At 36.8% G+C, this 115343-nt stretch carries 102 protein-coding genes, 1 tRNA gene and 1 pseudogene (2 of these 104 running past the window's edge); 63 read left to right on the top strand and 41 right to left on the bottom strand.

Going from position 1 to position 115343, the window contains the following annotated elements; translation table 11 throughout:
* The 20 genes and pseudogenes from ZPR_RS02120 to ZPR_RS02215 all read left to right on the top strand — a co-directional run.
* Positions 1–538, top strand: the 3' portion of a protein-coding gene (locus tag ZPR_RS02120; protein ID WP_013069953.1) for a LacI family DNA-binding transcriptional regulator. It extends 506 nt beyond the left edge of the window; the window shows 538 of its 1044 coding nt (coding positions 507–1044); its start codon lies off the left edge, out of view; it ends in the stop codon at positions 536–538.
* Positions 539–860: 322 nt separating this feature from the next.
* Positions 861–3899, top strand: a complete 3039-nt coding sequence (locus tag ZPR_RS02125) for a SusC/RagA family TonB-linked outer membrane protein (protein WP_013069954.1) — start codon at positions 861–863, stop codon at positions 3897–3899.
* Positions 3900–3918: 19 nt separating this feature from the next.
* Positions 3919–5409, top strand: coding sequence for a RagB/SusD family nutrient uptake outer membrane protein (locus tag ZPR_RS02130; RefSeq protein WP_013069955.1), 1491 nt, complete (start codon positions 3919–3921; stop codon positions 5407–5409).
* A gap of 21 nt (positions 5410–5430) precedes the next feature.
* Complete coding sequence (locus ZPR_RS02135; RefSeq protein WP_013069956.1) at positions 5431–6585, top strand: glycoside hydrolase family 130 protein; 1155 nt, start codon at positions 5431–5433, stop codon at positions 6583–6585.
* Positions 6586–6598: 13 nt separating this feature from the next.
* Positions 6599–7909 carry a sugar porter family MFS transporter gene (locus ZPR_RS02140; protein ID WP_013069957.1) on the top strand — a complete coding sequence of 437 codons (1311 nt, stop codon included), beginning with the start codon at positions 6599–6601 and terminating at the stop codon, positions 7907–7909.
* A gap of 344 nt (positions 7910–8253) precedes the next feature.
* Positions 8254–8925, top strand: a complete 672-nt coding sequence (locus tag ZPR_RS02145; protein ID WP_013069958.1) for an outer membrane beta-barrel protein — start codon at positions 8254–8256, stop codon at positions 8923–8925.
* A 135-nt stretch (positions 8926–9060) separates the two neighbouring features.
* The gene (locus ZPR_RS02150) at positions 9061–10002 is read left to right on the top strand and encodes a ribose-phosphate pyrophosphokinase (RefSeq protein ID WP_013069959.1); all 942 of its coding nucleotides are present in this window, start codon (positions 9061–9063) and stop codon (positions 10000–10002) included.
* Between the two features lie 85 nt (positions 10003–10087).
* Entirely contained in the window at positions 10088–10729 is a 642-nt protein-coding gene (locus ZPR_RS02155) for a 50S ribosomal protein L25/general stress protein Ctc (RefSeq protein ID WP_013069960.1), read from the top strand.
* 132 nt (positions 10730–10861) lie between these two features.
* A complete protein-coding gene (gene pth, locus ZPR_RS02160; RefSeq protein WP_013069961.1) occupies positions 10862–11491 on the top strand; it encodes an aminoacyl-tRNA hydrolase in 630 nt (209 codons plus the stop codon).
* Between the two features lie 6 nt (positions 11492–11497).
* A complete protein-coding gene (locus ZPR_RS02165; protein ID WP_013069962.1) occupies positions 11498–12436 on the top strand; it encodes a bifunctional riboflavin kinase/FAD synthetase in 939 nt (312 codons plus the stop codon).
* Positions 12426–13748: an HTTM domain-containing protein gene (locus ZPR_RS02170; protein ID WP_013069963.1), complete on the top strand. Its 1323-nt coding sequence runs from the start codon at positions 12426–12428 to the stop codon at positions 13746–13748. The genes ZPR_RS02165 and ZPR_RS02170 overlap by 11 nt, the downstream gene beginning before the upstream one ends.
* 67 nt (positions 13749–13815) lie before the next feature.
* A complete protein-coding gene (serS, locus tag ZPR_RS02175) occupies positions 13816–15087 on the top strand; it encodes a serine--tRNA ligase (protein WP_013069964.1) in 1272 nt (423 codons plus the stop codon).
* 47 nt (positions 15088–15134) lie between these two features.
* Positions 15135–16919, top strand: coding sequence for a tetratricopeptide repeat protein (locus ZPR_RS02180; protein WP_041578547.1), 1785 nt, complete (start codon positions 15135–15137; stop codon positions 16917–16919).
* Positions 16916–17347, top strand: a complete 432-nt coding sequence (locus ZPR_RS02185; RefSeq protein ID WP_148211644.1) for a hypothetical protein — start codon at positions 16916–16918, stop codon at positions 17345–17347. Before ZPR_RS02180 ends, ZPR_RS02185 begins: the two co-directional genes overlap by 4 nt.
* A gap of 111 nt (positions 17348–17458) precedes the next feature.
* Entirely contained in the window at positions 17459–17767 is a 309-nt protein-coding gene (locus ZPR_RS02190; RefSeq protein WP_041578548.1) for a DUF4286 family protein, read from the top strand.
* A 21-nt stretch (positions 17768–17788) separates the two neighbouring features.
* Positions 17789–18628: a 16S rRNA (adenine(1518)-N(6)/adenine(1519)-N(6))-dimethyltransferase RsmA gene (gene rsmA / locus ZPR_RS02195; RefSeq protein WP_013069968.1), complete on the top strand. Its 840-nt coding sequence runs from the start codon at positions 17789–17791 to the stop codon at positions 18626–18628.
* Positions 18612–19967, top strand: coding sequence for a magnesium transporter (gene mgtE, locus ZPR_RS02200; RefSeq protein ID WP_013069969.1), 1356 nt, complete (start codon positions 18612–18614; stop codon positions 19965–19967). The genes rsmA and mgtE overlap by 17 nt, the downstream gene beginning before the upstream one ends.
* Before the next feature lie 275 nt (positions 19968–20242).
* Positions 20243–21220, top strand: coding sequence for a 2-hydroxyacid dehydrogenase (locus tag ZPR_RS02205; RefSeq protein ID WP_041578552.1), 978 nt, complete (start codon positions 20243–20245; stop codon positions 21218–21220).
* 192 nt (positions 21221–21412) lie between these two features.
* A pseudogene (locus tag ZPR_RS02210) lies at positions 21413–21781 on the top strand (VOC family protein).
* 136 nt (positions 21782–21917) lie between these two features.
* Positions 21918–22334 carry an arsenate reductase ArsC gene (locus tag ZPR_RS02215; RefSeq protein WP_041579513.1) on the top strand — a complete coding sequence of 139 codons (417 nt, stop codon included), beginning with the start codon at positions 21918–21920 and terminating at the stop codon, positions 22332–22334.
* Between the two features lie 50 nt (positions 22335–22384).
* Here ZPR_RS02215 and ZPR_RS02220 read toward each other — a convergent pair whose 3' ends face one another.
* From ZPR_RS02220 to ZPR_RS02240, 5 genes are all read right to left on the bottom strand, one after another.
* Positions 22385–23035: an SDR family oxidoreductase gene (locus ZPR_RS02220; RefSeq protein WP_013069974.1), complete on the bottom strand. Its 651-nt coding sequence runs from the start codon at positions 23033–23035 to the stop codon at positions 22385–22387.
* 186 nt (positions 23036–23221) lie between these two features.
* Entirely contained in the window at positions 23222–25024 is a 1803-nt protein-coding gene (locus tag ZPR_RS02225; RefSeq protein ID WP_041578553.1) for a GNAT family N-acyltransferase, read from the bottom strand.
* Positions 25025–25073: 49 nt separating this feature from the next.
* Positions 25074–26330, bottom strand: a complete 1257-nt coding sequence (locus ZPR_RS02230; RefSeq protein WP_013069976.1) for an aspartate kinase — start codon at positions 26328–26330, stop codon at positions 25074–25076.
* A 3-nt stretch (positions 26331–26333) separates the two neighbouring features.
* On the bottom strand, positions 26334–26807 hold the full coding sequence (locus tag ZPR_RS02235; RefSeq protein ID WP_013069977.1) for a GNAT family N-acetyltransferase: 474 nt from the start codon (positions 26805–26807) through the stop codon (positions 26334–26336).
* Between the two features lie 183 nt (positions 26808–26990).
* Entirely contained in the window at positions 26991–27473 is a 483-nt protein-coding gene (locus tag ZPR_RS02240; RefSeq protein ID WP_013069978.1) for a GNAT family N-acetyltransferase, read from the bottom strand.
* A 107-nt stretch (positions 27474–27580) separates the two neighbouring features.
* Here ZPR_RS02240 and fbp point away from each other — a divergent pair, with 107 nt between their 5' ends.
* Positions 27581–28591 carry a class 1 fructose-bisphosphatase gene (fbp, locus tag ZPR_RS02245; RefSeq protein WP_013069979.1) on the top strand — a complete coding sequence of 337 codons (1011 nt, stop codon included), beginning with the start codon at positions 27581–27583 and terminating at the stop codon, positions 28589–28591.
* Here fbp and ZPR_RS02250 read toward each other — a convergent pair.
* Positions 28588–29016 carry a TerB family tellurite resistance protein gene (locus ZPR_RS02250; protein ID WP_013069980.1) on the bottom strand — a complete coding sequence of 143 codons (429 nt, stop codon included), beginning with the start codon at positions 29014–29016 and terminating at the stop codon, positions 28588–28590. The genes fbp and ZPR_RS02250 overlap by 4 nt on opposite strands.
* Positions 29017–29182: 166 nt before the next feature.
* Between ZPR_RS02250 and ZPR_RS02255 the strand changes: the two genes are divergently transcribed.
* From ZPR_RS02255 to ZPR_RS02270, 4 genes are all read left to right on the top strand, one after another.
* The gene (locus ZPR_RS02255; RefSeq protein ID WP_013069982.1) at positions 29183–30199 is read left to right on the top strand and encodes a ligase-associated DNA damage response exonuclease; all 1017 of its coding nucleotides are present in this window, start codon (positions 29183–29185) and stop codon (positions 30197–30199) included.
* Positions 30196–31788 carry an ATP-dependent DNA ligase gene (locus ZPR_RS02260; protein WP_013069983.1) on the top strand — a complete coding sequence of 531 codons (1593 nt, stop codon included), beginning with the start codon at positions 30196–30198 and terminating at the stop codon, positions 31786–31788. The genes ZPR_RS02255 and ZPR_RS02260 overlap by 4 nt, the downstream gene beginning before the upstream one ends.
* Before the next feature lie 111 nt (positions 31789–31899).
* The gene (locus ZPR_RS22390) at positions 31900–32424 is read left to right on the top strand and encodes a hypothetical protein (protein WP_049771410.1); all 525 of its coding nucleotides are present in this window, start codon (positions 31900–31902) and stop codon (positions 32422–32424) included.
* Positions 32425–32490: 66 nt separating this feature from the next.
* Complete coding sequence (locus ZPR_RS02270; protein ID WP_013069985.1) at positions 32491–34959, top strand: ligase-associated DNA damage response DEXH box helicase; 2469 nt, start codon at positions 32491–32493, stop codon at positions 34957–34959.
* A 443-nt stretch (positions 34960–35402) separates the two neighbouring features.
* Here the strand turns inward: ZPR_RS02270 and ZPR_RS02275 are convergent, their stop codons facing one another.
* Complete coding sequence (locus ZPR_RS02275; protein ID WP_013069986.1) at positions 35403–35906, bottom strand: DUF1440 domain-containing protein; 504 nt, start codon at positions 35904–35906, stop codon at positions 35403–35405.
* Positions 35907–36005: 99 nt separating this feature from the next.
* On the opposite strand from ZPR_RS02275, the gene ZPR_RS02280 reads away from it, so the two are divergent.
* Entirely contained in the window at positions 36006–36791 is a 786-nt protein-coding gene (locus ZPR_RS02280; protein ID WP_013069987.1) for an amidohydrolase, read from the top strand.
* On the opposite strand, the gene ZPR_RS02285 is transcribed toward ZPR_RS02280, so the two are convergent.
* Positions 36783–38396 carry an Ig-like domain-containing domain gene (locus ZPR_RS02285; protein WP_013069988.1) on the bottom strand — a complete coding sequence of 538 codons (1614 nt, stop codon included), beginning with the start codon at positions 38394–38396 and terminating at the stop codon, positions 36783–36785. The two genes, ZPR_RS02280 and ZPR_RS02285, sit on opposite strands and share 9 nt — an antisense overlap.
* A gap of 84 nt (positions 38397–38480) precedes the next feature.
* Positions 38481–39098, bottom strand: coding sequence for a ComF family protein (locus ZPR_RS02290; protein WP_013069989.1), 618 nt, complete (start codon positions 39096–39098; stop codon positions 38481–38483).
* A gap of 124 nt (positions 39099–39222) precedes the next feature.
* Here ZPR_RS02290 and ZPR_RS02295 point away from each other — a divergent pair, with 124 nt between their 5' ends.
* Together ZPR_RS02295 and ZPR_RS02300 are read left to right on the top strand one after the other, a co-directional pair.
* On the top strand, positions 39223–40107 hold the full coding sequence (locus ZPR_RS02295) for a hypothetical protein (protein ID WP_013069991.1): 885 nt from the start codon (positions 39223–39225) through the stop codon (positions 40105–40107).
* A 62-nt stretch (positions 40108–40169) separates the two neighbouring features.
* The gene (locus tag ZPR_RS02300; RefSeq protein ID WP_013069992.1) at positions 40170–41711 is read left to right on the top strand and encodes a glycine--tRNA ligase; all 1542 of its coding nucleotides are present in this window, start codon (positions 40170–40172) and stop codon (positions 41709–41711) included.
* A 68-nt stretch (positions 41712–41779) separates the two neighbouring features.
* Here the strand turns inward: ZPR_RS02300 and ZPR_RS02305 are convergent, their stop codons facing one another.
* The 4 genes from ZPR_RS02305 to ZPR_RS02315 form a co-directional block, all read right to left on the bottom strand.
* Positions 41780–42313, bottom strand: coding sequence for a ferritin (locus ZPR_RS02305; RefSeq protein ID WP_013069993.1), 534 nt, complete (start codon positions 42311–42313; stop codon positions 41780–41782).
* Positions 42314–42391: 78 nt separating this feature from the next.
* Positions 42392–42697: a hypothetical protein gene (locus ZPR_RS22810; protein ID WP_083759720.1), complete on the bottom strand. Its 306-nt coding sequence runs from the start codon at positions 42695–42697 to the stop codon at positions 42392–42394.
* Between the two features lie 41 nt (positions 42698–42738).
* On the bottom strand, positions 42739–43209 hold the full coding sequence (locus tag ZPR_RS02310) for an Lrp/AsnC ligand binding domain-containing protein (protein WP_013069995.1): 471 nt from the start codon (positions 43207–43209) through the stop codon (positions 42739–42741).
* Between the two features lie 45 nt (positions 43210–43254).
* On the bottom strand, positions 43255–44628 hold the full coding sequence (locus tag ZPR_RS02315) for a saccharopine dehydrogenase family protein (RefSeq protein ID WP_013069996.1): 1374 nt from the start codon (positions 44626–44628) through the stop codon (positions 43255–43257).
* 49 nt (positions 44629–44677) lie between these two features.
* Here ZPR_RS02315 and ZPR_RS02320 point away from each other — a divergent pair, with 49 nt between their 5' ends.
* Together ZPR_RS02320 and pckA are read left to right on the top strand one after the other, a co-directional pair.
* Entirely contained in the window at positions 44678–45058 is a 381-nt protein-coding gene (locus ZPR_RS02320) for a DUF423 domain-containing protein (RefSeq protein WP_013069997.1), read from the top strand.
* 76 nt (positions 45059–45134) lie between these two features.
* Complete coding sequence (gene pckA, locus ZPR_RS02325; protein WP_041578564.1) at positions 45135–46748, top strand: phosphoenolpyruvate carboxykinase (ATP); 1614 nt, start codon at positions 45135–45137, stop codon at positions 46746–46748.
* A gap of 89 nt (positions 46749–46837) precedes the next feature.
* Here pckA and ZPR_RS02330 read toward each other — a convergent pair whose 3' ends face one another.
* Both ZPR_RS02330 and ZPR_RS02335 read right to left on the bottom strand, forming a co-directional pair.
* Positions 46838–47584: a uroporphyrinogen-III synthase gene (locus ZPR_RS02330; protein ID WP_013069999.1), complete on the bottom strand. Its 747-nt coding sequence runs from the start codon at positions 47582–47584 to the stop codon at positions 46838–46840.
* A 25-nt stretch (positions 47585–47609) separates the two neighbouring features.
* Positions 47610–48269 carry a DUF4271 domain-containing protein gene (locus tag ZPR_RS02335; RefSeq protein WP_013070000.1) on the bottom strand — a complete coding sequence of 220 codons (660 nt, stop codon included), beginning with the start codon at positions 48267–48269 and terminating at the stop codon, positions 47610–47612.
* Positions 48270–48370: 101 nt separating this feature from the next.
* Here ZPR_RS02335 and ZPR_RS02340 point away from each other — a divergent pair, with 101 nt between their 5' ends.
* Genes ZPR_RS02340 through ZPR_RS02350 form a run of 3 tightly spaced genes read left to right on the top strand, consistent with a single transcriptional unit; the run spans position 48371 to position 50987 of the window.
* Positions 48371–49099, top strand: coding sequence for a polyprenol monophosphomannose synthase (locus ZPR_RS02340; RefSeq protein WP_013070001.1), 729 nt, complete (start codon positions 48371–48373; stop codon positions 49097–49099).
* A 2-nt stretch (positions 49100–49101) separates the two neighbouring features.
* Entirely contained in the window at positions 49102–50445 is a 1344-nt protein-coding gene (locus tag ZPR_RS02345; protein WP_041578568.1) for a dihydroorotase, read from the top strand.
* Positions 50445–50987 carry a DUF4296 domain-containing protein gene (locus ZPR_RS02350; protein ID WP_013070003.1) on the top strand — a complete coding sequence of 181 codons (543 nt, stop codon included), beginning with the start codon at positions 50445–50447 and terminating at the stop codon, positions 50985–50987. The genes ZPR_RS02345 and ZPR_RS02350 overlap by 1 nt, the downstream gene beginning before the upstream one ends.
* On the opposite strand, the gene ZPR_RS02355 is transcribed toward ZPR_RS02350, so the two are convergent.
* Positions 50984–52018 (bottom strand): NAD-dependent epimerase/dehydratase family protein, encoded by a 1035-nt coding sequence (locus ZPR_RS02355; RefSeq protein WP_013070004.1) that lies wholly within the window; start codon positions 52016–52018, stop codon positions 50984–50986. The two genes, ZPR_RS02350 and ZPR_RS02355, sit on opposite strands and share 4 nt — an antisense overlap.
* An 81-nt stretch (positions 52019–52099) precedes the next feature.
* On the opposite strand from ZPR_RS02355, the gene tyrS reads away from it, so the two are divergent.
* Positions 52100–53395: a tyrosine--tRNA ligase gene (gene tyrS, locus ZPR_RS02360; protein ID WP_013070005.1), complete on the top strand. Its 1296-nt coding sequence runs from the start codon at positions 52100–52102 to the stop codon at positions 53393–53395.
* A 409-nt stretch (positions 53396–53804) separates the two neighbouring features.
* Here the strand turns inward: tyrS and ZPR_RS02365 are convergent, their stop codons facing one another.
* The 4 genes from ZPR_RS02365 to ZPR_RS02380 form a co-directional block, all read right to left on the bottom strand.
* Entirely contained in the window at positions 53805–54785 is a 981-nt protein-coding gene (locus ZPR_RS02365) for a LuxE/PaaK family acyltransferase (RefSeq protein WP_013070006.1), read from the bottom strand.
* Positions 54786–54986: 201 nt separating this feature from the next.
* Positions 54987–55331, bottom strand: coding sequence for a T9SS type A sorting domain-containing protein (locus tag ZPR_RS02370; RefSeq protein ID WP_013070007.1), 345 nt, complete (start codon positions 55329–55331; stop codon positions 54987–54989).
* A 158-nt stretch (positions 55332–55489) separates the two neighbouring features.
* Positions 55490–56707, bottom strand: a complete 1218-nt coding sequence (locus tag ZPR_RS02375; RefSeq protein WP_013070008.1) for a hypothetical protein — start codon at positions 56705–56707, stop codon at positions 55490–55492.
* 52 nt (positions 56708–56759) lie between these two features.
* A complete protein-coding gene (locus ZPR_RS02380; protein ID WP_013070009.1) occupies positions 56760–59513 on the bottom strand; it encodes a TonB-dependent receptor in 2754 nt (917 codons plus the stop codon).
* Between the two features lie 173 nt (positions 59514–59686).
* On the opposite strand from ZPR_RS02380, the gene ZPR_RS02385 reads away from it, so the two are divergent.
* Positions 59687–60370, top strand: a complete 684-nt coding sequence (locus ZPR_RS02385) for a response regulator transcription factor (RefSeq protein WP_013070010.1) — start codon at positions 59687–59689, stop codon at positions 60368–60370.
* Positions 60370–61455 carry a sensor histidine kinase gene (locus ZPR_RS02390; protein ID WP_041578580.1) on the top strand — a complete coding sequence of 362 codons (1086 nt, stop codon included), beginning with the start codon at positions 60370–60372 and terminating at the stop codon, positions 61453–61455. The genes ZPR_RS02385 and ZPR_RS02390 overlap by 1 nt, the downstream gene beginning before the upstream one ends.
* On the opposite strand, the gene ZPR_RS02395 is transcribed toward ZPR_RS02390, so the two are convergent.
* Positions 61396–62445 (bottom strand): glycosyltransferase, encoded by a 1050-nt coding sequence (locus tag ZPR_RS02395; protein WP_041578582.1) that lies wholly within the window; start codon positions 62443–62445, stop codon positions 61396–61398. The two genes, ZPR_RS02390 and ZPR_RS02395, sit on opposite strands and share 60 nt — an antisense overlap.
* A 190-nt stretch (positions 62446–62635) precedes the next feature.
* On the opposite strand from ZPR_RS02395, the gene trmB reads away from it, so the two are divergent.
* From trmB to ZPR_RS02430, 7 genes are all read left to right on the top strand, one after another.
* The gene (gene trmB, locus ZPR_RS02400; RefSeq protein ID WP_013070013.1) at positions 62636–63310 is read left to right on the top strand and encodes a tRNA (guanosine(46)-N7)-methyltransferase TrmB; all 675 of its coding nucleotides are present in this window, start codon (positions 62636–62638) and stop codon (positions 63308–63310) included.
* Between the two features lie 7 nt (positions 63311–63317).
* Positions 63318–63941, top strand: coding sequence for a LysE family translocator (locus tag ZPR_RS02405; protein WP_013070014.1), 624 nt, complete (start codon positions 63318–63320; stop codon positions 63939–63941).
* Positions 63938–64285 (top strand): MGMT family protein, encoded by a 348-nt coding sequence (locus ZPR_RS02410; protein WP_013070015.1) that lies wholly within the window; start codon positions 63938–63940, stop codon positions 64283–64285. The genes ZPR_RS02405 and ZPR_RS02410 overlap by 4 nt, the downstream gene beginning before the upstream one ends.
* 193 nt (positions 64286–64478) lie before the next feature.
* Positions 64479–65621: an Mrp/NBP35 family ATP-binding protein gene (locus ZPR_RS02415; protein ID WP_013070016.1), complete on the top strand. Its 1143-nt coding sequence runs from the start codon at positions 64479–64481 to the stop codon at positions 65619–65621.
* Positions 65622–65864: a NifU family protein gene (locus ZPR_RS02420; RefSeq protein ID WP_013070017.1), complete on the top strand. Its 243-nt coding sequence runs from the start codon at positions 65622–65624 to the stop codon at positions 65862–65864. It begins immediately after the preceding gene.
* A gap of 113 nt (positions 65865–65977) precedes the next feature.
* Entirely contained in the window at positions 65978–67039 is a 1062-nt protein-coding gene (locus tag ZPR_RS02425) for an NAD(P)/FAD-dependent oxidoreductase (protein ID WP_013070018.1), read from the top strand.
* Between the two features lie 33 nt (positions 67040–67072).
* A complete protein-coding gene (locus ZPR_RS02430; RefSeq protein ID WP_013070019.1) occupies positions 67073–67408 on the top strand; it encodes a 2Fe-2S iron-sulfur cluster-binding protein in 336 nt (111 codons plus the stop codon).
* 27 nt (positions 67409–67435) lie between these two features.
* Here the strand turns inward: ZPR_RS02430 and ZPR_RS02435 are convergent, their stop codons facing one another.
* The 10 genes from ZPR_RS02435 to ZPR_RS02480 form a co-directional block, all read right to left on the bottom strand.
* Positions 67436–68224: a DUF3050 domain-containing protein gene (locus ZPR_RS02435; RefSeq protein WP_013070020.1), complete on the bottom strand. Its 789-nt coding sequence runs from the start codon at positions 68222–68224 to the stop codon at positions 67436–67438.
* Between the two features lie 352 nt (positions 68225–68576).
* On the bottom strand, positions 68577–69752 hold the full coding sequence (locus ZPR_RS02440; RefSeq protein ID WP_013070022.1) for an acyl-CoA dehydrogenase family protein: 1176 nt from the start codon (positions 69750–69752) through the stop codon (positions 68577–68579).
* A 56-nt stretch (positions 69753–69808) separates the two neighbouring features.
* Positions 69809–70531, bottom strand: coding sequence for a tRNA1(Val) (adenine(37)-N6)-methyltransferase (locus ZPR_RS02445; protein WP_013070023.1), 723 nt, complete (start codon positions 70529–70531; stop codon positions 69809–69811).
* A 252-nt stretch (positions 70532–70783) separates the two neighbouring features.
* Entirely contained in the window at positions 70784–71611 is an 828-nt protein-coding gene (gene tsf / locus ZPR_RS02450; protein WP_013070024.1) for a translation elongation factor Ts, read from the bottom strand.
* Between the two features lie 186 nt (positions 71612–71797).
* On the bottom strand, positions 71798–72682 hold the full coding sequence (gene rpsB / locus ZPR_RS02455) for a 30S ribosomal protein S2 (RefSeq protein ID WP_013070025.1): 885 nt from the start codon (positions 72680–72682) through the stop codon (positions 71798–71800).
* 165 nt (positions 72683–72847) lie between these two features.
* Complete coding sequence (rpsI, locus tag ZPR_RS02460; protein WP_013070026.1) at positions 72848–73234, bottom strand: 30S ribosomal protein S9; 387 nt, start codon at positions 73232–73234, stop codon at positions 72848–72850.
* Positions 73234–73689: a 50S ribosomal protein L13 gene (gene rplM / locus ZPR_RS02465; RefSeq protein WP_013070027.1), complete on the bottom strand. Its 456-nt coding sequence runs from the start codon at positions 73687–73689 to the stop codon at positions 73234–73236. Before rplM ends, rpsI begins: the two co-directional genes overlap by 1 nt.
* 441 nt (positions 73690–74130) lie before the next feature.
* A complete protein-coding gene (polA, locus tag ZPR_RS02470; RefSeq protein WP_013070028.1) occupies positions 74131–76956 on the bottom strand; it encodes a DNA polymerase I in 2826 nt (941 codons plus the stop codon).
* A 114-nt stretch (positions 76957–77070) separates the two neighbouring features.
* On the bottom strand, positions 77071–78393 hold the full coding sequence (locus ZPR_RS02475) for a sugar MFS transporter (protein ID WP_013070029.1): 1323 nt from the start codon (positions 78391–78393) through the stop codon (positions 77071–77073).
* A 19-nt stretch (positions 78394–78412) separates the two neighbouring features.
* On the bottom strand, positions 78413–79387 hold the full coding sequence (locus ZPR_RS02480) for an isoaspartyl peptidase/L-asparaginase family protein (protein WP_013070030.1): 975 nt from the start codon (positions 79385–79387) through the stop codon (positions 78413–78415).
* Positions 79388–79589: 202 nt separating this feature from the next.
* Here ZPR_RS02480 and ZPR_RS02485 point away from each other — a divergent pair, with 202 nt between their 5' ends.
* Both ZPR_RS02485 and ZPR_RS02490 read left to right on the top strand, forming a co-directional pair.
* Positions 79590–80804: a metallophosphoesterase gene (locus tag ZPR_RS02485; protein ID WP_013070031.1), complete on the top strand. Its 1215-nt coding sequence runs from the start codon at positions 79590–79592 to the stop codon at positions 80802–80804.
* 139 nt (positions 80805–80943) lie between these two features.
* Complete coding sequence (locus ZPR_RS02490) at positions 80944–81240, top strand: thioredoxin family protein (protein WP_013070032.1); 297 nt, start codon at positions 80944–80946, stop codon at positions 81238–81240.
* Here the strand turns inward: ZPR_RS02490 and ZPR_RS02495 are convergent.
* Together ZPR_RS02495 and ZPR_RS02500 are read right to left on the bottom strand one after the other, a co-directional pair.
* On the bottom strand, positions 81237–81884 hold the full coding sequence (locus tag ZPR_RS02495) for a polysaccharide deacetylase family protein (protein ID WP_013070033.1): 648 nt from the start codon (positions 81882–81884) through the stop codon (positions 81237–81239). The genes ZPR_RS02490 and ZPR_RS02495 overlap by 4 nt on opposite strands.
* 48 nt (positions 81885–81932) lie before the next feature.
* Positions 81933–85238, bottom strand: coding sequence for a glycosyltransferase family 117 protein (locus ZPR_RS02500; RefSeq protein ID WP_013070034.1), 3306 nt, complete (start codon positions 85236–85238; stop codon positions 81933–81935).
* Between the two features lie 306 nt (positions 85239–85544).
* Here ZPR_RS02500 and ZPR_RS02510 point away from each other — a divergent pair.
* Positions 85545–85617, top strand: a tRNA-Gln gene (locus ZPR_RS02510).
* A 99-nt stretch (positions 85618–85716) separates the two neighbouring features.
* Positions 85717–87510, top strand: coding sequence for an SLC13 family permease (locus tag ZPR_RS02515; RefSeq protein ID WP_041578587.1), 1794 nt, complete (start codon positions 85717–85719; stop codon positions 87508–87510).
* Positions 87511–87969: 459 nt separating this feature from the next.
* Here ZPR_RS02515 and ZPR_RS02520 read toward each other — a convergent pair whose 3' ends face one another.
* Positions 87970–88344 (bottom strand): hypothetical protein, encoded by a 375-nt coding sequence (locus tag ZPR_RS02520; protein WP_013070036.1) that lies wholly within the window; start codon positions 88342–88344, stop codon positions 87970–87972.
* Between the two features lie 907 nt (positions 88345–89251).
* Between ZPR_RS02520 and ZPR_RS02525 the strand changes: the two genes are divergently transcribed.
* The 3 genes from ZPR_RS02525 to ZPR_RS02535 are packed head-to-tail and all read left to right on the top strand — an operon-like array spanning position 89252 to position 96496.
* Positions 89252–92221: a SusC/RagA family TonB-linked outer membrane protein gene (locus tag ZPR_RS02525; protein WP_041578589.1), complete on the top strand. Its 2970-nt coding sequence runs from the start codon at positions 89252–89254 to the stop codon at positions 92219–92221.
* A 10-nt stretch (positions 92222–92231) separates the two neighbouring features.
* Entirely contained in the window at positions 92232–93629 is a 1398-nt protein-coding gene (locus ZPR_RS02530) for a RagB/SusD family nutrient uptake outer membrane protein (protein WP_041578590.1), read from the top strand.
* A complete protein-coding gene (locus tag ZPR_RS02535) occupies positions 93629–96496 on the top strand; it encodes a M16 family metallopeptidase (protein ID WP_041578592.1) in 2868 nt (955 codons plus the stop codon). The genes ZPR_RS02530 and ZPR_RS02535 overlap by 1 nt, the downstream gene beginning before the upstream one ends.
* 150 nt (positions 96497–96646) lie before the next feature.
* Here ZPR_RS02535 and ZPR_RS02540 read toward each other — a convergent pair whose 3' ends face one another.
* The 7 genes from ZPR_RS02540 to ZPR_RS02570 form a co-directional block, all read right to left on the bottom strand.
* Positions 96647–96931 (bottom strand): DUF6520 family protein, encoded by a 285-nt coding sequence (locus ZPR_RS02540; protein WP_049771411.1) that lies wholly within the window; start codon positions 96929–96931, stop codon positions 96647–96649.
* 68 nt (positions 96932–96999) lie between these two features.
* Positions 97000–97467, bottom strand: coding sequence for a MauE/DoxX family redox-associated membrane protein (locus tag ZPR_RS02545; RefSeq protein ID WP_049771412.1), 468 nt, complete (start codon positions 97465–97467; stop codon positions 97000–97002).
* Between the two features lie 87 nt (positions 97468–97554).
* On the bottom strand, positions 97555–98487 hold the full coding sequence (locus ZPR_RS22395; protein ID WP_013070041.1) for a helix-turn-helix domain-containing protein: 933 nt from the start codon (positions 98485–98487) through the stop codon (positions 97555–97557).
* Between the two features lie 21 nt (positions 98488–98508).
* Complete coding sequence (locus ZPR_RS02555; RefSeq protein WP_013070042.1) at positions 98509–98880, bottom strand: DUF7793 family protein; 372 nt, start codon at positions 98878–98880, stop codon at positions 98509–98511.
* 386 nt (positions 98881–99266) lie between these two features.
* Positions 99267–99836, bottom strand: a complete 570-nt coding sequence (locus tag ZPR_RS02560; RefSeq protein WP_013070043.1) for a YceI family protein — start codon at positions 99834–99836, stop codon at positions 99267–99269.
* Between the two features lie 100 nt (positions 99837–99936).
* Entirely contained in the window at positions 99937–101217 is a 1281-nt protein-coding gene (locus ZPR_RS02565; RefSeq protein WP_013070044.1) for a hypothetical protein, read from the bottom strand.
* Positions 101218–101239: 22 nt separating this feature from the next.
* Positions 101240–101779, bottom strand: a complete 540-nt coding sequence (locus ZPR_RS02570) for a YceI family protein (RefSeq protein ID WP_013070045.1) — start codon at positions 101777–101779, stop codon at positions 101240–101242.
* Between the two features lie 298 nt (positions 101780–102077).
* On the opposite strand from ZPR_RS02570, the gene ZPR_RS02575 reads away from it, so the two are divergent.
* From ZPR_RS02575 to ZPR_RS02635, 13 genes are all read left to right on the top strand, one after another.
* The gene (locus ZPR_RS02575; RefSeq protein WP_013070046.1) at positions 102078–102572 is read left to right on the top strand and encodes a UpxY family transcription antiterminator; all 495 of its coding nucleotides are present in this window, start codon (positions 102078–102080) and stop codon (positions 102570–102572) included.
* A 326-nt stretch (positions 102573–102898) separates the two neighbouring features.
* Entirely contained in the window at positions 102899–103900 is a 1002-nt protein-coding gene (locus tag ZPR_RS02580) for a mannose-1-phosphate guanylyltransferase (protein ID WP_013070048.1), read from the top strand.
* Positions 103901–103940: 40 nt separating this feature from the next.
* On the top strand, positions 103941–104549 hold the full coding sequence (cysC, locus tag ZPR_RS02585; RefSeq protein WP_316928303.1) for an adenylyl-sulfate kinase: 609 nt from the start codon (positions 103941–103943) through the stop codon (positions 104547–104549).
* Between the two features lie 3 nt (positions 104550–104552).
* Positions 104553–105458 carry a sulfate adenylyltransferase subunit CysD gene (gene cysD, locus ZPR_RS02590; protein ID WP_013070050.1) on the top strand — a complete coding sequence of 302 codons (906 nt, stop codon included), beginning with the start codon at positions 104553–104555 and terminating at the stop codon, positions 105456–105458.
* Between the two features lie 35 nt (positions 105459–105493).
* Positions 105494–106750, top strand: a complete 1257-nt coding sequence (gene cysN / locus ZPR_RS02595; RefSeq protein ID WP_013070051.1) for a sulfate adenylyltransferase subunit CysN — start codon at positions 105494–105496, stop codon at positions 106748–106750.
* 1 nt (position 106751) lies between these two features.
* Positions 106752–107564 carry a 3'(2'),5'-bisphosphate nucleotidase CysQ gene (gene cysQ, locus ZPR_RS02600; protein ID WP_013070052.1) on the top strand — a complete coding sequence of 271 codons (813 nt, stop codon included), beginning with the start codon at positions 106752–106754 and terminating at the stop codon, positions 107562–107564.
* Positions 107565–107575: 11 nt separating this feature from the next.
* Positions 107576–108970 (top strand): nucleotide sugar dehydrogenase, encoded by a 1395-nt coding sequence (locus ZPR_RS02605; protein WP_013070053.1) that lies wholly within the window; start codon positions 107576–107578, stop codon positions 108968–108970.
* Positions 108971–109031: 61 nt separating this feature from the next.
* The gene (locus ZPR_RS02610) at positions 109032–109982 is read left to right on the top strand and encodes a GDP-L-fucose synthase family protein (protein WP_013070054.1); all 951 of its coding nucleotides are present in this window, start codon (positions 109032–109034) and stop codon (positions 109980–109982) included.
* Between the two features lie 139 nt (positions 109983–110121).
* Positions 110122–111246, top strand: coding sequence for a GDP-mannose 4,6-dehydratase (gene gmd / locus ZPR_RS02615; RefSeq protein ID WP_013070055.1), 1125 nt, complete (start codon positions 110122–110124; stop codon positions 111244–111246).
* Between the two features lie 137 nt (positions 111247–111383).
* A complete protein-coding gene (locus tag ZPR_RS02620) occupies positions 111384–112667 on the top strand; it encodes an MATE family efflux transporter (protein ID WP_013070056.1) in 1284 nt (427 codons plus the stop codon).
* A 43-nt stretch (positions 112668–112710) separates the two neighbouring features.
* Positions 112711–113679, top strand: a complete 969-nt coding sequence (locus ZPR_RS02625) for a hypothetical protein (RefSeq protein WP_013070057.1) — start codon at positions 112711–112713, stop codon at positions 113677–113679.
* A complete protein-coding gene (locus ZPR_RS02630; RefSeq protein WP_013070058.1) occupies positions 113676–114251 on the top strand; it encodes an acyltransferase in 576 nt (191 codons plus the stop codon). The genes ZPR_RS02625 and ZPR_RS02630 overlap by 4 nt, the downstream gene beginning before the upstream one ends.
* Positions 114248–115343: the 5' portion of a glycosyltransferase family protein gene (locus tag ZPR_RS02635; protein ID WP_013070059.1), read on the top strand. Its footprint extends 20 nt past the window's final position; only the first 1096 of its 1116 coding nucleotides appear in the window; the start codon lies at positions 114248–114250; its stop codon lies beyond the right edge, outside the window. The genes ZPR_RS02630 and ZPR_RS02635 overlap by 4 nt, the downstream gene beginning before the upstream one ends.

Here is a 115343-nt window from a genome sequence, read left to right on the forward strand (position 1 = left end):
TAATGGAGCTAAAATGGCAGTTAACAAGTTAATTTCATCAGGATGCAAAAATATTGCTTACGTAGGATTGAAATCAGATTTCAGCTGTATGAGTGAGCGGCTTGAAGGGTACAAAGACGCCATCAAAGATCACCAATCCCAGCCAATTTCATTGCTTCTTCCATTTAAAGATGTTAAAACAAAAGCAGGTCGTATCCAATTTGAAAAATTCATCAATAAACATACAGCTGTCGATGGTATCCTGTTTGCCACCAATGGTTTAGCTATTAATGGACTAAAAGGATTAAAAGAATTACATAAGAATATACCTGATGAGTTAGCTGTAATCACATTTGACGACAGAGATTTATTTGAACTACACACCCCTTCCATTAGTGTTTTATCACAACCTGTACCTGCCATGGCAACCGAGTTAATCAAGGGTACACTCGAACTTCTAAGGGCGAAAAACGATAAAAACGAAATTTTTCAAAAAATTCTTCCCGGAAATTTAATCACCAGAGATTCCTGTAAATTAACTATTTACGATAAAAAATAGCTTTTTGTAGGGTGTGAAATTTTAAAATTATCCTTACAAATTAATAATATGTAAAACGTTTTACTAAATTTGATTATATTAGTACTGTATTTTTTAAATTCATCATGTAAAACGTTTTACTATATCGTTGTAGATGCCAAAATGATAAAATTACAATTGGAAACTTATGAGATGGTCATTTCTATGGGAGCATTTTTATAGGCCTAACATGAGTACTATTAGGTTTTAATTCCTCAGAAGGAATTGAATCAAAGGAAATAGATTCCGAGAGCGAATTCGGATAATAATCGCAGTTCTTATATTAATCTTTGAATACTTAATTATGATAACACAAAAAAGCGTTTCCTGCCTCTTATTCGTATGGGCGATCTGTGCGGGAAGTATAGCTTACTCACAAACAATTACAGGTACTGTAAAAGATGCTCGTGGTCCATTGCCTGGGGTTTCTATCAGTGAAAAAGGTACTGAAAATGGTACCGTTTCAGACTTTGACGGGAAATACGAAATCGATGTTTCTAGTCAAGATGTAACTCTTGTATTCTCTTATTTAGGCTATGTGACTAGGGAGATACCGTGGAATGGTGAAAATAACGTAGAAGTGGTACTGCAGGAAAGTACAGAGCAGCTCGATGAACTGGTTATAGTAGGTTATCAATCCCAAAAAGAGTCAACCATCACTGGGGCCGTATCATCTGTTAATGTCAAACAATTAGAATCCCGCAGAGTTCCGGGCGTAACTCAGGCATTACAGGGGCAGGTTGCGGGAGTAAATATTACTCAAAGTACGGGTGCCCCGGGCGAAGAAGTGGAAGTCCGAATACGGGGTAACGGAACGATAGGCAATAATAATCCCTTATATATTATTGACGGTGTTCCCAGTAGAGAAATCTCTTTCCTAAATCCTTCCGATATAAAGTCTATGTCGGTCTTAAAAGATGCGGCAGCTGCCTCCATTTACGGTTCAAGGGCTGCTGGTGGAGTTATTGTTATAGAAACCAAAAGTGGTTCTGATCGCAGCGGTTTTCAAATAGATTATTTCGGAGGCTTGCAAAAAGTCACCAATTTGCCTAATATGCTTAATGCGGATCAATACCTAAATACCGTGACCACTGCCTGGAATAATGCGGGCTATTCCGGAACCAATCCCTATCTCGCCGATGCTGGTAGATCCGATTTCGCTGACGTAGACTATTTAGATGAACTATTTGAATTGGGAAAAACAAATAGTGTACAACTCTCCACATCCGGAGGTAATGAAAAAACAAATTTCTTCTTAAGTGCTGGATATTACGGGCAAGACGGAATTGTAGTCTACGACAATGATAAATTTAACCGTCTAAACCTGCGTAGCAATATAAATTCCAATGTCACCAATCGCATTAAAGTGGGGGCGAATGTTCAAATATCATATGAACAGCAGGATAAAATTTCTTCGAAAGGGGATGCACCAGGAATCATACGTCATGCTTTTCTGCGCCCTCCCATTATACCGGTTTATAAAAATCCTTCAGATCCTACATATTCAGAAGAAGACCCTTTTACAGACTTGCCTTTTTATGTTGATCCTGATAATTTTGAAAGCAATAAATATGAATATTCTCAAAACCCTATAGCGCTTGCCTATTTTACCGATAACACGACTAGAACTTTTAAAACGTTTGGAAATTTATTCGCTGAATATCAGATCCTGTCAGATAACTCCTTGAAATTCAAAACAAATTTCGGAGCAGATATAAACTTTGGTCATCAAAAGGCTTTTAATCCTAATTATGGAGATGACGATGGTCAGGGGGCAGAAATTGATAGCGGTCTGGGACGCCAAAATCGTCCTACCAATCTATCTGAATCCAGGTATGAAGACATGACCTTTACATGGAATAATAGCTTTATGTACAATAAAGAAATTGGAGACCATGATATAAATGCACTGGCTGGAATTGAATTTATAAAAAATAATTCTTCCGGAATAAATGCTTCAAGACAACGATTTGATTATACCGAACCTAATTTCAGATATCTCGACTTTGGTGGGACCGATCGGGACATATGGAATGGGGGGCTGGCCGAAGAATGGGCGTTATTCTCCTATTTTGGTTCTGCTACCTATTCCTACCAGGATAAATATTTAATCACTGCTAATCTTCGAGCCGATGCTTCTTCGAGGTTTTCAAAAGATAATCGCTGGGGATACTTCCCTTCGATTTCAGCGGGTTGGACTATTTCGAAGGAAAACTTTATGGATAATTTAGATTGGTTGAACCAACTGAAGTTGCGAGCCAGTTGGGGGCAGCTTGGAAATCAGGAGATACCCAATTACGCCTATTTAACCTTATACCGAAGAGATGCCGATCGTTACCTGATTAGTCGTTACGGGAATCCTGATTTAAAGTGGGAAACTACAGCACAAGTGAACATAGGGATCGATTTTGGATTGTATAGTAACAAACTCTCTGGAAGTATTGATTATTTCGAGAAAACTACTTCGGATATACTCCTTCCAATTTCTCTCCCCAAGTTTGTAGGTGATGTTTCGGCCACTTATCTTAATTCAGGCGAGGTGCAGAATTCCGGGCTGGAATTTGGATTATCTTACAGGAATTATGAGAATCCTTTAAAATTTCAAATTAGTGGGAATTTGTCCACACTAAAGAATGTGGTGAATTCCTTGCACCCTAACTTACCTTATCTTACAGGGAATGTCACCAGAACCCAGGAGGGCCATCCGCTAAATGCATATTATGGTTTTGTTCAAGAGGGGATTTACCAAAATCAGACGGAAGTTTCTGAACATCTATATGGAACTAATAATCCGCCACAACAACCGGGGGATATTAAATTTAAAGATTTAGATGGAAACGGAGTAATAAATGACAATGATCGTGATTTTATAGGAAATCCAAATCCAAAATTATCGTATGGTCTGAATGTTTCCATGAATTACATGAGTTTTGATTTTAATTTTCTTTTTCAGGGGGTTGAGGGTGTTGACCGCTATAATGATTTAAAGAAAATTATCGATTATGATACCAGGCCATTCAATTATACGGATCGTGTACTGGGCGCCTGGGATGGGGAAGGTTCAACCAATACAATACCCAGAGTAAGTTTTACCGATAATGGAAGCAGTAGAGTCTCTGATATCTTTGTGGAGGATGCTTCCTATCTAAGACTTAAGAATGTAGAGCTGGGATATACTTTTGATGTGGAAAAAGTGGGGAATTTCAGAATATATACCTCCGGTCAGAACTTACTTACTTTTACCGATTATTCCGGTTTAGATCCTGAATCTACCGATTTAATCGATTTCGGAACATATCCGCAATCATTAACCATATTGTTTGGAGTTCATGCAAACTTCTAAATGTCTAAAGATTTCAATTATGAAAAAATCAATATTAAAATTTCTTACAGTGGTATGTTTTATAGCGTTTTCAGGCTGTGATTCCTACCTGGATGAAGATCCTATCGGTTTAATTACCAAGGATCGAATAGACACCGAGCCAACCGCTGCTTCTATTATCTCCTCGGTTAACTCAACTTATCAATTACTCTCCAGAACTCTCAATGTTATTGGACAATGGAATTGGGATCAGGGGACCATTACCAGAAATGATTTCTTACTTCAGGATATCGCTTCGGGCGATATGCAAAAGAAATGGAATCCTGATGGTGACCAGGCATGGATGGATGAAGTTGCGGCATTTAATTTTACTTCTATGAATCCCGGTTTCAATGGAATCTGGAGTTATGATTATGAAGGGATCTCACGCGCAAATCAGGCAATAACTACGCTTAATAACTCAGAGGTCATGTCTTCCGTTGATATGGATGGAGCTACAAAAGATCGCTTGTTGGGAGAAGTATATTTCTTGAGAGCCTTCTATTATTTTGACCTGGTCAACAATTTTGGAGGTGTGCCTTTGCTTACAGAGCCTTTACAGGATTTTTCAGATGCTTACCAGGTAGCCAAACGCAGTACGCAACAGGAGATTTGGGCTCAAATAACTGCAGATCTTCAGGAATCGGTTTCCTTACTGGCCGAACAAAAATATTCCAGCAATGCTGAACCGTGGAGGGTTTCTATCGGAGCGGCAATTGCCATGCAGGCAAAGGTGAATTTGTTTCAGCAAAATTGGAATGAAGTGATTAATAAAGTGAATCAATTGCAGGGGTATAACTTTTATTCTCTGGATAATAATTATTTTGATCCTTTCGATGTAAACAAAGAGTACCAGGAAAATGAAGTAATTTTCTCATATGATCATGTTTCAGGACTCACCCCCTCAAAAGGGAATGGTCTTTCAGCATTAATGGGCTGGGGGTTTTTGGCACCAACCCAGAACTTTTTAGATGCATTTGAAGAAAATGATCCAAGACTGGAATATACGGTTCAGGTAGCCCAGCAACAACAACATAAACTACTGGGGACTACCGATGGAAGATATAAGGGCAATGAAGATTCTCCGGGAAATAAAGTATATATCCGTTATGCTGACGTGCTGCTGTGGAAAGCCGAAGCATTCATTGAGAACGGAGAGATAGAGAAAGGTTTGGCAATTATCGATCAGATTCGTACCCGAGCACGTAATACTCCAAAGATTGATGGCAGCGCTACCCCTTCCAATGCATTGCCTAATTATGCCGGCACAGGGGTTTCCAAGGCCGAAGCTCTACAGATTTTGCGTCATGAAAGACGGGTGGAGTTGGGCTTTGAATCACAAAGATTTAATGATCTAAAACGTTGGGGTATTGCGGAGGATGTATTGACCAACCTGGGAAAAAATTACCAAAGTTATAACAGCCTTTATCCTATTCCACAAGGAGAAATAGATCGTTCTGGAGGACAGATAGAACAAAATCCCGGATACTAATCAATAAAAAATGTGTAATCAATGATAAATTTTAAATTAAAGTATATGGCGCTATGCCTAATAGGTATAGCCACCGCATGTCATACGGATACTAAAAAAGGTGAATCCGTTAAAGAGCGTAACAAAGTAAGCACTGCCGAAGCGTCATGGATGATAGGACCTTTTGAGCGTCCACAAAATGCGCAGCCCATCATACAACGGGATACTATGGCTACTTTTAATGACCCGATGAGCGGGCAAGAAGTAGTCTGGCAGTCTATGGCTACTTTCAATCCTGCTGCCATTGTAAAAGATGGAAAAATAAATGTTTTGTACAGGGCGGAGCAGGACCGACATACCGATACCATTGGAGGACATACCTCTAGAATAGGATTGGCCACTTCAGAAGATGGAAGCATCTATAAAAGAGCAGATGAGCCTATTTTTTATCCTGATAACGATGACCAGAAAGAATTTGAATGGACCGGAGGTACCGAAGATCCCAGGATTGTAGAGAGTGAAGACGGAACTTACGTTCTGACCTATACCCAGTGGAATAGAAAAACCCCGAGGCTGGCTTTGGCCACCTCGAAAGATTTGAAAAACTGGACCAAACACGGACCTGTTTTCCAAGATTTTAAGAATGGTAAATATCACGATAAGGAGACCAAGTCCGGAGCAATAGTTACTCAATTAAAGGGCGGGAAACTGGTTGCGGCAAAGATAAAGGGCAAGTATTATATGTATTATGGGGTGCCTCATATTTGGCTTGCAACTTCTACGGACCTTATCAATTGGGAACCTGTAGAAGACTATGCCGGAAATCTTGCTCCTGTTTTAAATCCGCGTCCCGGATATTTTGATTCCTGGCTCGTGGAGGCCGGACCGCCACCTGTCTTAACAGAAAATGGTATTGTAGTACTTTATAATGCAGGTAATTCGAAAAATATTGGTGTGGAAGAGCTGGGCAATCGTGTCTATACCAGTGGTCAAGCATTGTTTGATGCCAATGAGCCTTGGAAGTTGATCGACCGTTCGGATGAACCCTACCTCAAACCAGAGTTGCCTTTTGAAAAATCCGGACAGTATAAAGATGGAACCACCTTCGTAGAAGGATTAACCTTTTTTAAGGGGAAATGGTATTTGTATTACGGGACGGCAGATAGTATGGTAGGAATGGCCACAGCAGAACCGTAATAATCTTTCTATTATGCAATTAAAAAGGAAATTACTTATTGGGGCTGTGGTATCCAGCCTTGGAGGATTGTTATTCGGATTTGATACGGCAGTAATTTCCGGTGCAGAACAAGGCCTGAAAGCGTTTTATCTGCTCGATAATTTCGCCCATGGATTTACCAATTCTATTGCCTTAATCGGAACCATTATCGGAGCTATATTTGCTTTTTCTCCTGCACAGCACCTGGGGAGAAAGAAGTCACTTTCCATTATAGGACTTTTTTTTGGATTATCTGCTTTAGGATGTGGTTTGACGGATAATTGGTATCTTTTTCTTTTTTGGAGATTTTTAGGTGGCCTTGGAGTTGGCGCATCATCTGTAATCGCTCCCATGTATATTTCTGAAATTTCACCTTCTGATTATCGTGGAAGGTTAGTGGGGCTTTTTCAATTCAGCATCGTTTTTGGAATTCTGTTAGCCTTTATTTCAAATTACTTTTTGAAAATTAATATGAGCAGCGACTCCTGGCGCTGGATGCTTGGAGTAGAAGCCATTCCTGCGTTTATTTTTTTCGGTTTGGTATTTTTAATTCCTAAAAGTCCTCGCTGGCTTGTTTTTCGAAAAAGATACGAAGAAAGTTTCGTTATTTTGAAAGCACTGGGAGAGGCAAACCCGGAAGAAAGACTGCAAACCATTAAAGGGTCCTTTGAGCAAAAGAAGGAGCAGGAAAAATTATTTCAAAGGAAATATTTAAAACCATTAATTCTGGTATTCCTTATGGCTACCTTTAATCAGTTTTCCGGGATCAATGCTATTATGTACTATGCCCCCAGAATATTTGAAGCGGCTGGAATTACGAAAGACAGTGCATTTTTACAAGCAGCCTCCGTTGGTTTTGTGAATATGCTATTTACCATCGGGGCCATGGTATTGATAGATAAGGTTGGGCGGCGCAAATTGATGATCATAGGCTCCGTAGGAATGATTTTAAGTTTATTGGCTACGACCTATTTACTTAATAATCGAGAGTTAGGTGTAAGCTTTCTCATCGTCCCTGTGCTATTTTTTATAGCTAGTTTTGCATTCTCGCAAGGAGCCGTAATTTGGGTTTTTATCTCCGAGGTCTTTCCTAATAAGGTTCGTGCTGCTGGACAATCCTTTGGAACTTTTATCCACTGGTGCTGGGCGGCTGCTTTAACCTGGTTATTCCCGGTGGTTGCAGGCCTGGCTAACGGAATCACCTACGCTTTTGGTTTTTTTGCACTTACTATGATATTGCAATTAATATTTGCAATAAAATTTTTCCCGGAGACAAAAGGCAAATCATTAGAAGAGGATATCTGAAAAAGAGAAATTACCACGATGTTTTATAAGAACTATAAAACCGCTGCACAGAACGTGTAGCGGTTTTTTTTACACGAAAATACAACTACAGGTTAATCTGGGGTATCCTTATTTGTGGATTTCAATAATTGGCATAGTGAAGTGATAGGGAATGCCATATATGTTTTAATTGATCGAGGTGGGGGGTGCTTCTTTAAATCCTAAAGATCATCTATAGTTTCTTTTGGTTATGAAATTTTTATTTAAATGAGGCGTTAATATAATGATAATTAGGAAACATTTATTAATTAAAAAATTCCTGAAGTTTAAATAATTTATAATTTGTGCCCCCCAAAGCTATCTTTATGAAACGTATTTTATTTATATTAATTTTTATTAATACTTCTTTTCTATGTGCACAAGAATCCAAGTTTGGAGTGACAGTAGGTGTAAATTATCCTTGGCAATCTAAAAATGGAGAATTAGTTGCAGCGCCAAACCTGAGTTTATTTCCAAATCCTGTGATCGGCGGGCAGGCAGGAGTATTCTATGAAAGAGATTTTAATAAATTTTTGATTCGGCCTCAGGTTCTTTTTTACCGCTCCAGGGGGAAGTATGATTTTCCAAATACAAATCCGATTTATACCCTTGATAAAGTTAATTTAGAATTGTTGTTTGGTTACGAAATCATTGATAAGTTTTCCATATTAGCAGGTCCGGCCTATCAATTTATTGTTAGGAATGATTTTGATACCAGAGAAGAGGACTTACGGGATAATATGAATGCCATCAATATTCCATTTGGCATTAAATATGAAATTAGTGATCGACTTGAGGCCAGTTTGATGTACAATTATACTTTAGAGTCGGATGAATATCAAAGACCTTTACTGCCTTACGATGGAGGCTTTCAATCGTTTATTTTAGATGATGCAAAGATTGATGTTATTTCTTTGAATATTAGTTTTAGTGTGTTTACTTCTAAAAACAGTCGCAATAGAAGAGCAAAAAGTGGAAGCCGCGGTTGTTATTTCTAAAATGACTCATCAGTGTTGTGTTGTTTCAAAGCTGCAAATAGAATTCGTATTTGAAGTTCTTAACAAAGAATTAATTTCTAAATTTGCATCGCACCTATAAATTAAAATTAAACAACACAACTAAATAACACAACAATGAGCACTTCTTTAACCGAAGCTAAGATTTTTAGCTGTACCCAAAGCCGGGATCTTGCAGAGAAAATTGCTGCTTCGTACGGTATCAAGCTTGGTAATGTAATCACTTCTACCTATAGTGACGGTGAATATCAGCCATCGTTCGAGGAATCTGTACGTGGGGCACGATTATTTATCATTGGTTCAACTAATCCGGGCGCAGATAACCTGATGGAAATGCTTTTAATGCTCGATGCAGCGAAACGTGCTTCTGCAAGGCATATCACTGCAGTAATGCCTTATTTTGGTTGGGCAAGACAGGATAGGAAAGATAAACCTCGTGTACCTATTGCTGCAAAAATGATAGCCAGTATTCTGGAAACAGCCGGAGCAACCCGGATCATAACCATGGATTTGCACGCCGATCAAATTCAGGGATTTTTTGAAAAGCCGGTAGATCATTTATTTGCATCCACTGTTTTCTTGCCTTATTTAAGAAGTCTTAAGCTAGAAGATTTAACCATCGCTTCCCCAGATATGGGAGGTTCTAAGCGAGCTTATGCGTATTCAAAGGAACTAGAAAGTGACGTGGTAATTTGTTATAAGCAAAGAGAAAAAGCTAATGTTATTTCGCATATGGAATTAATTGGTGATGTGACCGGTAAAAATGTGGTATTGGTTGATGATATGGTAGATACTGCTGGCACCTTAACCAAAGCCGCCGATCTTATGATTGAACGTGGAGCAAAAAGCGTACGAGCTATTTGTACACATCCGGTACTTTCAGGTGGAGCATACGAGCGTGTAGAGAATTCTAAACTTTCGGAGCTTATTGTGACCGATTCTATTCCGCTTAGACAAAAGTGTGATAAGATTAGGGTCGTAAGCTGTGCCGAACTTTTTGCAGATGTTATGCAACGGGTACATGGCAACCGCTCCATCAGCTCTAAATTTTTAATGTAACGCTATTCTGCTAAAAAATTTAGTATCAGGCTTTAATATTTCAGCAAAATGTTGCAATTTTGCACTCCTTAAAAATAAATAAGAAATGAAGTCAATTACGATCAAAGGATCTAAAAGAGAAAGCGTAGGTAAAAAAGCTACTAAAGCGCTACGTAATGCTGGCCAGGTTCCTTGTGTATTGTACGGTGGTGATGCAGAGCCATTACACTTTACAACCGAGGAAATTTCATTCCAGCACTTAGTGTACACGCCTGATGTACACACAGTAGTAATCGAGTTGAAGAGTGGAGAAAAGTACAATGCGATTCTTCAGGATATTCAGTTTCACCCTGTAACTGATAATATTCTTCATGTTGATTTCTATGAGATATTTGATAACAAACCAATCACTATGGAAATTCCAATCCATACTGTAGGTGTTGCCCGTGGTGTTAAAAATGGTGGTGTATTAAGGTATAACCTACGTCGTCTAAAAGTACGTGGTTTACCAGGAGTACTTCCAGATTATATCGAGGCAGATGTTACAAAACTTAAAATTGGTCAGAAATTATATGTAACTGCTGTAGAAAGCGAAGATTACAAAATTCAGCACCCAGATAACACTGTAATTTGTCAGGTTAGAACTTCTCGTAATATCGTTGCGCTTGATGACGATGATGAGGATGAAGATGATCCACAAGATGTGCCATCTACAGAAACTGATGATGTTGCAGCAGTAAAAGAATAGTCTTTTAAAAAGTATTATTTTTATATCATATCCCGTATCAACACGATACGGGATATTTTTTTGTAAGAACTTTAGCATCACTGTTATTAAAAGCGCAGTGAAAATTTTATCTTTACCGAAAGAAATAAAAAAATGCTGTCGTTCTTCGGAAGAATTTTAAAAACAAAGAAAACTGCAGAAGAAGTAACTGATCCCATGAAAAAGTTTTTAATCGCGGGCCTGGGGAATATTGGTCCAAAATATGAAAATACGCGCCATAATATTGGTTTTAAAATTCTGGATGAATTAGCAGCGAAACAAGAGGCTGTTTTTACTACACAAAAGCTGGGCGATATAGCTCAATTTCGATATAAGGGAAGAACTTTTGTATTGCTGAAACCAAGTACTTACATGAATCTTAGTGGGAAGGCTGTTAATTATTGGCTTCAGAAAGAAAAAATCGCTGTAGAAAATTTACTGGTGGTCACAGACGATCTTAACCTGCCTTTTGGGACTTTACGTCTTAAAACAAAAGGTAGTGATGGTGGGCATAACGGATTAAAAGATATTCAGGCACAGCTGAATACCACAAAATATAACCGGTTTAGATTTGGTATAAGTGCCGAGTTTTCTAAAGGGCAGCAAATCGATTATGTGTTGGGGGAATGGAGTGAGGAAGAACTTAAAGAGCTTCCCGGACGCCTTAAAATTTCGGCTGAATTGATTGAGTCTTTCGCGACCGCAGGTGTTTCTAATACAATGAATTCATTTAACGGAAAATAAAAAGCCTTGGAAATACACAAAGGAGCAAGTGCATTTAAAAGTGATAAACCAACAGTAGTAACTATTGGTACTTTTGACGGAGTGCATGCAGGGCATCAAAAAATAATAAAACGTTTGGTAGATAGTGCCCGGGCTAATAATTTAGAATCGGTGATACTTACTTTTTTTCCTCATCCAAGAATGGTTTTGCAGAAAGAAAGTGGAATTAAATTAATTAATACCATAGAAGAACGTACTGATATCCTGGAACAATCTGGTATTGATCATTTGGTAATCCATCCATTTACCATGCAATTTTCACGACTTACCGCAAGGGAATTTGTAAAAGAAATACTGGTAGAAAAATTAAGGGCCAAAAAGGTAATTATTGGTTATGATCATCGCTTCGGCAGAAATCGTACTGCGAATATCAATGACCTTAAAAAGTTTGGGGAAGAATTTGATTTTGAAGTCGAAGAAATTACCCGTCAGGATATTGAAGAAGTAGCTGTAAGTTCGACTAAAATAAGAACCGCACTTGAAGAAGGGCGAGTAGAAAAGGCTAATAATTACTTAAGGCATCCATTTTCCTTAAAAGGTGAAGTGGTTAAAGGAAGAGGGCTTGGAAAAGAATTTAATTATCCAACGGCAAATATTAATATTGCTGAAGATTATAAGCTTATTCCTAAAAATGGCGTTTATGTAGTGCGATCTGTTATCGAAGGGGAAACCTATTTTGGCATGATGAGTATTGGGACAAACCCAACCGTAGGCGGTACGTCAAGAACGATCGAAAGTTTTTTCTTTAAACTGGATAAAGATCTTTATGGAAAACGCTTAAAAATCGACCTTTTAATTAGAATAAGGGACGAAAAGAAATTCAATTCGGTGGAAGAATTAAAACTTGCCATGAAACAGGACGAGGCTTTTTCAAAACAATATATAAAAGATAATTATGTGGAATAGATGGCTTTTTAAGCGTGTAGATAATTCAGCTTTAATATTCTTTAGAATAGCTTTTGGATTGTTAATTGCGCTTGAAGCTATTGGAGGGATTTTTACGGGCTGGGTGAGGAGAACCCTTGTAGAACCAGATTTCACCTTCAACTTTATAGGATTCGAATTTTTACAGCCGCTCCCCGGGGACCTTATGTATTATTATTATGCTGTAATGGGAATTTTTGGGATCCTGGTGATGATTGGTTTTAAATATCGATTTTCGATGTTTTGCTATACACTTATGTGGGCAGCGGTCTATTTAATGCAAAAATCGTCTTATAACAATCACTATTACCTTTTAATGTTGCTTTGCTTTATTATGATTTTTTTACCGGCACATAAAGCATTGTCTTATGACGCCTGGAAAAATAAAGCTATACGAGCTATCGCTATGCCGCGCTGGGTGTGGCTTTTTATAGTGATTCAGTTATGGATTGTATATAGTTATGCGTCTATAGCAAAACTGTATCCGGACTGGCTTGATGGCACAGTGCCCGAACTGTTAATGCGGGGAAAACGAAATTACTGGCTCGTTGGCGAGTTTCTTCAGCAACCATGGATAAAATGGGTGATCGCTTATTTTGGATTGATCTTCGATTTATTAATCGTCCCTATGTTGTTGTGGCGACGAACCCGGGTTCCATTTTTTATTTTGGCGATATTTTTTCATCTATTTAATAGTTTTGTTTTTCATATCGGGATATTTCCTTACTTGTCTTTGGCGTTTTGTGTCTTCTTTTTTCCTACTCAAAAAGTCAACAAATACTTACTGCGTAATAAAAAACCGTATTACGATGGGGAAGAAGTGGTCGTGCCGGATCACGATAGAATCTTAAAATTTGCGATTATTGTATGGTTTATCATCCAGGTTTCGCTACCGTTAAGACACTGGGTGATTAAGGATAATGTGCTGTGGACGGAGGAAGGTCACCGCTTAAGCTGGCGTATGATGTTAAGAACCAAAAGCGGAAGATCTACCTTTAAAGTAGTAGAGAAAGGAACTACAGATACCATAATGGTTCAAAAAAACAAATACCTCTCTAACAAACAACGCAGGATAATAAGTACTAAACCCGATGTGATTTGGCAATTTGCACAGCGATTAAAACAGGAATATGCAAGAGAAGGTAAAGATATTCAGGTTTTTGTGGAGGCAAAGGTTTCGGTTAATGGCAGACCTTACGAGAGATTAATCGATCCTCAGGTTGATATTGCAAACGAACAATGGAATTATTTTGCTCATCATGATTGGATTTTGCCTTCTAATTTAGAAGAATAAATAGTCCTGCTTTTATTACATTTGCGGATTCAAATTATTATTAACGGCAATAAAATTAATTGGCCTTATGTTACAAGTTAACAACATCAGAGAGCATAAAGATGCTTATATCGAAGCGTTAAAGAAGAGAAATTTTGATGCTGAATCTATTTTTGATGAGGTATTGAGTTTAGACGAAACCCGTCGATCTACTCAGTCCAGACTTGATGATACTTTGGCCGAATCCAATAAACTATCAAAGCAAATTGGATTGATGTTTAAAAACGGAGAACATCAAAAAGCCAATCTTTTAAAAGAGAAAACAGGTAAATTAAAAGAAGATTCCAGGAATTATTCTGAGGTTTTAGCCACTACTATCGCAGATTTAGAAAAACTGCTGTATACCATTCCTAACGTGCCAAATGAAGTTGTTCCCGCCGGAACTTCTGAAGATGATAATGAAGAGATTTATAAGGAAGGGGATGTTCCTGTTTTAGCGGAAGGATCATTACCACACTGGGAACTGGCAAAGAAATATGATATTATCGATTTTGAACTGGGAAATAAAGTAACCGGGGCAGGTTTTCCTATTTATAAAGGAAAAGGCGCCAGATTGCAGCGTGCTTTAGTTTCTTATTTCTTGGATAAAGCAGTAGAAGCCGGCTATTCAGAATATCAGTTGCCCTTAATGGTAAATGAGGCATCAGGTTACGGTACAGGGCAATTGCCAGATAAAGAAGGGCAAATGTATCACATCACTGCAGATGATCTTTATATGATCCCAACCGCCGAGGTGCCAATTACCAATATGTACCGCGATAATCTTTTGACAGATAAAGATTTTCCTATTGCCTGTACGGGGTACACCCCTTGTTTTAGGCGAGAAGCAGGTTCCTATGGAGCTCATGTACGTGGTTTAAACCGCCTGCATCAATTTGATAAAGTAGAATTGGTAAGAATCGAAAAACCAGAAGATTCATATGCGGCTTTAGAGGGAATGGTAGATCATGTAAAAGTATTACTAAAGGAGCTAAAACTACCTTATCGTATCTTAAGACTATGTGGCGGCGATTTGGGCTTTACCTCTGCCTTAACTTACGATTTCGAAGTTTTTTCTACCGCCCAGGATCGATGGTTAGAAATTAGTTCGGTTTCAAATTTTGAGACTTTTCAGGCAAATCGCCTTAAATTACGTTATAAAAATAAAGAAGGGAAGAAAGAGTTGGTACATACTCTTAACGGAAGTGCTTTGGCGCTACCCCGTGTATTAGCGGGAATCTTGGAAAATTATCAGACAGAAAACGGAATTAAAATTCCGGATGTACTGGTACCTTATACAGGTTTCGATATGATCGATTAACAAGATAATAATCACTAATAAGAAGCGCATTTTGTTATATTTACATTATGCGCTTTTTTATTTTAATCATAGTAGTTTTTCTTAGTTCGGTTGTCGTGGATGCACAGTCATTGCAACTGGCAGAAAACTTTTTTGCTAAAGGGGAATACGAAAAGGCGCTATCCTATTATCAAAAAACACTGGAGCAACAAAATAATAATCCGCGTGCTTTTCAGGGAGTGATTAGTTCTTTACAGCAGTTAGAGCGCTTTGATAAGGCAGAAGAGATGCTTCTACGTCAATTAGAAAGTTCTCCAAAAAATTCTACCATATTAATTGATATAGGTCATAATTTCGCTTTACAAAGAAACGAAGCAAAAGCAGAGCAATACTATCAAAAGGCCTTGGCTTTACTGGAAGAAGATCCAAGACAAGCCTTTGGGATAGGCTTAAAATTTGAAAATTACATTCTTCTGGATTACGCGGCTAACGCCTATAAAAAAGCCAATCAATTAATGCCTAATGCCGGCCTCGAATTAAAACTGGCCAGGCTTTACGGCGAGCAGGGGGAGCTTCAGCAAATGTTTGAAAGTTACCTGGATTTAGTCATTAAAGATGAGAAGTATTTTCCTTACGCTAATAGGGAGTTTGGAGAATTTATTACTAAAGATGCTTCGGCCGAACCTAATACCTTGCTTAGAAATACCTTGTTAAAACGCCTGCAAACCAATCCAGATCCTTTTTATAATGAGATGCTAAGCTGGTTATATATACAGCAAAAAGAATACAATAAAGCGCTTATTCAGGAAAAAGCTATTTATCGGCGATCTGAAGTGCCGAATTTAAATCGCATCATGAACTTGGCTTATGCCGCGAAAAGGTCAGGAGATCTGGAAGCTGCAAAAGCGGTAACCGATTTTATTATTGAAGAAGCCCCGGCTTCTTTAAAACTACGGGCAAAACAGTTGAAAATCAGTTTGCAGGTAGCCACGGCAATACCTTCAGCATATCCTGAAATTGAAGAAAATTTTCGCAGTGTTATCAAAGAATATGGAGATTCTCCAGAAACCATTCCGCTACAAATCGATTTTGGTCAGTTTTTAGCTTTTAAATCTGGGAAAGTTACTGAAGCCGAGAATCTTCTTAAAAATTTGCTCGTTAAAGCGATAAATGACTATGAGAAGGCCAGAATAAAAATGGCGCTTGCCGATGTTTTGGTGTTACAGGAAAAATTTAATGAAGCGCTTATTACCTACACCCAGGTGCAAAAAATGGTGAAAAACGATCAAATTGCTCAGGATGCACAATTTAAGGTTGCCAAAACCAGCTATTATAAAGGGGATTTTGAATGGGCACAAACACAGCTGGATGTCCTTAAAAAATCAACTTCTCAATTGATCGCAAATGACGCGATGGAACTTAGCCTGATGATTAAAGATAATACTTTAGAGGACTCTACCCAGATAGCGCTTAAAAAGTATGCACATGCCGATTTACTGGCCTATCAGGGGAAAAATAAACAGGCAATTACCGAGTTGACACAATTATTACAGGACCATATAGGTGAGAAAATTGAAGATGAAGCACTATATAAACAGGCGCAGCTATACGAATTAGAAGAACAGTATCCTTTAGCCGAAAAAAACTATTTGGCGATATTGGATAACTACGGGCAGGATTTATTGGCCGATAATGCCGCATGGAATCTGGCCCAGATGTATACTAATAAACTAAACCTGCCTGAGAAAGCCCGACAATATTACGAGAAGATTTTATTTAATTTTGAGGATAGTATTTATTTTATCGAATCCCGAAAGAAGTACAGATCGCTTAGAGGCGATGCTATAGAATGAGAGAGCTATTATCAAAATCCTATAAATTATTCTGGGTGCTTATCCCGTTTGTGTTTATGTATGGTTTGTTTCATAAGGAATATTTTGCCAGTGTAAATATTGGGGCTACCTTCTACGTTTTTAGTGATCTTACTTTTTCGGTAGTAATTGTTATCCTTTTTGCCGTATTTGGACTTGGTTACTGGTTGATGGACATTTTTCAAAAGCAATTAATTACCTGGATGATCGCTTATCATGTTTATATCAGTGTGTTTGGAATGTTAATTTTGTTGGTTTTTTATGGCTATTTTCAGCAATTAGAGATCGATTATGCTTTTTCGCAAACCATCATGATGTTAATGTTTATTATTGCGGCTATTACCATTGCCGCGCAATTATTATTTCCACTTAATTTTATTGTTTCTTTTCTTCGGAAGAAAAAGCGCTGAATTTCAAACTAACCTGAAATGCTTATACTTGGTTTTAGTATTGGTGGCATATAGACTTGTATCAAGGTTTTTGATTTGTATTTTTGCAAATTCAGTACAAAATTTAAAAAAATGGTGATTTATAATGTAACAACAAATGTGCAGGAAGAGGCGCATGCAGATTGGCTGAAATGGATGAAGGAGGAATATATTCCTGCAATGCTCGATACTGGTAAATTTACCAAGGCTTTAATGACCAAAGTACTTAGCAAGGAGCCTATGGGAGGGATCACCTATTCGGTACAGTATACTGCCGAAAGTATGGCCTATCTCAAAACTTTTTATGTAGAGGATCATGCAAATATGGTTGCTAAAACCACAATATTTAAGGGGAAGATCGTAGAGTTTTCTACAGAACTTCAGGTGATGGACGAACAATAATTTGTTTTAAAAACAAAAAGTATGAGCAAGAAGAAATTTAAGAAAGACTATAAACCACCCCGCCGGGAAGATCAAAATGGGCAGGTAAGGGCTAAAAAACATCTTGGTCAGCATTTTCTTAAAGACGAGAATATAGCTAAAAAGATTGGCGATACCCTGTCGCTTTCCGGCTACGATTATGTGCTGGAAATTGGCCCGGGGATGGGTGTCCTCACCAAATTCTTGCTTCAAAAAGATACTGAAGTTCATGTCGTTGAAATAGATGCCGAAAGTGTCGACTATCTAAATGCCAATTATCTTCAGCTTCATGGTAGGATTCACGAACAGGACTTTTTAAAATATGATCTTACACAAGTTTTTGGTCATAAGCCTTTTGCGGTTACGGGTAATTTTCCTTACAACATTTCTTCCCAAATCGTTTTTAAGGTATTAGAGATGAGAGATCAGATCCCGGAATTTTCTGGGATGTTTCAAAAAGAAGTAGCCCAACGTATATGTGAAAAAGAAGGCAGTAAAACTTATGGTATTCTTTCAGTATTAACCCAGGCATATTATGATGCCGAATATTTGTTTACTGTACCGCCTTCAGTATTTAATCCACCTCCAAAAGTAGATAGTGGCGTACTTAAGTTAACCCGAAAAAAAGACTATCATTTAAAGTGTAATGAAGCCTTGTTTTTTAGAATTGTTAAAATGGGCTTTCAACAGCGACGTAAAACCTTAAGAAATAGTTTAAAAAGTCTTAATTTACCCGATACTTTAAGGGAAGATGCTATCTTTGGCAAGCGGCCAGAGCAGCTCAGTACGCAGGATTTTATTTCACTTACCTTAAATATCGAGCCTTATGCAGTTTCAAATTAGCACCGAACTAATTGAAAAAATTCAATTCCTTATTGAACAAAGGAATGATGAAGAATTGCTATTGCATTTAGAGGATGTGCACCACGCAGATATCGCTGAAATTATTACCGAGCTTAGCCTTGATGACGCAACTTACCTGGTAAGACTGCTTGATAGTGGGAAAACTTCTGAAGCTATAATGGAGCTTGAGGAGGGCGTTAGAGAACGTATTTTAGAAACCTTATCGGCCAAAGAGATCGCAGATGAGTTGGTAGAAATGGATACCGATGATGCTGCCGATATCATGAACGAGCTTTCGCCTGAGTTGCAGAAGCAGGTGATTTCTGAAATTCAGGACGAACAACATGCTGAAGATATTGTAGAGTTGTTGCGTTACCCAGAAGACTCTGCCGGTGGTTTGATGGCAAAAGAGCTAGTGAAAGTTAATGAAAACTGGAGTGTTACCGGTTGTATGACCGAGATGCGTGCCCAGGCAGAAAATGTAACCCGCGTACATTCTATTTATGTGGTAGACGATAAAAATCGCTTAAAAGGAAGACTGTCCTTAAAAGATTTACTTACCGCTGCGAGCAACGAGAATATTAGGGATGTTTATATCCCCAATGTAGATTATGTAAATGTACATACCGAAGGAGAAGAGGTTGCCAGGATCATGCAAAAATATGATTTAGAAGCCATTCCTGTAATCGATGAGATGGGACGTTTGGTAGGTAGAATTACTATTGATGATATTGTAGACTTTATAAAAGAGGAAGCCGAACGTGACTACCAAATGGCGGCCGGTATTTCTGAAGGTGTAGAAGCCGATGATAATATCTTTAAACAAACAAGGGCACGTTTACCCTGGCTTTTAATAGGGATGTTTGGAGGACTGGGAGCGGCAGGAATTATTAGCGGATTTCAGGGGGCTATGGCGGTTTTTCCCAAATTATTGCTTTTTGTGCCTTTAATTCAGGCAACTGCAGGTAATGTAGGAGTGCAATCCAGCGCCATAGTAGTGCAGGGGCTAGCAAATGGAAGTTTAAAGGGAAATATTATCGCAAAGCGGTTATTAAAAGAAACTTCCCTGGCGTTGGTAAACGGAATTTCGATTGCGATGATCGTGTTTATTATAAGTAGTGTTTGGTTTGACACCAGTTATATGGAATCCTTAAGCATTGGAGTGGCCTTAATTTCTGTAATATTACTGGCGGCGATGATAGGAACAGTGATCCCCATTGTTTTAGATAAAAATAATATTGATCCCGCAGTAGCCACAGGACCGTTTATAACAACCAGTAATGATGTTTTTGGGATTCTTACCTATTTTTTAATCGCTAAAGTCATATTGGGCTTCTAAGAAATTGGTTTATTTTTTCTTCATATTCCCAGCTTTGTTTAAATTTGTGGGTTATTGTAGCGGTTGAATATGACACTTTTCACTTTTCAACGATTAAATTTAGAAAGCGGTTGATCCCCTTTATCTTCGGGGAATTCAGCTTCACATTCAGATGATATCTTTGTTAGAATAAATATTGAGCAGGTAGGTATCTGGTTTTCTAAGCTTAACCGGTTAAAGGAAAGGTGTGTTTCAGCTAAAAATCACAAATTATATATTAATAAAAATCGATTAAAATGATCATTTTACACGCCGATACGAATCACTCGAAGTTGATTGAGCTATTGGCAGATGCCGGGCATCACAATATTGAAGGATTTACACAAAGCAGGGAAGAAACTTTGCAAAACCAGCATTTATATGATGGAATTGTAATAAGGAGCAGGTATACAATAGACAAAGATTTTCTTGATGCAGCACCAAATCTAAAGTTTATTGCAAGGGTAGGAGCCGGTCTGGAAAATATCGATGTAGCATATGCAAAAGAAAGTGGAGTACAATTATTCTCGGCTCCCGAAGGTAACCGAAATGCGGTAGGAGAGCATACGTTAGGCATGTTGTTATCCCTTTTCAATAAATTGAATAAAGCTGATAGAGAAGTTAGAGAAGGGCTTTGGAACCGTGAAGATAATCGCGGAATCGAGCTGGATGGAAAAACCGTGGGAATTATTGGTTACGGAAATATGGGAAAGGCTTTTGCTAAAAAATTAAGAGGTTTTGATGTAGAAGTACTTTGCTATGATATTAAAGATGATGTAGACGATAGTAATGCAACCCAGGTAAATTGGGAAGAGTTTACCGAAAAATGCGATGTGGTAAGTTTACATACACCCTGGACCAAGGAAACCGATAAAATGGTTAATACAGCATTTATCGAATCTTTTGCAAAGCCTTTCTGGTTTATCAATACGGCACGTGGTAAGAACGTAGTGACAGAGGATTTAGTTTATGCACTACGATCAGGACAGGTTTTAGGCGCAGGGTTAGATGTTTTGGAATACGAAAAATCATCTTTTGAGAGCTTGTTTGCAAACAAGAAAAACGTAGCTGTTAGCGCTGCCGAGCCATTACCGGAAGCTATGCGTGAACTTATGTTTATGCCCAATACAATTTTGAGTCCGCATATAGCAGGTTGGACGGTAGAGTCGCATGAAAAGTTAGCCACAGTAATTGCCAATAAAATTATTAAGCAATTTGGTAAAGGCGAAGAATAAGCCTAATCCTATAAATTTTAAAAAGCTGTCTGAAATATTATCAGGCAGCTTTTTTATTTTTGCTGTTTTGTGTTTCCCACTATTTCATAAGCCTAAAGAACTGTTTAATATCTTACCTAAAGGCATCAGCATTTCCAAATTCGAAAAATGTAAAAGAGCTAACTCAATTTAGATAAAATAAATTTAGAGTTCATGAAAAACAGAGTAACAGGTATAGGCGGTATCTTTTTCAAATCTGAAGATCCGAATGAAGCAAAAGCTTGGTATAAAAAACATCTTGGTTTAAATACCGATGATTATGGTTGCACTTTTTGGTGGAAGATAAAGATAGCAACGACTGTGCTACACAATGGAGCCTTATAGATAGACAAACAGGTTATTTTGCAGCTTCTAAAAAGTAGTTTATGATAAATTTTGGGGTTGAAAATTTAGATGAATTATTAAAAACACTAACCGCTGAAGTTGTAAGTGTACTTGGAGAACCTAAAAATTATGATATGGGAAATTTGGATGGATTTTAGATGCGGAGGCAATAAAATTGAACTCTGGGAATCTATATAAAGTTTTTCTTAAATAGCCTAATACTTAACATTACGGAAACAGGAAATCTGTTGTAGCTTATTATTTTAGTAAAACTCACAATTTTTTATCGTTTTTAGCGCTCTAATTGCTAAAAGTTTATCGTGAAAATAAGCTTATGAAAAACATTCTCGTGTTATGTAGGGGAAATTCATGCCGTAGTCAGATCGCTCACGGATACTTAAATTATTTTGCATTTAAAAAAGCTAAGGTCTATAGTGCGGGAATAGAAACGCATGGAGTAAACCCACGTGCCATCGCTGCAATGCAGGAAGATGGTATTGATATTAAAACGCATACCAGCAATCTGATAGCGGAATATAAGCATATTGATTTTGACTATATCATTAGTGTTTGCGATCATGTAAAATCACATTGTTCCATTAGATTTTCATCCAGTGCCGTTAGAATACATCAGCATTTTAGAGACCCATCGGCGGTAAAGGGTAATAATAGAAAGATCCATGAAGCTTTTGAAGTTACCAGGCTTGGGATTAAACATTTTTGCAGGGCCTTTGTAAAACAATATTTATAAAAAAAGGATGGCAACTGCCATCCTAATAAGTCTAAGAATAAGTGGTGGAATTATCCAATTCCGCTTAGTTCTATTAGTGCTTGTTTTACAGGAGTTTCTCCTTCCAGGGCTTCAAAACTCATATTTTTAGTTAATGGGTCTGCTAAAGACATGACCATTAAAAAGGCAACATCGTCACGGGCAATTTCGCCATATTCACCAAGTTTCTCTGCAACTTTTACGCGAGCCCGGCCAAGTTCATCGCTTAGACTTCCTGGTTGTACAATTGTAAAAGGAACGCCACTTTCGCGAAGATGATCGTCTGCTTTTTTCTTTGCTCGTAAATAATGTTCCAGATCTCCGCCATCTTCAGGATTGTCTGTCCCCATAGAACTTAACATAACAAACTTTTTTATATTGTTTGCTTTTGCAGCATCAATCATTTTTATGGCGCCTTCTTCGTCTATAGCAGTTGTTTTTTCTGGGCCGGTACTTCCGCCAGAACCTGCAGCAAATATCACTTTATCTACTCCTTCAAAAGCATGTTTTACCTCACCTTCAAGATCGGCAAGTACACTTTCAACGCCCATATCATCAAAAATCTGTTTTTGCTCTTCCTTCCTTATCATCGCTACAGGATTAAAATTTTGAGAGCTATTGAGTATTTCAATAATTCTTTTTCCTGTTTGTCCGGTTGCTCCGGCAATTAATATTTTTTCCATTTTTGTTTGCTGTTTTCAGGTAATATAATAATCGATATAAAAATGGCCTAAGCCTGGCTTAGGTATAACACTAAATTAACAGGTATGGTTTGCCTGTCTTACCATATAATCTAGATGAAACACTCCTAGGCTTGGCTTAAAATCAGCAATTTCTGAAAATGCTTCTCGGGCTCGCCTTTAGGTAGTTTAATGACTGTTCTGATGTTTCTCTTCCAGTTCTTTCTGGAATTCCTCCATAACCGGTTTTACGGTACTTTCAGGAAGATCAGCGATCCTTATATACATTAAGCCATCTACTGCATTGTTAAACAAAGGGTCTACATTAAAAGCCACTACTTTGGCATTTTGCTTAATGTATTTTTTAATTAATACCGGTAATCGTAGATTTTCAGGTTCTATTTCATCTATAATTTTATCGAATTTATTTAAATCGGCTTCACTTTTATCAAAAACAATGTCTTTGTCGGCATCTTCAAGCTTTACTTTAAATTCTTTTTTTGGTCGAATATACTGTGCGACATAAGGATCATAATAATTAGAGCGCATAAATTCGATCATCAGGGATTTAGAGAAGTTAGAAAACTTATTACTAATACTTACTCCTCCAATTAGATATTTATGTTCTGGGAAACGAAGTGTACAATGCACGATACCTTTCCATAGTAAAAATAGCGGCATTGGTTTTTGCTGGTATTCTTTAATGATAAAAGCTCTACCCATTTCGATAGATTTGCTCATCATTTTATACAATTCAGGCTCAAATCTAAAGAGATCCTGTAGATAAAAACCATTGATGCCATGGTCTTTAAAAATTTCGGCCCCCATTCCCATTCGGTATGCCCCGGCTACTTTATTGGTCTCGTTATCCCAAAGAAAAAGGTGGTAATAATAATCATCAAAAGGATCTAAATCTACCGGGTTATTGGTGCCTTCACCAATTTCTCTAAATGTGATTTCACGCAATCGTCCAAGTTCCTGTACTATATTTGGAATTATTTCCCGTTTAGCCAGAAAAACCTCATAGTTTTTAGAAATGAGCAGACGTTTATCTAACTCACGGCAATTTTCAACTTCAGCCTCCATAAGCTCAGATTTCATTTCTGTCGCGATCTTTTTAGGAGCTTTTGGAAGCTTTAAAGTATGCGGGATTTTTTCAAAAAGTTTCTTCTTTTCAAAAACATTGGCCAGCATATAGGTTTTTCGCCGTAAATAGGCAGTAAAGGATTCTAGATCCTTAAACTCGGATTGATCTTCTACAGATATTGGATTTCCTATGCGTACATTTATTTTTCGGCGTTTCTGGGAGAGCATTTCACTTGGTAGTTTTGCCGTTCGTAAGACATCGCTCATCGAGGCTAAACGATAGAAAAAAGTACTGTTTTTAGCGTGAAAATAAATGGGTACAACAGGAACTTTGGCTTTTTGTATTAAACGCATGGCGACCGGTTCCCAGGGTTTATCTACAATTAGTTTTTCGTCTTTATAAGTGGAAACTTCACCCGCGGGAAACATTCCCAGCCCGTGACCCTCGCGCAAATGCGCAATAGCTTCTTTAATCCCTCCAACGCTTGATTTTGCATCTTTGTGTGTCTCAAAAGGATTTACCGGCATAATATACGGTCGTAAGGGGTCCAGTCGATGTAATAAAAAATTAGCTATTATTTTATAATCTTCCCTTTGTTCTAATAAAAGTTTCATCAAAATCATTCCATCGATACCGCCAAGTGGATGGTTAGAAATGGTTATAAAGGGACCGCTCTTTGGGATACGTTTTAGGTCTTTTTCCGGGATATCAAACTGAATTTCGAAACCTTCAAGTATAGAATCGATAAAGGCTACACCTTTAAGGTTTTTTCGTTGTTGATATTCTTTATTTAACCTGGAAAGCTTGGTGGTTCTTAATACCACCCAGCCTACTGTGGTTCCCAGAAAACCCATTTTGTCGAGATTCATTACTCGAGCTACTTCTTTGGCGCTTACAAATCCCATTGGTTGATTGGTTTTAAACAAATATAGCAAACAAAAAACATTATGGTCTTTAACCGGCGGTAACCATCTGTACCGTGTTATGAGTAAGCTGCTTTAATAATACTTTTTTGCCCTTTTCTACTGAATTTATTGCCGATTCATTAAAATGTCGAATGGTATATAATGAAACTCCGGTTTGATATTCAACGCGAAATTTTGCTTTTAAGTGCTGAATTAATTTTTCGAGTTGGTTAAACTTGTTGTCCACACACACTGAAAAGCTGATGGCCGAATTTTGTATAAGATCAACTTTCATCTGATATTGATGAAAAAGCTGAAATACTTCGCTAATATTTTCTTCTACCATAAACGAAAAATCCCGGGAAGATAAAGAAATTAATGCCTGATTTTTCTTGACAATAAAACAGGGTAATTGCGGAATTACCGCACAACCGTTACCCCGGCACACTTTTGTGCCTTCATTTTCGGGGTGGAAAAAAGACTTTACAAAAAGTGGAATTTCCTTTCGCTGTAATGGCTGTAAGGTTTTTGGATGAATCACCGATGCGCCATAAAAAGCCAGTTCTATCGCTTCTTCATAAGAAATCTGCTGTAATAAAGTAGTCGTTTTAAATTCACGGGGATCAGCGTTTAACACGCCTGGAACATCTTTCCAGATTGTTACACTCTCGGCATTTAAGCAGTATGCGAAGATCCCTGCGGTATAATCACTGCCTTCGCGCCCCAGGCTGGTGGTAAAATTATTAGAGTCTGAACCAATAAAACCCTGTGTAATACTAATGGTTCCCGGATTAATTGCTGCAATAATTTTTTTCTGAGTGGTTTCCCAGTCTACTTTTGCATCACGATAGGTGCTATCGGTTTTTATAACATCGCGAACATCGATCCAGGTATTTCTTATTCCGTTTCTCGATAAAAATTCACTTACGATAGTGGTAGAAATCAACTCTCCAAAACCTATAATTTGATCGTAAACAAAATCGTATTGTTTCGATTTATTATGTTCAAGAAAGTTTCTGAGAATAGTAAAAAACTGATTGATTTTTTCGAAAACCGCAGCTTTCTTATGTTCAAAAAGTCCGTTCATGATTTCTACATGAAACAGCCTTAAGTGTTCAATTTCAGCTTCAGGAGATTGTTCTGCCAAATATTTCTGAATAATAACTTCCAGCGCATTGGTGGTTTTTCCCATGGCTGAAATCACAATCAATTTATCCGGATTGTTGTGCTTTTGCAGTACCTTTAGCACATTCTTTACACCTGCCGTATCTTTTACAGAAGCTCCACCAAATTTGAAGACTTTCATTCGTTATTTTTCAATATTCTTTTTAATAACGTTTTCATTCATATGTACAGTATACCAGTTCTTTTTAATATCGGCTCCGGTATTTTCGTAAAATTCTATCGCATTTTTATTTCCTTCAGAGACTACCCACTCTACGCGTTTAACCCCATGTTCATATCCATATTTTACAACCTGGTTATATAAAGCACCTCCTAAACCGGTACCTCGCATACTCTCGGTAACGATGAGGTCTTCTAGATGTACGGTGCGTCCCTTCCAGGTAGAGAACCTAAAGTAAACCAGGGCCATCCCGGCAAGTTTGCCGTCTACATCGGCTACAAAACATTTAAAATTACCATTGTTAAAACCTTCGGTTTCCAAGTCTTTTACAGAAATTTCAACCTGATCTTCCGCATTTTCATGTTTTGCCAGTTCCATTATTAATTCAAGGACTTTTGGCATGTCCTCTCTTTTAGCTTCGCGTATCTGATATTCCATGTTTTTTTATTTACTTATTTATCGAGGAATTATTTCTTGCTCCCGATGTTTGTCGAGATTTCTAAAAATTAAAAAAGATATTCCGGATTGTACCTTGTGGCCCTATCCCAGAAATTGTTGATTTTAACAAAAATAGGAATATGCTTTTAGAACTTTTGTTATTTTTAAGGACTTAGCTTAATCTTAACGGGTTTTATCGCAAAAGGAGTCCATTGCGGCTTCATCCATTTGTACGGTTCGCCATTCATCAAAAACTGTAGCGCCACTGTTTTTATAAAATTCAACGGCATTGGTATTCCAGTCTAAAACTACCCATTCTGTGCGCTTACAACCTTGCTGCTTGGAATATTGGATAACCTTGGTATATAATGCCTTTCCGAGTCCTTTTCCGCGAAAGGCTTCGCTTACTACCAAATCTTCAAGATGAACTGTTTTTCCTTTCCATGTGGAATAACGATAGTAGAACAATGCCATCCCTTCGATAGTGTCATTAGCTTCTGCTACGAAGCATTCAAATAATGGGCGATCTCCAAAACCATCATTTTCTAAATCCTTTACGGTAATTTCCACCGCATCAGGTTCGTTCTCAAATTTAGCCAGTTCATTAATGAGTTTAAGAACCGCTGGCATATCTTGTTTTGTAGCTTTTCTTACTTCTATATTCATTTTGAAAGATTTTTAAGTGAAATTTTAAATTTTGTTAAAAAGTTTCCGAAAACGATGTAAAACGGCATTTTTTCAATAAATTTGATAACAAACTACTCTTAATTAAAATGACTAAAACCAGACCCACGCTCGGTGAGTTTATCATCGATAATCAACAGGATTTCCCGTATTCTACAGGAGAATTATCCAGATTAATACGTTCTATTCGTTTAGCTGCAAAAGTAGTAAATCACGAAGTAAATAAAGCAGGACTTGTGGATATTACCGGTGCAGCCGGGGAACAAAACATTCAGGGGGAAGATCAGCAAAAATTAGATGTATTCGCAAATAATATATTTATTCAAACCCTAACCAATAGAGAAATCGTTTGCGGGATCGCTTCTGAAGAAAACGACGATTTTATCACGATTGCCGGAAGCCGTAATGATCATAAAAATAAATATGTGGTGCTTATGGATCCTTTGGATGGAAGTTCTAATATCGATGTAAATGTATCGGTAGGCACGATTTTTTCAATTTATCGAAGGGTTACTCCGCTTGGGACACCGGTTACTTCAGAAGATTTTCTACAGCCTGGAAATTTACAGGTTGCCGCAGGATATATTATCTACGGGACATCAACAATGTTAGTATATACCACAGGACATGGCGTAAACGGATTTACATTAAATCCGGCGCTGGGCTCCTGGTACCTTTCGCATCCTGATATGAAATTCCCAGAAAACGGAAATATTTATTCTATTAACGAAGGAAATTATGCGCATTTTCCAACCGGCGTCAAAAAATATATAAAATACTGCCAGGAAGAAGAAGGTGACCGCCCTTATACCTCGCGATATATTGGTTCGATGGTTTCAGACATCCACCGGAATATGATTAAAGGCGGTATTTATATTTATCCAAAAAGTACGAAATATGACAAAGGAAAACTTCGTTTATTATACGAATGCAATCCTATGGCATTTATCGTTGAGCAGGCAGGAGGTAAAGCCAGCGACGGGTATCAACGCGTGATGGATATAATGCCTACAGAACTTCACGAGCGATCTGCCATTTTTTGCGGAAGCAAAAAAATGGTCGAAAAAGCAGAAGCCTTTATGAAAGAATTTGGAGATTAATTCTCTTTCTCTAACAAATACTGATAATCTTCAAAAGAAATCTGTCCACCAAAAATCTGTACAGATCTTTTGATAATCTTTTCGGAAGCCTGACTGGAAAAACCAAGCCCAATGGCATAACGTTTTATCAGTTCGGCTTCTTCGTCATCAATAAGATGATCTGCAAAAATAATTCTAAATAGGTCATGAAGTCGTTCTAAGCGTCTTTCTGTATCATGAGAAGGAGTTAATGGATATCCTTTAGGATTCTCCAGTACCTTGTTATATTCACTTTCGGTAATATCCAGTTTTCTGGCAAAACGTCTTAATAGGTTTTCTTCGGCCTCATTAATAGCGCCGTCTACGGCAGCAAGATTCACAATTGCTGCAAAATGACTTAAATTTCTTAAATGCTCTCCCGAGCCGAATAAATCTGAAAATGACATGTTAAGGGATTTTGGCTGCAAATATAAATAATGATGAGAAAATTTAATTTAAAATTGAAGAAATTTAAATTTAATAACATTCGCTAATCTTTTCTTAATCCCTTTTGTAGCCTTTCTATTTTGCCTAATTTCATCACAATTGCTGCTAATTCAATAAGCTTTACAAATGAAAACTCCCTTGCTGGCATTTAATGATAAAGGAATTTACTGCGCCCAGGCAGATGTTTATCTGGATCCCTGGCGGCCGGTAGATAAAGCGATTATTTCGCATGGCCATGCAGATCATTCGCGCTGGGGACACAAAAAATATATTACGCATCATAGTAACATTCCTATAATAAACCACCGGTTAGGAGAAATTAATGTAAGTGGTAAGAACTGGAATGAGACCTTTATGATCAATAATGTGCAATTTTCATTTCATCCCGCCGGGCATATTATTGGTTCAGCACAAATAAGAGTAGAATATAAAGGCGAAGTTTGGGTGTTTACCGGCGATTACAAAACTGAAGATGATGGCGTAGCTACGCCATATGAGCCTGTAAAATGTCACACCTTTATAACAGAATGTACTTTTGGTTTGCCTGCTTTTAAATGGCAACCGCAAGACGAAGTTTTCGCAGAAATAAATAACTGGTGGCAACAAAATCAGTCGGATGGAAGAACCTCCGTGATTTTTGGATATTCTTTGGGAAAAGCACAGCGATTACTGAAATATTTAGATACCTCTATCGGGAAAATTTATACCCATGGTGCGATAGAAAATATGACCGAAGTTTTGCGACCTCAACTAAAAATGCCAAAAACAACACGAATCACCCGAGATATAAAAAAAGAAGAAATTAAAGGAAATATTGTGGTAGCACCACCAAGTGCACATGGCACACCCTGGATCAAAAAAATGGTGCCTTATGTTACAGCATCGGCAAGTGGTTGGATGACTTTTCGGGGCGCAAGGAGGCGCCGGGCTATCGATCGTGGATTTGTACTTTCGGATCATTGCGACTGGCAGGGCCTTCTTTCTTCGATAAAAGAAACCGGAGCCGAAAAAATAATTTGTACGCATGGGTATACCGATATTTTTTCAAGATATCTACGTGAAATTGGTTACGATGCCCGCACCGAGCAAACGCAATATGAAGAAGAAAATGCCGAGCAAACTTCTAAACCCGAGGATGAATGAGACAGTTTGCAGAACTTATAAAAACGCTGGATAGCACAAACAAAACCACGCTAAAAGTTGAAGCATTAACAAAATACTTTAACAATGCGCCAGATCGTGATAAGGTTTGGACCATAGCCATTCTTTCTCATCGCCGTCCGCCGCGGCCGGTAAATACTACTTTAATGCGGTTATGGGCTTCAGAGATTGCGAATATTCCCTTGTGGTTATTTGAAGAGTCCTATCATATTGTGGGGGATCTGGCAGAAACGATTGCTTTGGTTATTCCTCCTTCGTCGGCATCTTCAGAAAAAAGTCTGAGTCAGTTTCTTCAGGAGATTATCGATCTAAAGCCAAAGTCTGAAGAAGAGAAAAAAGAATATTTAAAAGAGAATTGGCTCAGTTTAAATTATTACGAACGTTTTGTATTTACCAAGCTTATAACCGGAAGTTTTAGGATTGGTGTAAGTCAGAAGCTAATGACACGTGCGCTTTCTAAAGCTACCGATATCGATGAGGATATTTTAGCTTACAAGATGATGGGAGATTGGAATGCGGCAAAAACCACCTACACTAAACTGATATTAGAAGAAAATGAAGAGGATTTTTTATCGAAACCTTATCCTTTTTATCTGGCTTATGCAATAGAAGATCAACCGGAAGATCTGGGTGACGTAAACCAGTGGAGCGCCGAACATAAATGGGATGGCATACGTTCACAGGTAATTATTAGAAATAACGAATTGTTTGTTTGGAGCCGGGGGGAAGAACTGGTTACTGATAAATATCCGGAATTTGAGAAGTTTGTGGGCGTGATCCCAAATGGGACGGTGATCGACGGTGAGATTTTACCATTTCCAAAAGGCGAAATAGGGACATTTAAAGATTTACAAACCCGTATTGGTCGAAAAACCGTCTCCAAAAATTTACTTAAAAAAACACCGGTAATTTTGAAAGCTTATGATGTTTTGGAATGGCATGGAGAGGATATAAGACAAAAAGCATTTAAGGACCGCAGAGCGATTTTAGAGAAATTATATACTGAAGTGAAATCTGACGGACTTCCATTACATTTATCGTACACCATTCAGTTTAAAAGTTGGGAGGAAGCGGCAGAAGAGAGGGAACGATCCCGAGAAGTAAAATCTGAAGGCTTAATGCTGAAACGATTAGATTCACCATATCTGGTTGGCCGGAAAAAAGGCGACTGGTGGAAATGGAAGGTCGATCCGCTTACTATAGATGCGGTACTTACCTACGCTATGCGTGGTCATGGTAGGCGAAGCAATTTATTTACAGATTATACTTTTGGATTGTGGGATGAGAAAAAGGAAGAGCTGGTCACTTTTGCAAAAGCCTATAGTGGTTTAACCGATGCGGAATTCAGAAAATTAGATGCCTGGATCAAAAAAAATACATTAGAGCGTTTTGGGCCGGTAAGAAGTGTGACACCTCATCATGTTTTTGAGGTGGCTTTTGAAGGTATAGCTGAATCTAAAAGGCATAAAAGTGGGGTGGCCACCAGGTTCCCTCGAATTCTACGCTGGCGTACCGATAAAAAAATTGAAGAAGCGAATACCCTTGAAGATCTAAAGGCATTAATCCCTTGATTGGGCATAGAATTTTACAAATTTTTTAATGTCAGTTTTGAAAATTTGGTATTCAAATTGCTTAAAATCAGATGTTATTTTTAACTGATTATAAATTTAAAATGTGTAACAATGAGAACATCAATCGTAATGTTGGCATTAGCAGTTTTAGGGTTTACCGGCTGCAACGCACAGGAAAAAAAGACTGACGAGAATAGTAATTTGGGGTTAAGTACCAAAACTAACAATGAAAAGCCAAAAGGAAATTGGACGGTAAACAAAGAGTTTGATGAAAACGGTAATCTAAAAAGTTACGACTCTACCTATACCTACAGTTATGGCAGTGTAAATGGAGATACCATTACCGGTAGCAAAGAAATTAGACAGCATTTTCAGCAGCTTTTCGGTGATGATAAGATGTCTTCAGCGATGATGCAAGGTTTTTTTAACGATTCCACTTCTTTGCGGAATGATTTCTTTAGAGACGATGTAATGGGAAGTGATTTCTTTTCAACCGGCAATTTTCCGAAAGAATTTCAGCAGCAAATAAGGAAAATGGATTCTATACATCAGCAAATGCTGAAGAATAATTATCCGCAGTTGTTTACAAAAGAAGAAGAGCAAAAACTTCCTTCAAACAAGAAAACAAACATGTAAAGCATTTAAAAAAGCCTTTTTAAAGCATCTATTTATAAAGGCTTTTAATATAGATAGCAGTTTAAAATGACAAGACAGGAACTTTTGAAAATAGCCCAAAGCTGGTTTACCGAGCAGGGTTGGAAACCTTTTAAATTTCAGAAGGATACCTGGAAAGCTTACTTACAAAAGAAAAATGGACTCCTAAATGCACCTACCGGAAGCGGGAAAACTTACGCCCTTTGGGTACCTATCGTTCTAAATTACATTAAAAATAATCCCGATTATAAAACCAGGTCCAAAAAAGGATTAAAAGCAATTTGGATTACGCCATTACGCGCCCTTTCTGTAGAAATAGAACAGGCTGCAGAACGTTTTGCAAGAGGATTGGGGACGAACCTTACCGTAGGGATTAGAACTGGTGATACTTCACAAAAAGAACGGGCGGCACAAAAGAAATCGATGCCGGACTTGCTCATTACCACTCCAGAGAGTTTGCAACTGTTATTATCTTCAAAAAACTACGATAAAACCTTCGAAAACCTGGAGGCCATTGTCGTAGATGAATGGCATGAACTTCTGGGAAGCAAACGCGGTGTACAGGTAGAGCTGGCATTGTCACGATTAAAAACAGTGTCAAAAAATCTCCGGATTTGGGGAATTTCAGCGACTATAGGAAATCTTCAGCAGGCCAGGGAAGTACTGCTAGGGCCTAAATCCGAAGCGCTTCAGAATTCTGAATTGATTCGCGCCAATCTTAAGAAGAAAATAAAAGTAAAGTCCATAATCCCAGAGACAATGGAAAAATTTCCGTGGAGAGGACACATGGGATTGCATTTGCTGGATGAAGTGGTACCGATTATTAAAAGCTCAAAAACAACTTTACTTTTTACCAATACTCGTTCACAATGTGAGTTATGGTTTCAGAAGATTATTTCAAAATATCCGGAATTTGCCGGGGAATTGGCAATGCATCATGGAAGCATTAATAAAGAAACACGATTATGGGTAGAACAGGCCATTAGAAACGAAAGTTTAAAAGCAGTGGTATGTACCTCGAGTTTAGATTTGGGAGTGGATTTTGCGCCGGTAGAAACCATTATTCAGATTGGAGGACCAAAAGGGGTTGCGCGATTTTTACAACGAGCAGGACGTAGCGGTCACCAGCCAGGAAAAGAAAGTGTGATCTATTTTTTACCAACTCACGCAATCGAATTGATTGAGGCTTCTGCATTACAGAAAGCAGTTGAGAAAAAAGCGGTAGAAGATCGAATACCGTATTTGTTGAGTTTCGATGTTTTGGTACAGTATTTAACCACTTTAGCTGTTTCAAACGGATTTTTCCCAAAGGATATTTATCCGGAAATAAAATCAACCTTTTGTTTTCAGGCCATGACCGAAGATGACTGGTGTTGGCTGCTTAATTTTATTACCAAAGGCAGTCAGAGTCTGCAGGCATATGACGAATATAAAAAAGTAGAAATTGAAGAAGATGGCAGGTTTAAAGTAAATCATCGGGGTGTTGCCATGCGCCATCGCTTACAAATCGGGACCATTGTAAGTGATGCAATGCTCAGCGTAAAATACATGAAAGGTGGATATATAGGTACGATTGAGGAATGGTTTATTTCCAAATTAACTCCGGGTGATATCTTTACTTTTGCCGGTAGAAACCTTGAGTTGGTACGTATTAAAAACATGCAGGTACTTGTAAAAAAGTCGAAGAAAAAAACTGCTAAAGTTCCCAGTTGGATGGGGGGACGCATGACTTTTTCGGCACAAATGAGTGAATTATTACGGGAGGAAATGTATTTGGCGTCTGAATATGATGCTACTTCCGGTAAGTCTGAAGAACTCTCTGCTTTAACCGGGATCTTTGACCGACAAAAAAAAGAATCGGTGATTCCTAAAAGTGATGAATTTCTAATTGAAACCTTTAAAACCAGAGAAGGATATCATGCTATTTTTTATCCCTTTGAAGGCCGATTTGTACACGAAGCTTTAGGAAGTTTGCTGGCTTACCGGGTTAGTTTATTGTCGCCAATTTCATTTTCTATCGCTTTTAATGATTATGGGTTTGAATTGCTAAGCGATCAGGAAATCGATATGCAACAGGTACTGGATAATAACTTATTTTCTGCGGAATTTTTGATGGATGATCTTTATAAAAGTTTAAATGCTACCGAAATGGCGCGTAGAAAATTTCGTGATATCGCAGTAATCGCCGGACTCGTTTTTACGGGTTATCCCAACAAGCTGGTAAAAAGTAAACATTTGCAATCCAGTTCACAGCTGCTGTTTAGTGTTTTTAGGGATTACGAAGAGGATAATTTATTGTATTTACAATCTTTTAGAGAAACTTTTGAGCATCAGCTCGAAGAAGGAAGGTTGCGACAGGCTTTGGAGCGAATTAATAATCAAAAAATGATCTGGCGAAATTGTGAAAAGCCTACACCTTTTTCTTTTCCAATTATCACCGATCGATTACGTGAGAAATTATCCTCGGAAAAACTGGAAGATCGTATCCGGAAAATGATGAAAAGCCTGGATAGTTAGACACTAGATATTAGATCGCTACGCTGTTAGCATAAGAAAGTCCAGATAAAAAATTCAGGAATCAGGATAAAATTTTGAGTTTTTAATGTGGAATTTTGAATGACTGCAAACTGTATAATGTATTGTGAAAACGGACTTCTCGATACAACAAATTTCTCCATTTCATTTTCGAAATCTGTCACTCGAAGTGACATCATCTAATTTTCAGTTCAAGTGATTTTGAGGGACGAAAAATTGTATCAAAAACTAGAAAGCGCTTCGCTGTTATAAGATAGAATATGGAAAAGCGATAAGAGAGCCCAGATAAAAGGTTCAAGGATCAGGATAAAATTTTGAGTTTTTAATGTGGAATTTCGAGTGGCTGTAAACTGTAAACTTTTTTGAATATTGAATCTTTTTAAGCTGATGGCCGACTGCTGAATGCTATGTGCTGTTAGTTTAAGCTATTTTTTCAATCTTTGATTCACCTTATTTCTTACCAACTCGGTTGTGATTCCAAATAAAACATGAGCGATGAGCTCATTTGCTTGCATTTTTATGGGCACATCTGTAGGTTTATCTTTAAGACCTAAAATAGGTAAAGAGGTTTGATGAGTAGAAATCCAGGTTGAGGTTCCCATAATAATTCCTTGGGCAAGATTCAATTCATCTTTATCTTTTTTTCCATAGCCATAGGCCGCACCTGCACTGGCGCCTACTGGAAAGTTCACCAGTTGCTCAGCTAGTTCCTCGTTTTGTACACTTATGGGGGTTCCAGTGATTTTAGTGGAAAGATGATCCAAAATTTTAAGCTGTGCGCTTCGATTTTCAGCTTTTCTAACCGGTAAAAAATATTCTACCAAACCCTTTACCGCGCCACCTGCTAATCCGCCAATAGCACCGGCGATCAAACTTCGGGTAGTTTTATTATTGATTGTAGGATTGCTTTTTAAGTGTTCTAAAAACATAGATTCCAATTTATATTAAAGCTATTTAATATTGAACGCTTCTGCAATCATTTAACAATCATTTGACAGGAACTTAAAAAAATAAACTATTTTTAAAATATGAGTACACCACCAAATTTAAAAGTAGCGATTATTCAGGCCAATTTAAAATGGGAAGATGCCAACGCAAACCGAAGTTTTTTCAGTAAAGAAATAGCGGCTTTAAGCGATGCTGTAGAGCTTATTGTGTTGCCCGAGATGTTTACCACAGGTTTTAGTATGAATGCTGAAAATCTTGCCGAAAAGAAACAGGGTCAAACATTACTATGGATGCAGGAGCAGGCAAAACTGAAAAATGCAGCGATCACGGGAAGTGTAATTGTTACTGAAAATGGGCAGTTCTACAATCGCTTATTTTTTGTCTTTCCAGACGGTACGGTGCAGAAATATGATAAGCGGCATACATTTACTTTGGCTAAGGAAGATCAAACGTATACGGCAGGAACAAAGCGTTTAATTGTAAATTATAGAGGCTGGAAAATTTGTCCGCTTATTTGTTATGACCTTAGATTTCCTGTTTGGGCTAGAAACACAGAGGAGTATGATCTCTTGATTTATGTGGCCAACTGGCCTAAAAAGCGGGTTGCCGCATGGGATGCCTTATTAAAAGCAAGAGCAATTGAAAACATGAGTTTTTGTATTGGTGTAAACCGCGTAGGTGAAGATGGTGATGGATATGTTTATAATGGGCATAGCGCTGTGTACGATTGCCTTGGTGAAAATCTAACTGATCAAAATGACGAAACTGAGTTTTCTAAAGAAATTACGCTAGACAAAAATCATCTTGAAAAAACACGAGATCAGCTTAAATTTTTGCAGGATCGCGATAAGTTTAGATTAATCTAGGTAAAATTGATAAACTTCATCAAAATTGGCCCGTGTTTGTAAAGTGTCTGGATAATAGCTTATTTTTTCAGGCTTTCTACGTTCTAACCAGCTACCAGTATCCCAGTATCCATTTTGGTTTTCGTCGTAGATAATTCTTAGAAAGTAATTCCCGGGGTTTATATGTTCAAAGGTGAACTGGTTGCCTTCTTTTAAAATGTGCTGTTTTACAATCTCTCCTTTTAAAGTGGTTAACTGAACAATCATAGGATAGCTTCGAACATTTCGAAGGGACATGATAATGCTGCCATATTCAGAGAGTGGTTTGGTAGTTAATTTCTGACTTATGGTATCGTTTTGATCACCAAACAAGTCGGTTAAAGATCCCGGTAAGGCTTTAAAATAGTAAGTCCCCTCTGGTTCTTTATCGAAATAAATTTCTAACTGATTCTCTAAACCTCTAAGTTCAGAAGTAAAATTAACTTCAACAGAGTCTTTGTCTAAAATTGTGATAAGCGCATCATTTTTTTCAACCAGGGGAGTATTTGCTTTTAACAATAATGGTTGATTGTATTCTATTTTCCCAGAAGGTTCAGCTTGTATATTTAGAGAATCTCGTGCTAACTGTGCCATTCTTATATAAACGGTATCGCGCTGGCGCGGAGTAACATATTCTAAAGATACACTATCGGTTTCAATAGGATCCCTAAACCAATAATAAAGCGTATCGGTTTTAGCATCGCGCGTAATTCTGGATACCGGCGGATCCATTGGCGGATATAAAAAATTCAACTCTAAATCGTTTAAATTAGGGATGCCCTGGTAGCCAATAAGTAACTGCCTTCCTTTAAAAAGTTTGGGTCTCTTTACCTCAAAAGCCAATTCTTCCTGAAAAATAGAAATCGTATAAATACTATCGGTAGGAATGCTAATAGGATGATCTAAAAAGCCAATTTTGTCTTTTGCGGGATTAAATTTATAATTGGCGTTATCGTCTAAAATAGCGACCATCTGATATTTTCCTGCCTTTAAATTTTCCAGGTCGAAATTTACACTACTATCGCGAGTGTAAGCTACATAGCGTGGAATTTCATTGTAAACTACAGAATCGGTATAGGTGGAGTCCATCTCGTACAGAAATATCGAAACGAACTCTGGTGTTTCTTTTAAATATGCATCTTCAATAAATCCTGAAACTTCTAAAGAATCAATATAATCCCCTGTGCTGAAAACATATTTAAAATAAGGGTAAGGATTTCCTTCGTTATTATCCACGATACTTTTTCCAAAATTTATGGCGTAAGTAGTATTTTCTCTAAGGGTATCGGTAATCTCGATTTTTACATCTTTCCTGGCCTGGCCTAACGGAAGAATATTCGGCTTAGGATCCATAGGGGGAGAAATGATGATTTGTTGTTGTGGATTTTCGAGTTTAATAAACTCGTTAAAAAGAATACTAATTTCTTTAGCATCAAAGTTTGTGGTGTAATTCTCTGGGTTTGCTCTTATAAAACGCGGTGGTTCTTCGTCTATCGGGCCACCTTCAGGCATTCCTTTTTTGGCACATCTTACCACAGATGTGATTACTACAATAAAAAGAATAAAGTTGAAAAGCTTCCTGTTCATCTTTAAAAGCGCTATGATTTTTTCAGAAATTACACTTAAAATCCTTTCGCAAAGAAACGATTATTTTGAATTTAAACGCAACAATCAAATGGTAATTGCCATAGTGGCGATACTGATTTTAATTTTTTCTGATTTTCTTAAACATCCAATGCAGGCTTCTAATGTTGCGCCAGTGGTTAAAATATCGTCCACCAGCAGAATATGTTTGCCAGAAATTGCCGAAGTATCCGTAAGTTGAAAGGATTGCTCCATAAGGTTCCATCTTGATATTCGATTTTTAAAAGCTTGTTTTCTGGACGAACTTACCTTGAGAAGAAGGTCATCACGATAGTTGGCATTTAAACTTTTCGCAATTTCTTTTCCAAAACCTTCTACCTGGTTATAGCCACGCTGTTTAAGACGATTTTTGTGTAAAGGAACAGGAACAATTATGTCTACAGCATTAAATCTTGCGCTATTTTTGAGAATTTCCCCAGTCCATTCCCCTAAAAAATAGCTTATTTCAAATTGTCTCTTATATTTGAGGTTGTGAAGCAGTACCTGTACCATGTTCTTCTTGCGAAAAACGAGCAAGGCGTATGCGGCATTAATGGGAGTCCTGCCATAAAATACTTTATCGGCCTGATTTTCGTTATCAGTTAGATAATTAGTAAGTGGGAGTTGATGTAAGCAAGCGGTACAGATCACTTTTTCATGATCCACCAAGGGCCTTTCGCAGCAATTGCAGGTTTTAGGATAAAACAGATTTATGAAATCGTGAAACATTTGTTAAGTGGTTGTTGGGGAAAGCCTTAAACCTCTAAATTTATAAAATATAAAATACTTTATGATGACTGAAAAGAAGAATAATACTGCATTAAAGATTCTTATTGGTGTCTTGGCGGTGGCTCTTATTGCGCTTACGATTTATACGATAAGATTCTATAATGAAGAAAAAGAAAATAAAGCGATTCTTCAAAAAGAAAAAACTGCCATAGAGAATGAGCTTAACGAGCTTATTGTTAAATACGATGAAGCTATTGATGAGAACGAAATCATGGATCAAAACCTGGTTGATGCCAGAGAACGTATTAATCGCTTATTAGATTCGGTTCAGGATTACGAGGCAAATTTGGTGTTGATTACGAGATATCGAAGAGAAATAAGCAATCTTAAGGCTGAAAAAGAAAGGCTGTTTAGGGTAGTAGATAGCTTAAGCCAGCAAAACCAAAGAATGGCAATGACCATTGATAGCACTCAAACAGAGCTTTCTGAAAAAACAAGATTGTCTGATTCTTTACAATCGTCTAATCAAAGCCTTGCTAATAAAGTGAATAAGGCCTCGCAACTTAAAATCACTGGTTTACGTGGGGAAGGTGTAATTGTAAGAAATAGCGGTAAAATTGTAGAAAATGATCGAACAAGGAGAATAGACCAGATACAGACCTGTTTTACCATAACCGCAAATGACCTTAGTGAAGCCGGAGAAAAGAATCTTTATGTACAGGTGTATAATCCAGAAAATGAACTGGTGGGAGATAAAATAGCAGTAGAACATGATGGCGGTGTGATGGTATACAGTGCGCAGAGTACAGTATATTATGAAAATGATGAACTAGATGTTTGTATACTGGCCAATACAGATAAAGAGAAACTATTGGAAGGCAATTATAAAGTGTATGTTTATAACGATGCGACACTAATTGGCACAGCTTCTTTTAGTTTAAGATAAGAAACTCAAAATTTTAAAGACCGCCATGAGTTAAATCATGGCGGTTTTTTTATTTTTGCTGTATGGCAAAACAAGAAGATTCATTTAAAAACGTGATATCCCATGCTAAGGAGTATGGGTATATTTTTGCGTCTAGTGAAATATATGACGGATTAAGCGCGGTTTATGACTATGGTCAAAACGGTGCGGAATTAAAGAAAAACATCAAGGAATACTGGTGGAAAAGTATGGTGCAATTGCATCAAAATATTGTGGGAATTGATGCCGCAATATTAATGCATCCTACCACCTGGAAAGCTTCCGGTCACGTAGATGCCTTTAATGATCCGCTAATCGACAATAAAGATTCTAAGAAGCGTTATCGGGCAGATGTTTTGGTTGAAGATTATGCTGAAAAAATCAACCAAAAAGCACAGAAGGAGATAGAAAAAGCGAGAAAACGTTTTGGAGAAGCTTTTGATGAAGAGCAATTTATAGCGACTAACCCGAGAGTACAGCGATATAAAGCTGAAGAGAAGGAGATTCTGGAACGTTTGGCAAAGTCTTTAACAGAAGAAAATTTGGCTGATGTAAAGGCGCTAATTGAAGAGTTGGGAATTGCCTGCCCTGAGAGTGGTTCTAAGAACTGGACAGATGTTAAGCAGTTTAACTTAATGTTCGGAACAAAGCTCGGAGCTTCTGCCGATAGTGCAACCGATCTTTATTTAAGGCCTGAAACAGCACAGGGGATTTTTGTGAACTTTGCGAATGTTCAAAAAACCGGAAGAATGAAAATCCCTTTTGGGATTGCACAAATTGGTAAAGCGTTTAGGAATGAAATTGTGGCGAGACAGTTTATCTTCCGTCAACGTGAGTTTGAGCAAATGGAAATGCAATTTTTTGTACGTCCCGGGGAGGAACTCAGCTGGTTTGAAAAATGGAAAGAAACGCGCCAAAAATGGCATGCTTCTTTAGGACTTGGTGATGAAAAATATCGTTTCCACGATCACGAAAAGTTGGCACATTATGCTAATGCAGCTACAGATATTGAGTTCGACTTTCCTTTTGGATTTAAAGAATTGGAAGGGATTCATTCCCGTACCGATTTCGATTTAAAAGCACATGAGGAACATTCCGGTAAGAAACTTCGTTTTTATGATCCTGAAATGGGAGAAAATTATGTGCCTTACGTGATAGAAACTTCTATTGGTTTAGATCGTATGTTCTTAGCAGTATTTTCGGCTTCATTACAGGAAGAAGATCTTGGGGATGGAAAATCCAGAACGGTACTTAAATTGCCAGCGGTTTTAGCGCCAACAAAAGCGGCAATCTTACCGTTGGTGAAAAAGGACGGTTTGCCGGAACTAGCTCAGGAAATTGTAGAAGAACTGAAATGGGATTTTAGAGTGCAATATGATGAGAAAGATGCGGTTGGTAGACGTTATCGTCGCCAGGATGCTGCCGGCACACCTTTATGTATTACGGTAGATCACGATTCTTTAGAAGATAAAACAGTTACTGTTCGTTATCGTGATACGATGGAACAAAAACGAGTGCCGATTTCAGAATTAGCCTCAATCATCGATCAGGAAGTTAATTTTAAATACTGGCTTAAAAAGGCTTAGTATTTTTAAATTTGATATAAAAAAAAGGCTGCAATCGCAGCCTTTTAATCTTTTATACCTTAATAGAATTAAGCAGGATTTGCTTCTTCCCGAATTTCCTTAATGCGTTCATCCAGAAAGCGAAGCCCAACATTTTCAGTATTTATTAAGTCGAATAACTCTAACGCTCTGCGCATAGTTTGTTCTTCTTCCATTTGCTCTTTCACATACCACTGTAAAAAGTTCTCAGTAGTAAGGTCACGTTTATTGCGGCATTCATAAATAATGTTATGAATACTTTTAGTAATGGCGATTTCCTGATCCAGGGCGGTTTCAAATATCTCTTCCAAAGATGCAAAATCATGATTGATATTGCTAACCTCAGGAGAATATGCCGTTCCACCATTATCATTAATAAAGTGGAATATTTTCATCATATGTTCGCGTTCTTCCGCAGATTGCTCGTAGAAGAATTCAGCGCTGTAAACCAGTCCATTGTGATCACACCAGGAGGCCATTGCAAGATACGCAGCAGAAGATTGAGCTTCCTGCTTAATTTGTTTATTTAATAAATCTAAAATATCTACATGGATAAGTAGATTTTGTCTTACAAGGTCTTTCATAGAATTCGATTTTGTACAAAATTACCTAAAAAAGAAGTAAGTCCCTAAGAATGAGATCAATTTAGAAGTAGTCTAAACCTAAGCAATAACCGAGTTGATTTCCATCATGGCAAAGGTGCCGTTAAGGAGTTCTAACAGGTCGAGTATTTCTAAAGTATTGAATATAAATAAGTGTTCACGATTGCAAAGGCTTAGGATCTCTAAACCATGTACGTTGTTACCGTTTAAATGTTGCTCGATGTCAATGGACTTTAATCTATGACGAAAAGCCAGCAATTGGCAAAAAGAAAACTTTACCGTTTTATGACCAAAATCGATATAGAATCTTCGGCTATTGTCGCACTGGCTGGCAGCGAAATATTTTGACGTATAAATCGTGTTCATTTGTCGCCAAAATTAATTTTAATTTAGAATAAATCCAAATATCAAATCTTAATTTGTCGATTTATTTGCTGATTTAAGGAAATAAAGGTCTCCGTTCTGGATACCCCTTCAATTCCCTGGATATTTTTATTTAATACTTTCATTAAGTGTTCATTGTCCTTACAAAGTACTTTTACGAATATCGACCAGTTTCCGGTGGTGTAGTGACATTCAATAACTTCTGGGATCTCTTTAAGTTTATTTACAGCAAGCGGGTTACTAACCGCTTTGTCCAGATAAACCCCTACAAATGCCATGGTCTTGTAACCTAATAGCCGAGGGTCTATAATTAATCGGGAGCCTTCAATTAATCCGGATTTTTCTAACTTTCGTAATCTTTGGTGGACAGCAGCTCCTGTAATTCCTATATTCTTAGCGATTTCTAAAATAGGTCTTTTCGCGTCCTCCATAAGGAAATTAAGGATAGTTTTATCGATACCATCGATAACAACATTTTGGTCTATAATCTTCATTTGGTTGTAGTTATAAAGCTAAAATAGGAAAAAAGATTTCATTTCCTAATTGCTTACCCCACCTATGGCATTATATCCTAAATAGTTTGTTTGTTTTTCTTTAAAAATGATACCATTTTCTTGAAGTTCTTCTAAAATTGGTTGGTAAACCTCCTTCGAAATTGGTAAATGTACACCTGGGGTGTTGATTTCTTTTTTTAGAATTTTTCTTGCAGCAATACCAACTGGCAAGCCTACGGTTTTTGCCATTGCGGTTTCAGTTTGATCTTTACCAATGCACACCATGGTGGAATCTATTTGTTTTTTTTCGCCGTTTAATTGATACCCAAACTTATGATACATTACGATCATATCTTTATCTTCTGAGGAAAGAAGCCATTTTTCTTCCAGTATCTTTTGTAGTGCCTGGGCAGGAGTGGCGGATTCTATGCCTATGGTTTTATGGTTATTAAACAGGTCTAGTTCCAACAATTTCTCCCACATAATATCATCCTGATCTATTTTTAAGTTATGGCGTAATTTTAATTCTACCGAATCTGTAGGGGAATAAGGTAAAAAAGAGTTTACAAATTCGCGATAGGTCATGTTTTCTGAATCTTCCATGGTAAAACTATCATCGGTCATCCCAAGTTGCACGAACATATTCCAGGCCCGGCTATATCCCACCCGGCGCACGGTGCCCCTATATAAAGTTAAAATGTCATGAAGCCCATAAGCTTCCCTGTAATCTAGCGAATTTCGATTAGCATAGGCTTCAAACCTGCCATAACCTTCGATGTCCAGAAACTCTGTTCTTCTAAATAATCGATGATAAGGGATATATTTATATTTCCCTTCCTGAATAAATTTAGCAACGCCACCCTGTCCGGCAACAACTACATTCCTGGGATTCCAGGTAAACTTATAATTCCATAAATTATTATCACTTTCAGGAGCTACTAGTCCGCCACAAAAAGATTCGAACATCAGCATTTGTCCACCGGCATTTCTAATGCGATCAATAACCTGCATGGCGCTCATATGATCAATCCCAGGGTCTACGCCAATCTCATTCATAAAAATGAGGCCAGCTTCTTTAACTTCAGTAGCCAAGGCTTTCATTTCTTTACTAATATAAGAAGCAGTGACCAGATTTTTTTTCAGTTTAAGACATGTTTTTGCAATTTTTATATGGAATCTGGCCGGTAGCATGGAAATTACAATATCCATAGCAGCGATATGTTTTTCGCGATGTTCAGAATTAAAAATATCGAAACTAATAGCAGTGCAATTTTCGTGATTTTTAATTGCTCTTTTTGCTAGGGATAGCTCTTTGTCAGCAACGCAAATGGTAAAGTTTTCTTCGGAAGACTTTTCAGATAAATATCGAATAAGTACAGCGGTAGATTTTCCCGCGCCAATTATCAGGATTTGTTGCATAATTAAAGTATTTTTGTGTAAGGCTAACTAAGGTATAAAAACTTGTAGTATGACGCGGAAATTTTTGGTAGCAGGAGGAATATTTGGTCTTTTTGGGGTAATTCTTGGAGCTTTTGGAGCTCATGGATTAAAGAATGTCTTAGATGCAGACACCTTAACCTCTTTTGAAACCGGTGTACGCTACCAAATTTACCATGCACTTTTATTAATTGGTTTGGCTAATTTTACGAAGCTCCAAAACAACCTTCTTTTTTGGTTTTTTACCATAGGTAGTATTTTTTTTAGCGGTTCCATTTATCTACTTAGCTTAGATGAGTTGGCCGGCTTGGATTTTAGTAGCATTGCTTTGGTCACCCCACTTGGAGGAGCGCTTTTAATTGTAGGTTGGACACTTCTTATATTTAAATCGCTTAGGTTAAATTATGAATAATAAAAGAGTTTATCGCTAGTTCTTTTATTTAAGATTTTTAAATTTGCTATAATAAAACCACACAAACACATTAATTATGGATTTAAACAACATAATTACGAAAACGATTTCGTTAAATCGTTATAACATTAAAAATGCTATTATAAATTACCAAATGTATCCTGATGAGCTTCAAGAGGAAACACTCAAGCATAATTTGGGAAGGGAAACCAGAGAAGGGGTGCTTGCCATTAACACTGGTAAGTTTACAGGTAGATCTCCACAGGATCGTTTTATTGTAAAAGATGAGGTCACTAAAGATCGAGTTTGGTGGGGAGCTATTAATATTCCCTTTGATTCCTCAAAATTTGATAAACTGTACGATAAAGTTGCAGATTATCTTTCTGATAAAGAGCTATATGTTCGAGATGCATATGCTTGCGCACATCAGGATTATAAATTAAATATCAGGGTTATTAATGAATATCCATGGTCTAACATGTTTGTCTATAATATGTTTTTACGACCAACAGAAGAAGAATTGCCAGGTTTTAAAGAAGACTGGTTGGTTGTTAATGCTCCCGGTTTTAAAGCTGATCCTGAAAAGGATGGTACCCGGCAGGAAAATTTTGCTGTTTTGAATTTTAGTAAAAAAATTGCTTTAATTGGTGGCACCGGCTATACCGGTGAAATTAAGAAAGGAATTTTTTCAGCCTTAAATTTAATATTACCTATTTATCAGGATACCTTACCTATGCATTGCTCTGCAAACGTAGGGGAGAATGGGGATACTGCAATATTTTTTGGTTTATCGGGCACTGGTAAAACAACACTCTCGGCAGATCCTAACCGAAAGTTAATTGGGGATGACGAGCACGGATGGACTGCCGATAATAAGATTTTTAACTTTGAAGGTGGCTGCTATGCAAAAGTGATTAATTTATCTAAAGAAAATGAGCCTGATATTTTTAATGCTATAAAACCAGGTGCAATTTTAGAGAATATCGTCTTTAAAAACGGAGAGGTAGATTATGATGATTCGAGTATTACCCAAAATACCAGGGTAAGTTACCCTATAAATCACATTCCATATATTCAAAAGCCCTCGGTAGCGGGAAATCCTAAAAATATTTTCTTTTTAACGGCAGATGCCTTTGGTGTCTTACCTCCCGTAAGTAAATTAAATCCCGCCCAGGCAGCTTATCATTTTATTAGTGGTTATACGGCAAAGGTGGCAGGTACCGAAGAAGGTATTAAAGAGCCACAACCCAGTTTTTCAGCCTGTTTTGGTGCGCCATTTATGCCATTGCACCCAACGCTTTATGCTGAAATGTTAAGCCGAAAAATGAAGGAAGCCAATGTAAATGTATGGTTGGTAAATACCGGATGGACCGGTGGTCCATATGGGACAGGGCAGCGAATGAAACTGAAGTATACCCGGGCAATGATCAATGCCGCGTTATCTGGAAACCTGAATAAGGTAAGCTATGAAACCCATGAAATTTTCGGAATTAAAATGCCAACAGTATGTCCAGATGTACCTACTGAAGTTTTAAATCCTAAAAGCACCTGGAAGGATAAAGAAGCTTACGATGTAAAAGCTAAAGAACTAGCTAACACTTTTAGAAGAAATTTCTCTCAGTTTAAGGACTATGCTAGTCAGGAAATACTGGAGGGTGGACCGCTCTCTTTAGAGTATAATGCCTCCTAGTATAATTATTTGTTAATGTTGTTTAAATGAAGAAAACCGGTGTTTAATAAGCAAAGCACCGGTTTTCGAATTTTAATAGAAGGTAATTTTTATTTCTTATTAGCTTCAGCAATATATTTATTAAGAGCCATTGTCATTGATGGTGTTTCTGAAGTTGGCGCTTTAATATTCACGGTTAGCCCGTGTTCTTTTGCAGCTTTAATTGTCGTATTTCCAAAAACAGCAATTCTTGTATCGTTTTGTTTGAAATCTGGAAAGTTTTCAAATAAAGATTTAATGCCACTTGGGCTAAAAAATACCAAAATATCATAAGTTACATCACTAAGATGCGACAAATCACTTACTACAGTTTTGTAAAATACGGCCTGCTTCCATTGTACGCCAAGTTTATCTAGGGTTTTAGGAATTACAGGTTTTAACATGTCTGAAGATGGTAATAAAAATTTCTCATTCTTATACTTTTTGATAAGCGGAGAAAGTTCTGCAAAGGTACGTTTACCTACGTAGATTTTTCGTTTTCTGTAGACTACGTATTTTTGCAGATAATAAGCCACTGCTTCACTAAGGCAAAAATACTTTAGGGAATCAGGTACTTTAAAACGCATTTCTTCAGCTACCCGAAAAAAGTGATCTACTGCGTTTCTGCTGGTCAGGATTATAGCGGTATGTTTTGAAAGATCTACTTTTTGTTGTCTAACTTCTTTTGAAGAAACGCCTTCTACATGAATAAAAGGGATGAAATCAACTTTAACCTTTTGCTTTTCCTCCAATTCGAAATATGGAGAGTTTTCTACTTTAGGTTCAGGTTGAGAAACCAAAATTGTTTTCACTTTCATATATCAATATTCTTTATCTGATCGTTTAATACACTGTAATAAGCTTATATAAAATAAAGTACGGTGCAATTTCAAGAGCGCAAAGGTACAAAATAAAATAAAACCAGTTAGCGCTAATTAACTTTTGATATTGTCTAAAGATGTTAAATATCCCTGTTAAATTGGCGAAAAGGATAAAACTTACAATCCCATATACCCATAAATCGCTAATAGTAAAGGTATATATCAATAAAAGTGTGAAAGGGAATACCATTATGGCGATATAATTACGATAGCTTAATTTCTGAAATAAATAGATATCTACTATTTTATCCATATTAAAGATATTAGAGATTATTTTTTCGACCCCAAATTTTAAGAGGATAAAACAGACATAGGCGGTAAAAATCCTGATATAAATAAAAACATAGTTGGTGGGGCTTGGGTTGGTGTAATATTTATAAAACCAGAACAATAAAACCGATACAGAAAGTGCGTTTACAGTAAAGAGGATTATGTTAAATCCATGAAAAGCATTGTTCTCTTTTCCTTTAAACAGCATAAATTTGTTAGAGCTTAGGATAGAAAGAAATTCGGTAAAGCGATTAGGGTATAAATTTCTAACCAGTACAATTAATATAAAACAGATTAGGAATATGATTGTGATCCAGTCTAAAGGTTCGGTATAAAGTTCTATTGCCTGCACAATTATTTTTTTGCAAATTTAAAGGAATGTGATAAAAACTAAGCTTAAAAACAAAAGAAAGCATTGTTTAAAATTCCTACATTTGTGCAAAATTTTCGGGAATGGTTCATGGGCTAATTATTATACCCACTTTTAATGAAATAGAAAATATAGAGCGGCTGATAAGAAATATTTTTTCACAACGGCGTAATTTTCATATTTTGGTGGTAGATGATAATTCGCCAGATGGCACTGCTACGAGGGTAAGAACCTTGCAGGCTGAGTTTCCTGAACAACTTTTTCTTGAAGAACGTAAGGAAAAAACAGGTTTAGGAACTGCATATATACATGGCTTTAAGTGGGCGTTAAAACGAGAGTACGATTATATTTTCGAAATGGATGCTGATTTTTCCCATAATCCCAATGATCTTTCAAGATTATACAACGCTTGTAGACGCGAAGGTGCAGATTTGGCTATAGGTTCGCGATATGTTACCGGAGTAAATGTGATTAACTGGCCTATGAATCGTGTATTAATGTCTTGGTTAGCCTCTAAATATGTGCAAGCTATTACAGGTATGGATATTCATGATACTACGGCAGGTTATGTTTGTTATAAAAGAGAAGTTTTAGAACGTATAAAACTGGATAAGATACAGTTTGTTGGATATGCGTTTCAGATAGAGATGAAGTTTAAAGCGCATCTTTTAGGGTTTAAAATAACCGAAGTCCCCGTTATTTTTACCGACAGAACCAGGGGAACCTCCAAAATGAGCGGCTCGATAATTTACGAAGCTGTTTTTGGAGTAATAAAAATGAAAGTAAAAAGTCTGTTTAACAGAATAAAGTAGTGATGAAAAAAGTCCTGATTAAAAACGCCAAAATAGTAAATGAAGGAAAGATTACTGAAGGTGATGTTTTTATAGAAGATGGAATTATTAAAGAGATATCCGAGTCGATAAGTGCAAAATCTCCAGACGTTCAGATTTTTGATGCTGAAGGAACACATCTTTTACCTGGGATTATCGACGATCAGGTGCATTTTAGAGAACCCGGTTTGACTCATAAAGAAGATATCGAAATGGGGAGCAGGGCAGCTGTTGCCGGTGGGATTACTTCTTTTATTGAGATGCCAAATACACTACCACAAACTACGACAATAGAGGAGTTGGAAAAAAAGTTTCAGTTGGCTGCAGAAAAATCCTATGCTAACTATTCTTTTATGTTTGGCGGAACTAACGATAACCTTGAAGAAATTTTAAAAGTAGACCCTAAAAAGACAGCTGCATTAAAGTTGTTTTTAGGTTCTTCTACGGGGAATATGCTGGTAGATGATCAAAAGGTTTTAGAGGAAATATTTTCTAAATCTCCTTTGTTGATTGCAGTTCACTGTGAAGATGAAACAACTATTCAAAATAATTTAAAAGAATGTGTTGAACGGTATGGAGAGGACATTCCTATCGAACTCCATCCAAAGATAAGAAGTGAAGAAGCGTGTTATAAATCTTCCTCAAATGCCGTAAAATTAGCAAAGAAAACAGGAGCGAGATTACACGTTTTCCATGTTTCAACTGCCAAAGAATTAGAACTTTTTAGTAATAAAAAGCCACTAAAAGATAAGAAAATTACAGCAGAAGTTTGCATACACCACTTATGGTTTAATGATCACGATTATAAACAAAAAGGGACTTTTATAAAGTGGAACCCCGCGGTGAAATCTGAAAAAGATCAGGAAGCTTTAATGAAAGCGTTAAGCGATGATATTCTGGATGTTGTGGCTACAGATCACGCGCCACATACCAAGCAGGAAAAACAAAACCCTTATACTAAGGCTCCAAGTGGTGGCCCTTTAGTACAGCATGCTTTACCTGCGATGTTGCAATTTTATCACAAAGAGAAAATTTCTTTAGAGAAAATTGTAGAAAAAATGTGTCATAATCCTGCAATTTTATTTGATATAAAGGATCGCGGTTATATTCGTGTAGGCTATAAAGCAGATCTGGTACTCGTAGATTTAAATGCACCCTGGCAAGTAAAATCTGATAATATTTTATACAAATGCGGGTGGTCTCCTTTTGAAGGGGTAACTTTTAAATCCAGGATTACCCACACCTTTGTAAATGGTCGTTTGGTATATAAAAACTTTAAGCATCAGCCTTTTGCTAAAGTAGCACAGCAACTGGAATTTGATAGATAATGAGATTGATTAAATACGCTGTTGTTTTTATCTTTTTTATAGGGCTTTCCTGCCAGGATGTTAACTATATGGATAAGCCTAAAAATCTTATTTCAGAAGATAAGATGGTCGATATACTAACCGAAATGTCTTTAGTAAATGCTGCCAGAAATTATAATAAGATTTTACTGGAGCAAACCGGAATAAAACCAGATCAGTACATTTACGATAAATTTGGGATAGATAGCGTACAGTTTGAAAAAAGCAATGCGTATTACACTGAAAAATATGATGACTACGAGCGGATTTTTGATAAAGTAAAAGACTCGCTACAGTCTTTAAAGACCCATTTTGATGAATTGGTAGAAGAAGAAAAACGAGTACAGGATTCTATCAATAAAGTAAGAAGAGAGAAAAATCGTCCTGAATTTAAAAAGGAAATCGATTCGGTTGAAGTAGATACTACTAAGGTCGATACTGTTTTAACAGAAGCCGACCGAACTAATAATAGATTAGATAGTTTACAGAACAATCAAGGACCTTTATCAAGAGAAGCGAATTAATTTTTAATCGTCTCTTTTTTCTCCTGATCTTTAAGAAAATACTTTCCTGTTTCTGCGATTACATTGTGCATTGGGGTGAATTTGAAATTTATCTCTTTTTTAATTTTCGTGTTATCGAAGGTCGATTTTTGGAAAATTCCTGAAATATCACTTTTGGTGATATTGCGATTATAGCCAAACAATGACGCTGTTTTTTGTACAAACCAGCCTATAGAAATCATCCACTTTTTAAGTGGTTTTTCCGGTTTCGGCCTATTAATGCTTAAAGCGGTAAATTCCAGAACTTTTTTAAAACTAAGATTTTCAGCAACCAGGATATATCTTTCGTTATAAATTTCAGAAGACATTAATTTTAACATGGCAGTTACTACGTCTTTTACGCCCACAAAACCAGTGATTTTCGGAAAGTGATAATTTAATCCGTTTTGGATTCGTGTAAATAATTGTCCGCTTCCTTTTTGCCAAAATCCCGGGCCAATAATTACTCCCGGGTTTACAATAATTACTTTTACACCTTCTTGGGAAGCGCGCCAAACTTCAATCTCAGCACCATATTTAGAGATGGCGTAATCGCTATTATTTGCTTCGGGATTCCATTGGGTGTTTTCTGTGGTAGAATCAGATTTAATAGGTTTGCCTAAACTTGCAATGCTGCTTACATAGCATAGTTTATCAATTTTTGTAGCAATACACAGGTTCACGATATTTGCGGTGCCTTCAATATTGATTTTTCGAAGTGCTTTTTCATCTTTAGGCTTAAAGGAAACTAAAGCAGCACAATGGTAAACCTTGGTAATGCCTTTAAATGCTGTCGTTAACCGAGGAATATCAGTAAGGTCTGCAACAACCCATTCAATTTTTTTGAAAAGGCGTTCAGCTTCCTCTTTGTGATGATAATATAAAAAGACCTCAAGTGTCTTATAAAGATCACTTTTGGGGCGATAAATCGCTCTAATCTGATGTTTTTCTTCTGCCAGTTTTAAAAGCAAATGAGCGCCTACTAAACCGGTACCGCCTGTAACTAAAATCATGTGGTAAATATAGCTAAAGCACTTAGGAAAAATAAGAGTAAATGGTATCTTTACAACTGTTTTAAGAACAAATTGTTAATTATGAACAAAAATTTTGTTGAAGAGCTTACCTGGCGCGGAATGATTCACGATGTGATGCCGGGCACAGAAGAACATCTAAACGAGCAAATGCGTGCTGCCTATGTTGGTATCGACCCAACAGCAGACTCTTTACATATTGGTCACCTGGTAGGAGTAATGATGCTTCGGCATTTCCAGTTAGCAGGACATAAACCTTATGCCCTGGTTGGTGGTGCAACGGGAATGATTGGGGATCCTTCGGGGAAATCTGCGGAACGTAATCTCTTAGATGAAGCGACTCTAAGGCATAATCAAAATTCGATTAAAGAGCAACTTTCAAGGTTTTTGGATTTTGAAGGAGCTGAAGAAAATACTGCAGTATTAGTAAATAACTACGACTGGATGAAGGAGTTTTCTTTTCTTGATTTTATTCGCGATGTAGGTAAGCATATCACCGTAAATTATATGATGGCCAAAGATTCGGTTAAAAAACGTTTATCTTCAGACGCGTCTGAAGGGATGTCTTTTACTGAATTTACCTACCAGTTAGTACAGGGATACGATTTTCTTCATTTATTTAGAGAACACCAGTGTACCTTGCAAATGGGAGGTAGTGACCAGTGGGGAAATATTACTACCGGGACTGAAATGATTCGTAGAATAGGGGATGGAAAAGGATATGCGCTTACCTGCCCATTAATTACAAAGGCCGACGGTACAAAATTTGGTAAAACCGAAGGAGGAAATATCTGGTTGGATGCCAATAGAACGTCGCCTTATAAATTCTACCAGTACTGGTTAAATACCAGCGATGCTGATGCAGAGAAATACATCAAAATCTTTACTTTTTTAAGTAAAGAAGAAATAGAAGATTTAACCTCAAAACATCAGGAAGCGCCACATTTAAGAGAACTTCAAAAAGTTTTGGCGAAGGAAGTTACCGTAATGGTACACTCTGAAGAAGATTATAATAATGCGGTAAAAGCTTCTGAAGTTTTGTTTGGAAAAAGCACTGCTGAAGATTTAAAATCTTTAAACGAAGCCACTTTTTTAGATGTTTTTGAAGGAGTGCCGCAAGCTGAAGTTTCCAGAGCCGAGGTTGAAGCCGGTTTAGATATGATTGGAGCTCTAGCTGCGAAAACCGATTTTTTAAAATCTAATGGTGAAGCCAGGAGAGCTTTAAAAGAAAATTCGGTTTCGGTAAATAAGGAGAAAGTGCAAGAGGATTACACCATTAGCCTTGATGATCTTATTAACGATAAGTATGTAATCATTAATAAGGGTAAAAAGAATACCTATATATTAGTGGTTGTTTAAATCCCTTATTGTAGGTTGTTATGTTGTAATAGGTTTGTTCCGAAACTTTTAAAACTTCTATCCCTACTTTTTGGTTACCGCAAGGTTATAGACTAAAAATCCCCTCTTGAACTGTTCAAGAGGGGATTCAACTAACTAACCAATCTAATATGAAAAATTTCACTTAGCCACAGAATAAATTTTGACTTCTTCCTATTCTGCTGAAATGTAGTCGGTTATTTTTCAAGATGCTTACAGGTTTTTGGATAAAAATAACATTTGTTTAGAGGCTACTATTTTCTGGATTATGCTTTAATACTTACCAACCGCTTGATCAGGTTTAATATTTTTTATTGTTTTTGGAAATTTTAAAATATCTTACAATTTGTATTTTTCTGATTTTTCCTGAGAATTCTGCTTATTATAGAGTTTACAAAACCATAAGGTTACAACCACGGATGTCGCTATTATCGAATCTTCCTAAGATTTCTATAGTATCATTTTTATTTATTTTCCCTAAATCCTGAGTAGCGATAAATGAACATGAGTTAATATTGGCAAGATCGATTACATTTATTCCGCCGGTTTTTCCTTTTTTTACAGGAGAAAAAGCGTCTTCAGGATCTCTAATTAAGATTTTCATCCAGGGTGGGCAGTCAAAAACTCCATTTCCTTTGGAATAAGCCTGCGAGAGTAACTCGGTCATCCCGTATTCGCTATGAATAGCAGAAACTCCAAAGCCTTTAGAGAGTATGCTATGCAGCTCTTCCCTAATCATTTCTTTACGGCGGCCTTTCATTCCGCCGGTTTCCATGATAATGGTGTTTTCTAGTTGAAACTGATGATTTTCAACTAGGTCTAATAATGCAAATGATACACCAATTAAAAGTATTTTCTTACCATCTTTATCTAGCTGAATAAGCTTATTTTTCAGTGTATCAAGATTATCTAAATAAAAGCCACTTTCACTTTGATTGCTTTTTTTAATTAGATGTTCTACCATATAAATAAGAGAAGAACCTTCGCGTTCTAAATAGGATGGAAGAAGCGCTAAAATGGTTAAATCTTCAGCTGGCCCGTAAAATTTTTGAAATGCCTTGTTGAAGCTATCCTCATAAATCTCCAAATTGGTGACTATATGTTTACTTGTGGTGCTTCCGGTGGTTCCGCTACTGGTAAAAGTAATTTCTGCAGGTTTATTATCAGAAAGTATTTGGTGACTCTTAAAAAATTGGATGGGAAGAAATGGAATATCAGCTAAGCTACGGACATTGTCGGGTGATTTATGTAATAACTTGCAAAAGTGTTGATAAACGTGATTATTTTGATATTGATATTGGAAGATTTCAAGACTGATTTTTAGAAAATCAGCTTTAGATTGGATATCAAAAATTTTGCTGTGCTGTATCATTTGCAATTTTTACTCAATAATCGAGATTAAATGCTCCGAGACTTATCTCGAAATAAAAAACAATTGTCTAATAAATACCCATGGGCTTACACCGCCGTAGTTTACGCAAAGTTAAAAAAGAATATAATTTTCAAATAATTATTGGGAATAATAGCGAATATTATCGCTGGGATGAGTGACGTGGGCCGAAGCCTCTCCTCTTCATTTAACGACGAGCTTACGAGTAGCGATCTCGTTTTGCTCTTTGATCTTTACAATATAGATACCTGCAACAAGAGACGATATGTCTAATTCTTTGCCACGCAGTTTTGTCTTTTTTATCGCTTTCCCTAAAACATTGTAGATTTCGATTTCTTTTTCAAGATTTTTAGTGCTGGTAATGTAGATTTTATCACCTGAAACCGGATTAGGGTAAAGACTAAGGCCTTCTATCGTCTCTACAGTTGTTTTTTTAGCTATACGTGAATCACCCTGCTGAGCAGTTGCGGGAGCAGCTATCAGTAGAAATAATCCTAATATAACACTGTAGAGATAATTTTGTTTCATTCTTTCTTAGTCGGTTATTGCAAACTTACAATAAAAAATCAAAAATCATACCTAAAATTTGCTTAATTCGATAAAATGTATTTTTGTTGTTTTTAACAGATTATGAATAAAAAAGGCTGCAAATAGCAGCCTTTTTTGTTGTTATTTGAATAGTTGAATTACTCCACATCCAGAGAAGGGAACGTGTATCCTGTCCATGCAAAAACTGAAGTATCAGCTCCTGTGTTTCCAGCCCCAACGGTGATAGTGGCACCTTGAGCTTTAATATCAGTAGCATCGATCGCTCCAAGTGCTGTTACATTAATAGAAGTTTCGCTAGATCCGTCTCCAGAATTATCAGTTAGATCGATAAAATCTGAAGCACTTCCGGCGTCTTCATCTTCGGCAGCAATAATAGCAACTACGGCATTGGTAATCGTAGCAGAGCTTCCTCTTCTAATTTTAATCATATCTGCCATGCTGATGGTAGATTGATGATATAGAGTAAGTCCGTCGATAGTAGGATTTGATCTTGGGGAAGCATCATTATTGTTAGAATTACTATCGGCTTCAATACCTCTAGGGTCCTCGGTTACATCATTAAATCCAAATTCTCTGATTCCGTAAAAGTTTTTACCGGTTCCTGTCCAGCCTTCAGTCCAGTCAAACCAATCGTCTTTAGCGTTTACAACAAGTGCATTGGTAACGTCTACCGTTCCGCCAAACCATTCGATACCATCATCATCACCGTATCTTACCATGATATTGCTTATCGAAGTTTCACTACCTACACCATAAAAGGTGAATCCGTTAAATTCCTGGTCACCATTGATTCTTGCTCCGGTATATTCTAAGATCATATAGTCGATAGTTCCAGAATTGTCTGCATCATTATCGCCTCCGTAAGATATACCAGCAACTTCTGTTTCTGCAACATCTCCAGAATTGATTTGTGCGTAACCAGCTAACATAACTCCTCCCCAGTCACCAGCGCGTGGATTCTCTGCGGCTGATGTAACCAGGATAGGGCTATCTGCTGTACCCTGGGCATCAATTTTTCCACCCTGTGATACTGCGATGTATACATTTGTACCTCCAGATCTAGCTTTAATAGTAACACCAGGTTCTATTTTAAGTGTTGCACCATCCATAACCTTTAGGGCTCCGGTAAGCATCCATTCAGTATCAGCTGAAATGGTAATATTAGCTCTAACTTCACCATGTAGATCTTCTGGATCTAAATCGGGATCGTCCTGAGACTCGATTACATCGTCTTTTTGTTCTACGACACCACCATCGTCATCAGTTCCTGGAGTAGGAGTATCATCATCGCTAGAGCAACTTCCTAATAATGTTGCAATGGTAAACATCGAAAGAAATAATTTTGATTTTTTCATAAGTGTTTTTGTTTAATTGAAATTTGATTTATATAAGAGTGTTTGTTACTGATTATAAGCTGTAACTAAGTCCTACGGAGAATACAGTCCCTTTTTTAAAATTATTGATTGTATTAGTGCCTCCGTTTATATCATCCTGAGTCAATTTGAATTCGGGATCTAAAATGTTCTTTATTTTAGCGTTTATTCCCCAGTGTTTCGAAATAGTGCCTGTAGCAATAAAATCTAATGTAGGAATTCCGGTTTCTACAATGTTTCCTTGTTGCTGCACACCTAAGGAATAAATACGATCACTGAAGTAGTTTAGAACAACAGAAGACATCAAATTAAATTTATTGCTATCGTAATTATAAGTTAGATCTGTATTAAGAACCCATGGAGATGCGCCTTCCAATTCATCTTCGCTATTAGTAAAGTTTGTACTTCTGTTTGATAAATCTTGTCTTGAATATAAATACGAGGTGTTTAAACCAAAGGCTAACTCATGTTTTTTGCTTTCGCCAGATTCAATGTTAAAGACCGTTTTACGAACTTCTAATTCTGCTCCGGCAACATCTGCTTCAGCTCCAGAATTGATGTAAGAAAGTTGGTTAGCAGCCGAGTTTACCTGTACCCTGTTTATAGGATTTTTAATTTTTTTGTAAAATCCGGTTAAAGATATGATTTGATTACCACCGAAGTAAAATTCATATTTCATATCCAAGTTGTAGTTGTCAGAAGCTTCTAAATTTGGGTTACCAAAACTTGAGAAGTTTACATCTTCATAAAGAAATGGAGCAACTTCTTTAAATTGCGGAAAAGTATAGGTTTTGCTACCTGTTAGTCTTAAAATGCTATTTTCGTTAAAGTTATATTTTGCCGTAAAACTTGGTAGGAAATAGGTGTTTTCTATCGTAGAAGGATCTGTGTTTTGATTATTTTCACTGCTAGATAGGTTGGTGTCCCAGTTTACATACTGATCGATATGTTCTACACGTAGGCCTGCATTTAAGGTAAATGCTTCATTAAATTTATAGAAAGCATTTGTGAAACCGGCATGGATATCTTTTTCTCCTTCATAGAAAAATGGGTCGAGTGGATTAAAATCATCACCAAAACCACTATTGGTTACTAATCTAAAAGTTCCATTAGATAAATTTTCCTGGTTAAAAACTAGATCTGGATTATTAGGATTTACATTAACCGGAGAGCCAAAATCATGATTAAATTGTAAAAAGTTAAATCTTCTATCTGTATTTCGATAGTCATAACCTACATTAATAATCCCTTTTTGCTGCTCTTTACTATCCGCAGCTCCAAAAGCATAAGCTGCATTTAAATGGCCTACAATTTCGTTTTCTTCAAGATCAGAGAAGAAACGTAAATTGTATCCAGGTGTACCTACCGCCACACGGTAATTGTCATTAGTTTGATTATATACAAAAGTGTTTTGTCTACGATCGGGCTCATTTGCTCTTGTCATATTGTAACCTATGCTGGCTTGTAAACTAATCCTGTCTGTTAAGGCAAATTCACTTAAAAGCTGATTAACAAATACGGTATTGTCGTTAACCTGCTGTCTTTTTATATAAGCAGAGTCGTCTGTTTCCTCAGATATATTTGCAGATTGCCCAAAATAATTCCCAACGCTCTGAGTGTTATTATGAATGTATAAAGAATTGAAGCTTAGATTATTTTCGCCAAAACCATAGTCTAAATTCGCCATTAATATTTGAGATACATTATATTGGTATTTTTGAAAATCAAGATCTCTAAGGGGAAGTCCCTGAGCGTTGATCTCTTTTGTGTTTCCTTCATTATAGCTGTATTTACTATCGAAAGATCCTATTAGTAAGGTTTTTAGGTTGTTATCTCCAATATCGAATTTTTTCCCAAGTTGGAAATTACCATTGGTGTTGATCTGAGAATTTTGATTGTTAGATCCCATAGAATTTTCAAAACTGTAAGTATCTAAGCTAGTTATAGGGCTATCTGAAGATAAGCCATAACCAAACCAGGAAGTTCCGTCCACAGTTTCGAAATCTTCGTTTACAGCTCTATTGTTAAATCCAGAACCGAAACCAACCTTTATAGTTTCTTTGCCGTATAATTCTTTGGAAATAATATTAATGTTAGCACCTGCAAAATCTCCATAAAGAGAACTTTGAAAAGTTTTATTAATTCCAACACTATTGATAATGTTACTGTCAAAAAAATCCAGTGCCACGTTTTTGTATTCCGGGTCTTCAGAAGGTAATGGTAAGCCGTTAAGCGTAGTAGAGTTATAACGATCACCAAGACCTCTAACAAAAACATTCTTAACTCCCTCTTGTTTGCTAACACCAGCCATTTTAGTAAGTGCACCTTGTGCATCACCTACGCCTTTTCTTGCTAGCTCTTGGGCACTAATATTTTCAATCATTTCTATAGCTCCCTTTTGCTCTAGCAACAATGCAACTTCACTATCCCTTCTGGATACTGTTGTGATTACGACTTCATCTAAAGTAGCGGCGCTGGCGCCAAGACCTGTATTAATTTCGGTAACTTTATCGGCAACCACCTTTACATTTGGTATTTCCAAGGTTTCGTAACCAACAAAACTAAAGACCACGGTATAGGTACCCGGCTCAATTTTGTCCAGTACATAAAGACCGTCATAGTCTGATGTTGTTCCTTTAGAAGTTCCTTTAATAGTTACGTTGGCAAACGGTAGTGGTTCGCCGTTCATCTCGCGATCGGTAAGTTTCCCCGCGATAGAACCTGTTGTTTCTTGTGCATTTACTATACTAGTAAGTAAAAATGCAATTAGTACTAAAAATTTATTCATCCCTTTGTTTGATTCTTGAGTGCAAATTAAAGGGGGGTATGTAAAGCTTGTGTTAACCGCAAATTAACGCTTTGTCATTTTAGTGTTATGTAAAGGTTACTAAATAAATGCTTAAATTGTAGATTCAAATTAATAATTACATTTACCGCGTATTTGTTAAAATCGATACTAAAATGAAGAAAAAAGACATCAGAATCCTTCTGGTAGATGACGAACCAGATATCCTGGAGATCGTAGGCTACAATCTTTCTGCAGAAGGTTATCAGGTAATCACTGCTGATAATGGCGCAGAGGCGGTAAAGGTGGCGAAGAAAAAATCACCACATTTAATTATACTGGATGTGATGATGCCAGGTATGGATGGGATAGAAGCCTGTGAGCAAATGCGAAAAATACCAGAGTTAGAAGATACCATTATTACTTTTTTAACCGCCAGAGGAGAAGATTACTCACAAATGGCAGGTTTTGATGCCGGTGCAGATGATTATATTACCAAGCCTATAAAGCCAAAAGTTTTAGTAAGTAAGGTAAAAGCATTACTTAGAAGGTTTAGGGATGAAGAAACAGGCTCTAATATTGTAAAGGTAGGAGAGATTGTTATTAATAGAGATGAATATAAAGTAGTGAAGAATAAAGAGGAGATGATTTTGCCTCGTAAAGAATTTGAATTACTTTCACTATTAGCCTCTAAGCCAGGAAAGGTATTTAAAAGAGAGGATATTCTTGATAAAGTTTGGGGTAACGAAGTTGTTGTTGGCGGGCGTACTATAGATGTACATATTCGTAAATTAAGAGAAAAAATAGGTGACGACAGCTTTAAAACCGTAAAAGGAGTTGGTTATAAGTTTGTAGTTTAATGGCGAAAAAATTTAAGAAGTCCTACACATTTGCAATAAAGACCTCTTTATATCTAACCTTGTTTTTAAGCGGTCTATGGACTGCTTTTTCTTATTTTTCCGGGAACTTTCATTGGTGGGCACTGATGGGATTTGCATTGGTTTGCTACACGTTTTCCTTTTTTATTACACAATATCGGGTAGAGAATTTTATCTATAAAAGGATTAAGAAAATTTACGACGATGTTTCCTTATTAGACTCTTCTACCCTAAACCCTAATCAGGTTACAACAGATATGGCTTCACTTACCAGAGAGGTAGAGAAATTTGCTGAACATAAAAAACTTGAGATCGAGACTTTAAAGGTGCGCGAGAATTACCGTAAAGAATTTATGGGAAATGTTTCGCACGAGTTAAAGACACCACTGTTTACCGTACAGGGATATATTTTAACTTTATTGGACGGGGCGATGAAAGATAAAAGCGTTCGTAAAAAATATCTGCAACGCGCCAGTAAAGGAGTAGAGCGCCTTATCTATATCGTAAAAGATCTGGATATGATCACCAAATTAGAAACAGGTGATTTACATCTTTATATCGAAGATTTTGATATTGTTGAATTAATTCAAAACACCTTTGATCTATTAGAGATGAAAGCAGCTAAAAAGAATATAACCCTTACGTTTGATATGGATTATCAGGAAGCGATCTGGGTAAGAGCGGATGAGGAAAGAATTCAGCAGGTTATTACAAACCTGGTAGTCAATTCCATTAAGTACGGCAAAGAAGGCGGTACTACAGAGATTAGTATAGAAAATCTAATTAAAAACAAAGTGATTGTTAGGGTTACCGATAACGGTGAAGGAATCGCTAAAACTAATATTCCGCGTTTATTTGAACGTTTTTATCGTGTAGATAAAAGTGGTTCCCGAAAAGAAGGGGGCTCCGGTTTAGGTTTATCAATTGTTAAGCACATCATAGAGGCCCATAGTGAAAAAATCTATGTAGAAAGTGTATTTGGGGTGGGGAGTGAATTTTCATTTACGCTAGAAAAGAGTAAAGAGATCCCTAAAAGGGTACTCGAAACTGAAATTGCTGAAGCCTGAAAAATCCTCTAAATTTTCCAATTTCTCTAAAGAGAAGTTTTCTTGTTTACAATGCGGGGCAATACCAAGTTTTTCCAAACGCTCAGCCAGATATTCCTGTTCAAACTGTCCCGGGGTTGGTATAAAAAAAGCTTTCGCTTCAATCTTATAAAGATCCATAATCGTGGTGTAGCCGGATCTTGCTATAACGTATTTACAACTATTCATGGCTTGTTGCAAAAATGCTCCATAAAGATGGTTTCTAATATTGATATTGGTGTTTTTCAAGCTCATTTCTTCCACGGAAAAAACACCTCTTATAAATAAAATCCTGTGTTCGGTATCTTTAAAAGCATCCAGTAGACGCTTTTCTAAAAAGCTTCGCTGCGGCTCGGGACCGGATAGAATAATCAGGTAATCATAAACTATGGGTAAAGAGCGTTTTTCGATTCTGCTTAAAGGGCCTATATATTTTATGGCGGAATTCTCTGTTTTTAGGTGTCCCAATATACCGCTTAGATTTTTACTGCCTGGTAGGTCAGGTACCCAGCATTCGTCAAATTTTTCAATATATTTTTGCTGAATTTTGCTACTGAAGTAGGTGGTGTTTCCTGAAAGGACCTGAAGTTGATGAGTGATAAATACACATCTTAATTGCTTATTTCTTACTCCCCAGCGATTATCTGAAATGATTCCCGAAATTTGATAATCCCGAATAATACCCTGTGTCATTTTTTTTTCAGCTTTAATGACATTTAAAATACGTGGGCTGTCAAAAAGTAATTTCCATTTTAAGTTTCCGGGATCTTCGGTATATTTTATATTATATGATGGTAATTCCAGACAAATAATATGTGGGAATTCTTTTTTTAAAAGTCGTAAGGCATCACCATCAGAAGCTAAAACAGGTTCGTAATCGTTTTTTAGCAGTGCTTTTATAATGGGTATGCATCTGGTAGCATGTCCCAGTCCCCAATTTAAGGCCGCAACTAAAATTCGTTTTTTTTGCATATTGCAAATATAAATTCGTAGAAGCTTCAGCCGGTTTTTAAGCATTAAAAAAACATCACGAAATTTTTAAATCTCCATGGCAATTTTCTAAAAGCTTGTGTTTGAATCCTGAAATTATACATTTGTAGTATTAACTTTGCTAAAAACTGAAATATAATTCTATAAATTTGCCGAAAATCAAATTTCAGCTGTGGGAAGTAAGAATAAATTAAAACGTTTTAAAGAGAACGAAACATTTTCAAATGTCATTCAGCCAACAAGGGAGATGCTTACCGAGGCCGACTTTCAATATAAGGGAAAATGGAATGCTGATTTTTTTAAAAATGATCAGCCAATTATTTTAGAATTAGGATGCGGTAAGGGCGAATATAGTGTTGGATTGGCGCAGGCTTTTCCAGAAAAGAATTTTATCGGAATCGATATTAAAGGGGCTCGTTTTTGGCGCGGAGCTAAAACAGCTTTAGAAGAAGGATTGGATAATGTGGGGTTTTTAAGAACGCAAATCGAACTTATCGATTATGCTTTTGCTGAAAATGAGGTTAGTGAAATTTGGATTACATTTCCGGATCCGCAGATTAAATATAAACGAACCAAACACCGCTTAACAAACACCGGTTTTTTACAGAAGTATAAAAAGATACTGAAACCCGATGGGGTGGTAAATCTAAAAACCGATAGTGAATTTATGCATGGTTACACTTTAGGCCTGTTACATGGTGCAGGGCACGAAGTTATGTATGCTAACCACCATGTCTATAAAAATGAAGGGGCTCCAAAAGAGGTGACCAGGATACAAACTTTCTACGAAAAACAGTATCTTGAGAAGGGAAAACCAATTACTTATATTAAATTTAGAATAAAATAACAGGTTGTTGGAAGAAGCAAAAATTTTTCTCATTGTTTATTTCGCGGCGCTTTTTGGAGTTTTGCCGCCTGGTTTGGTGAATATGACTGTCGCTAAAACCTGTATTGAACGTGGTAAGAAAAATGGGATGCTTGTAGCTATAGGAGCTTCGGTAGTAATTCTTCTTCAGGCCTTTATTGCCGTTTTATTAGCCAAGTATATTTTTGAGCACGAATTCGTGAGAAGGATTATGCTGAGGGCTGCTTTGGTTATATTCAGTATTTTAGGAGTGTATTTCTTTGTTCAGGCTAAAAAGAAAAAAGGTATGCCTGCACATTCCAAGAAAAAGGAAAATAGTAGTTTATATAAGGGGATGATTATAGCTGCATTAAATATTTTTCCCATCCCTTATTTTTGTGCTATTGCCGGTGCTTTTAACGTAGGGGTTGGCGTTAGTTATAACTGGTTTAAAATTATTGCCTTTGCAGTCGCAGCGTCGCTTGGTAGTTTTACCAGTTTGTATCTGTATGTACTTTCCTTTATTAAGATTGAAAAAAAGGCAGAGCGATTCGCGAAATATTCTAACTACTTTATGGCAGGTTTAATGGCGGTGCTTGTCGTTATTACCATTATTAGAATATACAATTCATGAGTACGGTAGATAAATCTGGTTTTTTTGAAAAAGTATATAAGGTAGCCGCGCAAATTCCTGAAGGCCGAGTAACTTCTTACGGTGCTATTGCCAAATATCTTGGTGCCGCAAAAAGTGCCAGAATGGTAGGTTGGGCCATGAATGCTTCTAAAAACAGGGAAGATGTTCCTGCGCATCGGGTAGTCAACCGAAATGGTATGCTTACCGGTAAAAGTCATTTTGGGGGTTCTAATGCCATGCAACAATTGCTGGAGGCTGAGGGTGTGAAGATAAGGGAGATGAAAGTCCTTGATTTTGATTCTGTTTTTTGGGACCCAATGACCCAATTGGAGGAGCCGTATTAAGAAATATCTTTCTGTAAGGTTTTAGATGTTGGCTATACTAAATGGAAGGTGTTTCCTATTCGGGAAAGCGGAATTAATTATGTTTATCATAGAATAGATCAATTCTTTATAAATGCTTCGTGTTCTTAGCATTTCAAAGTATATTTGCATTTAGAATCGATCTAATTAAAAGATATTCTGACTAAAAATTTTTATGAAATTAGATAGAAAAGAAATAATCAGAGCATTAGAATCTATTAGTGTTGCCGGAGAAGGTAAAAACATGGTAGAAGGAGGTGCTTTGCAAAACGTTATGACTTTTGGTGATGAGGTTATTGTCGATCTAGTATTAAGTTCGCCTGCACTTCATATAAAAAAGAGGGCAGAGGTAGATGTGATGAAAGCTATTCACGAAAAAGTCTATGAAAAAGCAAAAATAAAAGTAAATATTAAGGTTGAAGCACCTGCTACTGAGAAAAAGGCGCCTGAGATTAAAGGAAAACCAATTCCCGGTATTAAAAATATAATTGCCGTAGCCTCAGGAAAAGGAGGTGTAGGAAAATCTACTGTTACAGCAAATTTAGCGGTTACTTTATCCAAAATGGGCTTTAAAGTGGGTGTTTTAGATGCAGATATTTATGGTCCATCAGTACCTATCATGTTTGATGTGGCGGCAGAGCGCCCATTATCTGTGAATGTTGACGGAAAATCTAAAATGAAGCCAGTAGAAAATTATGGAGTTAAAATACTTTCTATAGGGTTTTTTACCAAACCCAACCAGGCTGTGATCTGGAGAGGGCCAATGGCTGCTAAAGCACTAAATCAAATGATTTTTGATGCCGCCTGGGGAGCTCTTGATTTTCTTTTAGTCGATTTGCCTCCGGGAACGGGGGATATTCACCTTTCTATCATGCAATCGCTTCCTATTACCGGTGCTGTTGTGGTGAGTACACCACAAAATGTAGCATTAGCAGATGCTAAAAAAGGAGTGGCGATGTTTCAGCAGGAAAGTATAAACGTACCAGTGCTGGGTATTGTTGAAAATATGGCGTATTTTACCCCACAGGAGTTGCCAAATAACAAGTATTATATTTTTGGCGAGCAGGGAGCTAAAAACCTTTCTGAAGATTTACAGGTGCCGTTTTTAGGAGAAATTCCATTGGTGCAAAGTCTTAGAGAGTCAGGTGATATTGGTCGTCCTGCGGCGCTTCAGGAAGAAACCCCTTTAGAGGAATCTTTTAAGGAGATTACCAGAAATATGGTTCAGGAAACGGTAAATAGAAACAAAAGCTTACCTCCAACCGAGGCGATTAAGATCACCACGATGGCTGGATGTAGTGCGGTTAAAACTAAGTAAATGACAAGCGAAGAAATAAAACTTAATGTAGAGAAGGCATTAGCCGAAATTCGCCCTTTTTTAGAAAGTGATGGGGGGGATATCTCTTTGGTTGCGATTGAAGACGACCGTTTAGTAAAGGTACAGTTAGAGGGGGCTTGTGTGGGTTGCTCTGTAAATCAAATGACTTTAAAGTCTGGGGTAGAAATGACTATTAAAAAGTATGTGCCCCAGATAGAGGAAGTAATAAATATCCAGAAGTAATTTATCAGGACAAACTTGTGAGGTAGTGATTAGAAATAGGTTTTTATTTCGGGAGAAGTCGCGAAGTATTTAATCTCGGTTATTGAGTAAGCCTCCAAATTAACCTAAACAGTATGATTAAAACAGATATGATAATTGTTGGTGCAGGACCAACAGGCCTTTTTACTGTTTTTGAAGCAGGATTGTTAAAATTAAAATGTCATCTTATCGACGCCTTACCACAACCTGGGGGGCAATGTTCAGAAATATATCCTAAGAAACCCATATATGATATTCCCGGTTTTCCAGAAGTGCTCGCAGGAGATCTTGTAAGTAATTTAATGGAGCAAATTAAAGCTTTTGAACCAGGTTTTACTTTGGGTGAGCGTGCTGAAACCATCGATAAACAAGAAGACGGTAGTTTTATAGTAACTACCAATAAAGGAACAAAGCACCATGCGCCGGTAGTTGTTATTGCCGGTGGTTTAGGAAGTTTCGAGCCCAGAAAACCACCTATTCCCAATATTATAGATTTTGAGGATAAAGGTGTAGCATATATGATTAAAGAACCAGAAGTGTATCGCGATAAAAAAGTAGTTATTGCGGGCGGAGGTGATTCTGCTTTAGACTGGGCTATTTTTCTTGCCGATGTAGCTTCAGAGGTTTCTTTAGTTCACAGGAGACAGGAGTTTAGAGGAGCTTTAGATTCCGTAGAAAAGGTAGAAGAATTATCCAAAATTGGTAAGATAAAGCTGGTGACCAATGCTGAGATTGTTGATCTTAAAGGAGAAGAAGACCTGGAAGCAGTTGTAATAAGACATAAGGATACGGCTCTTGGAGAAGAGATTAAAGAAACCGATTATTTTATTCCTTTATTTGGTTTATCACCAAAGCTGGGCCCAATTGGTGATTGGGGACTGGAAATTGAAAAGAACGCTATAAAAGTTGATAATACGTATGATTATCAAACTAATATCCCTGGTGTGTATGCAGTTGGGGATGTAAATACTTATCCTGGTAAATTAAAGTTGATTCTTTGCGGTTTTCATGAAGCTGCAATTATGTGCCAGAGTGCTTATCAACGTATATTTCCTGATAAGAAATACGTGATGAAATATACGACCGTAAGTGGGGTTAATGGTTTCGACGGAAGTAGGAAAGAAGCTAAGAAAGAAGTAGTTAAAAGTATAAATTAGTAGTAGAAGTGTAAAGCTTCAAAATATTGAGACATGTCTGATATAAAAATAACCATCATTGACAGGGAAGGAGAAGCACATACTGTAGATGCACCTACAGATATGAATATGAACTTAATGGAAGTAATTCGTTCTTACGAACTAGCACCTGAAGGTACGATTGGTATCTGTGGTGGGATGGCCATGTGTGCGTCCTGCCAGTGTTACGTGCTTAATTTGGAGCATATGTTACCGGAGCAGAGTTTTGAAGAGGAAGATATGTTGGATCAGGCATTCTTTGTAGAGGATAATAGCCGATTAAGTTGCCAAATTCCAATTACGGAAGATCTGGATGGTCTGGAAGTTAAATTAGCACCGGAGTCTACTTAGAAAAAAACAAACACAACAGCCAGTTCTTTAAGAATTGGCTGTTGTGTTTGTAAGCAATTCAATTTCACGTTCTATACCGTCCCATAGTTCGATTCGGGCGTCTAGAGCTTGTTTGGCAATGGTTTCAACTTCCTGCCATTTGTCGGTATCTTTTCCACAAAGGTGTTCAATCATTTCAAAGGCCATCGGCCCATGTTCATCATCATCCAGTTCTATGTGGCGGTCAAAGTAATATTTGAATAATTGTAAGTCTTTTTCAGGAAAATTCTTCTGGATATTTCCGATGATAGAAGTAAACATCCCAGGGATTAATCCTTCCCTTCCAAAGGTAAATGCAGAGGCTATTTTGTGTGGTTTGCCTTCAGAAATGGTTTCAAAAGTAAATTTTAAAAACTGTTTGATACTCCAGGGTAAATCACTTGCTGCAATAATTAAGTATATATCGGTACCATGAATGACCTGATCTAAAAAACTATGGATTTTGGTTGTATTTGCTCCTGCTTTTTCCATAGCATCAATGTACATCTCGTAATGGCTTTGGTGTTTTCCGTAGAAATTAACATCGGTTTCCTCGGCCAGGACAATTTCATTGATTAAATATCTGGTTTCAGGATTCCCAACCGGGAACCAGGGGTTAGTAGTTTTAGTGAGATTTTGCTGTAAGGCCTTTAATAAAGACATAAAATCCCAAACAGCAAAAACGTGATGCTCCATAAATACCTGCAACTCTTTTGGAGACCTTACTTTTGAATATAGGGAGTGATTTAATAAAGTTTCTACCTGTGGTTTTAGGGCTTTATTGATGTCTTTAATCATAACTTGACTTAAATTTGCCGCAAAAATACTTGTTGGCAAGGGATTTTAAAATTGTAACAGTCTTTTTACAGATTGTTAATAGCAAATTTCGGTAATTCTGGTTAAATTGAAAGGTATTATGATTGGATTAATTCATTTTAATATCATTATTTTTTATTCTGAGAAATCTAAGGATTTTCTTAGGGTAGAAGGGGTAGTGCCTAAAAAGCAAATGAAATTAAAAACCAAATGCTGCGAGAAATATAACAAGGGCAAGCGTTGTAAGCGTTGCCCTTGTTTTGATCTTTTATGATGCTATTTTATCGAAATTTGATCGTCATAGGGGAAAGTGTAATGGACAAGCATTAGAATTTTAAAAAGCGGAGTGCCCCGTAATATCCATTCCCGTAATCAAAAGGTGAATGTCGTGAGTACCTTCGTAGGTGACAACACTTTCCAGGTTCATCATATGGCGCATAATGCTGTATTCTCCTGTTATGCCCATCGCTCCTAAAACCTGCCGAGCTTCCCTGGCAATTTTTAAGGCCATATCAACATTGTTTCTTTTGGCCATGGATATTTGTGCTGAAGATGCTTTTCCTTCGTTTTTAAGCGTTCCTAATCGCCATGCTAATAACTGGGCCTTGGTAATCTCAGTAATCATTTCAGCTAATTTTTTCTGCTGAAGTTGCTTTTCCGCGATAGGTTTTCCAAACTGGATTCTTTCTTTAGCATAACGTAATGCGGTATCATAACAATCCATGGCAGCTCCAATAGCGCCCCAAGCGATTCCATATCTGGCAGAATCAAGGCAGCCAAGTGGTGCGCCCAATCCGTTTTTTTGGGGTAAAAGATTTTCTTTTGGAATTTTTACATTATTAAAAATAAGTTCACCAGTGGCGCTGGCACGAAGCGACCATTTATTGTGAGTTTCTGGAGTAGAGAAGCCTTCCATGCCACGTTCCACAATAAGTCCGTGTATCCTACCTTCTTCGTTTTTGGCCCATACTACTGCTATATCTGCAAAAGGTGCATTAGAAATCCATAATTTTGCTCCGTTAAGTAGGTAATGATCTCCTTTATCCTTAAAATTAGTGAGCATTCCACCGGGATTCGAGCCAAAATCTGGTTCGGTTAAACCAAAGCATCCTATCAATTCTCCGGCAGCTAATTTAGGAAGATATTTTTTCTTTTGTTCTTCAGATCCATATGCGTAGATGGGATACATAACCAGAGATGATTGTACTGAAGCGGTAGAGCGTATGCCGCTATCACCCCTTTCGATTTCTTGCATTATGATTCCGTATGAAATCTGATCTAAGCCGGCGCCACCATAATCTTCAGGAATATAGGGGCCAAAAGCACCAATATCAGCTAAACCTTTTAGTAAAGTTTTTGGGAATTCTGCTTTTTGAGCGGCATCCTCAATAATAGGGCTTAACTCTTTTTTTACCCAGGCGCGAGTGGCCTCTCGTACCATTTTATGTTCGTCGCTTAGTAAGTCGTCAAGATTGTAATAATCTGGTGCTGTAAAAAGATCTGGTTTCATTTGCAATGTGTAGTTTCATTAAATGTAACCAAGTTTTTAATAGGAATCAATAGAAATTACATTTTCAGGTAGAAAGGGGCGACCAGTTTTTGATAGGTTGGGGTATATTGATGTCTTTCATGTTCAATAGTTAATTCATCTTTTAAAACTTCAATAGGTTCTAACCCCAATAGAATTAGGCATCTTTTTATTTCTGAAGTATGCGTTCCTTTTACATAAGTAATTTTTTTAGGGAAAAGATTAAAATCACCGGCGAGTTCTAGAAAATCCTGTTCCTGGCTTTTAGGAATAATAACGGCCAGTCTTCCTTTTTCTGAAAGAAGATAAGTTGCGCCTTCTAGCAAAAGTTGAAAAGGTAAAGCGTCCTGAAAACGTGCCATATCGCGTGCTTCTGAAGCAGTTTTATAATCTGAATTGTAGAATGGTGGATTGGAAATAATCAAATCATATTTTTCTTCGTCCTGCATTTCTTCTACAAATTCACCAAACTCGGCATGATAACAAAAAAGACGATCTCCCCAGTCACTATGTTCAAAATTTTCTACAGCCTGTTCGTAGGCATTCTCATCTATTTCAATAGCATCTATAAGTTGCGCTGAGGAACGCTGTGCCATCATAAGGGCAATGACACCGGTACCGGTGCCCACATCCAAAATGCTATCTGTATCTTCTAAAAGATCTACCCATGCGCCTAAAAGTACACCGTCTGTTCCTATTTTCATAGCACAGCGATCCTGATGGATTTCGAATTGTTTGAATTTAAATGGTTTTGATGACATAGAATTAAAGAGAGACTATCACTATCTAAAAAGTCAATTTTTGCCAGGTTGTTCCGATAGCTATCGGAATTGTTTAAGGATGTTTTGGATATTTTTTAGACAGCTATTTTGTTAGAAAATGATTTTTATTGTAGTTACCTATACCAATCTCGTTATAGGGAAAAATTGGAGCATGTAATGCTCGCTTATCGAGTAAAATAAAAAAACCGCTTCAACTGAAGCGGTTTTTATCAATATATTTTTCTGAAGAAATTATTCTCCTAAAGCAACTCTTTCAAAAGCAACAACAGTAAGATCTGCATCTACAGATTTTACATATTCTGCAACAGTTTGCTTGTTATCTTTAATAAACGCCTGGTTTACCAATGTGTTATCTTTAAAGTAACGCTTAATTTTACCTTTAGCGATGTTATCTAACATGTCTTCAGGTTTACCTTCAGCTCTTAATTGATCTTTTGCGATCTCGATTTCTTTCTCGATAGTTGTTTGATCAACACCTTCTTCGTTAAGGGCTACCGGGTTCATGGCAGCAGCTTGCATAGAAACATCTTTTGCAGCGTCTTCTGCTCCGGCTACGTTTTTAGAAAGACCTGTTAAAACAGCAATTTTATTACCAGCATGAATATAAGAACCTACGAAAGGAGCTTCTAAAGTTTTGAAAGATCCGATCTCGATTTTTTCACCGATAACACCTGTTTGTTCAGTTAATTTATCCTGAACGGAGATACCGTTATAATCTGCAGCTAATAATTCTTCTTTAGTAGAAACCTGAAGCGCTAGGTCTGCAAAATCATTAGCTAGTTTTACGAAGTCATCGTTTTTAGCTACGAAATCTGTTTCACAGTTTAAAGAAATAACAGCACCTTTAGTAGCATCTGCATTTACTTTAGCGATAGCAGCACCTTCAGAAGATTCTCTATCTGCTCTTTTGGCGGCTACTTTCTGTCCTTTTTTACGAAGAACTTCAATTGCTTTATCAAAATCACCATCAACTTCTACAAGAGCTTTTTTACAGTCCATCATTCCTGCTCCCGTAGCTTTTCTCAATTTATTTACTTCAGCGGCGGTTATCTTTGCCATAGTTGTTTTAGTTTTTAATCCCTCATGGAGGGTTTAATTCCCCGAGGCTAGCCTCGAAATTGTACAAAAAGTTTTCAGACTCATACCTCGCTGGTTTCCCTTGAGGTTCTTGATATTATAAGTCGTTTAGTTATTTTGTAAAGAAATAAACTAAACGACTTATAGAGTTTACCAAAATGTTATATTTTATTCTTCTTCGTTAGAAGAGGTCGCTTTCTCTAAAGTTTCCTGTTTAGACTCTAATTTAACATCTTTCTTAGCCTCTTTCATGGCTTTTTTGTCTGATGCATCTTTAGATGGAACTTCTCCTTCTGCTTTTGGCATTTTTGGAGCTTTTTCGCTTTTGCTTTCTTTATCCTCTTTTTTAGAATCTTTGTTAGATTTTCTATCAGATAAACCTTCTACGATAGATTCTGATACATAAGATACTACTTTATTGATGGATTTTGAAGCATCATCATTGGCAGGAATTACATAGTCCACTTCACGAGGATCTGAATTCGTGTCTACCATAGCAAAAATTGGAATGTTTAATTTTTGAGCTTCTTTTATAGCAATGTGTTCACGAGTGATATCTACTACAAATAATGCCCCTGGAAGTCTGGTCATATCTGCAATAGATCCTAAGTTTTTATCTAACTTAGCTCTTAAACGATCTACCTGAAGACGTTCTTTCTTAGAAAGAGTATTAAAAGTACCGTCTTTTTTCATTCTATCGATAGAAGCCATTTTCTTAACAGCTTTACGGATAGTAACAAAGTTGGTAAGCATACCACCTGGCCATCTTTCAGTGATGTAAGGCATATTTGCTTTTTCAGCTTGCTCAGCTACGATTTCTTTTGCTTGTTTTTTGGTAGCAACGAAAAGTATTTTTCTGCCGCTGGCTGCTATTTTTTTAAGGGCTTCACCAGCCTCTTGCATTTTAGCAGCACTTTTATATAGGTTGATGATGTGAATACCATTACGCTCCATATAAATATAAGGAGCCATGTTTGGATTCCATCTTCTGGTAAGGTGTCCAAAGTGTACACCTGCATCAAGTAATTCTTTAACTTCTACTTTATTTGCCATTTTTGTAATAGTTTACTTTCTGTTGAGATAGCAACAATTAGGTGGCTACTTGTTAAGTATGGCCCTAATTGTTTAGATGCTAAACTAACTCTCGATAACCAAGATCGAGATAACAACAAAATTTTTAATTTAAATGAACTTAATCGGGTAAATACCCAATACATATTAACGTTTAGAGAACTGGAATTTCTTACGAGCTTTCTTCTGACCAAATTTCTTACGTTCAACCATTCTTGGATCTCTTGTAAGTAATCCTTCTGGTTTAAGCGTAGATTTGTTCTCCTCGTTAAGCTCTACCATAGCTCTTGATAACGCAAGACGAATAGCTTCTGCCTGTCCTGTGATTCCTCCACCGTACACGTTGATTTTTACATCAAAAGTTCCTGCAGTTTCGGTAAGATTGAAAGGCTGATTTACTTTATACTGTAATGTACTTGTTGTAAAGTAATCGTTAAGATCTTTTTTGTTTACAGTGATGTTTCCTTTTCCTTCTGAAACATATACACGTGCAACAGCCGTTTTTCTACGGCCAATTTTGTGAATAACTTCCATTACTTAAGATCGTTTAAGTTAATAGTTTTAGGTTTTTGAGCTTCTTGACCATGTTCTGATCCTGCATAAACCTTTAAATTACGGAAAAGAGCTGATCCTAATTTGTTTTTAGGAAGCATTCCCTTTACTGCTTTTTCAACGAGACGCTCTGGCGCTTTTGTAAATAATTCTGAAGCAGTTAAACTTCTTTGTCCACCTGGATAACCTGTATGACGGATGTATTCTTTAGCATCCCATTTCTTTCCAGTTAAGTTGATTTTTTCTGCGTTGATAACAATTACGTTGTCTCCACAATCAACGTGTGGGGTGAAGTCTGGCTTGTACTTACCTCTAAGGATTTTTGCAACCTTAGAAGATAGGCGGCCTAAAGTCTGTCCTTCAGCATCTACAAGTACCCACTCTTTGGTTACTGTCGCCTTGTTGGCTGATACTGTTTTGTAGCTTAATGTGTCCACACTAAATAAATTTACTTAATAATTAAACATTCCATTCCTGATCCCAAAGTCGTAGCAAGGGAAATTCAGGGGTGCAAATGTACAATTATAAATTTATATAGCAAACAGCATTTTTATTAAAAATTGGATGGAAAGATTTTGATAGTCAAATATATAAGTTTTAAATAATAGGAATGGTGTAGATCTACAACATTTTTGTGGGCTATAAATAAGTCTTTCAATTATCTCAATTCTTTTTAAAACCCGAAATGCAGATTAAATGCAATTATTTACAGATGAAAGGATTTATTCACTGTTAAATAACTCTTAATTTCTATTTTCATTTCTATATTTGCTTTTTGAAATTGGATTAAATACCATGTTTCAAAAAAATATAATTTTAGTGTTAGTCTGGAAGCCTCATATGCAATGTAGGGTAAAGCAAACGAGGCTTCCTTTTTATCAATGCGCTTCCAACCAATCCTGTCCAACCCCTAAATCTACATCTAAGGGTACATTAAGCTGATATGCATTTTCCATTTCTGATTTGATGAGTTTTTTTACCTGATCTAATTCAGGTTTGTAGACATCAAAGACCAGTTCATCATGAACCTGAAGAAGCATTTTTGTTTGTAGTTTTTCTTCTCCCAGTTTTTTATGAATATTAATCATCGCGATTTTAATAATATCTGCCGCACTTCCCTGGATCGGTGCATTTACGGCATTACGTTCAGCAGCACCTCTAACTACAGCGTTTTGCGAATTAATATCTTTTAGATATCGCCTTCTGCCTAAAATAGTGGATACATATCCATGTTCTCTGGCGTAGGCGACCTGATCTGCAATGTAATTGCTAAGTTTAGGGTAGGTTTTGTAGTAAGTATCGATCAATTCTTTAGATTCAGATCTGCTTAAACTTGTTTGATTACTTAAGCCAAAAGCGGATACTCCATAGATGATCCCGAAATTTACTGTTTTTGCATTACTACGTTGTTCACGTGTTACTTCTTCTAATGGAACATTAAAAACCTGAGAGGCAGTCGAGGCATGAATGTCTTCGCCGTCTTTAAACGCTTTGATCATCGTTTCTTCCTCGCTTAATGCAGCGATAATACGCAATTCGATTTGAGAGTAATCGGCAGCTAGCAATACATAATCGTCACTTCTTGGGATAAAAGCTTTTCTTACCTGTCTTCCACGTTCGGTACGTATAGGAATGTTTTGCAGGTTTGGGTTGTTGGAGCTCAACCTTCCTGTTGCTGCAATGGTTTGTACATAATCGGTATGAACACGACCGCTGGATTTTTCTACCTGCCCCGGTAATGCGTCTACATACGTATTTTGAAGCTTTACAAGACCGCGGTAATCTAAAACATGCTGAACAATTTCATGCTCGGGCGCCAGATAAGAAAGTACATCTTCGCTGGTAGAATACTGTCCGGTTTTGGTCTTTTTTGGTTTTTTTACCAAAGCCAGCTTTTCAAAAAGAATAATTCCTAATTGCTTAGGGGAGCTAATTTTAAATTCCTCACCGGCTGCTTCATAAATTTTAGCTTCTAATTCTTTAATATCACGATCTAAAGCTTCAGATAATTTTTTCAGGAAATCCAGATCCAGATTAATGCCTTCGATTTCCATATCGGCTAAGACTTCAACCAATGGCATTTCAATTTCATTAAAAAGCTTGCGTGTTTTGGCCTCGTCCAACTCTTTTTCGAAAAATTCTTTAAGCTGAAAGGTAATATCGGCATCTTCTGCCGCATATTCGGTTTGTTCGGCTAAAGGCACATCGCGCATGCTTTTTTGATTTTTACCTTTTTTGCCAATTAATTCGGAAATTGGCTGCGGAGTATAATTAAGATAGGTTTCAGCCAAAATATCCATATTATGGCGCATATCGGGATTTATAAGATAGTGCGCAATCATGGTGTCGAAGGTTGGTCCTTCCACTTTAATTCCGTATTTATCTAAAACCTTGATGTCATATTTTAAATTCTGACCTATTTTTTCAATTTCGGGTGATTCAAAAAATGGTCTAAGCAATTCGATAAGTTGCTGTGTCTTTTCTATATTATCTTCAAACGGAAGATAATAGCCTTTACCGCCTTCCCAGGAGAATGCGATCCCAACCAATTGTGCCTCAAGCGGATTTAAACTGGTTGTTTCGGTATCAAAACAAACCGATTTTTGTTTCATTAATTTCTGAATGAACAGACGTAAGCCTAAACCAGTGTCTACTTTTTGATAAACGTGTGGCGTATCTTTTAAGGTTTTTCTGCTATTGGTACTTTCAATTTTTTCTGAAGAGTCACCCCCGAATAATGAAAATTGGCCCGCCCCAGCCGTCTGCTCGTTTTTCTTAGCAGAGGGAGAATTGCTTACCTGGGTTTGATTGTCTTCTTCCCCGTTAAATAGTTTTATAAATTGATCTTTTAAACGTCTAAACTCAAGTTCGTCAAAAAGTTCCTGTACTTTTTCAGAGTCTGGCATCGATAGTTCATAATCTTCCGCATGGAATTTCACATCACAATCGATAATTATCCTAGCTAGTTTTTTAGAAAGTATCCCCTGCTCGGCATTGGTTTCAACTTTCTCTCTCATTTTTCCTTTTAGCTGATCGGTATTAGCCAAAAGTTCTTCCATAGAGCCAAATTGTTTCAGGAATTTTTTAGCGGTTTTTTCTCCAACACCGGGTAAGCCTGGAATGTTGTCTACGGCATCCCCCATCATTCCTAAAAAGTCGATGACCTGTTCTGGTCGCTCTACTTCAAATTTTTTCTGCACTTCAGGAATTCCCCAAATTTCTATTCCGTTACCCATTCTGGCTGGGCGGTACATAAAGATATTTTCAGAAACCAATTGCGCAAAATCCTTATCGGGTGTGACCATATACACCTGGTAGTTTTCTTTTTCAGCCTGTTTTGCAAGAGTTCCAATAATATCATCAGCTTCACAGCCCGGCAATTCCACAACCGGAATATGCATAGCTTTTAGAATGCTTTGGATATATGGAATTCCCTGCATTATCGGCTCTGGTGTAGCATCTCTATTGGCTTTGTAGTCCGAGAAAAGTTCTGTTCTCACTTCGCTACCTTCTTTATCAAAACAAACCGCTAAATGATCTGGCTTTTCTCTTCGAATCACATCGAAAAGTGAATTCATAAAGCCCATGATTGCAGAAGTATCAAAACCTTTGGAGTTAATTCTTGGGTTTTTGATGAAGGCATAGTATCCTCGGAAGATTAATGCATAAGCATCTACTAAAAACAGTCTTTTTTGAGCGGCCATATTTTCTGGAAAATTTATGTGTATCTTCCCAAAACTACGAAGATAATGTTACACAAAAAGAAAACCGCCCATAAAAATGAACGGTTTTTATATACAATATTGATCTTATTCGGTTTAAATCTCCACCTGTCTTTTTCGGTTTATAAATCCGTAGAAGAAAATATAGGCATACGCCACCATTACTAAAACAAAGGCAATACTAAAGCCAAATCTATCGGTTAAGAAGCCAAAAGAAGGAGGTAAAACAGCCCCGCCAACAATCATGGTGCATAACACACCGGATCCTTGCGGTTTATCATCGCCCAAACCATCTAAAGCCAAACTAAAAATCGTTGGGAACATAATAGAGTTGAATAATCCAACGGCAATGATTGTCCACATCGCGATTACACCCACAGAAAGATTGGAAATATTTACCATTAAAATAGCAAAAGCAGCAAATGCGCATAAGACAACTGCCGGATTGAAAATTTTAGTTAGATAAGAGCCTATAAACCTTCCAATCATGGCACCGGTCCAGTAAAATGTTACAAACACTCCTACTACGGCCATATTGCTCGCATTTTCTAAACCTGTATCTAAGATCCACTGTGCGATATTGCGTAAATATGGAGTCGATTTTATAATTTCTGAAAGCTCCAGGGTTAAGAAATAGTTTACCATATAACTTCCCAGTGCCACTTCAGCTCCAACATAAAAGAACAATCCAACTGCACCCAGCATTAGATTTTTGTTTTTAAGCACTTTTCTGTAATCGTTAGATGCTGCAGTATTACCTACTTTGGGCAAGTTTACAAATGCAAAAACCAGTGCGATAACCGCTATAAATATAGCGATCCCCAAAAACGGTTTTTGAACCGCTCCGGCTTCGGCGATGTAATAGGCTTTTTGCTTGGCTTCAGATAAAGCATCAATTTCTGCGGTGCTCATTACTTTGTCTCTTAGGATAAATAGTGCGCCAATTGCCGGCGCAATAGCAGTCCCTAAAGAGTTGAAAGCCTGGGAAAGGTTAAGCCTGCTTGATGCCGATCTTTCCGGGCCTAAAATGGTAACATAAGGATTGGCGGCTACCTGTAGAATGGTAATCCCGCCGGCCAGTACAAAGTATCCTAGCATAAATACCCAGAAAACTCTGAAGGAAGCTGCGGGCCAGAACAGTAAACAACCGGCCGCCATGGTGCTTAAGCCTAAAATGATCCCTTTTTTATAGCCGATTTTGGATAATATATATCCTGCAGGAATCGACAATACAAAGAATGCCCCAAAAAAGGCAAACTGTACCATCCCCGCCTGAAAATAACTAAGGGTGAATACTTCTTTTAATCTTGGGATTAGTGAATCTACAAGTACCGTAATAAATCCCCATAAAAAAAACAGAATGGTTAAAAATAGAAATGCGGTGCGGTAAGATTTATTGGTGTTTTGTGCTGTGCTCATAAATTATTGAACCTGTAGGTTACAGGTAGCTTTTACATTGTACATTTTTGTTTTCGCCGTCTTGGTATTTAGCGTAAGAGAATCCTTTATGAATACTATATCCGCCAACTTTACCATCTTTATTAATAGCTATAAAACAGGCCTGGAAATCATTGTAATTATCATTCTTTTTTACAATTCTTTCTATAGCTTCCTTACAGGCTTCTTGCGGAGATTTTCCGTTTCTCATTAGTTCTACCACCAGAAAGCTGCCAACACTTTTCATAATGGCTTCTCCCATTCCGGTAGCAGCGGCGGCTCCAACTTCGTTGTCTACATATAATCCAGATCCTATAATTGGGGAATCCCCAACGCGACCGTTCATTTTATAGGCAAGACCAGATGTTGTACAGGCTCCTGCGATATCTCCGTCTTTATCAATACAAAGCATCCCAATGGTATCATGGTTTTCGATATTGATAATGGGTTTGTATTTTTTTTCTTTAAGCCATTCTTTCCAGGCCTTTTCAGAATCTTCAGTAAGAAGATTTTGTTTTTTAAATCCGTTTTGAATGGCGAATTGCAGAGCACCTTCGCCGGCCAGCATTACATGTGGAGTGTCTTCCATCACTTTTCGAGCGACAGAAACGGGATGTTCTATATGTTTAAGATAGACCACAGAACCCGCGTTTCCGTTAGGCGCCATGATACAGGCATCTAGCGTTACATTACCGTCACGATCTGGAGCACCACCATTTCCTACGGTGGTATTTTTTAAATTGGCTTCTTCAACCATTACGCCTTGTTCTACAGCGTCTAAAGCTGATGTACCATTATCCAAAAGCGCTCCGGCTCTTTTGGTAGCTTCGTGAAAATTCCAGGTAGCAATGGCAATGGGAAGTGAAGATTTTTGCGTGTTTGAAATTTCCGAAATGTTCTTTGCAAAAATTGAAGGTGTAGTTCCTAACACAGCCCCCGTTATTCCTGCTTTTTTAATAAAATTTCTACGTTTCATGATTCGTAGCTATAAGGTTTTAGCTGAGTATTTTGTCGGAAAGGTAGACTTTAAAGCGTAAACTCGCAATTTTAAGCCTGTTAATTTTATGATTTTATAATGATTGGCCTAGTGTTTACGGGCGTTACTACGTTAAATTAGTTCTAAAAATAACGATTAAAGATTTGATTAAAAGTACCTTCGCTAAATAAATTACTAATCTATGCGCTGGCTGTTGTTTATTGCCTTTTATCTGCTTATTGATATTTACGCTTACCAGGCGCTTAGAAGCCTTAATCGTTCCTGGTGGGTTGGAGGTATTTATTTTGTAATTAGCCTGGTGGTAATTGGTAATTTTATTTATCAATGGCAGAGCTCTGGAGGTGGATTTTTTAGTGCGATAGGATTTGCTTTTGGGATCGTTTTGGCTTTTTTGCTGGCCAAGCTTGTGATAGTTCTCTTCATGTTTGGAGAAGATATCGTTCGTTTTTTTATAGGTATTTTCCATGCGGTTTCGGATTCGGGATATAAGGCGCCGGGAAGACGAAAGTTTGTAAGCCAAATTGCACTTGGGTTGGCGACCATTCCTTTTGTTTCGGTTTTGTACGGAATGTTTAAAGGAAAGTACGATTTTAGGGTATTGAATTATACCTTATACTTTGAAGATTTGCCCAGTGCTTTTGACGGATATCGGATAGGGCAGATAAGTGATGTGCACAGCGGAAGTTTCGATAATCACGAAAAGGTAGCTTATGGAGTAGATTTGCTAAATAAGCAAGGGACCGATGTGGTCTTTTTTACCGGTGATTTGGTGAATAATAAAGCTACTGAAATGGAAGACTGGAAATCACTTTTTAGTACGGTGAAAGCTAAAGATGGAGTGTATTCGATTTTGGGAAATCATGATTATGGTGATTATGTAAATTGGAATAGTGCTGAAGAAAAGGAGAATAATCTTGATCGGTTAAAGGCAACCCACGCCGAGATGGGCTGGGACCTGTTACTAAATGAACATCGTTATGTAGAGAAAAATGGTGAAAAAATCGCCATTGTTGGTGTTGAAAACTGGGGAGGTGGTCATTTTAAGAAAGCAGGAGATCTGGATTTAGCCGGTAAAAATGTTGCTGCTGATGACTTTAAAATACTTTTAAGCCATGATCCTTCTCACTGGCAGGAAAAAGTGAAGCAAAACGACAAATTTTATCATTTAACTTTAAGCGGTCATACACACGGTATGCAATTTGGAATAGAAATCCCCGGTTTTTTGAAATGGAGTCCAGCGAAATATCGTTATAAAAACTGGGCAGGGATTTATAAAGAGAACAATAAATATATAAACGTAAACAGAGGTTTTGGGTATTTGGCTTTTCCTGGAAGGGTAGGGATATGGCCAGAAATTAGTGTAATAGAATTGCGAAAAGGTAGCGCTCCTGCTTAATTGTAATTAATTGTTATATTTGGTTATAGCGTTTGGATTGCAAAAAGGAGAATGTTTTCTCATTAAACAATTTTATTCTCTTCTTTAATTCGAAAGAATCGAAGTATAAAACCTCAAATATCGAGTAAAGCTCAATTTTATGTCAAAATTTGGAGAATTAGTAGGTTTAAATGTACCGGTACTTATCGATTTTTATACGGAGTGGAATGAGGCTTCAGTGAAAATGCATCCTGTTTTAAGAGATGTAGCTTCGGCTGTAGGAGATAAAGCCAAGGTGATTAAGATCGATGTAGATAAGAATACGCAATTGGCTGAAGCACTTCGGGTAAAAGGTTTACCAACGCTTATGATCTATAAAAACGGGGAGATGCTTTGGCGTAAAAGTGGAGAACAGAATGCGGAGTCGATAATCGCACTTATAGAGCAGTACGCTTAAGTTAAGGTTTTAAACTTCCAGGCCTTTTGAGAGTATTCTTCCAGAAGTTTTGGAAGGATATATTTTAAATTCTTTTCTGCTTTCAAGCTGTCATGAAAAACAATAATGCTGCCTGCCCTTATTAAATTCAGGGTGTTTTTAAGGCATTTTTCCGCATCATAGTTTTTATCATAATCACCCGTAATCACATCCCACATCACGATCCTATAGTTAAGCTTGGTGATTTTGGCTGCTTGTTTGTTTTTGATTTTTCCGTAGGGAGGTCTAAATAATTTTTCTTCAGAACTCAATGTTTTCTCGAGCTTAGATTCGATAATCCGTTCTGTTTTCCTGAAATTTTCCAGATAGTCTGAAGTGGAAGTTTTCCAGCCATTTAAATGATTGAAGGTATGGTTACCTACAGCATGGCCTTTATCTTTTATTTTTTTAAATATTTCGGGATGTTTTCGAATATTATCTCCAATACAGAAAAAAGTGGCTTTTGCGGAGTACTTGTCCAGTTGTTCCAGAACCCATGGGGTGACTTCAGGAATAGGCCCATCATCAAAACTTAAAAACAACGTTTTTTCCGCAGCCACCCTTGAAAGTCTTTTAGGGTAGAGCTTTTTTAAGATCCACGGATATTTAAGGATAAAGCGGTTCATAAAAAAAAGCCTTAAAACATCGAAAATCGATGTTTTAAGGCTAGATTATTATTGATCAGCATTGATAGCAATTGAATCCTGAGCGGCTTGTCCCTGATTAAGTTCCTGCTCTAATTGTTGTTGTCGTAATTGTTCTTCGGGAGAAACTTCAGGTTCAATACCTTCTTCTTCCGAATAAAAATGCTGAAATTTTTTCAGGTAATTATTAAATTCTTCTGCTTTTTCTTTTACGATCTCTTCATCTTGATTTCTAACAAGAATATCTATGAGTCCGCGGTAGCGTTCAACATCTGTAAAGATCTCTTCAGCATAACGGCGCTGTCTCTGGAAGTCCCAAGTGCTATACCAGTCTAGATTTTGCTTATATTTTTCAGCTACTTTATTCCAAAGTTCTCTTGCCTTTTCGTCTTCGCCAACTTTATAGTAACCATCAATAAAGGGTTCTAAAAGGGTGTAATATTCATAATAATCTACCGGCATATTCTTCATACCAAGATCAAGAATTTCTTTAGCACGCTCTTTATCGCTATCATTAAGAAGGTTTTCGACCAGGCGGGCGAGGTTGCTCCTGTAAGTGATCGAATTCTTGCGGGTTTCCGGATCATGGTAAATATTAGGATCTCCCATGTTGCCCCAATCCCAATGGGTTACGATATCGTACATTTTATCGGTGTTAAGCCTTCCCATATCAAATGGGTTTCTTGGATTAACCGGAGTTTTGATAGGAACAAGTTTATAAGCAACACCTTCTAATTGAAGATAATCTTTCATCCATAGATAGTCATCGTCGCCATAGCTGCCACCGGTAAAATAAATTGGACGCTCCCAGTTATTGTTGGCAATAATGTCTAACATTAACAGACGGTTTTTATAGATCAGATTAGAGCCAATTTCGATATCGATATGATCTACGATTTGATCGGCTTCGCTAGGATCTACAATTCCGTTTTTCAAAACAGCTTGCTTGTCTACAGGGATTCTTACATGTTTAGATGGGTAAGTGTTGAAAGTTTCGTCTTTAGAGTATTCCAGCTTGGTCCTTGGATCGTCACTTTCAATGTAATTCATCCATTGTTTGATATTTAGGGTGTCCTGAGTGATCTCTCGGCCTACCACAATATCGTTTTTACCACTATAAAAATCATGCTTTAATTGCGAAGGGATAGGATCACTATCAAAAGCTTTACGCTTCATCTGGTCGATATACCAATCTGTTGCAAATAAGCTGGTGTTTATAACTCTAACATCAAGCCTGTATCGTTCTATTTGCTGTGCATACCAAAGTGCGAAGGTGTCGTTGTCTCCAATAGTGAAAATAATTCCGTTTTCATCTACCGAGTCCAGATACATTTTAGCCATCGCTAAGGCCGAATATTTATCTGATCGATCGTGATCATCCCAGTTTTCTGCAGCCATAATTCCCGGGACAATAAGTGATGCTATAATAACAATTGGTGCAGCAAGTTTTGGGGATAGGTATTCTTTTAATTTGTCATAAATCGCGTACACCCCGAAACCAATCCATATCGCGAAGACGTAAAAAGAACCTACCAGTGCATAATCTCGCTCTCTTGGTTCAAAAGGACGCTCGTTCAGGTAAATTTTTAGTGCTATACCAGTAAATAGGAAGAATACTAATAGCACCCAAAAATTCTTTTTGTCCCTGTTTAAATGAAAAAAGAATCCAATAAAACCTAAAATAAACGGTAAAAAGTAATATGTGTTTCTTGCCGGGTTGTTTTTTACATCGTCGGGTAAATTATCCTGTGGCCCTAGATGCCATTCATCTATAGGTTTTATTCCGCTCAACCAGTTGCCATGTAAGTCGGTGTATTTTCCCTGAATATCATCCTGTCGTCCTACGAAATTCCACATAAAATAACGCCAGTACATATAACCAATCTGATATTCCAATAAATAAGAGAAATTAGCAGACGCAGAAGGTTTTTCAACATTGATGTAATCACTGAATTGTTGAAGAAATTTATGATAGTCGGAATTGTCAAGTTCGCCGTTCGAGTATCGTTGTTTAAATTGAGAAATAGCCTGCATTAAGCGTTCCTCGCCCTGGTATTCCTCTTTAACGGTAAATTGAAGCGGACCGGTAAGGTCCATATAGTTTGCGGCATGCTCTGTACTCCACATTCTTGGAAGGAAGGTTTTGTGAGCATCGTCCAGGTTTTGCTTGGTATTCTTCCAGTCATTTATAATAATATATTTACCGAGCTCTTCATTTTTCTCATACTTCGGTTTTTTATCACTATATGGATTTTCTGCATCTAGGCCAGCATACATCTCAGACCATTGCGGGCCGAAGAAAAGGTGCGTCTCACCATATTGCTCCCTGTTATAATAGGCCAGTAATTCTCTGGCGTTATCTGGGCTGTTTTCATTAATTACTGTGGGGGCATTGGATCTAATGGGCAGCATGATCCAACACGAGAAACCAATTAATATAAAAAGAATACAGTGTAGGAGGGTGTTTACTTCGGTTTTTTTGTTTTTAATACTCCAATTAATTCCGAAGTAAAAAATAGCGATCATTGCTAAGAACGCTACAATGGTACCGGTGTTGAAAGGCATTCCCAGGGAGTTTGTAAAGAAAACCTCTGAAGCAGAGAAAAAGGTAAGTGTATAAGGTAATAATAGTTTAAAAATAAAGAGCAGCACGGCTACTACTACAATATTGGCAATGATAAAATTCTTAATAGTAACTTTAGGATAGTTTTTAAAGAAATATAAAAATCCGATGGCTGGGATGGTAAGAAGACCCATAAAGTGAATCCCGAAAGTGAGCCCTGTGACAAGAGAAATTAAAATTAACCATTTATTACCGCGGGACTCGAACATATCGCGTTCCCAAAGCAGTCCTAGATAAAACATGATAGACATTAAGCAGGCTGCTGCTGCATAAACTTCGGCTTCAACGGCGCTAAACCAAAAACTATCTGTAAAAGTAAAAGCTAAAGATCCAACTGCTGCACTTCCCAAAACAGCAAGTTTTCCTGAAAAACTCAGACTTTCAGCAGGACCCGAAATTTTTCTTACGAGAATTGAGATCGACCAAAACATAAAAAGAATCGCAAAGGCACTGGCAAGGCCAGACATAAAGTTTACCATTAATGCGATATTTGAACTGTCTGGGGCAAAAGTAGAGAAAAAGGCACCTAACATCTGGTAAAGCGGGGCTCCCGGGGGGTGTCCTACTTCCAGATTGGCAGAAGTTGCAATGTATTCTCCCGCATCCCAAAAACTTGCGGTAGGCTCTAAGGTCGAACTATAAGTAAAAAGTGCGATTGCAAAAACCACCCAACCGGTGATAATATTCCACTTTTTAAAGCTGAATTCTGTCATTTGTTATATTCTTGAATCTTGTGTGGCGAATTTAATAATAAAAATATTGAACGCCTTAATAACGCTGATGTAAAGTGTTTTATTTTTTGTGATTTCAGGTGAGAATGATGATAGCAATGCTTCTTTTTAGCTATTTTAAAATAAATAACGAGAAAAATAGCGATAGCTTTAGCTTGTTGATATTCTGTATTTTGAGGAATTACTTGTTTTTTGAACTGAAAAAAATGTGAGGGATAATTAAATTTTTTTTGAAAAATATTTGTGGAAATGAAACTTTGTTTTAAATTTGCATCCGCATTACAGCAATGGCCTATGGTGTAACTGGCAACACGTCTGGTTTTGGTCCAGAAGAGTCTAGGTTCGAGCCCTAGTAGGCCAACAAGAAAAAGCCCTCAATTTTGAGGGCTTTTTTATTTTGATCAGGCTTAGGATTATTTATCTTTGATTTTTGGAAATACTAACTATAACCTGAAATTTCATGTCTGTAGGGGCAATCATAACACTATGTGTTATAGTTTGTGCAATTATACTTTTTGCAACAGAACTTTTATCTATTGACCTAGTAGCCTTATCGGTTATGTTGGTTTTAATCTTGACCGGAGTTATTTCTCCACAGGAAGGAGTGAATGGTTTTAGCAATAAAGCAACGATGACCGTTGCATTTATGTTTGTTCTAAGCGCAGCCTTATTGAAAACAGGTGCTTTACAAGTAATGGCGCATCGATTATCCTCGATTTTTAGGCATCGTTTTAATATGGGGATTGTTTTAATGATGATTTTAATTGCCGGAATTTCCGCTTTTATAAATAATACCCCTGTTGTTGCTGTTTTTATCCCGGTGGTGATTCAGATAGCTCATTCTTCCGGGCAAAGTCCTTCAAAAATGTTGATACCTCTTTCATTTGCCTCGATTTTTGGAGGTAGTTGTACTTTAATTGGAACTTCCACAAATATTCTGGTGAGCAGTATCTCTGAAGCAGAATCTGGCATCCCAATCTCAATGTTCGACATGACCCCCCTGGGTTTAATTTTTATGATTGTGGGGATATTGTACATGATACTTATTGGAGTTAAACTTTTACCGGATAGGAAAACAAATAAGGATCTAAAAGCAAAATTTCAAATGAGCGGTTATTTGACCGAAATTGAACTTTTAGAAGATTCGGGCTCCATTGGCAAAAAGATTATGGACTCTGGTTTGGTAAAGGAACTGGAAATGGATATTATCGAGATTCGTAGAAATGGACAAAAATTTACCTTACCGGCCGGGGATTTTATTTTGCAAAGTGGGGATGTTCTAAAAGTAAGATGCGATGTTGGAAAGATAAAATCTTTAAAGGACAGGGCGAAAATTGTTGTTGGTACGTCCATAAAGATTGGGGACGATGATCTAAAAGGAACTAATTCTACTATAGTAGAATTGGTTTTAACCGCAAATTCTGAAATTGATGGGAAAACCCTTAAATCTATGGATTTTAGGAGAAGATATAGAGCTATTCCTTTGGCGATCAGGCATCGGGAAGAAGTAAGACACGATCAGCTTTATGATGTAAAACTGAAGGCCGGGGATGTGGTTTTGGCAGAGGTTAAAACGCATTATGTAAAAGAGTTAAGGAAAAAAGGGAGTGCGCAAAACGCTCCTTTTATAGTGCTTTCTGAAGATGTGATTACAGATTTTGATAAAAAGAAATTCTATACCGTGATTAGTGTTATATTGGGAGTGGTATTATTGGCAACCTTTAATATTTTAGATATTATGGTAGGAGCTATAACTGGGGTGACATTGTTGGTGTTACTGAAAACAATATCGATGAAAGAAATGTACCAGGCGATTAACTGGAAAATCATTTTTCTTTTAGCTGGAGCATTAAGCATGGGGACTGCAATGAATAATACCGGTTTAGATCTAAGTATTGCGAATACACTTATAAACACTTTAGGGGGCTGGGGGCCGGTAGCTATTGTATCGGGACTTTATTTGCTAACATCAATGCTCACAGAAATTATGTCGAATAATGCAGCTGCAGCTTTGCTGACTCCTATAGCAATTGCAACTGCCGTTAATTTAGAGCTTAGTCCTATGCCGTTTTTAATGGCAATCATGTTTGCAGCATCCGCAAGTTTTATGACTCCTGTAGGCTATCAGACCAATACCATGGTGTATAGTGCGGGGCAGTATAAGTTCTTTGATTTTGTAAAAGTGGGGACGCTGTTGAATATCTTATTTTGGATCATCGCCACACTTTTGATTCCCTTGCTTTATAAGTTTTAATAAAATCTATGTTTAAAAAGCTTAAATTTATTGTGTTTTTAAGTTTTTTGAACTTTTGGATCAGAGTTCTGTAAAAATGAAAAATTTTAAAGTAAAGATTTATTGCTTTATTGAAGAAATTGTTTTAGCTAATTCAGCATCTCTCATTTTTACGAGAATGGGATTATTTTTATCTTTAAAACTGTGACTAGTTTTTGTATCTAGGATTGAAACTTTTTGACAGATAGCGATTTTAATGATAAACTTTTGCATCCAGAGTATTCTATTAAGTTACTAGGATTGGAATTCATCTGATTAATTCCATTATTTTATTTATATCACAGACAATTAAATATTTCCTGATAAGTGGATAATGATGATGCATTATTATCGTTTATGACTAAAGATCGAGATAACTAAATTTGTTGTATAACTATGGTTCTAAAATTATTAGAAAAAAGGAATCAAAAAATCTATCAGCTAATCGGTTGTTTCTCGTTCAGTAGGCAAAAGTTTAGAAATATCTCTTTTTGTATGATTGCGTAGTGCTTCACGCATAGCAACTTTAAGTACAATCTCATAATCAGTACCTGTAATGTCTGCGGTATTCAAGATATTTTCTAAGGTTAATTTTCTTGGATCATTATATCGATCGACCATTGTTTCGTAGCTTATACCTAGGGCAAATGGCATCCCGGTAGAATATGTACTGGAAACTTCTTTCATCGAACGAACATCGCCAGTAGTAAAACGAGACTTAAGATTTCTCAAGGCTTCGTTCATTGTATTTGGGTTTACTCTTTTCTCGTATTTTGCTGAATTATTTTCTTTGGATTTATGTGCATTTTTAGCCATAATAGTATGATTTCTATAAATTCACTCTAAGATGACATCTTGACTAATACATTCAAATAAATATCACATTATACCAAATAAATATCAGAAAAAATATGATAATTATTTGTTTTATTTGTATAATATGGGTAATATTGTATATGAAATTCAAGTTAATTTATGATATATAATAGATTATATCATAGAAGAATTGAAGAAAATCTGTGTTAACAAAGAGTCTCGACCGCAAATTCCGACAATTTGTAATCAGAACGAGACGGTAGGTTAATGCCCAAGGTGATATTTTGTGTACATTCGTACCGCAATAGCACTAAGGGCTCTATCGTAATTCCGTTTCTGATAGGCGTCGGAACCTCGCGGTACGGTTGATAGAGCCTCCCTGCTATTTTTTTGTAATGGCTCTATACATCCAAAGAGACTCGTTTTCAACTTAATGATATGAAAACGAGTTTTTTATTTTACACAAATCATGCGACCAGTAAGCCATCTTTTTACGGACTGTCTGTTGCTGAGCGACTATTTCCGATTAAACCCAAGAATCCGATATAGTTATTGGAACCTGTTGTAATTTTTATTAAAGAGCACATGGAAACCCTGCTCTTCATCTGCTCATATTTGTCAATTTAATATTATAGGTGTAGTTCTTTTTTAGGCGAGTAAAACCTATAATTTAATATGATAATACTGGCTTGTTAATAGGGATTTATCTTTTAATAAACAAGTAAAGTTGTAATATGTCCCCGTTGTTCGGTATTGATATTTAATATTAACCTAAACTAGAAATTATAAGAAGAAACGAAACCAGATTGAATTGGCTTAAACTAGACCTTCCCCAGGAGATTGGAGTCGATTGGGGAAGGCTAAGGTTTGATTAACTAATAAAGTAACACAAAACCACAGCGAAATTATGAAAAATTTTTACAAGTACTGCAAATTTGGAGTGCTTATACCCCTATTATATATATATCTTCAGCTAGAGATCGGTAAAGTCTATAGTCAAAAAATTCAAAATCAGCAGACTGTTTCCGGTATCATTAGTAATCAAAATGAACTTCCTGTTCCGGGAGTAAATGTTCTTATTAAAGGTACCGCTACCGGAACCATAACCAATTTAGATGGCTATTACAGTATTCGTGCATCTGTTGGTGATACCCTAGTGTACTCTTATGTAGGCTATCAAACCATAGAAAAAGAGTTCACGCGCGGGTATATGGGGGATATAATAATGCAACCGGCAGCCGATGCATTATCCGAGGTCATTGTTAACGCCGGGTACTATAATACTACTGGGCGAGAGCGAACGGGGAATATTTCCAGAGTTACTGCGGCCGAAATAGAAAATCAGCCATTGGTAAATCCCTTGCAAGCCCTTCAGGGTAGAATGGCAGGGGTGGAGATTTCACCAGCTAGTAGCCATCCAGGAGGAGCAGTTCGAATACGGATAAGGGGAATTAATAGCTTGCGCGAAGAAGGAAATCTTCCTTTGTATATTATAGATGGGATGCCGGTGAATTCTACCCCAATCGAAAGTAATTCACTTATAGGCAATCGAGGTATTGATCCACTTAATAATTTAAATATTTCAAATATTGAGAGTATTGAAATCCTTAAAGATGCTGACGCTACTGCAATCTATGGCTCTAGAGGAGCAAACGGGGTTGTTTTGATTACCACAAAATCGGCTAAAAGAAGCAATGGAACCGGATTGGAAATAAATATGTATGCAGGAGTAGCTACTATGCCTAATCGTTTAGACCTACTGAATACGCAAGAATACTTACAAGTTAGAAATGCAGCTCTTGAAAATGATGGTCAGGGAATAACCGAAAGGAATGCTTATGATTTGTTGGTTTGGGATCAGGATCGATACACCGACTGGCAAGATTTTCTTTTCGGTGGATCTTCAGAAACATTGAATACCAATTTGAACTTCTCAGGAGGTGATGATCTCACGTCCTACCGAATTGGAGGATCTTTTTTTGATCAGGGTACAATTTACCCTACTGACTATGAATATCAGAAAATAACTGGAAATGTAAACCTGAACCATCATTCTAAAGATAATAGGTTCTCTATAGCTGCGGCGCTTAACTATGGTGTGGATGATAATACCTTGGCCGGTAATATAGACCTAAATGCTTCAATTTTCGCATTACCACCTAATGCCCCGGAGGCTTTTAACTCAGATGGGAGCTTAAATTGGGAGGATTGGAATTTAGCTGGATTAGATAATCCATTGGAGGGATATTACAATTCCAATGTGACCACTTCTAATAATTTGATTTCTAATATAAATTTTACATACGAACTTTTTAAGGGGTTACAATTAAAAGCAAATTTAGGATATACTCACTATAGCAGTGAAGAACTGTGGAAATTACCCGCACGATCTAATAATCCGCAGGATTCCTATATAAGTTCATCCTATCATTTAAGTAATGGAAGGGAGTCATGGATAGCGGAACCACAACTTATTTATGACAATAAATTTAGCAAACTAAATCTTCAGTTTATACTTGGTTCCACCTTTCAAGAAAATACATCAGATCAAACATCCTTTCAGGGCTATGGATATGCATCTGATAATTTGATTGGTAATATTGCTGCCGCTGAAACTATTCTCAACGCCAGAAATGTAAATTCTATGTACCGCTATAGTGCTGTATTTTCTAGAATAGGGATTAATTGGAATAGAAAATATTATCTGAATCTTACAGGTAGAAGAGATGGGTCTTCCAGATTTGGTTCCAATAATAAATTTGCCAATTTCGGGGCGATTGGTGTAGCCTGGATTTTTAGCGAAGAGGAGTTTTTGAAAAAACTCAATTTTCTGAGTTTTGGGAAGTTGAGGAGTAGTTATGGAAGTACAGGAAATGATCAGATAGGGGATTATGGATATTTAGATGCTTATGAACCTACGGTTGGACCGGGAGGACTTATTCCTGTAGGCCTGGCCAATCCAGATTATTCCTGGGAGGTAAATAAAAAGTTTGAAGCAGGATTAGAACTCGGTTTTTTCCAAAATTGTTTAGAAACCGAAATAAGCTTTTATCAAAATCGGTCTTCAAATCAGCTTGTAGGTTATCCACTTCCATATATTACTGGATTTAATTCAGTTCAGGCGAATTTACCAGCAACGGTAGAAAATAAAGGTTGGGAGTTTGTGCTGCATACCAGAAACATCGAAAATTCAAATTTAGCCTGGAATACTTCTCTAAATTTCACTATTCCAAAAAATAAGCTTGTTGCTTATCCTGATATTGAGGAATCTTCCTATGCTAATACATATAGAATTGGAGAACCGCTTAATATTTCTCTGTTATATGAATATACCGGAGTAGACGCCGAAACAGGGCGCTATAGTATTAGAGATGTAAATGAAGATGGAAGATATGATTATCAGGATCAAATCATTGTTTTTAATGCAAATAGGGAGTTTTATGGAGGTATTAATAATTCTATTGAATACAAAAACTTTTCACTGCAGTTTCTATTTGAGTTTGTAAAGCAAAAGGGGACACTTAATTTGTTTAATGCAGGACCTATAACAAATGTACTGGACGATGTCCTAGTAAATAACAGATATCAACAATTTTCACAAAGTGTTGCATCACAAACAGCCTATAGGAATATGTCAGAGAGCAATTTCACAATTACAGATGCTTCTTTTGTGCGTCTAAAAACGCTATCGCTTAATTACTCGTTTCCAGAAGAAATAACGAAATCCCTAAGGTTTAAAGAGCTTCAATTATATATACATGCACAGAATCTTTTCACCTTAACACCGTACGAGGGGTTGGATCCTGATCGTCCAAATACGGGTACATCATTTACTAATTTAAGAAGTATTACCGGTGGTTTACGTATTAATATCTAAAAATCATAAAATGAAAAAATATACACATAAAGGCTTCATTTTTATAGTAATGTTGGCATTTCTAATACTTTCCTGCGAAGATTTCCTAGAAATAGAAACTCCGAGAAACAGAATGGTAAGTGAAGAAGTATTTTCTTCAGAAGAAACGGCTCTTAGTGCTATCCAAGGCATTTATAATGAACTATTTGTTTCTGCATTTAGTAGTGGAGGAAGGAATAGTGTCACTTTTCTAACTGGCCTGTCCAGTGATAATTTAGAGGGGCTATCATCTTCCAATATTCCCAGAGTTCAATTAGATGAACATGAAATAACCGCCGATAATGAACTGATTTTATACCTGTGGACGAGTGCTTATAACACGATCTATATGTGCAATGCTTTTCTTGATGGGATTGCTAATTCTGATGAGCTCAATATGGAACTTCGAGGTCAATTGCAGGGAGAGGCTTTGTTTATCAGAGGATTTACTTATTTCTATCTAGTAAATTTATACGGAGATGTCCCTTTGATTACCTCTCCAAACTATAGCGAGAATGCCGTATCAGATAGAACTAATTCAGAAGAAGTGTGGAAACTTATATTCGAAGATTTAGAGACTTCTTTGAATCTGCTTCCGGAATCATATAGAAATAATGAGCGTACAAATCTAACGAAGTATGCCGCACTTACTATGTTAGCCAGAGCTTCATTGTATAGGGAAGATTGGAAAGGAGTGGAGAATTATAGTACTCAGGTGATAGAAAGTAATCGTTATGACCTATTAGAGGATCACAATGATGTTTTTCTTGCCAATAGCAATGAGGCAATATGGCAGATTAGTCCGTTAGGAAATGGTCAACAAAGCTCACAGACTAACGAAGGTGGTCTTCTGATCATCGATCCTGTCCTTTATTTTGTAGCAGTAGCGCGTTTAAATGAAGACTTTTATGAAACATTTGAAGAAAATGATTTGCGTCGTCAAAAGTGGATAGGCTATAATGAGGCTATAAATGTATATTTTCCTTATAAGTATAAAGTGTGGACAAGTAATGATTTACCTCCGCTTGAATATTCCATGGTATTACGCTATGCGGAACTGTATTTAATGCGAGCAGAAGCTCAAACACATTTAGGAAATTATACCGAAGCCCTTCAGGATTTAAATGTTATTCGGGAACGATCAGAATTGCCCTCTATTTCAACAGAAGATGTAGTAAATCAAACCGAGATATTAAATTTTATTATGGAAGAACGCCGAAATGAATTTTTCGCAGAATGGGGCCATCGATGGTTTGATATGAGGCGAACGAATCGTCTTGAAGAAGTGTTCGGAGAAAGACAAACCTGGCAAGCTACAGATGCATTGTATCCAATACCCAACGAGGAACGCAGGAAAAATTTAAACCTAACTCAAAATCCTGGTTATTGATGAGTAAAGAAAATAGAATATACATAACGTTTTTATGTCTTATAGTAGCATTTGAAAGTTTAATTGCACAGACCAATGTTGGTAATAGGCCTTTAACACTAGATAGTAGTGTAGTGCATGGGGAATTGGAGAGTGGAATGCAGTATTTTATAAAACCACTTAAAGATCAGAATAAATTGCAATTACACTTAATAGTAAAAACCGGTTCCTATTTTGAACATGAAGATGAACATCAATTTGCTCATCTTATAGAACATTTAGCCTTTAAAAAAAGTATCAACTTACCTGAAGGACTTAAAGAAAATAAGGTATATCTGGATAAACTAAATATGGATTCTTATGATCTGATTGGTAATACCGGAACTAAAACAACCAACTATTACTTTAATGCACCAGCTGGGAATATGGAAGCCATAAAAGCTGGTTTACTTTGGTTTCATGAAATAGCGAAGAACGTAGATCTATCAACAAATAGTATTGATCAAGAGCGGGGAGTACTACTTCAGGAATTTTCAAGAAGTGAACATGTATTAAAATATAACTTCTTAGCGAGCAAGTTAGATACAACTTTGTTTCCCTGTTCAAAATTAACTACTGATGCTGTAAATCATATGCAAAGCTTTCCAACTGAAAAAGTAAAAGAGTTTTATAAGAAATGGTATAGACCTAACCGAATGGCAATCCTTATTACAGGAAATGTAGAAGATACTCACCAATTAAAAAAAATGATCAGCGAACAAATGAGAGACCTTCCTATATCAAGCTCATTACATTTCGACAGGTATTGTGATTCCTTATATTTTTTTAAGAAAAATCAGACTGAAGTATTGAGATATCAACCTAATAGTGAGGAAGTAGTTCAAACATCTCCTTTGCAACTTAATCTCTATTTTAAAGATCCAAAAACATGGCATTTTATAGGGAGTATGAGAGGATCATTTAGGGAGATAAAGATGAATCTTCTCTTATCCATATTAAATAAACGTTTAGAGCAGATAGGAGCAGAGTATAATTTGAATGTTTCAAGTCAAGTGTACCATACAGCCTTGGCAAATAATAAACAAAAAGGAAAACCAGTAAGCGCTTTAAAAATTATATTTTATTCAGACCCTGGAAATGAAGAAAGAGGTATTAGGAATATGTTTACAATCCTTAATCAAATAAGGACTTACGGCGTTTTTTCTGAAGAACTAAGAGTTGAAAAGGAAAATTTACTGAAAAGCTTTTCTGAAGAAAAGAATCATTCCATCAGATACTGGGATGAAGAAATGGGAGCGTATTATATGGGATTTGGTGCATTGCCTGAAAATAAATTGGAATTACTTAGAGCATATATTAATTCGGTTACAAATAAGAATATACTTGAACTTGCTAAAGAAGTGTTCAATAAATTCCCGGAAGATATCGGTATTATTGTTCCGGAATCTTATAAAGGAGTTTTAGATTCCAAAAATGTAGCCGCAGAATTTATCGATGGGCAATTTAAAAAGAAAGTAAAATCATATGCACTAGAAAATAAAGATTATAAAGTTTTAATTGCGAATAATTTTGATTCATCAGCAATGTTAAGCATTCCGACTCGACAACCTGGGCTTTTGCAAAGTTCAGAATTACATCTCAGAAATGGTCTGCGTTTGATTTTAAAACCTCAGTCAGGTGATCAATCAAATAAGGTTAAGATTCATGGATTTCGAGAATTTGGAGCTGCTCATTTAGATAGGGAAGATTACTATTCAGCACTTTATATGCCAAAGGTTATTACACATATGGGGTTTGGTCATTTAGATAAATTTGATTTAAATGAATTATATAGCCAAACAAATACGCTGAAGTTAGGTGTGAATCCTTATATTAATGCGTTAGAATCTGGTTTCAAATTTTCGGTATCACCGGAAGAAACCGAACTTGGATTTCAGTTAATTAATCTGTTCATTAATCAGCCTAGAATAGACCAATCTGCATTTGTTGATTGGAAAGATTCCAGTATGAAATTCACAGAAATAGGGAGTGATGCTTGGAATCATTTTCTTGATAGTATGAATGAGTTCTCAGGAGATACTCTTAACATACCATATTCTGTAAAAGCTTTGAATATGATTCCTAAGGTTAACTATTCCAAAATTAAATTAATTCATGAACAGGTATTTGCACATGCGAATGAATTTACCTTTGTTATTACCGGTGATTTTCAAGAAGAAAAAATTATTAAACTAGCAAATAAATATTTAGGAAAACTTAAAAATGCTTCTCATCAAACGAATTTAAATTGTGAAAAGAGGTTTTCTAATTGCAGTGGTGTTAATGTAGTCGAGATTCCAGAATTTTTTGATACTAAAAATGCTTTTTATGGAATAGAGTTTCTAAAAGATCATGAAGCTTTTAGTTGGAAAAAGGAAATAAGAATACAGCTACTTGGTATTTTGGCGAATGAATTATTGAATCAGTTTCGAATGAATGAAGGTTTTTCACTCTATGATTTTGGAGCTACCGGACAGTATAATGATGAACTTAGTAGATATGAAATCCGGTTCGTATTTTCAAGTACACCTGAGGAATTGGATCGATTGCGTTTGAGAAATAAGAAAATAATTACAGACTTACAGCATGGTTCCTTTCCGTCAAATTATTTGTCTGTAGCTAAATCAAAGATAATTAAGTTTTTAAATTATAATCAAAACCCGAGTAAAATGCTTTATAGCTACTACCGTTTTGAAAAACCTGTAATTGAAATGGATAAAAAATTAGAATTATTGGAAGGAATAAATTTGGAGGATATGGTTGAGACTGCTCAAGAAATCTTTAACAATGGTCAGGAATGTGAAACAGTCTTGATAAATACTCATGATCTAAATAGTGTACATCTTTAGATATATTGTTTAAAGATAGATAAAATCAAGCAGAGGGAGCTATATAGCATTTATTCTCTAGCATACGATCATATAAATTCATTTTTGATTATTAGTCTGTTAAATTAAAAAGCACATCCCAAAAAAGGATGTGCTTTCTTTTTCAAACCCCTAGAAATTTAATTCTATAATATTGGGGTTTTCCGAAACACTTGTTTTTCGCGTGTCCAAATCCATTTCATCGTAAACGTCGAAAGTGGGTCCATTCACGGAGGTACTTACCTGACAGGTATAGGGGTCATCTTCTTGATTAGAACAATTTTGCTCATCAATTTCAAGCCAAGAATTATTTACTCGGATATAATCACTGGCCTGCTCTTTAGTGTTTACTGTCGTAAACGACATTCCGATAGTACTAACAAAGGCTAGTGCTGGTAATAAGCTTTTAAATTTCATAATTTTAGAATTTAAATGGTTAAACAAATGCCTACTTTTTTCTACAGGTGTTCGGCTAATTCCCTGATCTATCGCGATAATTTTTTTGGTGGAGAAAGTAAATAAATACCGGACAGAGCGAGCGCTTCGCTAAACAGATTAAATAGGAAATGCTGCTTCCAACTCATTTCTGCTAATATTCCACCACAACTACATGGTTGTTGCATCGGAAATATTACAATCCATCCGGTATACATTATGAAAACAAAAATTAAAATCCCCGCACATATAAGCCCAGTATATCTGAATTTAGAAAAGCACAGGCTCAAGGCCGTTGCAATTTCCACAGCCGGAAGTCCCCAACTTATTATTAAAGCCAATGACTTTCCGAAATAAAGTGGTGTGTTCCTTAAACTGGTATAAAGCGGATCAATATCAATGAGTTTAGATCCTCCCGTATAGGCAAACAGCAATATGAAATAACAAATTATCCCGTACAACAAGTTCTTCTGTTTCGAATGCGCTAAGCCCGACCATTGTGTTTTTTCTTCCAACATTCCTTCTTACTTTTAAATCTTAATCTTTTTTATAATGGATTAAAATTATATATAAATACATTTTAATGAGGAAGATATGTTTAGTAATTAGGATTTATCATCTAGTTTTCGAAGTTCTGAAGGACTAATCCCATAGGTCTTTTTAAATAAGGCAGAAAAAGTTGAGGTGTGTGGAAATCCGAAGAGTGTTGCTATAGTATCAATATTTTCATCGGTACTACTAAGTATCATTCGAGCATGATGCAAACGCTCCTTACGGTGATATCTATAAATAGTATCATTATATAGTTCTTTAAAGCCTTTTTTTAATTTATCCTGATTCATAAACATTGCTGAAGCCAGTTCTTCTATAGTCGGTAATTTTTTCTGTAAGTGTCGATCAATATAGAATTTAAGCTTTTGAATCGTTTCAATGTCCTCCTTGGTTTTTAATATTTTAAGGGGAGTTTCCTTTGCTTTCTTATTTTGTAAGACTTTGCGCTGCTCCTTACTTATCATTAATGGGTTAGATTCAATAATCTGTGAGCCCATAATTAAATAATGATCTTTTAGTTTGGGATACTGAATATGGAATAAGGTGCAAAATAGTTCCTGAGATAAGCCTTTATTAGTTGTGAAGCTCATGCGAAAAGGACAGCTTTGTCGCTTGCTATTAGGGAAGCTTTTGAACTCTTTTCTGAGGACCTCAAGATCATCCTGATGAATTAAATCGAATATCGATGACTTTCCCGGAATAATGGTATGAGGTATCGGAAATGAAGTTGTAATTAATTGGTATTGAGTGTTCAATAGAAAAATATACTGCACAATACAGCGCTTTATTTCAGATCTGGTGCCAAATATAAATGGATTATAGGCGTGACTAAGATCATCGCTAAGCATATTTATAGAGCTAATAATATCTTCGATATTATCGTTATGATCAGATCTGGGTATTCTGTGGGTAAAGTTACCCGACCCCATTAATAGCAATACTTCCTTAATTGCCTCAAGCCGTTTTGTATTTTCAGGTTGGTTCATGGTATTGTGATTTAGGTTAGGTTACAGCTGGTGTATATAAGCTTTTCCCTCAGTAGGATCTCTAAAAATCCGTATGGGAATACCAAACTTTCGGCTAATTTTATAATAGCGTGCAAAGGTATCTGTGCGATGCTCCTCAACAATAAAAGCAATTGCGATAATTCCCCAAACTCCTTCTTTGGTCAGGTATATTCTGGCATCATAATCCACTTTTAAAAGTCCTCGAATATCACAATAGACGGCATATTCCCTCGATTGCTGAAACTGAAGTCGATCCGCAACAATTTTTTTGGCGCCCTGGAGGTTAAGTATAGTATTTGGTTTAAAAATTACATAAAGAATATGATCTTCAATCCAGAACTCCGCATAAATATTCGAGTAATGCTTCTGCATTTGAATATAATTTGGGGGGAGTTAAGATTCTAAGTTAATGAAATCGCTTTAAATGTAATTATCAAAGAAGAAGTGATTCATATATAACAGGAATTAGTTATGCAGAAGTGTTTTTATAAACTGATCCTGGTTTTAATAGTTATAGGAGTGGGTAAGCCAAACTTTTTTAGTAGGCTCCAATGCATTGAACACTTTATAAGTTCTGAGTATAACAATGGCGATACAATGCTTTGTTCGATGTTTTAATACTCATTACTAAATCGTTTGATGTATTTTGACAGGCAGTCACTTTGATGGTAGAAGAAAGAAACCATGAGTAATAGCTAAGTATTCGCAACGCCTATGGGGCAGGGGAGAATACTAATATGCATCTAGGTTACTTAAATCTATTCCTCAAAATAAAGGTCAAAATCAATTTGTATTTCTTTTTTTACTTTTATCAAGCCAAAGACTTTTTTAGGAGGTTCCAGTTTAAAATCATCAATATTTAAATGAATTATTCCGGTATAATTTGACTTTAAGTTGTCAATTTTTACCGGAACCTGATAAGATTTTTCAATTCCGGCAATTTCAATATTTAATGTAATTAAAGCAGAGTGCTGAGTTAGGAATTTAAGTTCTTGCAGATCCAAAAAAATAAATGGATATTGTTCAGATTTAATGAGTGCTTCAAAATCCCGGTTTATGGGTCGGCTTCCGCAATCAAATGCCTTCGCATTAAGTTTTAGAGAAGTGTTTTCGAAAAATAGTGTTTGGTTGTTCCTTCTAAATCTTGTGCTTAGTTTTTCGGGCAATTCTTGCGGATTAAAAACACAGGTGAAACTATTGATATTGGTATCTCCACTAATTTTTAATTGAGATTCTTTAGAAATCAGTAATGTTTTTTGTTCCAGATTTTGCGAGGAGAGTATAGTACTGGTTAATAGAGTAAATAGAAAAATAGCTATAGTTTTCATTGCAAGGGGAATTTAATGAAACCTTCATCTAAAATTAAACTAGAAATAAGAAAAATAGGAGAGCGATTCCTTCGCTCTCCTATTTGTAATTTGAATTTATTTAAAAGCTAATCACTGCTTCAACTGTTGCGCCGTTGAATTTACCGTCGTTTAAAATACTTGTTTGGCTAAAGTCATCATAGTTTTGAACTACATATTCAGCTTTTAGTAGAATGTTTTTGGTCATAAACCATCCTGCGGCTGCTTGAAATCTGTTGATGTTTACATCTTGTCCAGAAATATCTTCAGCGTCAACTACATTGTAACGAGCACCGATGTACATATTTTCATCAAGTCCAAATCTGTAAATTAACTCACCTGCATATTGGTTAGCAGTTCTGTCATCAACTTCAGCACTGCCTTTTCCTGTAGCAGTTTCAATGGTTCCAAAGAATTCAAGACCTCTGTATTTCACGAAAGGGTTAATCATTATGGCAGTTATTTCGTTAGATAATTTAGGGTCGTATCTTGAAGCTCTGAAATCATCGCTTTCACTACCTAGTGCTTGCATTACATTATAATATCTGGCACCTGCTCTATCTGCGCTGTATAAATAAGTGTTAGGAATATAGCCAGTGTTATACATAGAACCAGTAAGGCGTACTCTTAAATCATTATTAATTTGTTTGTCATAACCTAATTTTGCAAGGAACGATGCTCCACCGGTTTTGCCATAATCATTTTCGCTAACAGATTGATTCAATTTACCATTGGTAAAACCTACCATACCTATAAATCCGTTACGACGATAGTATAGCTCGGCTCCTACTTCGGTAGTAAAAGCATCCATAATTAGGTTTCCTACAAATGGATTGTAGATAGCTTGTGCGTTATCTGATCTACGGAAGTGAGCATCACCATAGTTATTTTCCATATGACCAATTTTAATAGTGGTGTATTTCATAACATCCTCTAAAAAGTTTTTGTGCACAAAGTCTAATTTATCTACCAACAAATATCCCCCTTTTACATAAGGTTCATTGTGGTGTCTGGAAGACAAGTAAGTACGTAGGTGCATTCTAATCCCTTCGTAAAGCGCAACGTCTATATCGAAATTGGCAGTAGGAAGGTTAAAGTTTTCACCTATACCTTGTATTTGATACCCCTCTAAATTAGCATTTTCGTTATCTAAAGCCTGGAACTGTAAGGCGAAGGCTCCACCAATTCTAACTTTCAATCCATCGAAGGTAGAAATGGTATCTTTAGGGGCTTCAAAAACATTTATACCATCCTTGTCTGGTTCACGATAATTATCAAGATTTCTGTCGTTTTGTGCTTGTATATTACCGATTCCAAGGAATAAAAAGGAGGCAATTGCGAAGATTTTAAATATAGTTCTCATATTAATAGTATTATGTTGTTGATTATTGGTTTACTTGAAAATTAAAGTTTATGGTTACTTCTTCCCCTGTTTTAATGGTTCCCATAAGTGCTGTTGGAGGTTCAACACCGTAATGAGTCATGTTTATCTTGTATTTTCCTGAAATCTCTATGCTTTCACCAGATTTTTTGGTACTTACTGGAATAGAAACTGTTTTGGATTTTCCGTTAATGATAAGATGACCTTTTATTTTACTGGAACTTACTTCTGTAGAGCTGAATTTTATAGTGGGGTAATCATCTTCGTTAAGTGCTTTGTAAGCATTTTTGTCCATTCCTCCTTTTCCGCTTTCCAGGGATTTAACGGGGATTTCTATTGAAATTTCAGAAATAGTTCCGTTGCTGCTTTGAACAGTTCCTACAGCTTTTTCTGAAGTCATTTCCCAGTCGTGAATGTTGGAAGTACCTTCGACAAGGATTTCAGTTTTAATTGGTTTTAGGTTCTGACTGTTTACCGATGCTCCTACAAAAAGAAAAGCTAGTAGGGCGAATACTGCATAATAGTTGAGGGATTTTGTTTTCATGGCTTTATTGTTTTTGTTTGATACAAATGTCTCCCAATAGGCCAGTTTAAATTATGATTATTATCATGTTTCGTAGAAAATACGGTTAGTTTTTGAAGACTTGTTAACTATAACGCTGTAGTTTTGGAAAGGTTTAGGTGTATCGGTAAATAATTCATTCGTACGGATAAAATCGAGTGAAAACATTTATATTTACAACTTCAAAATTCAGATCAACGAAAATTATTTAAAAAACCCCCCGGATTCGTTTTTTAAATTTCTTACCCCAGCTAGTTTTCAATATTTAAAAGTTATTGGTATGCCCTGGTATGTAATTTATACAAAACCAAAATCAGAGATTAAGACCGCCCAAAGGCTGGAGAAAATTGGGGTAGAGGTTTTTTGTCCCGTTAAGAATGAGATACGACAATGGAGTGATCGTAAAAAAAAGTTTACAGTCCCATTATTTACTTCTTATTTGTTTGTTAGGCTGGAGGAAAAAGATCGTGCAATCGTGTTTGAAGTGCCTGGAGTGAATAATTATTTATTCTGGTTAGGGCAACCTGCGATAGTTCGTGATAATGAAATCGATATTATTAAAAAGTGGGTAAATGACGATGCAGTAGAGGATATACAACTGATGCATTTAAAAGCAGGAGACCGTCTTATCATTAAAAAAGGGGCTTTTAAGGATAGGGAAGCAGTGGTACAGAAGATAGGAAAAAGAAGATGCAAACTTGTGTTACCTACTATGGGAATATTGCTGGAGGCTAAACTAAATGAAGTTTGCGCTTCTGAAAATTATAGATTATAAAAAATAGGGCTATTGCAATTACAGTATTACTATTAAAGTTAATTGTTTTTTGTAATTAAGATAATAGTAACAAAATCTTAAATTTATCTTGGCTAAATTAACATTTATTTATAGGTTAGTGTGCTGTAAATAAATAGATTTGGCGTTCGATTTTATGAAAAAAATAATTAAAATTTAAGAAGATCTGGGTTGTTGGTAAAAACAATGTAGGATCTTTTTTGTTTTTTAATGAAGCTGTAAGTGAGAGCCCTGGGGACATTTAAATGTGACTCCTGTGGCGGAGCCTTGGAAAATCTTATCTTTAAAGCAAACTAATTAAATAAAATATGAGTGCGACGTATCATGTAATTCTTACCGGAGGTGTAGGTAGCCGTTTATGGCCACTTTCCAGAAAATCACAGCCTAAACAATATTTAGAGATTTTTAAAAATGACTCTTTATTTGAATTGGCGATAAAAAGAAATCAGAAGTTTTCTGATGGACTGATTGTAGTAGGAAATAAGGATAACAGGAGCTTATCTATAAGTAGCTTAAAAAAACTTGGGGTAAATAACTATCATGAAATTGTGGAAGCTACTCCCAGGAACACGGCTCCGGCGATTGCTTTTGCCGCTTTTCAGGTAAAACCGGATGATATTTTAGTGGTGACTCCGGCAGATCATATTATTAAAGCTGATGAGAATTATGATCATGCAGTTTCGAAAGCAATAAAATTAGCCGAAGAAGGTAATATCGTAACTTTTGGGGTTAAACCAACAAGACCAGAAACCGGATATGGTTATATAGAAAGTGATGGGCAAAATGTAGTGTCTTTCCGTGAGAAGCCTAATCTAGAAACTGCAAAAGATTTTTTGCATAGAGGCAATTTTCTATGGAATAGCGGAATGTTTTGTTTTAAAGCTGGTGTTTTTCTTTCTGAGCTGGAAAAATATGAACCCAAAGTCTTTGAAGCCTCAAAGGAAGCTTTCCAGAAATCGGAAGAAGGTAGATTAGATGAAGCATTATCTATGGATATTCCTTCCATAAGTGTTGATTATGCCGTAATGGAGCGTAGTGAACTTATTAAAGTTGTAAATGCCGATTTTGAATGGAGTGATATGGGGAGCTTTGAAGCTGTTTACGATTATTTTGTAGAATCAGGATACCCGGTGGATCAGGAAGGGAATATGGTGATAGGATGTGATAAATTTACGGCCTTTGTAGGTTTAAAGAATACTATTTTTGTAAATACCAGTGATGCTATTTTGATTTTATCGAAAGAGGCCTCGCAAGATGTAAAAGGAGTGTATCAGCAATTGGTAGACGAAAACTCTCCTTTAATCCAATAGATTTATTTAATTCTGCTTTTGTGTTTAAGTTGCAAGCTTTTTGAGTAGAATAGTTGATATGAGTAATATTATTCCGCATAAATATGAGATCACAGCCAATAAGAGAGCTTTGCAAAAAAAGCAAAGGCCTCTGGTAGTTTGGTTTAGTGGGCTCTCGGGTTCTGGAAAATCAACCCTGGCAAATCTTTTGGAAAAAGAATTGTTTACCGCGGGGTTTCATACCTATGTATTAGATGGCGATAATATTCGCTTGGGTCTGAATAAGGACTTAGGTTTTGATCAAGCCTCAAGGAATGAAAATATTAGAAGGATAGCAGAGGTTTGCAAATTATTTTTAGATAGCGGGTTGATTGTAATTGCGGCATTCATTACGCCTAAAGAAATAGATCGAAGAATTATTGAGTCTGTTTTAGGGGAGCATTATATAGAGGTTTATGTGGATACTCCTTTAGAACTCTGTGAAAAAAGAGATATTAAAGGATTATATAAAAAGGCAAGAAAAGGCGAAATCGCTAATTTTACCGGGGTAACCTGTGAATTTGAAAAGCCTGCCGATCCAGATTTGCATATAGAAACGCAAAGGGAAGAAATAGAAGAAAGTATTCGAAGAATATTTAAGTATATTCACGACCGAATAAATGAAAATTAAAAAATGAAAAAGTATTATCTGAATTATTTAGATGAACTTGAATCAGAAGCAATATATGTATTGCGTGAAGTTTGGGCACAGTTTGAAAATCCTGTGATCCTTTTTTCCGGAGGGAAAGATTCTATATTAGTCACTCATTTAGCTAAAAAAGCCTTTTATCCCAGTAAAATACCATTTTCTTTGTTGCATGTGGATACGGGGCATAATTTCCCAGAAACGATAGCCTTTAGGGATGATCTGGTAAAAGAGCTTGGGGTTAATCTATTAGTTGGTTCTGTACAGGAATCTATTGATGAAGGACGTGTACAGGAAGAAAAAGGAAAGAATGCAACAAGAAACGCCCTGCAAATTACGACGCTTTTAGATGCTATTGAAACGAATAAAATTGATTGCGCGATTGGAGGTGGTCGAAGGGATGAAGAAAAGGCACGTGCTAAAGAGCGTTTTTTCTCGCATCGGGATGATTTTGGACAATGGGATCCAAAAAATCAGCGTCCGGAATTATGGAACCTCTTAAATGGTAAATATTTCGAAGGCGAACATTTTAGAGCTTTTCCTATAAGTAACTGGACAGAAATGGACGTTTGGAATTATATTAAGCGGGAAAATATTCAGATTCCATCTTTATATTTTGCACATCAAAGAGAGGTGGTTTGGAGAAATAATTCATGGATTCCTGTTTCAGATTTTCTAAAATTAGAAGAAAGCGAGGAGGTTGTTACAAAGAAAATTAGGTTTAGAACACTGGGGGATATTACGATTACCGGAGGAATCGAATCTGAAGCAGATACGTTAGAAAAGATTGCCGAAGAGGTGTCTACCATGCGTAAAACCGAACGGGGAGATCGTTCAGACGATAAACGATCTGAAACAGCCATGGAAGATAGAAAAAAACAAGGTTATTTTTAAGTAAACAGGTCCTTGACCTTAAGATATAAATTACAATGGAAATTAGTAATAATCAGTTATTACGATTTACAACAGCAGGAAGTGTAGACGACGGTAAGAGTACCCTGATAGGTAGACTTTTATACGATTCTAAATCTATATTTGAAGATCAATTAGCATCGGTTACCGCTACGAGTTCAAAAAAGGGGCATGAAGGGGTAGATTTAGCCTTGTTTACCGATGGGTTGAAAGATGAAAGAGAACAGGGGATTACCATAGATGTCGCTTACCGCTATTTCACGACTCCTAAACGAAAATTTATCATTGCCGATACTCCTGGTCATATTCAGTATACCAGGAATATGGTTACCGGAGCTTCCACGGCTAATGCGGCAGTGATTCTTATTGATGCCAGAAATGGGGTGATCGAACAGACTAAAAGGCATTCTTTTATCGCATCGCTATTGAATATTCCCCATTTAGTAGTCTGCGTAAATAAAATGGATTTGGTAGATTATTCTGAAGAAGTTTTTAATAAGATTACCGCGCAGTTTGAAGAATTCAGCAGTAAATTATTGATGAAGGATGTACGGTTTATTCCAATTAGTGCTTTAGAAGGGGACAATGTGGTGAATAAATCAGAGAACATGGACTGGTATGTAGGTGGTACACTGCTTAATGTTTTGGAGACACTTCATATTAGTAGTGATATCAATAAGATTGATGCCAGATTCCCGGTGCAAACGGTGCTACGACCTCAATCTGAAGAATTCAGGGATTATAGAGGTTATGCAGGAAGGATCGCCAGCGGAATTTATAGAAAAGGAGATGAGGTTGCTGTATTACCTTCCGGCTTTACTTCAAAAATTAAATCTATAAATACCGGAGAAGATGAAATTGAGGAAGCATTCGCTCCAATGTCGGTCGCAATTACTTTAGAAGACGATATTGATATTAGTAGAGGGGATATGATTGTAAAGAAAAACAATCAGCCGGAACCTTCTCAGGAATTTGATGTGATGCTTTGCTGGTTAAATAATGATGCAGCAAAACCAAGAGCTAAGTATGTAATTCAGCATACCTCAAATGAAGAAAGAGCCATGATTAAGTCGGTTGTTTATAAGGTAGATATCAATTCTTACGAACGGCAAGAAGATGACGATAGTTTGCAGATGAATGATATTGCACGAGTAAAAATTCGTACGACAAGAAGGTTAATGATTGATTCTTATCGCGATAATAGAAATACCGGGAGTATTATTTTAATTGATGCCGGCACAAACGAAACTGTAGCAGCAGGAATGATTGTTTAAGTTGGAAGATCAGTATTTAGAGATAGCGATTAAGGCAAGTTTTAAGGCAGCCAAAGAGGTAATGTCGATTTATGAAGCCGGAGACTTTGATGTTGAAATGAAATCAGATCATTCACCATTGACCATAGCTGATAAAACTGCGCACACAATTATTAAAAAAGAGCTGGAAAAAACAGGAATTCCAATCCTTTCTGAAGAAGGAAAACATTTGTCCTATGAAGAAAGAAAGCATTGGGATAAACTATGGATTGTAGATCCTATAGATGGCACCAAAGAATTTATAAAAAAAAGCGGTGAGTTTACTATAAATATCGCTTTGATCGAACAGCAAAAACCGGTATTAGGAGTAGTGTATGCTCCTGCTTTAGAATTTTTATATTGGGGAGGGCAGTCAGGATCATATAAATTAACAGGAGTAAGAAATTTTAAGGAGTTTGAATTTAAACTGGATTCTAGAAAAAAGTTGCCTTTAACGCACAAAAATAAAGCTTTTGTAATTGCGGCCAGTAAATCGCATTTAACGAACACCACCAAAGATTTTATAAATCAAAAAAGAGCTTCATATGCTGATGTTGAAATTATTTCAAAAGGAAGTTCGTTAAAAATTTGCATGGTGGCAGAAGGTATTGTGGATTGCTATCCAAGATTCGGTACTACCATGGAATGGGACACCGCTGCCGGGCACGCTGTATGTGCTAATGCCCAGGCTGAGATAGAGGATTTAAATCAAGTCCCTTTATTATATAATAAAAAAGACTTAAGGAACGCTGATTTCCTTTGTAACAGTAAAAATAATTTTAAAGTAACTAACTAAAAATTTTAGAAATGAAAATTAAGAATATCTGCTGTATAGGGGCCGGTTATGTTGGAGGACCAACAATGTCGGTGATCGCTCAGAAATGCCCGGAAATAAATGTAACTGTGGTAGATCTTAATGAAAAAAGAATTGCAGCCTGGAATGATGAAGATGTTGAGAATATTCCAATTTACGAACCGGGATTGTCTGGTGTAGTGGCTGAAGCTAGAGGAAGAAATTTATTCTTTTCTACAGATGTTGATGAAGCCATCGATAAAGCAGATATGATCTTTATTTCGGTAAATACACCTACCAAAACCTATGGAATAGGTAAGGGCATGGCGGCTGATTTAAAATGGATTGAATTATGCGCAAGACAGATAGCCAGAGTGGCTACTTCAGATAAAATAGTGGTAGAGAAATCTACATTGCCCGTAAGAACGGCAGCAGCCTTGTCTGATATTCTACATAATACCGGGAATGGGGTGAAATACCATATTTTATCGAATCCTGAGTTTTTAGCGGAAGGTACTGCAGTGGAAGATCTTCATGCCCCAGATAGAGTTTTGATTGGGGGGGATTATACTACGGAAGAGGGAAGCAAAGCTTTGCAGGCTTTAGTAGATGTCTACGCCCACTGGGTACCCAAAGAAAATATTTTAACGACTAATGTATGGTCTTCAGAACTATCGAAATTAACTGCAAATGCATTTTTAGCACAAAGAGTTTCCAGTATCAATTCGTTATCTGAACTTTGTGAAGCCAGTGGTGCTGATGTAGCAGAAGTCGCTAGAGCCATTGGAAAAGATAGTAGAATAGGTCCTAAGTTTTTACAATCTTCCGTTGGTTTTGGAGGTTCCTGTTTTCAAAAAGACATTTTAAATCTGGTTTATATTGCTAAAAGCTTTGGTTTGAATGAGGTAGCTGATTACTGGGAGCAGGTAATTATAATGAATGATCACCAAAAGAGAAGGTTTGCAGCAAATATCGTAAAAACACTATATAATACAGTTTCTGGAAAGAAAATTGCGATGCTGGGTTGGGCCTTTAAGAAGGACACGAACGATACCAGAGAATCTGCAGCAATCTACGTAGCTGATTATTTATTAAACGAAAGAGCAGAAGTTGTGGTGTACGATCCAAAAGTTACTTCAGCACAAATTTATGCAGATCTAGATTATCTAGGTTCTCGATCTGAAGAAGAGAATAGAAATCTGGTTACTGTCGTGAATAGCCCTTATGAGGCTATTGAGGACGCTCATGCTACGGCAATCTTGACGGAGTGGGATGAGTTTAAAAAGTTGGATTGGGATAAAGTTTTTGAAAGTATGCTTAAACCGGCCTTTCTTTTTGATGGTAGAAGGTTATTAGAGCGAAACGAAATGGAAGAAAAAGGATTTAAGTTTTATTCTATCGGAAACTAAACCCATAGAATTTGAAATTATTAGTAGAGGGATTATTGCAATTGCTTATTTGTAAATAGAAATGGAAAAAGATTCTAAAATATATCTTGCTGGTCATCGAGGAATGGTTGGTGCTGCGATCTGGAGAGTGTTAAAAAAGAAAGGATACTCAAATCTAATTGGGAGAACGAGTAAAGAATTAGATCTTAGAAATCAAAAAGCTGTTTTTGATTTTATCAAAAGCGAAAAACCAGATGTGGTTATTGATGCTGCCGCACGTGTAGGAGGTATTTTGGCTAATAATAATTATCCATTTCAGTTTTTGATGGAGAATATGCAAATTCAAAATAATTTAATTGATGCTGCACATAAATTGGATGTAAAGAAATTTATATTTCTCGGAAGTTCCTGTATTTATCCTAAATTGGCACCACAACCTTTAAAGGAAGAGTATTTGTTGACTGATTCTTTAGAGCCGACTAATGAATGGTATGCCATTGCAAAAATCACCGGAGTAAAAGCCTGTCAGGCCATAAGAAAGCAATTCGGAAAAGATTTTGTGAGTTTGATGCCTACCAACTTGTATGGGACGCATGATAATTTTGATTTGGAAACTTCACATGTGTTACCGGCCATGATACGTAAATTTCATGAGGCCAAAGAAAATAATAACTCAGCCGTAACCTTATGGGGAAGTGGTACACCGATGCGAGAATTTCTTTTTGTGGATGATATGGCTGCTAGTGTGGTATTTGCGTTAGAAAATGAATTGCCGGAATATCTTTACAATGTGGGTACCGGTATTGATATCACAATTAAAGAATTGGCTGAAACAATTCAAAAGAAAGTTGGGCATACAGGTGAGATTGTTTGGGATAGTTCGAAACCTGATGGTACGCCTCGTAAGTTAATGGATATTACTAAAATGCATGACTTAGGATGGAAACATCAGGTGGAATTGGAGGAAGGAATTGAAAAAACTTACCAATGGTTCTTAACTAATAATGATAGCTTTAAGCAGGTAAAGATGTAACAGATGTTTCGTCTTTTCCCTATTTATAAAGATTATTTTTTACTATTAAATAAAATAAAAATAGGGTTTGGAAATTGGGTAATTATTATTGTGACTAAATTACTACTCACAATTCACTACTGAACTAAAATAAAAAAATATGAAAGTCGCACTAATCACGGGAATTACAGGACAAGATGGTTCCTATTTAGCGGAATTATTATTGGAAAAGGGATATATGGTACATGGTATCAAAAGGCGTGCTTCCCTTTTTAATACAGATCGTATAGATCATTTATATCAGGATCCACATGATCCAAATCAACGCCTAAAATTACATTATGGAGATTTAACTGACTCCATGAATTTAACTCGAATCATACAGGAAACCCAGCCCGATGAGATCTATAATTTGGGTGCGATGTCCCATGTAAAGGTTTCCTTTGATTCCCCTGAATATGTGGGTAATGTAGATGGATTAGGAACCCTACGTATTTTGGAAGCGGTACGTTTATTAGGTTTAGAGAAAAAAACCAGGATTTACCAGGCTTCTACTTCCGAACTATACGGAGGTTTACCGGAAAATAAAAATGCAAATGGTTTCTATGACGAAACCTGTCCTTTTTATCCCAGATCTCCTTATGGGGTGGCTAAAATCTATGGTTTCTGGATTACTAAGAATTATCGTGAAGCTTATAATATGTATGCCTGTAACGGAATCCTGTTTAATCATGAATCTCCAAGAAGAGGGGAAACTTTTGTAACCCGAAAAATTACCCGAGCCGTAGCAAAAATAGCACTAGGTTTACAGGATAAAATATATTTAGGAAATTTAGATGCGCAACGAGACTGGGGGCACGCCAAAGATTATGTGCGTATGATGTGGATGATCTTACAGGCAGATAAACCTGAAGATTGGGTGATTGCCACTGGGGTAACTACAACGGTTCGAGATTTTGTACGTATGGCTTTTGAGGAAGTAGGAATTGAGTTAGAATTTAAAGGCGTAGGAGTAGATGAGAAGGCTTTTGTGGTAGCTTGTAATGGAGATTATAAGGTTGAGATCGGTAAAGAAGTACTTTCTGTAGATCCTTCTTATTTCCGTCCGACAGAGGTTGATTTGTTATTAGGAGATCCTTCTAAAGCCAAAGAAAAGCTGGGTTGGGTTCCCGAGTATGATTTAAAGGCGTTGGTAAAAGATATGATGAAAGGCGATGTTAAATTGATGAAAAGAGATGTAGATCTTTTAAAAGCGGGGCATAAAATTTTAAAGCAAGTGGAGTAATTCCTTGAGTAGCTACAAAGGGAGTTACTTTATAAAGTAAGGAATTATAAAGAAGGTAAATATTATCGAATAACTATTATTAGTAGGAACGAAATGTTCTTATAACCTTGCAATGGCGATAATTAGGATATGTCAAAATGAATAAATTAACTTCGGGTACTTCAAAGGCTACTGTTTTGCAGTGGGGAAAATTACTAACGATTACTGGAGGAGCTCAAGCTTTAGTGCAAGGGTTAGGTTTGCTGGTAGGAGTATTGATTATACGATTATTGCCCAAAGAAGAATATGCCTTTTATACCATTGCCAATACCATGTTGGGTACCATGACGGTACTAGCTGACGGAGGAATCAACAATGGAGCTATGGCAGCTGGAGGAGAAGTATGGCAAGATCGGTATGGATTAGGAAAAGTATTGCGGACTAGTATACACATGCGAAAAAAGTTTGCCGTCTATAGTTTGATAGTGACCATTCCGATACTGATCTATTTATTGAACAAGCAAGATGCTCCTTGGACTTCAATTTTACTGATTACCTTAGCGCTGATTCCTTCTTTTTGGGCGGCCTTATCTGATTCCCTGTTACAAACGGTACCGAAATTGCATCAGGCGATTCCACCTTTGCAAAAGAATCAATTATTGGTGTCATTAATGCGCCTTTTTTTTAGCGGTGTGTTTGTCTTTTTATTTCCATTTACTTTTATAGCTGTTTTGGGTAATGGAATTCCCCGTTTGATCGGTAATTTTCGTTTGCACAAAATAGCAGCACCGTTTATAGATGAAGCAGCACCGGTAGATAAGAAAATCGAAGCACGTATTATGCGTATTGTAAGACGTACATTACCAGGTTCTATCTATTATTGTATTTCTGGACAGATTACCGTTTGGATTCTTTCATTCTTTGGAAATACCGGTTCTATTGCAAGTGTTGGGGCTTTGTCGCGCTTAGCCATGGTATTAACGTTGATTAGTACAGTGGTAAGTACTTTGGTAATACCTCGGTTTTCACGATTAAAACCTGTACGGTCCAATTTGTTAAAAAAATATATATTGATCTTTCTAGGGCTTTCGGTTGTACTGCTGATCTTTATTGCGGTAACGTATGGCTGTTCAGATTGGATTCTTTTGATTTTAGGAGATAAATACAAAGGATTGAACTTTGAATTGGTGTTAACGATTATCGGAAGCGCTTTTTCACTTCTGTCGGGTGTAGCTTTTGGTTTGTACAGTAATCGTGGATGGGTGATTCATCCAGTTGTAATGATAATGGTGAATTTGATCAGTATTATTCTATTTGTCAATGTAATGGATGTAACATCTTTGGTCGGTGTCTTGCAATTTAATATTGCAATAAATATGATTAGTTTTTTAATGAATTTCATATTTGGATTTTTTAAAATCCTTAAATTGAGAGATATTTGATAGTATATAGAGTTTAAATTCATATAGATTAAGGATTTTTTGGATGAATATTAAAGTTTGTACCTTATTTGAAGGTAGGTATCATTACGGTGTAGCGGTTTTAACTAATTCATTATATAAGTGGGGTTTTAGGGGAGAGATACATGTAGGTTATAGAGGGAATCTCCCAAATTGGACTTCTTCTAGAGAGGAGAATAAAAGTATTGATTGGGGTGGAGTTTCAACATTTGAAGTATTAGATGGTTTAACTCTTAATTTCTTGCCTTTGGAAACAGATATTTCTCTTACAAATTATAAACCAAACTTTATGATGGATCTTCTAGAAAATGAAACGACAACTGCGGATGGTTTACTATATTTTGATCCAGATATTGTAAATGTAACACCAATTAATTTTTTTGCTGAATGGATTGAATATGGCATAGCAATGGCTGCTGACGTAAATTCTCCTATTTCAAGAAATCATCCTCGTCGTATGAAATGGGTTGAATTTTATTCGAAATGTTCGATTGACTTAAATTATGAATCAGATATATATGTGAATGGTGGTTTTATTGGAGTAGCCAAGAAAGATATTGTTTTTCTAAATCTTTGGAAGAAGTCGCAAGATTTAATGGCTAATGAAATAGGAGGTTTGCATAAATCTATTTTTTCTGAAAAACCAAAGGTTGTCTATGGAGGAGATTTTGATGCGTTTAGTAAAACAGATCAAGATGCATTGAATGTGGCAATAGGTATATATGATGGAAAAACTTGTATAGTTGATCGTGATGCAATGGGTTTTTTCCCTGGTTTAGTGATGTTTCCACATGCCTTGGGACGACAGAAACCATGGGATGTAAAACCACTTTTATTTTGGTTAAAGGGTCTGAAGCCGAGGAGAGTTGACAAATTATTTTGGGAGTATGCGGAAGGACCAATAAAACCTTATAATAAGTTTATGGTGTATCAAAAACAAATTTTGATAAAGATCTGGAGTGTTTTGAGTCGTTTTTATAGTAAACCATTATGATTATAAAGAAAATACTTCGATTGGGTCTATTTAAAATTCGATTGGTATATATACCAAAATATTTTTCTTTTAGAACAAGCATTTACCGTTTTCAAGGGTTGAAAACAGGAAAAGGAACTGTTGTCGGAAATGCTAGATTTACTTGGCCTCATCAAGTGAAAATAGGGGATAGTAGTCGTTTTGAACATGATGTATACTTTCATTATGACGGAATATATTCTGACTCTGCTTCGATTATTATTGGAAACAATGTTTTTGTAGGATATGGAGTAGAGTTTAATATCCGGAAAGCAATTCATGTTGGAAATAATTGTTTGATAGCATCTGGATGCAAATTTATTGATCATGATCATGGAATGGCTATAGGAAGCTATATGAACAGTCAAATAGGCACTGAAGATGAAATATATTTGGAAGATGATGTTTGGTTAGGGGTAAATGTGGTGGTGTTAAAGGGGGTTACAATAGGGGAGGGAGCAGTGATTGCAGCAAATGCAGTAGTAACCAAATCAATACCCAAAAATGAGGTTTGGGCAGGTATTCCAGCCAAAAAAGTTAAGGACAGATTATGAAGTTTTCTAAAATATTGGTTATATGTGGTTCTTTGGAAAAAGGAAAGGATGGTGTAGGAGACTATACCAGAGCATTGGTATCGCAATTGAAAGAGAGAAGAATAGTGGTAGTGCTGTTGGCGCTTTCTGATAAGCATATAAAGGAAGTACAAGATGAAGTATTGCACTCCATACCTGTAAAACGGATACCTTTAATGTTAAAAGAATCGGAGCGCATATCCATAGCGAAGCATTTCATTGAGGAAAAGAAGCCTGATTTGGTAAGTTTACAGTTTGTGCCCTATGCTTTTGATGCGAAAGGCTTTCCTCATTATTTGTTAAAGGTATTGCCGTGTATCGTGCAGGGACATAATGTGCAATGGCATATTATGTTTCATGAACTTTGGGTAGCGATGGCAAAGGAAAGTTCGTTCAAATTGAAAATAATCGGAACCTTACAGCGAAGATTGATTAGAAATTTATTGAAAATACTAAATCCTTGCTGTGTGCATACCCATACCTCATTATATCAGGAAGAGTTGAGGTTGTTAGGTGTGAAAGCAAATTTGTTACCTTTATTTAGCAATATTGGTAAAATAGAGAGTGGCAGCAAAGAAAAGAAGGTTATGCATAGTATAGTTCATGTTGGGATTTTCGGAAGTATTCATCCCGGAGCACCGATAAAACAGTTTTTTAATATCTTGCAAACTTCCTTTGAAAGCGTAAAGATTCACTTTATTGGAGGCAATGGAAATGAACTTTCGAGTTGGATAAATCTGTTGGATGTTTCCGATATTCCTTATGAAGTACATGGGCGTCAATCTGAAAAAACTATTAGTACACTCCTGGACTACTGTGATCTGGGCATTAGTACGACTCCGTATTATGTGACCCAAAAAAGTGGTTCGATAGCTGCAATGTTGTTACACGATATGGCTGTTGTTTGCGTAGCACGTCCATGGACGCCATGGGTTTTGACTAAAAACTCAAACATGGCCGCAAATCTGACCAATCCCTATGTTTTACAATGGCAAGGAGGTAAGATTGACAAGGAAATGTTTCCTATTACAGAAAGTAGCCATTTCGAGGTATCGTATGTGGCAACACAATTTA

It is taken from the genome of Zunongwangia profunda SM-A87 (assembly GCF_000023465.1).
In the GTDB taxonomy this organism is placed as follows: domain Bacteria; phylum Bacteroidota; class Bacteroidia; order Flavobacteriales; family Flavobacteriaceae; genus Zunongwangia; species Zunongwangia profunda.

Bases quoted from the DNA above. Each gene is read 5' to 3' on its own strand.
- ZPR_RS02125 (WP_013069954.1), top strand. From the start codon at position 861: ATGATAACACAAAAAAGCGTTTCCTGCCTCTTATTCGTATGGGCGATC.
- ZPR_RS02130 (WP_013069955.1), top strand. From the start codon at position 3,919: ATGAAAAAATCAATATTAAAATTTCTTACAGTGGTATGTTTTATAGCG.
- ZPR_RS02135 (WP_013069956.1), top strand. From the start codon at position 5,431: ATGATAAATTTTAAATTAAAGTATATGGCGCTATGCCTAATAGGTATA.
- ZPR_RS02140 (WP_013069957.1), top strand. From the start codon at position 6,599: ATGCAATTAAAAAGGAAATTACTTATTGGGGCTGTGGTATCCAGCCTT.
- ZPR_RS02145 (WP_013069958.1), top strand. From the start codon at position 8,254: ATGAAACGTATTTTATTTATATTAATTTTTATTAATACTTCTTTTCTA.
- ZPR_RS02150 (WP_013069959.1), top strand. From the start codon at position 9,061: ATGAGCACTTCTTTAACCGAAGCTAAGATTTTTAGCTGTACCCAAAGC.
- ZPR_RS02155 (WP_013069960.1), top strand. From the start codon at position 10,088: ATGAAGTCAATTACGATCAAAGGATCTAAAAGAGAAAGCGTAGGTAAA.
- pth (WP_013069961.1), top strand. From the start codon at position 10,862: ATGCTGTCGTTCTTCGGAAGAATTTTAAAAACAAAGAAAACTGCAGAA.
- ZPR_RS02170 (WP_013069963.1), top strand. From the start codon at position 12,426: ATGTGGAATAGATGGCTTTTTAAGCGTGTAGATAATTCAGCTTTAATA.
- serS (WP_013069964.1), top strand. From the start codon at position 13,816: ATGTTACAAGTTAACAACATCAGAGAGCATAAAGATGCTTATATCGAA.
- ZPR_RS02180 (WP_041578547.1), top strand. From the start codon at position 15,135: ATGCGCTTTTTTATTTTAATCATAGTAGTTTTTCTTAGTTCGGTTGTC.
- ZPR_RS02185 (WP_148211644.1), top strand. From the start codon at position 16,916: ATGAGAGAGCTATTATCAAAATCCTATAAATTATTCTGGGTGCTTATC.
- ZPR_RS02190 (WP_041578548.1), top strand. From the start codon at position 17,459: ATGGTGATTTATAATGTAACAACAAATGTGCAGGAAGAGGCGCATGCA.
- rsmA (WP_013069968.1), top strand. From the start codon at position 17,789: ATGAGCAAGAAGAAATTTAAGAAAGACTATAAACCACCCCGCCGGGAA.
- mgtE (WP_013069969.1), top strand. From the start codon at position 18,612: ATGCAGTTTCAAATTAGCACCGAACTAATTGAAAAAATTCAATTCCTT.
- ZPR_RS02205 (WP_041578552.1), top strand. From the start codon at position 20,243: ATGATCATTTTACACGCCGATACGAATCACTCGAAGTTGATTGAGCTA.
- ZPR_RS02215 (WP_041579513.1), top strand. From the start codon at position 21,918: ATGAAAAACATTCTCGTGTTATGTAGGGGAAATTCATGCCGTAGTCAG.
- ZPR_RS02220 (WP_013069974.1), bottom strand. From the start codon at position 23,035: ATGGAAAAAATATTAATTGCCGGAGCAACCGGACAAACAGGAAAAAGA.
- ZPR_RS02225 (WP_041578553.1), bottom strand. From the start codon at position 25,024: ATGGGATTTGTAAGCGCCAAAGAAGTAGCTCGAGTAATGAATCTCGAC.
- ZPR_RS02230 (WP_013069976.1), bottom strand. From the start codon at position 26,330: ATGAAAGTCTTCAAATTTGGTGGAGCTTCTGTAAAAGATACGGCAGGT.
- ZPR_RS02235 (WP_013069977.1), bottom strand. From the start codon at position 26,807: ATGGAATATCAGATACGCGAAGCTAAAAGAGAGGACATGCCAAAAGTC.
- ZPR_RS02240 (WP_013069978.1), bottom strand. From the start codon at position 27,473: ATGAATATAGAAGTAAGAAAAGCTACAAAACAAGATATGCCAGCGGTT.
- fbp (WP_013069979.1), top strand. From the start codon at position 27,581: ATGACTAAAACCAGACCCACGCTCGGTGAGTTTATCATCGATAATCAA.
- ZPR_RS02250 (WP_013069980.1), bottom strand. From the start codon at position 29,016: ATGTCATTTTCAGATTTATTCGGCTCGGGAGAGCATTTAAGAAATTTA.
- ZPR_RS02255 (WP_013069982.1), top strand. From the start codon at position 29,183: ATGAAAACTCCCTTGCTGGCATTTAATGATAAAGGAATTTACTGCGCC.
- ZPR_RS02260 (WP_013069983.1), top strand. From the start codon at position 30,196: ATGAGACAGTTTGCAGAACTTATAAAAACGCTGGATAGCACAAACAAA.
- ZPR_RS22390 (WP_049771410.1), top strand. From the start codon at position 31,900: ATGAGAACATCAATCGTAATGTTGGCATTAGCAGTTTTAGGGTTTACC.
- ZPR_RS02270 (WP_013069985.1), top strand. From the start codon at position 32,491: ATGACAAGACAGGAACTTTTGAAAATAGCCCAAAGCTGGTTTACCGAG.
- ZPR_RS02275 (WP_013069986.1), bottom strand. From the start codon at position 35,906: ATGTTTTTAGAACACTTAAAAAGCAATCCTACAATCAATAATAAAACT.
- ZPR_RS02280 (WP_013069987.1), top strand. From the start codon at position 36,006: ATGAGTACACCACCAAATTTAAAAGTAGCGATTATTCAGGCCAATTTA.
- ZPR_RS02285 (WP_013069988.1), bottom strand. From the start codon at position 38,396: ATGAACAGGAAGCTTTTCAACTTTATTCTTTTTATTGTAGTAATCACA.
- ZPR_RS02295 (WP_013069991.1), top strand. From the start codon at position 39,223: ATGATGACTGAAAAGAAGAATAATACTGCATTAAAGATTCTTATTGGT.
- ZPR_RS02300 (WP_013069992.1), top strand. From the start codon at position 40,170: ATGGCAAAACAAGAAGATTCATTTAAAAACGTGATATCCCATGCTAAG.
- ZPR_RS02305 (WP_013069993.1), bottom strand. From the start codon at position 42,313: ATGAAAGACCTTGTAAGACAAAATCTACTTATCCATGTAGATATTTTA.
- ZPR_RS22810 (WP_083759720.1), bottom strand. From the start codon at position 42,697: ATGAACACGATTTATACGTCAAAATATTTCGCTGCCAGCCAGTGCGAC.
- ZPR_RS02310 (WP_013069995.1), bottom strand. From the start codon at position 43,209: ATGAAGATTATAGACCAAAATGTTGTTATCGATGGTATCGATAAAACT.
- ZPR_RS02315 (WP_013069996.1), bottom strand. From the start codon at position 44,628: ATGCAACAAATCCTGATAATTGGCGCGGGAAAATCTACCGCTGTACTT.
- ZPR_RS02320 (WP_013069997.1), top strand. From the start codon at position 44,678: ATGACGCGGAAATTTTTGGTAGCAGGAGGAATATTTGGTCTTTTTGGG.
- pckA (WP_041578564.1), top strand. From the start codon at position 45,135: ATGGATTTAAACAACATAATTACGAAAACGATTTCGTTAAATCGTTAT.
- ZPR_RS02330 (WP_013069999.1), bottom strand. From the start codon at position 47,584: ATGAAAGTGAAAACAATTTTGGTTTCTCAACCTGAACCTAAAGTAGAA.
- ZPR_RS02340 (WP_013070001.1), top strand. From the start codon at position 48,371: ATGGTTCATGGGCTAATTATTATACCCACTTTTAATGAAATAGAAAAT.
- ZPR_RS02345 (WP_041578568.1), top strand. From the start codon at position 49,102: ATGAAAAAAGTCCTGATTAAAAACGCCAAAATAGTAAATGAAGGAAAG.
- ZPR_RS02350 (WP_013070003.1), top strand. From the start codon at position 50,445: ATGAGATTGATTAAATACGCTGTTGTTTTTATCTTTTTTATAGGGCTT.
- ZPR_RS02355 (WP_013070004.1), bottom strand. From the start codon at position 52,018: ATGATTTTAGTTACAGGCGGTACCGGTTTAGTAGGCGCTCATTTGCTT.
- tyrS (WP_013070005.1), top strand. From the start codon at position 52,100: ATGAACAAAAATTTTGTTGAAGAGCTTACCTGGCGCGGAATGATTCAC.
- ZPR_RS02365 (WP_013070006.1), bottom strand. From the start codon at position 54,785: ATGATACAGCACAGCAAAATTTTTGATATCCAATCTAAAGCTGATTTT.
- ZPR_RS02370 (WP_013070007.1), bottom strand. From the start codon at position 55,331: ATGAAACAAAATTATCTCTACAGTGTTATATTAGGATTATTTCTACTG.
- ZPR_RS02375 (WP_013070008.1), bottom strand. From the start codon at position 56,707: ATGAAAAAATCAAAATTATTTCTTTCGATGTTTACCATTGCAACATTA.
- ZPR_RS02380 (WP_013070009.1), bottom strand. From the start codon at position 59,513: ATGAATAAATTTTTAGTACTAATTGCATTTTTACTTACTAGTATAGTA.
- ZPR_RS02385 (WP_013070010.1), top strand. From the start codon at position 59,687: ATGAAGAAAAAAGACATCAGAATCCTTCTGGTAGATGACGAACCAGAT.
- ZPR_RS02390 (WP_041578580.1), top strand. From the start codon at position 60,370: ATGGCGAAAAAATTTAAGAAGTCCTACACATTTGCAATAAAGACCTCT.
- ZPR_RS02395 (WP_041578582.1), bottom strand. From the start codon at position 62,445: ATGCAAAAAAAACGAATTTTAGTTGCGGCCTTAAATTGGGGACTGGGA.
- ZPR_RS02410 (WP_013070015.1), top strand. From the start codon at position 63,938: ATGAGTACGGTAGATAAATCTGGTTTTTTTGAAAAAGTATATAAGGTA.
- ZPR_RS02415 (WP_013070016.1), top strand. From the start codon at position 64,479: ATGAAATTAGATAGAAAAGAAATAATCAGAGCATTAGAATCTATTAGT.
- ZPR_RS02420 (WP_013070017.1), top strand. From the start codon at position 65,622: ATGACAAGCGAAGAAATAAAACTTAATGTAGAGAAGGCATTAGCCGAA.
- ZPR_RS02425 (WP_013070018.1), top strand. From the start codon at position 65,978: ATGATTAAAACAGATATGATAATTGTTGGTGCAGGACCAACAGGCCTT.
- ZPR_RS02430 (WP_013070019.1), top strand. From the start codon at position 67,073: ATGTCTGATATAAAAATAACCATCATTGACAGGGAAGGAGAAGCACAT.
- ZPR_RS02435 (WP_013070020.1), bottom strand. From the start codon at position 68,224: ATGATTAAAGACATCAATAAAGCCCTAAAACCACAGGTAGAAACTTTA.
- ZPR_RS02440 (WP_013070022.1), bottom strand. From the start codon at position 69,752: ATGAAACCAGATCTTTTTACAGCACCAGATTATTACAATCTTGACGAC.
- ZPR_RS02445 (WP_013070023.1), bottom strand. From the start codon at position 70,531: ATGTCATCAAAACCATTTAAATTCAAACAATTCGAAATCCATCAGGAT.
- tsf (WP_013070024.1), bottom strand. From the start codon at position 71,611: ATGGCAAAGATAACCGCCGCTGAAGTAAATAAATTGAGAAAAGCTACG.
- rpsB (WP_013070025.1), bottom strand. From the start codon at position 72,682: ATGGCAAATAAAGTAGAAGTTAAAGAATTACTTGATGCAGGTGTACAC.
- rpsI (WP_013070026.1), bottom strand. From the start codon at position 73,234: ATGGAAGTTATTCACAAAATTGGCCGTAGAAAAACGGCTGTTGCACGT.
- polA (WP_013070028.1), bottom strand. From the start codon at position 76,956: ATGGCCGCTCAAAAAAGACTGTTTTTAGTAGATGCTTATGCATTAATC.
- ZPR_RS02475 (WP_013070029.1), bottom strand. From the start codon at position 78,393: ATGAGCACAGCACAAAACACCAATAAATCTTACCGCACCGCATTTCTA.
- ZPR_RS02480 (WP_013070030.1), bottom strand. From the start codon at position 79,387: ATGAAACGTAGAAATTTTATTAAAAAAGCAGGAATAACGGGGGCTGTG.
- ZPR_RS02485 (WP_013070031.1), top strand. From the start codon at position 79,590: ATGCGCTGGCTGTTGTTTATTGCCTTTTATCTGCTTATTGATATTTAC.
- ZPR_RS02490 (WP_013070032.1), top strand. From the start codon at position 80,944: ATGTCAAAATTTGGAGAATTAGTAGGTTTAAATGTACCGGTACTTATC.
- ZPR_RS02495 (WP_013070033.1), bottom strand. From the start codon at position 81,884: ATGAACCGCTTTATCCTTAAATATCCGTGGATCTTAAAAAAGCTCTAC.
- ZPR_RS02500 (WP_013070034.1), bottom strand. From the start codon at position 85,238: ATGACAGAATTCAGCTTTAAAAAGTGGAATATTATCACCGGTTGGGTG.
- ZPR_RS02515 (WP_041578587.1), top strand. From the start codon at position 85,717: ATGTCTGTAGGGGCAATCATAACACTATGTGTTATAGTTTGTGCAATT.
- ZPR_RS02520 (WP_013070036.1), bottom strand. From the start codon at position 88,344: ATGGCTAAAAATGCACATAAATCCAAAGAAAATAATTCAGCAAAATAC.
- ZPR_RS02525 (WP_041578589.1), top strand. From the start codon at position 89,252: ATGAAAAATTTTTACAAGTACTGCAAATTTGGAGTGCTTATACCCCTA.
- ZPR_RS02530 (WP_041578590.1), top strand. From the start codon at position 92,232: ATGAAAAAATATACACATAAAGGCTTCATTTTTATAGTAATGTTGGCA.
- ZPR_RS02535 (WP_041578592.1), top strand. From the start codon at position 93,629: ATGAGTAAAGAAAATAGAATATACATAACGTTTTTATGTCTTATAGTA.
- ZPR_RS02540 (WP_049771411.1), bottom strand. From the start codon at position 96,931: ATGAAATTTAAAAGCTTATTACCAGCACTAGCCTTTGTTAGTACTATC.
- ZPR_RS02545 (WP_049771412.1), bottom strand. From the start codon at position 97,467: ATGTTGGAAGAAAAAACACAATGGTCGGGCTTAGCGCATTCGAAACAG.
- ZPR_RS22395 (WP_013070041.1), bottom strand. From the start codon at position 98,487: ATGAACCAACCTGAAAATACAAAACGGCTTGAGGCAATTAAGGAAGTA.
- ZPR_RS02555 (WP_013070042.1), bottom strand. From the start codon at position 98,880: ATGCAGAAGCATTACTCGAATATTTATGCGGAGTTCTGGATTGAAGAT.
- ZPR_RS02560 (WP_013070043.1), bottom strand. From the start codon at position 99,836: ATGAAAACTATAGCTATTTTTCTATTTACTCTATTAACCAGTACTATA.
- ZPR_RS02565 (WP_013070044.1), bottom strand. From the start codon at position 101,217: ATGAGAACTATATTTAAAATCTTCGCAATTGCCTCCTTTTTATTCCTT.
- ZPR_RS02570 (WP_013070045.1), bottom strand. From the start codon at position 101,779: ATGAAAACAAAATCCCTCAACTATTATGCAGTATTCGCCCTACTAGCT.
- ZPR_RS02575 (WP_013070046.1), top strand. From the start codon at position 102,078: ATGCCCTGGTATGTAATTTATACAAAACCAAAATCAGAGATTAAGACC.
- ZPR_RS02580 (WP_013070048.1), top strand. From the start codon at position 102,899: ATGAGTGCGACGTATCATGTAATTCTTACCGGAGGTGTAGGTAGCCGT.
- cysD (WP_013070050.1), top strand. From the start codon at position 104,553: ATGAAAAAGTATTATCTGAATTATTTAGATGAACTTGAATCAGAAGCA.
- cysN (WP_013070051.1), top strand. From the start codon at position 105,494: ATGGAAATTAGTAATAATCAGTTATTACGATTTACAACAGCAGGAAGT.
- ZPR_RS02605 (WP_013070053.1), top strand. From the start codon at position 107,576: ATGAAAATTAAGAATATCTGCTGTATAGGGGCCGGTTATGTTGGAGGA.
- ZPR_RS02610 (WP_013070054.1), top strand. From the start codon at position 109,032: ATGGAAAAAGATTCTAAAATATATCTTGCTGGTCATCGAGGAATGGTT.
- gmd (WP_013070055.1), top strand. From the start codon at position 110,122: ATGAAAGTCGCACTAATCACGGGAATTACAGGACAAGATGGTTCCTAT.
- ZPR_RS02620 (WP_013070056.1), top strand. From the start codon at position 111,384: ATGAATAAATTAACTTCGGGTACTTCAAAGGCTACTGTTTTGCAGTGG.
- ZPR_RS02625 (WP_013070057.1), top strand. From the start codon at position 112,711: ATGAATATTAAAGTTTGTACCTTATTTGAAGGTAGGTATCATTACGGT.
- ZPR_RS02630 (WP_013070058.1), top strand. From the start codon at position 113,676: ATGATTATAAAGAAAATACTTCGATTGGGTCTATTTAAAATTCGATTG.